At 70.1% G+C, this 115343-nt stretch carries 94 protein-coding genes and 3 tRNA genes (1 of these 97 running past the window's edge); 35 read left to right on the forward strand and 62 right to left on the reverse strand.

The genetic code is table 11. The features are described from left to right. The 6 genes from AABA78_RS17565 to AABA78_RS17590 all read right to left on the reverse strand — a co-directional run. Positions 1-31, reverse strand: a tRNA-Val gene (locus AABA78_RS17565); it reaches 41 nt to the left of the window's first position. Positions 32-114: 83 nt separating this feature from the next. Beyond that, a complete protein-coding gene (locus AABA78_RS17570; protein ID WP_338264184.1) occupies positions 115-795 on the reverse strand; it encodes a uracil-DNA glycosylase in 681 nt (226 codons plus the stop codon). After that, complete coding sequence (locus AABA78_RS17575) at positions 792-1976, reverse strand: AI-2E family transporter (RefSeq protein ID WP_370469465.1); 1185 nt, start codon at positions 1974-1976, stop codon at positions 792-794. The genes AABA78_RS17570 and AABA78_RS17575 overlap by 4 nt, the downstream gene beginning before the upstream one ends. A gap of 155 nt (positions 1977-2131) precedes the next feature. Further along, positions 2132-2518, reverse strand: coding sequence for a hypothetical protein (locus AABA78_RS17580; RefSeq protein WP_338264185.1), 387 nt, complete (start codon positions 2516-2518; stop codon positions 2132-2134). Between the two features lie 5 nt (positions 2519-2523). Next, positions 2524-3327, reverse strand: coding sequence for an LPP20 family lipoprotein (locus AABA78_RS17585; protein WP_338264186.1), 804 nt, complete (start codon positions 3325-3327; stop codon positions 2524-2526). 201 nt (positions 3328-3528) lie between these two features. Then, complete coding sequence (locus tag AABA78_RS17590; RefSeq protein WP_120547027.1) at positions 3529-3861, reverse strand: PilZ domain-containing protein; 333 nt, start codon at positions 3859-3861, stop codon at positions 3529-3531. A 236-nt stretch (positions 3862-4097) separates the two neighbouring features. On the opposite strand from AABA78_RS17590, the gene AABA78_RS17595 reads away from it, so the two are divergent. Next, complete coding sequence (locus tag AABA78_RS17595) at positions 4098-4841, forward strand: FKBP-type peptidyl-prolyl cis-trans isomerase (protein ID WP_338264187.1); 744 nt, start codon at positions 4098-4100, stop codon at positions 4839-4841. A 46-nt stretch (positions 4842-4887) separates the two neighbouring features. Here AABA78_RS17595 and AABA78_RS17600 read toward each other — a convergent pair whose 3' ends face one another. The 5 genes from AABA78_RS17600 to AABA78_RS17620 form a co-directional block, all read right to left on the reverse strand. Continuing rightward, entirely contained in the window at positions 4888-5133 is a 246-nt protein-coding gene (locus tag AABA78_RS17600; protein ID WP_338264188.1) for a hypothetical protein, read from the reverse strand. Then, positions 5130-5774: a hypothetical protein gene (locus AABA78_RS17605; RefSeq protein ID WP_171415257.1), complete on the reverse strand. Its 645-nt coding sequence runs from the start codon at positions 5772-5774 to the stop codon at positions 5130-5132. Before AABA78_RS17605 ends, AABA78_RS17600 begins: the two co-directional genes overlap by 4 nt. Positions 5775-5815: 41 nt before the next feature. Next, a complete protein-coding gene (locus AABA78_RS17610) occupies positions 5816-7918 on the reverse strand; it encodes a hypothetical protein (RefSeq protein ID WP_338264189.1) in 2103 nt (700 codons plus the stop codon). 75 nt (positions 7919-7993) lie between these two features. After that, the gene (locus AABA78_RS17615; RefSeq protein WP_014397260.1) at positions 7994-8197 is read right to left on the reverse strand and encodes a cold-shock protein; all 204 of its coding nucleotides are present in this window, start codon (positions 8195-8197) and stop codon (positions 7994-7996) included. A gap of 134 nt (positions 8198-8331) precedes the next feature. Continuing rightward, positions 8332-10191, reverse strand: coding sequence for a M2 family metallopeptidase (locus AABA78_RS17620; protein WP_338264190.1), 1860 nt, complete (start codon positions 10189-10191; stop codon positions 8332-8334). A 192-nt stretch (positions 10192-10383) separates the two neighbouring features. On the opposite strand from AABA78_RS17620, the gene AABA78_RS17625 reads away from it, so the two are divergent. From AABA78_RS17625 to AABA78_RS17645, 5 genes are all read left to right on the forward strand, one after another. Then, complete coding sequence (locus AABA78_RS17625; RefSeq protein WP_338264191.1) at positions 10384-11481, forward strand: DHH family phosphoesterase; 1098 nt, start codon at positions 10384-10386, stop codon at positions 11479-11481. Positions 11482-11541: 60 nt separating this feature from the next. Next, positions 11542-12087, forward strand: a complete 546-nt coding sequence (locus AABA78_RS17630) for a thioredoxin-like domain-containing protein (RefSeq protein ID WP_338264192.1) — start codon at positions 11542-11544, stop codon at positions 12085-12087. A 194-nt stretch (positions 12088-12281) separates the two neighbouring features. After that, on the forward strand, positions 12282-24380 hold the full coding sequence (locus AABA78_RS17635; protein ID WP_338264193.1) for a non-ribosomal peptide synthetase: 12099 nt from the start codon (positions 12282-12284) through the stop codon (positions 24378-24380). 103 nt (positions 24381-24483) lie between these two features. Beyond that, positions 24484-26352: a hypothetical protein gene (locus AABA78_RS17640; RefSeq protein WP_338264194.1), complete on the forward strand. Its 1869-nt coding sequence runs from the start codon at positions 24484-24486 to the stop codon at positions 26350-26352. 68 nt (positions 26353-26420) lie between these two features. Beyond that, positions 26421-27548 (forward strand): heparan-alpha-glucosaminide N-acetyltransferase domain-containing protein, encoded by a 1128-nt coding sequence (locus AABA78_RS17645; RefSeq protein WP_338264195.1) that lies wholly within the window; start codon positions 26421-26423, stop codon positions 27546-27548. Here the strand turns inward: AABA78_RS17645 and AABA78_RS17650 are convergent. After that, positions 27505-27996, reverse strand: coding sequence for a VOC family protein (locus AABA78_RS17650; protein WP_014397268.1), 492 nt, complete (start codon positions 27994-27996; stop codon positions 27505-27507). The two genes, AABA78_RS17645 and AABA78_RS17650, sit on opposite strands and share 44 nt — an antisense overlap. Before the next feature lie 145 nt (positions 27997-28141). Between AABA78_RS17650 and AABA78_RS17655 the strand changes: the two genes are divergently transcribed. Beyond that, positions 28142-29914 (forward strand): vWA domain-containing protein, encoded by a 1773-nt coding sequence (locus AABA78_RS17655; protein ID WP_338264196.1) that lies wholly within the window; start codon positions 28142-28144, stop codon positions 29912-29914. A gap of 94 nt (positions 29915-30008) precedes the next feature. On the opposite strand, the gene AABA78_RS17660 is transcribed toward AABA78_RS17655, so the two are convergent. Next, positions 30009-30611, reverse strand: a complete 603-nt coding sequence (locus AABA78_RS17660) for a hypothetical protein (RefSeq protein WP_338264197.1) — start codon at positions 30609-30611, stop codon at positions 30009-30011. A gap of 215 nt (positions 30612-30826) precedes the next feature. Between AABA78_RS17660 and AABA78_RS17665 the strand changes: the two genes are divergently transcribed. After that, a complete protein-coding gene (locus tag AABA78_RS17665; protein WP_338264198.1) occupies positions 30827-31426 on the forward strand; it encodes an expansin EXLX1 family cellulose-binding protein in 600 nt (199 codons plus the stop codon). A 38-nt stretch (positions 31427-31464) separates the two neighbouring features. Here AABA78_RS17665 and AABA78_RS17670 read toward each other — a convergent pair whose 3' ends face one another. The 5 genes from AABA78_RS17670 to AABA78_RS17690 all read right to left on the reverse strand — a co-directional run bounded on the left by AABA78_RS17670 (position 31465) and on the right by AABA78_RS17690 (position 41546). Next, positions 31465-32058, reverse strand: coding sequence for a hypothetical protein (locus tag AABA78_RS17670; RefSeq protein ID WP_338264199.1), 594 nt, complete (start codon positions 32056-32058; stop codon positions 31465-31467). Between the two features lie 96 nt (positions 32059-32154). Beyond that, positions 32155-32739 (reverse strand): hypothetical protein, encoded by a 585-nt coding sequence (locus AABA78_RS17675; protein ID WP_338264200.1) that lies wholly within the window; start codon positions 32737-32739, stop codon positions 32155-32157. A 140-nt stretch (positions 32740-32879) separates the two neighbouring features. Then, positions 32880-38414 (reverse strand): DNA repair ATPase, encoded by a 5535-nt coding sequence (locus tag AABA78_RS17680; RefSeq protein WP_338264201.1) that lies wholly within the window; start codon positions 38412-38414, stop codon positions 32880-32882. A gap of 39 nt (positions 38415-38453) precedes the next feature. Next, complete coding sequence (locus AABA78_RS17685) at positions 38454-40616, reverse strand: hypothetical protein (RefSeq protein ID WP_338264202.1); 2163 nt, start codon at positions 40614-40616, stop codon at positions 38454-38456. Between the two features lie 117 nt (positions 40617-40733). After that, positions 40734-41546: a hypothetical protein gene (locus AABA78_RS17690; RefSeq protein ID WP_338264203.1), complete on the reverse strand. Its 813-nt coding sequence runs from the start codon at positions 41544-41546 to the stop codon at positions 40734-40736. Positions 41547-41767: 221 nt separating this feature from the next. Here AABA78_RS17690 and AABA78_RS17695 point away from each other — a divergent pair, with 221 nt between their 5' ends. The 5 genes from AABA78_RS17695 (at position 41768) to AABA78_RS17715 (ending at position 45455) form a co-directional block, all read left to right on the forward strand. After that, positions 41768-42826 (forward strand): DNA topoisomerase IB, encoded by a 1059-nt coding sequence (locus AABA78_RS17695; RefSeq protein ID WP_338264204.1) that lies wholly within the window; start codon positions 41768-41770, stop codon positions 42824-42826. Between the two features lie 53 nt (positions 42827-42879). Then, positions 42880-43182 (forward strand): hypothetical protein, encoded by a 303-nt coding sequence (locus AABA78_RS17700; protein WP_338264205.1) that lies wholly within the window; start codon positions 42880-42882, stop codon positions 43180-43182. A gap of 85 nt (positions 43183-43267) precedes the next feature. Beyond that, entirely contained in the window at positions 43268-43999 is a 732-nt protein-coding gene (locus AABA78_RS17705) for a 2OG-Fe(II) oxygenase (protein WP_338264304.1), read from the forward strand. A 113-nt stretch (positions 44000-44112) separates the two neighbouring features. Continuing rightward, a complete protein-coding gene (locus tag AABA78_RS17710) occupies positions 44113-44310 on the forward strand; it encodes a hypothetical protein (RefSeq protein WP_338264206.1) in 198 nt (65 codons plus the stop codon). 80 nt (positions 44311-44390) lie between these two features. Then, complete coding sequence (locus AABA78_RS17715; RefSeq protein ID WP_338264207.1) at positions 44391-45455, forward strand: patatin-like phospholipase family protein; 1065 nt, start codon at positions 44391-44393, stop codon at positions 45453-45455. 13 nt (positions 45456-45468) lie between these two features. Here the strand turns inward: AABA78_RS17715 and AABA78_RS17720 are convergent, their stop codons facing one another. Both AABA78_RS17720 and AABA78_RS17725 read right to left on the reverse strand, forming a co-directional pair. Then, the gene (locus AABA78_RS17720; protein ID WP_338264208.1) at positions 45469-46680 is read right to left on the reverse strand and encodes a lipase family alpha/beta hydrolase; all 1212 of its coding nucleotides are present in this window, start codon (positions 46678-46680) and stop codon (positions 45469-45471) included. Positions 46681-46740: 60 nt separating this feature from the next. After that, positions 46741-47376, reverse strand: coding sequence for a pyridoxamine 5'-phosphate oxidase family protein (locus AABA78_RS17725; RefSeq protein ID WP_338264209.1), 636 nt, complete (start codon positions 47374-47376; stop codon positions 46741-46743). A gap of 79 nt (positions 47377-47455) precedes the next feature. On the opposite strand from AABA78_RS17725, the gene AABA78_RS17730 reads away from it, so the two are divergent. Next, positions 47456-48379 carry a LysR family transcriptional regulator gene (locus AABA78_RS17730; protein ID WP_338264210.1) on the forward strand — a complete coding sequence of 308 codons (924 nt, stop codon included), beginning with the start codon at positions 47456-47458 and terminating at the stop codon, positions 48377-48379. A 69-nt stretch (positions 48380-48448) separates the two neighbouring features. Here the strand turns inward: AABA78_RS17730 and AABA78_RS17735 are convergent, their stop codons facing one another. The 6 genes from AABA78_RS17735 to murJ form a co-directional block, all read right to left on the reverse strand. Then, positions 48449-49132: a GNAT family N-acetyltransferase gene (locus AABA78_RS17735; RefSeq protein ID WP_338264211.1), complete on the reverse strand. Its 684-nt coding sequence runs from the start codon at positions 49130-49132 to the stop codon at positions 48449-48451. Then, positions 49125-49637 carry a MarR family winged helix-turn-helix transcriptional regulator gene (locus AABA78_RS17740; protein WP_338264212.1) on the reverse strand — a complete coding sequence of 171 codons (513 nt, stop codon included), beginning with the start codon at positions 49635-49637 and terminating at the stop codon, positions 49125-49127. The genes AABA78_RS17735 and AABA78_RS17740 overlap by 8 nt, the downstream gene beginning before the upstream one ends. A gap of 221 nt (positions 49638-49858) precedes the next feature. Then, positions 49859-49932: transfer RNA gene (locus AABA78_RS17745), tRNA-Met, on the reverse strand. Positions 49933-50010: 78 nt separating this feature from the next. Then, positions 50011-50084, reverse strand: a tRNA-Met gene (locus AABA78_RS17750). Between the two features lie 102 nt (positions 50085-50186). Further along, positions 50187-52196 carry a S1 RNA-binding domain-containing protein gene (locus AABA78_RS17755; RefSeq protein ID WP_338264213.1) on the reverse strand — a complete coding sequence of 670 codons (2010 nt, stop codon included), beginning with the start codon at positions 52194-52196 and terminating at the stop codon, positions 50187-50189. Between the two features lie 227 nt (positions 52197-52423). Beyond that, complete coding sequence (murJ, locus tag AABA78_RS17760; RefSeq protein ID WP_338264214.1) at positions 52424-54058, reverse strand: murein biosynthesis integral membrane protein MurJ; 1635 nt, start codon at positions 54056-54058, stop codon at positions 52424-52426. A 201-nt stretch (positions 54059-54259) separates the two neighbouring features. Between murJ and encB the strand changes: the two genes are divergently transcribed. The 5 genes from encB to AABA78_RS17785 all read left to right on the forward strand — a co-directional run bounded on the left by encB (position 54260) and on the right by AABA78_RS17785 (position 59593). Continuing rightward, positions 54260-54751, forward strand: a complete 492-nt coding sequence (gene encB / locus AABA78_RS17765) for an encapsulin nanocompartment ferritin-like cargo protein EncB (RefSeq protein ID WP_338264215.1) — start codon at positions 54260-54262, stop codon at positions 54749-54751. A gap of 54 nt (positions 54752-54805) precedes the next feature. Further along, on the forward strand, positions 54806-55678 hold the full coding sequence (gene encA / locus AABA78_RS17770; RefSeq protein ID WP_338264216.1) for an encapsulin nanocompartment shell protein EncA: 873 nt from the start codon (positions 54806-54808) through the stop codon (positions 55676-55678). A gap of 21 nt (positions 55679-55699) precedes the next feature. After that, positions 55700-57124 (forward strand): sigma-54-dependent transcriptional regulator, encoded by a 1425-nt coding sequence (locus AABA78_RS17775; protein ID WP_338264217.1) that lies wholly within the window; start codon positions 55700-55702, stop codon positions 57122-57124. 76 nt (positions 57125-57200) lie between these two features. Next, a complete protein-coding gene (locus AABA78_RS17780) occupies positions 57201-58232 on the forward strand; it encodes a M23 family metallopeptidase (RefSeq protein ID WP_171421591.1) in 1032 nt (343 codons plus the stop codon). 77 nt (positions 58233-58309) lie between these two features. Then, positions 58310-59593, forward strand: a complete 1284-nt coding sequence (locus AABA78_RS17785) for a hypothetical protein (protein ID WP_338264218.1) — start codon at positions 58310-58312, stop codon at positions 59591-59593. 32 nt (positions 59594-59625) lie between these two features. Here AABA78_RS17785 and rsmI read toward each other — a convergent pair whose 3' ends face one another. From rsmI to AABA78_RS17875, 18 genes are all read right to left on the reverse strand, one after another. Next, positions 59626-60459 carry a 16S rRNA (cytidine(1402)-2'-O)-methyltransferase gene (gene rsmI / locus AABA78_RS17790; protein WP_338264219.1) on the reverse strand — a complete coding sequence of 278 codons (834 nt, stop codon included), beginning with the start codon at positions 60457-60459 and terminating at the stop codon, positions 59626-59628. A gap of 12 nt (positions 60460-60471) precedes the next feature. Further along, a complete protein-coding gene (locus AABA78_RS17795; RefSeq protein ID WP_338264220.1) occupies positions 60472-60837 on the reverse strand; it encodes a YraN family protein in 366 nt (121 codons plus the stop codon). A 36-nt stretch (positions 60838-60873) separates the two neighbouring features. Then, positions 60874-62784: an ATP-binding protein gene (locus AABA78_RS17800; protein WP_338264221.1), complete on the reverse strand. Its 1911-nt coding sequence runs from the start codon at positions 62782-62784 to the stop codon at positions 60874-60876. Between the two features lie 101 nt (positions 62785-62885). Continuing rightward, the gene (gene rplS, locus AABA78_RS17805; RefSeq protein WP_120525313.1) at positions 62886-63284 is read right to left on the reverse strand and encodes a 50S ribosomal protein L19; all 399 of its coding nucleotides are present in this window, start codon (positions 63282-63284) and stop codon (positions 62886-62888) included. A gap of 119 nt (positions 63285-63403) precedes the next feature. Next, positions 63404-64141, reverse strand: coding sequence for a tRNA (guanosine(37)-N1)-methyltransferase TrmD (trmD, locus tag AABA78_RS17810; protein WP_338264222.1), 738 nt, complete (start codon positions 64139-64141; stop codon positions 63404-63406). Then, on the reverse strand, positions 64138-64692 hold the full coding sequence (gene rimM / locus AABA78_RS17815) for a ribosome maturation factor RimM (protein ID WP_338264223.1): 555 nt from the start codon (positions 64690-64692) through the stop codon (positions 64138-64140). Before rimM ends, trmD begins: the two co-directional genes overlap by 4 nt. Further along, on the reverse strand, positions 64689-64973 hold the full coding sequence (locus AABA78_RS17820; protein ID WP_338264224.1) for a KH domain-containing protein: 285 nt from the start codon (positions 64971-64973) through the stop codon (positions 64689-64691). The genes rimM and AABA78_RS17820 overlap by 4 nt, the downstream gene beginning before the upstream one ends. A gap of 23 nt (positions 64974-64996) precedes the next feature. Next, positions 64997-65257, reverse strand: coding sequence for a 30S ribosomal protein S16 (gene rpsP, locus AABA78_RS17825; protein ID WP_014397299.1), 261 nt, complete (start codon positions 65255-65257; stop codon positions 64997-64999). Between the two features lie 102 nt (positions 65258-65359). Beyond that, entirely contained in the window at positions 65360-66490 is a 1131-nt protein-coding gene (gene rlmN, locus AABA78_RS17830; RefSeq protein ID WP_338264225.1) for a dual-specificity RNA methyltransferase RlmN, read from the reverse strand. Between the two features lie 88 nt (positions 66491-66578). Beyond that, entirely contained in the window at positions 66579-67394 is an 816-nt protein-coding gene (locus AABA78_RS17835) for a siderophore-interacting protein (RefSeq protein WP_171416154.1), read from the reverse strand. Between the two features lie 164 nt (positions 67395-67558). Continuing rightward, a complete protein-coding gene (gene ndk / locus AABA78_RS17840; RefSeq protein ID WP_120525307.1) occupies positions 67559-67984 on the reverse strand; it encodes a nucleoside-diphosphate kinase in 426 nt (141 codons plus the stop codon). Positions 67985-68024: 40 nt separating this feature from the next. Next, positions 68025-68921: a succinate--CoA ligase subunit alpha gene (sucD, locus tag AABA78_RS17845; RefSeq protein WP_338264226.1), complete on the reverse strand. Its 897-nt coding sequence runs from the start codon at positions 68919-68921 to the stop codon at positions 68025-68027. Positions 68922-68953: 32 nt separating this feature from the next. After that, positions 68954-70114: an ADP-forming succinate--CoA ligase subunit beta gene (gene sucC, locus AABA78_RS17850; RefSeq protein WP_171416150.1), complete on the reverse strand. Its 1161-nt coding sequence runs from the start codon at positions 70112-70114 to the stop codon at positions 68954-68956. Positions 70115-70382: 268 nt separating this feature from the next. Next, positions 70383-71189: a succinate dehydrogenase iron-sulfur subunit gene (gene sdhB / locus AABA78_RS17855; RefSeq protein WP_171416146.1), complete on the reverse strand. Its 807-nt coding sequence runs from the start codon at positions 71187-71189 to the stop codon at positions 70383-70385. An 87-nt stretch (positions 71190-71276) separates the two neighbouring features. Then, a complete protein-coding gene (sdhA, locus tag AABA78_RS17860; RefSeq protein WP_338264227.1) occupies positions 71277-73154 on the reverse strand; it encodes a succinate dehydrogenase flavoprotein subunit in 1878 nt (625 codons plus the stop codon). Between the two features lie 232 nt (positions 73155-73386). Next, entirely contained in the window at positions 73387-74328 is a 942-nt protein-coding gene (gene mdh, locus AABA78_RS17865) for a malate dehydrogenase (RefSeq protein ID WP_171416144.1), read from the reverse strand. 29 nt (positions 74329-74357) lie between these two features. After that, positions 74358-75653 (reverse strand): NADP-dependent isocitrate dehydrogenase, encoded by a 1296-nt coding sequence (gene icd, locus AABA78_RS17870; RefSeq protein ID WP_338264228.1) that lies wholly within the window; start codon positions 75651-75653, stop codon positions 74358-74360. 179 nt (positions 75654-75832) lie between these two features. Next, positions 75833-76384 carry an ATP-binding protein gene (locus AABA78_RS17875; protein WP_338264229.1) on the reverse strand — a complete coding sequence of 184 codons (552 nt, stop codon included), beginning with the start codon at positions 76382-76384 and terminating at the stop codon, positions 75833-75835. A gap of 398 nt (positions 76385-76782) precedes the next feature. Here AABA78_RS17875 and AABA78_RS17880 point away from each other — a divergent pair, with 398 nt between their 5' ends. Both AABA78_RS17880 and AABA78_RS17885 read left to right on the forward strand, forming a co-directional pair. Beyond that, positions 76783-78930 (forward strand): hypothetical protein, encoded by a 2148-nt coding sequence (locus AABA78_RS17880; protein ID WP_338264230.1) that lies wholly within the window; start codon positions 76783-76785, stop codon positions 78928-78930. A 13-nt stretch (positions 78931-78943) separates the two neighbouring features. After that, entirely contained in the window at positions 78944-79687 is a 744-nt protein-coding gene (locus AABA78_RS17885; RefSeq protein ID WP_171416134.1) for a hypothetical protein, read from the forward strand. A 14-nt stretch (positions 79688-79701) separates the two neighbouring features. Here the strand turns inward: AABA78_RS17885 and mhpA are convergent, their stop codons facing one another. Continuing rightward, positions 79702-81342 carry a bifunctional 3-(3-hydroxy-phenyl)propionate/3-hydroxycinnamic acid hydroxylase MhpA gene (gene mhpA / locus AABA78_RS17890; RefSeq protein WP_338264231.1) on the reverse strand — a complete coding sequence of 547 codons (1641 nt, stop codon included), beginning with the start codon at positions 81340-81342 and terminating at the stop codon, positions 79702-79704. 511 nt (positions 81343-81853) lie between these two features. On the opposite strand from mhpA, the gene AABA78_RS17895 reads away from it, so the two are divergent. Both AABA78_RS17895 and AABA78_RS17900 read left to right on the forward strand, forming a co-directional pair. After that, positions 81854-82582 carry a class I SAM-dependent methyltransferase gene (locus AABA78_RS17895; RefSeq protein WP_338264232.1) on the forward strand — a complete coding sequence of 243 codons (729 nt, stop codon included), beginning with the start codon at positions 81854-81856 and terminating at the stop codon, positions 82580-82582. 107 nt (positions 82583-82689) lie between these two features. After that, on the forward strand, positions 82690-82890 hold the full coding sequence (locus AABA78_RS17900; RefSeq protein WP_120525317.1) for a hypothetical protein: 201 nt from the start codon (positions 82690-82692) through the stop codon (positions 82888-82890). A 69-nt stretch (positions 82891-82959) separates the two neighbouring features. Here the strand turns inward: AABA78_RS17900 and AABA78_RS17905 are convergent, their stop codons facing one another. The 7 genes from AABA78_RS17905 to AABA78_RS17935 all read right to left on the reverse strand — a co-directional run bounded on the left by AABA78_RS17905 (position 82960) and on the right by AABA78_RS17935 (position 91883). After that, positions 82960-84285 carry a cytochrome P450 gene (locus AABA78_RS17905; protein ID WP_338264233.1) on the reverse strand — a complete coding sequence of 442 codons (1326 nt, stop codon included), beginning with the start codon at positions 84283-84285 and terminating at the stop codon, positions 82960-82962. A gap of 105 nt (positions 84286-84390) precedes the next feature. After that, entirely contained in the window at positions 84391-85854 is a 1464-nt protein-coding gene (gene menE / locus AABA78_RS17910; RefSeq protein ID WP_338264234.1) for an o-succinylbenzoate--CoA ligase, read from the reverse strand. A 41-nt stretch (positions 85855-85895) separates the two neighbouring features. After that, positions 85896-87050, reverse strand: a complete 1155-nt coding sequence (gene menC / locus AABA78_RS17915; protein WP_338264235.1) for an o-succinylbenzoate synthase — start codon at positions 87048-87050, stop codon at positions 85896-85898. A gap of 9 nt (positions 87051-87059) precedes the next feature. Next, a complete protein-coding gene (locus AABA78_RS17920; RefSeq protein ID WP_370469470.1) occupies positions 87060-87914 on the reverse strand; it encodes a 1,4-dihydroxy-2-naphthoate polyprenyltransferase in 855 nt (284 codons plus the stop codon). Positions 87915-87976: 62 nt separating this feature from the next. After that, complete coding sequence (gene menH / locus AABA78_RS17925) at positions 87977-88828, reverse strand: 2-succinyl-6-hydroxy-2,4-cyclohexadiene-1-carboxylate synthase (RefSeq protein WP_338264237.1); 852 nt, start codon at positions 88826-88828, stop codon at positions 87977-87979. Continuing rightward, a complete protein-coding gene (gene menD, locus AABA78_RS17930; RefSeq protein ID WP_338264238.1) occupies positions 88819-90588 on the reverse strand; it encodes a 2-succinyl-5-enolpyruvyl-6-hydroxy-3-cyclohexene-1-carboxylic-acid synthase in 1770 nt (589 codons plus the stop codon). Before menD ends, menH begins: the two co-directional genes overlap by 10 nt. Further along, positions 90588-91883 (reverse strand): isochorismate synthase, encoded by a 1296-nt coding sequence (locus tag AABA78_RS17935; RefSeq protein ID WP_338264239.1) that lies wholly within the window; start codon positions 91881-91883, stop codon positions 90588-90590. Before AABA78_RS17935 ends, menD begins: the two co-directional genes overlap by 1 nt. 147 nt (positions 91884-92030) lie before the next feature. Here AABA78_RS17935 and aroF point away from each other — a divergent pair, with 147 nt between their 5' ends. The 8 genes from aroF to AABA78_RS17975 all read left to right on the forward strand — a co-directional run bounded on the left by aroF (position 92031) and on the right by AABA78_RS17975 (position 100206). Continuing rightward, entirely contained in the window at positions 92031-92927 is an 897-nt protein-coding gene (gene aroF / locus AABA78_RS17940) for a 3-deoxy-7-phosphoheptulonate synthase (RefSeq protein ID WP_338264240.1), read from the forward strand. Further along, positions 92924-93613: a bifunctional demethylmenaquinone methyltransferase/2-methoxy-6-polyprenyl-1,4-benzoquinol methylase UbiE gene (gene ubiE / locus AABA78_RS17945; protein WP_338264241.1), complete on the forward strand. Its 690-nt coding sequence runs from the start codon at positions 92924-92926 to the stop codon at positions 93611-93613. Before aroF ends, ubiE begins: the two co-directional genes overlap by 4 nt. Next, positions 93594-94193, forward strand: a complete 600-nt coding sequence (locus AABA78_RS17950; RefSeq protein WP_338264242.1) for a shikimate kinase — start codon at positions 93594-93596, stop codon at positions 94191-94193. The genes ubiE and AABA78_RS17950 overlap by 20 nt, the downstream gene beginning before the upstream one ends. Then, on the forward strand, positions 94193-95440 hold the full coding sequence (locus AABA78_RS17955) for a shikimate dehydrogenase (protein ID WP_370469466.1): 1248 nt from the start codon (positions 94193-94195) through the stop codon (positions 95438-95440). The genes AABA78_RS17950 and AABA78_RS17955 overlap by 1 nt, the downstream gene beginning before the upstream one ends. Beyond that, complete coding sequence (aroC, locus tag AABA78_RS17960; RefSeq protein ID WP_338264244.1) at positions 95437-96456, forward strand: chorismate synthase; 1020 nt, start codon at positions 95437-95439, stop codon at positions 96454-96456. Before AABA78_RS17955 ends, aroC begins: the two co-directional genes overlap by 4 nt. Next, a complete protein-coding gene (locus tag AABA78_RS17965; protein WP_338264245.1) occupies positions 96453-97523 on the forward strand; it encodes a 3-dehydroquinate synthase in 1071 nt (356 codons plus the stop codon). The genes aroC and AABA78_RS17965 overlap by 4 nt, the downstream gene beginning before the upstream one ends. Further along, positions 97520-98815 carry a 3-phosphoshikimate 1-carboxyvinyltransferase gene (locus AABA78_RS17970; protein WP_338264246.1) on the forward strand — a complete coding sequence of 432 codons (1296 nt, stop codon included), beginning with the start codon at positions 97520-97522 and terminating at the stop codon, positions 98813-98815. The genes AABA78_RS17965 and AABA78_RS17970 overlap by 4 nt, the downstream gene beginning before the upstream one ends. Positions 98816-98901: 86 nt before the next feature. Next, positions 98902-100206 carry a citrate synthase gene (locus AABA78_RS17975; RefSeq protein WP_120528467.1) on the forward strand — a complete coding sequence of 435 codons (1305 nt, stop codon included), beginning with the start codon at positions 98902-98904 and terminating at the stop codon, positions 100204-100206. A 76-nt stretch (positions 100207-100282) separates the two neighbouring features. On the opposite strand, the gene AABA78_RS17980 is transcribed toward AABA78_RS17975, so the two are convergent. Continuing rightward, positions 100283-102103 (reverse strand): AMP-dependent synthetase/ligase, encoded by a 1821-nt coding sequence (locus AABA78_RS17980; protein ID WP_338264247.1) that lies wholly within the window; start codon positions 102101-102103, stop codon positions 100283-100285. Between the two features lie 95 nt (positions 102104-102198). Between AABA78_RS17980 and AABA78_RS17985 the strand changes: the two genes are divergently transcribed. The 3 genes from AABA78_RS17985 to pyk all read left to right on the forward strand — a co-directional run bounded on the left by AABA78_RS17985 (position 102199) and on the right by pyk (position 105091). After that, positions 102199-102555 carry a hypothetical protein gene (locus tag AABA78_RS17985; RefSeq protein WP_171420667.1) on the forward strand — a complete coding sequence of 119 codons (357 nt, stop codon included), beginning with the start codon at positions 102199-102201 and terminating at the stop codon, positions 102553-102555. A gap of 129 nt (positions 102556-102684) precedes the next feature. Further along, positions 102685-103482 carry a bifunctional nuclease family protein gene (locus tag AABA78_RS17990; protein ID WP_338264248.1) on the forward strand — a complete coding sequence of 266 codons (798 nt, stop codon included), beginning with the start codon at positions 102685-102687 and terminating at the stop codon, positions 103480-103482. A gap of 208 nt (positions 103483-103690) precedes the next feature. Further along, positions 103691-105091 carry a pyruvate kinase gene (gene pyk, locus AABA78_RS17995; RefSeq protein WP_338264249.1) on the forward strand — a complete coding sequence of 467 codons (1401 nt, stop codon included), beginning with the start codon at positions 103691-103693 and terminating at the stop codon, positions 105089-105091. Positions 105092-105124: 33 nt separating this feature from the next. Here the strand turns inward: pyk and AABA78_RS18000 are convergent, their stop codons facing one another. From AABA78_RS18000 to AABA78_RS18040, 9 genes are all read right to left on the reverse strand, one after another. Further along, positions 105125-105790: a DUF7986 domain-containing protein gene (locus tag AABA78_RS18000; protein WP_171419844.1), complete on the reverse strand. Its 666-nt coding sequence runs from the start codon at positions 105788-105790 to the stop codon at positions 105125-105127. Between the two features lie 20 nt (positions 105791-105810). Beyond that, entirely contained in the window at positions 105811-106938 is a 1128-nt protein-coding gene (gene carA, locus AABA78_RS18005) for a glutamine-hydrolyzing carbamoyl-phosphate synthase small subunit (protein WP_338264250.1), read from the reverse strand. Continuing rightward, the gene (locus AABA78_RS18010; RefSeq protein ID WP_338264251.1) at positions 106938-108239 is read right to left on the reverse strand and encodes a dihydroorotase; all 1302 of its coding nucleotides are present in this window, start codon (positions 108237-108239) and stop codon (positions 106938-106940) included. Before AABA78_RS18010 ends, carA begins: the two co-directional genes overlap by 1 nt. Next, complete coding sequence (locus AABA78_RS18015; RefSeq protein WP_338264252.1) at positions 108236-109129, reverse strand: aspartate carbamoyltransferase catalytic subunit; 894 nt, start codon at positions 109127-109129, stop codon at positions 108236-108238. Before AABA78_RS18015 ends, AABA78_RS18010 begins: the two co-directional genes overlap by 4 nt. Before the next feature lie 76 nt (positions 109130-109205). Next, positions 109206-110453: a signal peptidase I gene (gene lepB, locus AABA78_RS18020; RefSeq protein ID WP_338264253.1), complete on the reverse strand. Its 1248-nt coding sequence runs from the start codon at positions 110451-110453 to the stop codon at positions 109206-109208. A 5-nt stretch (positions 110454-110458) separates the two neighbouring features. Next, a complete protein-coding gene (gene lepA / locus AABA78_RS18025) occupies positions 110459-112270 on the reverse strand; it encodes a translation elongation factor 4 (RefSeq protein ID WP_171419861.1) in 1812 nt (603 codons plus the stop codon). Positions 112271-112425: 155 nt separating this feature from the next. Further along, on the reverse strand, positions 112426-113370 hold the full coding sequence (locus AABA78_RS18030) for an NAD-dependent epimerase/dehydratase family protein (RefSeq protein WP_338264254.1): 945 nt from the start codon (positions 113368-113370) through the stop codon (positions 112426-112428). A gap of 70 nt (positions 113371-113440) precedes the next feature. After that, positions 113441-114400, reverse strand: coding sequence for a UDP-glucuronic acid decarboxylase family protein (locus tag AABA78_RS18035; protein WP_338264305.1), 960 nt, complete (start codon positions 114398-114400; stop codon positions 113441-113443). Between the two features lie 24 nt (positions 114401-114424). Further along, positions 114425-114607 carry a ribbon-helix-helix domain-containing protein gene (locus tag AABA78_RS18040; protein WP_014397342.1) on the reverse strand — a complete coding sequence of 61 codons (183 nt, stop codon included), beginning with the start codon at positions 114605-114607 and terminating at the stop codon, positions 114425-114427. A 92-nt stretch (positions 114608-114699) separates the two neighbouring features. Between AABA78_RS18040 and AABA78_RS18045 the strand changes: the two genes are divergently transcribed. Continuing rightward, on the forward strand, positions 114700-115302 hold the full coding sequence (locus tag AABA78_RS18045) for a hypothetical protein (protein WP_338264255.1): 603 nt from the start codon (positions 114700-114702) through the stop codon (positions 115300-115302). The last annotated feature ends 41 nt before the right edge of the window (positions 115303-115343 follow it).

Below are 115343 nucleotides of genomic sequence, written 5' to 3' on the forward strand. Positions count from 1 at the left end.
AGGTAGTGCTCTACCGCTGAGCTAACGACCCGTCGTGCGGATGGGCGCGGGGAATAACAGCGGGCTCCCACACCTGTCAAGGAACATGAGCGCGGGCCCTTCTCTTCCCCGCGTTCACGTCTCCAACAACGCGCGGACGCGTTTCAACACCGCGTCGAACATGGCGGGGGTGAGCCTCCCCGTCTGGGTGTTCTGCTGGCTGACGTGGTAGCTGCCCACGAGCCACCGGCCGTCCGGCAGCCGGAACTCGGCGCCATGCCCGAAGGCGGGACGGGGCGTGGGCAGGGCCCCCCCGGTGCGGGCCACCGAGGCCAGCGCGGCGTTCCACCCGATGGCCCCCAGGGCGAGCAGCACCCGGCCGGGCAACAGCGCCATCTCCCGGTCCAGGAACGGCGCGCAGCGGGCCAGCTCCTCCGGCAGGGGCTTGTTGTCCGGCGGCGCGCACCGGCCGGCGGCGACGATGAAGGCGTCCGTCAGCTTCAGCCCGTCGTCCCGGCGCTCGCTGTGGGCCTGGTTCGCGAAGCCCGCCCGGTGCAGGCCCGCGAAGAGGAAGTCGCCGGAGCGGTCCCCGGTGAACATCCGCCCCGTCCGGTTGGCCCCGTGCGCGGCGGGCGCCAGACCCACGATGATCAGCCGGGCCCTGGGGTCTCCGAAGCCGGGGACGGGCCTCCCCCAGTAGTCCCAGTCGCGGTAGGCGCGCCGCTTCACGCGGGCCACCTCCTCCCGCCAGGCCACCAGCCGGGGGCAGGCCCGGCACGCGACAATCTCCTGGTGCAGCTTCTCCAGCTTCGTCACGGCCCCTGTACGCTCCCCTTGTAGAGCTGCGTGCGGCGGTAGCGCTGGATGACGACGCTGAGGACGACCTTGAGGATGGCGCTGGCGGGCACGGCCAGCAGGATGCCCACGAAGCCGAACAGCTCCCCGAAGGCGAGCACGGCGATGATGACCGCCACGGGGGCCAGGCCCACCTTCTCCCCCACGACGCGCGGGGTGATGACGAAGCCCTCGGCCAGCTGCCCGATGATGAAGGTCGCGGCCACCACGGCCAGCTGCCAAGGCCCCTGCCACGACAGGAGCACGCCCAGCACGGCCAGCACCACGCCGATACCCGTGCCCAGGTAGGGCACCATGTTGCCGAAGCCCGCGATGAGGCCAATGGCGATGGCCAGGTCGATGCGCGCCACGGACAGCCCCACCGCGTAGAGCACCGACAGGATGGCGCCCACGGTGAGCTGGCCCTGCACGAAGGCGGAGAGCACCTCGTCCACCTCGCGGAAGCGCTGGCTCACCAGCGCCACGGAGCGGCGCGGCAGCAGGTCCTGGATGCGGCCCATGAGGCGCGGGTAGTCCTGGAGGAAGAAGAACGCCAGCACCGGCACCACCGACAGTCCCAGCAGCGTGGCCGCGAAGCGCGCGGTGTTGCCGGCGAAGCTCGCCACCAGCCGCGCCGCCGTGGGGCCCGCGCTCTGAATCAGCTCGGAGGCCTTCTCCCCCAGCTCCGCGGTGCGCTGGCTCACCAGGTCCGGCAGCGACACGCCCAGCAGCGACTCCACCTGCGGCACCACCTGGGTGCTGGCGCGCTGGAAGAAGCCGGGCAGCTTCGCCGCCTCGTCGCGGAACACCGGCACCAGGTACAGGCCCGCGCCCACCAGCAGGAGCGTGCCCGCGAAGAAGAGGATGGACGTGCCCCAGGTGCGGTCCACGCCGCGCTTCTCCAGGAGCGTGACGAGCGGGTTGAACGCGTACGCGCCCGTCAGCGCCAGCAGCACCGGCACCGCCACCCCGCCGAACACGGACAGGAGCGCGAACACCAGCGCCAGCGAGCCCACCATCACGCCGGACCAGACGAAGTCGACCCGGCGGGCCTCCGCCTCGTCCAGGGCCGAGGGGTCGCCGGCCGGGGGCACGGGCTCCGGGTGCACGACGTGCAGCACCGGGGAGACTTCCAGGGTCGCCGCGGGCTGGGGAACCTTCACCGCGCGCTCACTGCCTCTCTTGCGACGTCCGATGACCGCCTCCTGTCCCCTCCCATCCTACGGCGTCTTCGCCCCCGGATTGCGGTCCAACGAACCTGCCAGGGGCCTCGCCCGCCACCTTGCGGTCCAGGGCGCCAGCCCTGGCGCGGGGCGCATCAGGGGGAACCGGTGCCGCCCTCGGGCGCCAGCGGCCGGAGCTTGACCTTCAACGTCACCCGCGCCCCGCTGGGCTGGTAGTAGGTCGTGTACGGGTAGAACCCGCGCTTCTTGACCTCCACCTGGTGGAAGCCCGGGTCCCCCAGCCGCAGGCTTCGGGACACCCCGGCGAAGTCGGTGCAGGTGCCCTGCTCCACGCCGTCCAGCAGCACCTGGGCGTCCGCGGGCTCACAGCGGAGCACCAGGTCGCCGCGCTTGGACGCGTTGGAGGCCATCAGCGCCTCCGCGCGGGCCACCGTCGCGGGCTGCTCCGAAGGGGTCGCGCAGCCGCCCGTCAGCGCCACCGCGAGCACCGCGAACACCGCGTCGTTCCACACGCGAGCCATGAGCGCTACTGCGTGACGATGGCGACCCGGCCCTCGGCCAGGAAGCGCGTGTTCGCCTCGGCGAGCGCGCGGGCGCCCTCCGCGCTCAGCACCAGGTCGGAGCCCTGGAGCTGCGCGGCCTTCACCACCAGGGGCTTGTCACCCACGCGCGAGGCCTTCCGCGCGGCGTCCAGGCTGTCGAACCAGGCCGCGACGCCCGCCGTGCCGCGCGCCTCCTCCGTGAGCACCGTCGCGCCGTAGAGCGCCTTGCCCGTCGCGTCCACCAGTCGGGGCGCGAGCACCGGCGTCACGCCCAGCCCGCGCGCGTCCACCACGAGGCCCGTGTACTTCGCGGCGCCGTCGTTGAGCACGATGGCCGGCTCCTGCGAAGGCGTCAGCGCCGCGGCGAGCGCCGCGAGCGGCACCTCCACGTCCATCTCCACGCCGCTGTCGGAGAAGTAGCGCGTGGCCAGGACCTTGTAGCCGCGGATGGCGCCCTCGACGCGGCCCTTCACCTCGTCGCGCGCCAGCTCGTCGCCCACGGTGCGGCCCGAGCTCACCTGGATGGCCTTGGCCTGCTCCAGCAGGTTGCGGAACGCGTCCTGCTTCGCGGCGCGCTCGGCGCCCAGCCGGGCCTGCCCGGGGTTGGCGGCCTTGAGGTCCGGGGCACCGGCGCCCGTGGCGCGCAGGACCTGGCCCTCCCAGTTGATGCCCGGAGTGCCCACGCCGCGCACGGTTCCAGCGGCGGGTGCGGCGACCTTCGCGTCCTTGCCCTGGCCCAGCGCCGTCAGCGGCACGACCAGCAACAATCCCCACAGCGAACGCCTCACGGAGCACTCCTCCCGTTGTCGCCGCGAAAGGTCGGCGAGCGCACAGGGAACCTCTCCGGTCATTCAAGGGGGTCACTTCGCGCGAAGTCAAGGCGACCCGGGGGACGGTCGGATCCACCGGACGACCTCCGCGCTTCGTACCGCGAACCGCCGGTGGCACCGCGCAATCGCGGTGGCACACCTGGAGGGGAATACCCTGCGTCAGTTGCCGTTGCTGTGACGGTCCACGTAGGCGTCGATCATCTTGCGGTGCCGCTCGGTGAGCAGCGTGAAGCGCACGCCGGACTGCTCCTTGCGGCCCAGTTCCTTCCACTCGCGTACGACTTCACCCTCGGCGTAGATGATCTCCTCGGAGCCGGGGAGCTGGAACTGGAGGCCCACGCGGCGCGCGTCGTGCTGGGGCTCGATGAGACGCGAGAGGCTGACGCCTTCCTGGCTGATGTCCGCGGCGCGGGTCATGTACGGCACGCCGCCCATGTACTTGTTGAGGTAGATGTCCAGGGGCGCCCGATTGGCCTTCCGCTTCTCGCTCATTGGCTCATGACCTCCGGCTGGTGCAACAGGCTGCTGCGGGGGTGCAGCGACCTGAAGGCACAGTACGTTCAGACGTCATGCGCGCAAGAAAACGGCGCCCTTCCAGCCCACCCGCCTGGCCACCGTGCGCCGTGTTTTTCCGCTCGCTGGATTCTTCGCATTGGCCTGTGCGCGCGGATGACCGCCAGCGCATGCGCGGCCCTATAGTCCCCCCTGTTCTCGTGAAAGGCGGAAGCATGCGTATGCAGTGGAAGGCGGCCCTGGTCCTGATGCTCGGTGCTCCGGGCCTCGCCCTGGCCCAGGCCCCGACGAAGACCTCCAAGCCGGCCGCCGCGCCGGAGGCCGCCGCGAAGGCCGCCCCTGCCCAGGCGCCCCTGGAGCTCAAGACGGATGAGCAGAAGACCATCTATGCGCTCGGCATCTCGCTGGGCCAGAGCGTGACGGCGCTCGCGCTCACCCCGGAGGAGGTGCAGGTGCTCCAGCGCGGCCTCCAGGATTCGCTCAGCGGCACCGCGCCCGCCGTGGATCCGAAGGAGTTCACCCCGAAGATCCAGTCGCTCGCCAAGGCCCGGCAGTCGCAGGTCAACATCGCCACGCTGGACCGCGCCTCCAAGGAGCCCGGGGCCACGCGGCTGCCCTCCGGCGTCATCTACCGGGAGCTCAAGGCCGGCACCGGCAAGTCGCCGCGCGCCATCGACACCGTGAAGGTGCACTACCAGGGCACGCTGGTGGACGGTACGGAGTTCGACAGCTCCTACAAGCGCGGCATGGCGGTGGAGTTCCCGCTCAACGGCGTCATCCCCTGCTGGACGCAGGGCGTGCAGAAGATGAAGGTCGGCGGCAAGGCGAAGCTCACCTGCCCCGGGAGCACCGCCTACGGAGAGCGCCCGCCCACGGGCTCGCGCATCCCGCCCAACGCCGTGCTCACCTTCGAGGTGGAGCTGGTGGACATCCCGGGCAACACCGCCGCCACGCCGTAGTCCGCTCCAACGGGGGCCCGCACGCTGACGGGCCCCCGCGAAGGCCTCACTGCACGGGCGACTTCACGGACCGGCCGCCGAACGGCGGGTTGGCCATGATGGCCTGGGCCAGCCGGTCCGAGAAGGCGCGTCCCTCCCGCTGGAAGGACTCGGTCTCCTCCGCGTTCAGGCGCACGCGCACCTCGAACTGGACGATGCCGCCCACCACGACCTCGATGGACAGCGCCCCGTCCCTCCCGCGCAGCACGCGGTACAGGAGCGGGCTCTGGAGGAGCACCTCCTCGTCGCTCACGGGATCTCCGCCACCTGCGTGTCCGCCACCGGCGCGTTGATGACCATCACCTCCGGCGCGCCGCCGGACGTGTAGCCGCCGAACTTGAAGCAGTCGGTGTCCTCGGGCGTCTGGCACTTCCACACGCCGGGATCCGCGTCCACCGGCAGGCGCGTGCAGACCTTCTGCGCCGCCAGGTCCAGCGTCATCATCCGCAGGGGCCCCTCGAAGTTCTTCGCCGGCAGGCCCAGCGCCTGGCCCAGCACCGCGGGGTCGTGCTTGCCGTCCGCCGTCTTCGCCTTCTCCACCGCGCCATGGATGGACGCCGACGGCGCCGCGAACAGGTAGCAGCCCACGTCGTTGCAGCGGCCGAAGTTCTTCGCGCCCGTCTGCACCACGAACTTCTGGTACGCGCTGTCCGTCATCAGCCACGACACCTTGCGGTCCGGGAAGTTCTTGTCGATGTGCTGATCAATCCCGTAGGGAGCCGCCATCGCGTCCGCTTCCTTGGAGATGGCCTTCTGCGTGTCGTCGCAGTTGTCCACCAGCGAAGCCGCGGGGGGAGGCGTCGTCTCCGGGGGCTTCGTGCCGCCCTTCATCGACGCACAGCCCACCACGGTCGACAGGGAGCCCAGCACCAGCGCACGAGAGATGAAATTCACGGTCAATCCTCCAGATAAGTGAAATGGGGAATGGCCGGATATCACAGCGCCGCTTCGGTGGCCCGCAACAATGCTTCCGCGCTGACGGGGGCGCCGGTGGCGTGCCGCATCCATTCGTCGGGGGTGACGGAGCCGAAGGTGGCCATGCGCTCGAACTCCGCGCCCAGCGGGCCGTGCTGCTTCAGGTGCTCTTCAATCTGGAAGGCGATGAGGTGCCCCAGCGGGTAGTCCGGCAGGTACAGCGGGTAGCTGATCATGTGGCTGTAGATGCCCAGCACCGGGCTGTCCTTCCGCCCCAGCACCGGCGCGTAGTAGCGGTTCCACACGTCGCGCGACAGGCCGGCCACCGCGTCGCGCAGCTGGGCGGGCGTGGCGTCCGGGTGCTCGTACATCCAGTGCCACGTGGCCATGTCCACCAGCGCCACGCCGGCGATCTCCCACGCCTGCCAGAAGTCGTTGAGCACGCGCTCGCGCTCGCTGGCCGCGTCCGGCTGGCCCAGGCCCAGGAGCTCCAGGTCGCGCGCCTGGAAGACGAAGGCCAGGGCCTCCGTGAAGGCGTTGTTGGGGACGCCGGACAAGAGCGTGTGGTCCACCTGGTACAGGCTGAAGACCTGCTCCACGTTGTGCCCCAGCTCGTGCACCGCGATGTTGTAGCCCTTGTAGTCCATGCCCCCCTTCTCCACGCGCGTGCGCAGCCGGGGGAAGTCGCCCCGGCGCAGCGCCTGCTGGGCATGGCCCGCGCCGCGGGACGCGTCCACGCGGATGTACGACGCGAGCACGTCCGCCTTCTCCCGCGTGAAGCCCAGCCCCTGGAGGATGCGCGGGATGTCGCGCGCGAAGGCGTCCGCCGTGGGGTAGCGCTGGCGCGTCAGCGCGTCCAGCTGCGCCTCCGGCACCTTCGAGCCCGGACGGAAGCCCGGATACCAGAGGTCCTGAGGCTCCAGCGGGCGGCCCAGGCGGGTCTGGATCAGCTTCGCCACGCGCGGCACCAGCGGGGACTCCAGCAGCTGCGTGAGCAGCGCGCGCACGCGCTCCTCCGGCAGGCCGCGGTCCAGCTCGAAGGCGCGCGCGATGCGCGTGGGCGCCACCGGCGAGTATGGATCCACCTTCCGCGACGCCTGGAACGTGGCCAGCAGCCGCGCGTAGCGCGTGTCCGGCTCCGGCGCGGGGTCCGCCTTCGCGGCACGCTGGGGCGCGTTCGCCTCCACCGACTCCGGCGGCGCCACGCTGACCTTGTTGGTGAAGGGGTCCCAGTCCACGCGCGGGTTGTCGATGACGGCGGCGGGAATGGTCTGCGTGACGATGCGCTCCATCACCTGGACGATCATCCGCTGCTTCGCCAGGCCCTTCGGGTCCGTGTAGTCCGCCTTCAGCTCGTCGCGCAGGTTCCAGTGGCTGATGAGCCGCAGGCCCTGGGGGAAGAGGCGCTGGCCCTTCGCGTCCACCAGGTGGTGCATCCAGACGTTGTACTCGGCGATGTAGAGGTTCGCGTCCGCGATGGCCTGCGACACCTTCTGCTCCACCGCCGCGGGCACGCGCCGGTTGAAGCGCGACGCGAGCTTCGCCTCCGCCCACTGCCGGCGCGTCCAGGACGGGCCCTCTTTCACGCGCTCGGCCAGCGTGGTGAGCGGGAAGTTGAGCAGCACGACGAAGCCCGGCTTCGCCTGGAACAGGTCCGACGTGACGTTGGAGGACGGATCATACGCCGCGAGCAGCGGCTCCACCGGCAACAGCGGCCCCAGGTCCAGGTCCGTGAACCACTGGAGCTCCCGCCCCAGCTCGTTCATGTGGCCGTCGAACTGTTCGAACAGCCCTTCAAAGCGCGTGAACGTCGCGTCCAGCTGGGGGCCGGTGGGCAGGAACTGCTCGCGCGCGAAGGCCGCCAGGTCCCCGTCCTCCGGCCGCCACAGCGTGGCCACCTGATCCACGCCGCGCTCGATGCGCGCGCGCTGGGCCTCGCCGTGCTGCTTCACCAGCTCCTGCTTGAGCGCGGTCAGCGCCTCCTTCGTCACGGGGGCGGCCGGCGCGGACGCGGAGGTGGACGCGGCGGCGGGCGGCGTGGGGACCGTGGAGGGGGAGGACGTGGCGCAGCCGAGGGCGGCGACGAGGGGGAGGAAGCGCAGGCGGAAGGTGGGGGCGGACATGCGGGCTCCGGAAAATACAGAAGGCCCGACCCGTGAGAGCCGGACCTTCTTGGGTGAATCAGGAAACGGTCAGGCTCAGGCGGCGCGAACGTTCTGCGCCTGCAGGCCCTTGGGGCCCTTGGTCACTTCGAACTCCACCTTCTGGCCCTCGGCCAGGGTGCGGAAGCCATCCATGTTGATGGCGGTGTGGTGGCAGAACACGTCCTCACCACCGCCGTCCTGCGTGATGAAGCCGAAGCCCTTCGCGTCGTTGAACCACTTCACGGTACCAGTCGCCATTTGCTGTTCTTCTTTCATCGCGGACAGGAAGAGTCGCCGTCCGGTCCTACAGAGTTCAACCCTACAAGACGGGCGCAAGCCTAAGCGCCCGTCCCGGGAGAAGTCCACTCCCTGGATACGTCAGCCGTGAAACGTCACCAGCCGCACTTCTGGCCCTTGTTCTGCTCCTGGAGCCAGCGACGCAGCGGGGCGAAGTACTCCAGCATCGGCGTGGCATCCATCTGGCGGGAGCCCGTCATCGCGGCGAGCGCGTCCGGCCACGGCTTGCTCGCGCCCATCTCCAGCATGGCCTGCAGGCGCTGGCCCGCGGCCTTGTTGCCGTAGATGGAGCACTCGTTGAGCGCGCCCTTGTAGCCCGCGGCCTCGCACAGCGCCTTGTGGAACTGGAACTGGAGGATCCGCGCGAGGAAGTAGCGCGTGTACGGCACGTTGGCCGGCACGTGGTACTTGGCGCCCGCGTCGAAGTCCTGCTCCGTGCGCGCCACCGGCGCGGCCACGCCCTGGTACTTCGTGCGCAGCGCCCACCAGCTCTTGTTGTAGTCCGCCGGCTTCACCTTCCCGCTGAACACGTCCCAGCGCCACTGGTCCACCAGCAGGCCGAAGGGCAGGAAGGCCACCTTCTCCAGCGCGTCCTTCAGCTGGAGGTTGATGACGTTCTTGTCGTTCTTCTCCACCGCGTTCAGCAGGCCCGCCTGCTGGAGGTAGGCCGGGGTGATGGAGAGCGTGAGCGCGTCGCCAATGGCCTCGTGGAAGCCGTCGTTGGCGCCCGCCTGAAAGAGGACGGGGAGCTTGTAGTAGTACGTGTAGTAGTAGTCGTGGCCCAGCTCGTGGTGGATGGTGACCAGGTCCTCCTCGGTGGGCTTGATGCACATCTTGATGCGCAGGTCGTTGTCGTACGTCACGTCCCACGCGGACGCGTGGCAGACGACGTCGCGGTCCTTGGGCTTGGTGAACTGCGAGCGCTCCCAGAAGGTCTGCGGCAGCGGCTTCATGCCCAGCGAGGTGAAGAACTTCTCACCCAGCTTCACCATCTTCTGCGGGTCGTAGCCCTGCTTCACCAGGGCGCTGCCGACGTCCAGGCTGGCCTGGCCGGGGAACGGCTCCACCAGCGGGTAGATGTTGTTCCACTCCTGCGCCCACATGTTGCCCAGCAGGTGCGCGGGGATGGGCTTGCCGGCGGGCACCTTCGCCTCGCCGTACTGCTTGGCGAGCCGGCCGCGCACGTAGCAGTGCAGCTCGTCGTACATGGGCTTCACCTGGCCCCAGAGCCGCTGCGCCTCCGTCTCGAACTCGGCGGGGGTCATGTCGTAGGACGACCGCCACAGCGTGCCCAGGTCGTTGAAGCCGATGTCCTTCGCGCCCGCGTTGGAGAGGTCCACCAGCTGCGTGTAGAGCGGGCGCATGGGGCGGCTGATGGCGTGCCAGCCGGTCCACGCGTCCAGCAGCTCATCCGCGTTGCGGCTCTCCGCCATCACGTCGGACAGCTCCTCCAGGTCGCGGCACTTCCCCTTGCCGTCCTTGCCGCAGTACTTGCCCTTGCCGTAGAGGCCCTCCAGCTTCGCGGCGGTGGCGGCCAGCTCCGCGCGCTGCTTGGGGTTCGCCGGGGCGGGCAGCGTCTGGGACACGCGCAGGAGGTGCAGCATGCGCGCGGTGTCTGCGTCCAGCTTCAGCCCGTCGAAGCGGCGCGACTCCTTGATGGCGTTGTTGACGTAGGCCATCACCTCTTCGTTGACGGACGCGGCGTTCCGCTCCGTGTCGTCGGTGATGTACGTGCTCTTGATCCACTCAGCGGTGGCCTGGCGGGTCCAGAGCTGCTTCAGGTCCGCGTTGAGCTTCTCGGCGAACTGCTTCGCCTCCGCGGGCGTGGCCTTCGCGGCCGGAGCGGGCGTGGCCTTCGCGGCCGGAGCGGGCGTCGTCTGCGCGCTGGCGGCGGGCGCCGCGAGCGACAGGGCGGCCAGGGCCGCGCGAATCAAGGACTGGGGGGAGCGGGTCATGGGCGCGGACACTATGGGAAGTGCCCTGCCCTCGCACCCGCGAAGTCAAGGCGCCCGCGCGCCCTGTTCACCGCGCGCGGACCAGACGCAATGCGGCGACGAACGGAGGCCCGGACGGGGGTCGTCCGGAGGGCAGCCAGCCGTGACGGGCGCGCCCTGCCGTGCCGCTACAGGCAGTGACAGCTTTGCTTCATGCTCCTGGGACACACGAAGGATGCGCACTGGCCCGCGCCAGAGGCCGCGATGGACCAGGCGCGCGAGTTCCTGGAGGCCTGCCGGGACAGGCACGTGCTCGTCGCGCCGCACACGGACGTGGACGGGCTCACGTCCGGGGTGCTGATGGTCCGGGCCCTCCAGTCCCTGGGAGCCCGGCCGACGGCGCGCCTGCCGGGCAAGGGAGAGGACGTCCACCATCCGGGGTTCCTGGAGCGGCTGGGCGCCTCGTCCACGGAGGCACTGGTGGTGCTGGACATGGGCAGCCGCGCGGAGCCGCTGCTGCCCGGCGTGCCCACGCTGGTGGTGGATCACCATGCGTCGGAGTCCTTTCCTCCCGGCGCGCAGGTGCTCACCGCCCACGGCCATGAGCCCGTGGCGAACACCAGCCTGCTCACGTACGTGCTGACGTCGTCGTTCGTCGTCCCCGGTCCGCTGGAGTGGGTGGCGGTGCTGGGGACGGTGGCGGACCTGGGTGTGGACGCGCCGATGCCGTTCCTCAAGGACGCGCTGCGGCGGGCGAAGCGTTCGTCCGTCACGGAGGCGGTGGCGCTGCTCAACGCGGCGCGCCGCTCCAGCCGGTTCGCGGCGCCGCTGGCCATGCAGGTGCTGCTGCGCGCGGGCAGCGCGACGGACATCGCGGAGGGGCGCGTGCCCGGCGTGGACGCGCTGCGCGACTGCCGCCTGGAGGTGCAGCGCGAGGTGGCCCGGTGCGCGAAGACGCCGCCGCGCTTCTCGGGGAACCTGGCGCTCCTGATGTTCAGCTCCGAGGCGCAGGTGCATCCGCTGGTGGCCATGCGCTGGGTGCAGCGGTTGCCGGACCACATCGTCGTCGCCGCCAACACGGGCTACCTGCCCGGCCGCGTGAACTTCGTGCTGCGAAGCCGCGCACCAGTGGACCTGCTCGCGCTGCTGCGGGGGCTGGACCTGCCGCCGCTGGGGGGCTCCTACGCGCACGGCCATGCACGGGCCACGGGCGGCAGCCTCGCCCCCTCGGACTTCCTGCGCCTGATGGAGGCGCTGGGCTTCCGGGGGCTGAGCGACCGGGACGTGGAGCGGCGCGGCGTCGCGCCCTGACAGGACGCTGGGACGCGGGGGCGATGAGCAGCGCAAGCCCGTTGCGATATGACGGGGTGGATGCCTCGCGCCCTCTTCGCCCTCCTCTCCTCGCTGTGCCTCGTCGCCTGCGGCTCGACGAACGATGATCCGCCCACTCCCGGTGGCGAAGCCTGCGAGCGGTACACCTTCCCGCTGTCGGACACGTCGACGGCCAGTCACGTGAGCTCGTGCGGCAGCACCGCGTGCGGCAACGGAGAGAACCCGCCCAACTCCGGCATGCACTGCTCCACGTGGCTGTCGTGCCGCAGCTTCGACACGGAGCAGCCGCGCTGTTCGTGGATCCACAACCTGGAGCACGGCCACGCGGTGTTCCTCTACAACTGCCCGGAGGGCTGCGCCGACGACGTCGCGAAGCTGGAGGCCGCGATGGCGAAGGCCGCGGTGGGCAGCAACGGCGTGCGCCGCGCGCTCGTCGCGCCGGACTCGCAGCTGCCCAAGCGCTTCGCCGCGCTGCTGTGGCGCCGCACGTACCTGATGGACTCCGTGGACCCGGACGCGCTCACGTGTCTGCTCGCGTTGCAGGACGTGGACGCGAATGAGCCGGGCCTGGTCTGCCCTCCGTGAAACAACGGTGAGCACGCGACAGGTAGTGCTGGCGCGAGAGGAATCCACTCCACCGGGAGTGTGACTGGCCAGCCAACCTTGCGCTCGCTCGGGCAACGTCTCTTAATTCGACGCACGCGCCAGCCCCTGTTTCATCCGCTTCCGTGTCCCGCGCGGCGGCACTGACACCCCTTTCGCGGGGGCGGCGCGTCGCCATGACCGAGACCGTCGACGCCCCCGTGTCCCCGAAGGGGCCGGCTCCTCGAAACATCGCTGATGCCTTCGAGGCGCAGGCCTCGCTTCGTCCCCACGCGGTCGCCATCCGCTGTGACGGACAGCAGCTCACGTACGCGGAGCTGGAGGCCCGCGCGAACCGGCTCGCGGGCTGGTTGAAGGCACAGGGCGTGGGCCGTGAGCGGCCCCAGGTGGGCGTGTGCCTGCCACGCTCGGTGGACCTCGTTGTCACACTGGTTGGCATCCTCAAGGCGGGGGGCGCGTACGTCCCGTTGGATCCGGAGTACCCCTCAGAGCGGCTCGCGTTCATGGCCACGGACTCGCGCGTGCGGATCATCGTCACGCACGCCGGGCTTGAGTCGCGGCTGCCCTCGGGGGACTGGCGCACGCTCTGCCTGGACACGCAGGCGGAGGCGCTCGCGGGCTTCGGTGAAGGGCCCATCGCGCGGGACGTGGTGGAGGACGACCTGGCCTACGTCGTCTTCACGTCCGGCTCCACGGGCCGGCCCAAGGGCGTGTGCGTGCCCCACCGGGGCGTGCTGCGGCTGGTGCTGGGCGCGGACTACGTGCACCTGGGGCCGGACGAGGTGCTGTTGCAGCTGGCGCCCGTGGCCTTCGACGCGTCCACGTTCGAGCTCTGGGGCGCGCTGCTCAACGGCGGCCGCGTGGCGGTGTTCTCGCGCGGGGCCGCCGCGCTGGACGAGCTGGGCGACTTCCTGCGCGCGGAGCGGGTGACGACGGCGTTCCTCACCACCGGTCTGTTCAACACGCTGGTGGACCGGGGCCTGCCGGGGACGGAGACGCTGCGGCAGCTCTACACGGGCGGCGAGGTGATGTCCCTGCCCCACGCGCGCCGGGCGCTGGAGGCCCTGCCGCGCACGCGCATCTTCAACTGCTACGGCCCCACGGAGAACACCACCTTCACGAGCTGCCAGCTCCTGCGCGCGCCGCTCGGCTCCGAGCCCGCGCCCATCGGCCACGCCATCTCCGGCACGCGGATGTACGTGCTGGACGCGGACGGGCGCGAGCTGCCCGTGGGCGCCGTGGGCGAGCTGTACACGGGAGGCACCGGCGTCGCGTGGGGCTACTGGGAGCGACCCGAGCTCACCGCCGAGCGGTTCCTGCCGGATCCCTTCAGCCCTGAACCGGGCGCGCGCATGTATCGCTCGGGGGACCTCGCGCGCAGGCTCGAGGACGGCGCGGTGGACTTCGTGGGACGCGTGGACCACCAGGTCAAGGTGCGCGGCTTCCGCATCGAGCCGGGAGAGGTTGAAGCTGCGCTGCGCCTGCATGCCTCCGTTCAGGAGGCCGTGGTGATGGTGCGCGAGGACGTGCCGGGAGACCGGCGGCTCGTGGCGTACGTGACGGCCTCCGAGCCCCTCACGGCGCCAGCGCTGCGAGCCCACCTGAAGGCCCACCTGCCCGTGCACATGCTGCCCTCGGCCATCGTCGTCCTGGACGCGATGCCGCTCACCGCGAACGGCAAGGTGGAGCGCAAGGCCCTGCCGGATCCGCGCGACTGCCCCGGGGCCGAGGAGGACTTCGTCGCGCCGGAGACCGCGCTGGAGCGGACCGTCGCGAAGGTCTGGGCGGACGTGCTGCGCGTGGACGCGGTCAGCGCCACGGCGGACTTCTTCGAGCTGGGTGGGCAATCCCTCCTGGCCACGCAGGCCATCGGCCGCCTGTGCGACGTGCTCGGGCGTCCCGTCCCGCTGCGCTCGCTGTTCGCCCTGCCCGTGCTGAGGGACTTCGCCGCCGCGCTGGAGGCAGCCGCTCCCGCGGCGGAGCGTGCCGAAGCGCCCATCCCTCCGTGCGCGGATGCGGAGCGGGAGCAGCTGTCGTTCGCGCAGCAGCGGCTGTGGTTCCTGGACCAGTGGATGCCGGGCTCCGCGCTGTACTCCCTGCCGTTCGCGTTCCGACTGGAAGGCCCCCTGGAGTCGGCCGTCCTGGAGCAGGCGCTCCAGGCCGTGGTGGACCGGCATGAGTCCCTGCGCACTTCCTTCCCCGGTGAGGGCGCCGCCATCCAGCATGTCGCCGCGCACGTGCCCGTGACGCTGGAGCGCGCGGAGAGCGGCTCGGAGGCAGACACGCTCGCGTGCATGCAGCGTGAAGGGGAGCGTCCGTTCGATCTGGCCCGGGGTCCGTTGTTCCGCGCGCTGCTCATCCGTGAGGCGGAGCAACGGCACGTGCTGGTGCTCAACCTGCACCACATCGTCTCCGACGGCTGGTCCTTCGGCGTGCTGTACCACGAGCTGTCCACCGCATACCGCGCGCGCGGAGCCGTCACCGACCTGTCATCCCTGCCCATCCAGTATCCCGACTACGCGGCGTGGCAGCGCCAGTGGCTCCAGGGAGACGTGCTCCAGCGGGAGCTGGGCTTCTGGAAGGAGCAGCTCGCGGACGTGCCGCATGTGCTGGAGCTGCCCACCGACCGGCCGCGCGCCGCCGTGCAGCGGTTCGAGGGCACCGTCCATCGCTTCACGGTTCCCGCCGGACTTCACGGTGCGCTGGAGGAACTGGCCCGCCGGGAAGGGGCCACGCTGTTCATGGCCCTGCTCACCGGGTTCCAGGTGCTGCTGTCGCGTTACAGCGGCCAGCGGGACTTCGTGGTGGGCACGCCCATCGCGAACCGCACGCGAAAGGAGCTGGAGGGGCTCATCGGCTTCTTCGTCAACACGCTGCCCATCCGTGCGCGCTTCCAGGGGGAACCCTCGTTCCTTCAGCTCCTCGGACAGGTGCGCGACCGCGCGCTGGGGGCCTATGCCCATCAACACCTGCCGTTCGAGAAGCTGGTCGAAGCGCTCCAGGTCGAACGTGAGTCGAGCCGCACGCCCCTCATCCAGGTGCTGTTCGCGCTCCAGAACGCGCCCACGTCACGGCTCCAGTTCCCGGACGTCACCGTCACCCCGCTGACGCTGGACACGCGCACGTCCAAGTTCGACCTGTTCCTCGCGCTGGAGGAGGCCGGTGACGAACTGGTGGGCACGCTCGAATACGCCACCGCGCTGTTCGATGCCGCCACCATCGAGCGCCTGACGGGGCACTACCTCCAGGTGCTGCGCTGCTTCGTGGAAGCGCCGGATCGGGCCACGGGGGACGCGGTCTTCCTGTCGGAGGTGGAGCAGCGGCGGGTGCTCCGGGACTGGAACGCGTCAGCACGTCCCTACCCTTCGGAGCTGTCCATCGTGGACGCCTTCGCGTCGCAGGTCGCGCGGCGGCCCGACGCCATCGCCGTAAGCCATGGCGCCGTGACGCTCACCTACGCGGACCTGGATGCGCGAGCGGAGCACCTGGCCCGGCGGCTGCGGACGCTCGGGGTGGGCCGGCGCACGCCGCAGGTCGGCGTGTGCCTGCCTCGCTCGGTGGACCTCATCGTGTCGCTCGTCGCCATCCTCAAGGCGGGCGGCGCCTACGTCCCGCTGGATCCGGAGCATCCCGCCGAGCGGCTCGCCTTCATGGCCACCGACGCGCGGCTGGTCGCCATCGTCACGCATGAGGCCCTGGCCTCCGGGCTGCCTCCGGGTTCATGGACGCCCGTGTGCCTGGATGTGCCCTGGGACGCCGTGTTGGAAGCGCACGCGGCTGAGTCCGTGATGCCGGTAGATCTGGCGCACATCATCTACACCTCTGGGTCCACGGGCCGCCCCAAGGGCGTGTGCATCCCGCATCAGGGCGTGGTGCGCCTGGTGCTCAACCCCGACTACGTGCACCTGGGGCCCGGCGACCGGATGGCGCAGTCCACGACCATCGCGTTCGACCTGTCCACGCTGGAGATCTGGGGTGCGCTGCTCAACGGGGCCACGCTGGTCCTGTTCACCAAGGACGAGATCATCGACCCGGACGTCCTGACACGCAGGCTCCAGGAAGAGCGCGTCACGCACATGGTGCTCGCCACGGCGCTGTTCAACCACGTTGCCCGCACGCGGCCCGAGGCCTTCCGCCACCTGTCCTGGATGATCTTCGGCGGCGAGGCCGCGGATGTCGCCAGCGTCAACGCGGTGCTCTCGCACGGTGGACCCACGGCGTTGATCAACGGCTATGGCCCCACGGAGAACACGTCGTTCAGCACGTGGCACCGGGTGCCGCACGCGGGCGTTGATTCCGTGCCCATCGGTGGACCGCTCGCCAACAGCACGGCGTACGTGCTCGATGCCCGGCTTCACCCGGTTCCTCCCGGCGTCGTGGGCGAGCTGTTCGTGGGTGGCGACGGATTGGCGCTCGGGTACTGGGACCGGTCCGGCCTCACCGCGGAGAAGTTCATCCCCCATCCGTTCAGCGACACGCCCGGCGCGCGGCTCTATCGCACGGGGGACCTGGTGCGGCAGCGCAGGGATGGCGTCCTGGAGTACGTCGGCCGCCGCGACCACCAGGTGAAGCTGCGCGGCTTCCGCATCGAACTGGGCGAAGTGGAAGCAGCGCTGCGGCAGCACCCCGCCGCAAGGGAGGCACTCGTGCTGCTGCGCGAGGACACGCCGGGCGACCGCAGACTCGTGGCCTACGTCGCGGCCTCGGGCGTCGCGGAGGCGGTGTTCCGCGAGTTCCTCCAGGCCCGGCTCCCGGGCCACATGGTGCCCTCCGCGTTCGTGGTGCTGGAATCGCTGCCCCTCACGCCCAACGGGAAGATCGACCGGCGCGCACTGCCCGTCCCCGAAGCCTCCAGCCCCGAGGGCTTCATCGCGCCCCGGAGCCCGCTCGAAGCGCGGGTCGCCGGGATCTGGGCCTCCGTGCTCGGCGCGCGCGAGGTGGGAACGCACTCCCACTTCTTCGACCTGGGAGGCCACTCGCTGCTGGCCACGCAGGTGGTGTCACGCGTGCGAGAGGCACTGGGCGTGTCCCTGCCCGTGCGCGCCCTCTTTGAAGCACCGCGCCTGGAGGCGTTCGTCCGGGTCGTGGAAGGGCTGCTCGCGGAAGGGCGTTGGGATTCCTCGCGCATCCCGGTGACGCCGCGTGGCGCCGGGCTGCTTCCGCTGTCCTTCGCGCAGGAGCGGCTGTGGTTCCTGGGCCGGCTCCACGACGCACCGGGCGTCTACAACATGCCCATGGCCCTGCGCCTGGACGGTCCACTGGACGTCGCGGTGTTGCGCGCCAGCCTGGAAGCCCTCGTGCTGAGGCACGAGTCCCTTCGCACCATGTTCCCCGAAGGCGACCTCCCCACGCAGCATATCGTCGAGGAGTCCATCCTCACGCTGGAGGTGCAGCGGTTCGAGGCCTCGGGACCGGAGGACGTGCGAGTCCAGGCGCGCTTGCAGCAGGAGGCGGAGCGGTCCTTCGACCTTGCGAAGGGGCCCCTGTTCCGGGCGCTCCTGCTCGAGCTCGAAGGCACGTGTTCGGTGCTGGTGCTCAACCTGCACCACATCGTGTCCGATGGTTGGTCGCTGGGCGTGCTCTACCGCGAGCTGTCCTCCGAGTACCACGCTCGTCTCCAGGGTCACGCGCCGAACCTGTCCCCACTGCCCTTGCAGTACGCGGACTACGCCGCGTGGCAGCGCCACTGGCTCCAGGGAGACGTGCTCCAGCGGCAGCTCGACTTCTGGAAGGAGCAGCTCGCGGACGCGCCACATGTCCTGGAGCTGCCCACGGATCGTCCGCGTCCCGCGGTACAGCGGTTCGAAGGCGCCACGTACCGCTTCACGTTGCCCGACTCGCTCCAGCACCTCCTGGCGGCCCTGGGCCGCGAGGAAGGGGCCACGCTGTTCATGACGCTGATGGCGGGCTTCCAGGTGCTGCTCTCGCACTACAGCGGCCAGCGGGACTTCATCGTCGGTACGCCCATCGCCAACCGCACGCGTGAGGAGCTGGAAGGCCTCATCGGCTTCTTCGTCAACACGCTGCCGCTGCGGGCCCACCTGCGTGACGGTGCGTCCTTCCGCGAAGTGTTGCGGCAGGTGCGCGACCGGGCCCTGGGCGCGTATGCGCATCAGGAGTTGCCGTTCGAAAAGCTCGTGGAGGAGCTGCACGTCGAACGCGCGCTGAGCCATGGACCGCTGGTGCAGGTGATGTTCGCCTTGCAGAACGCGCCCGGCACGTTGCCCCAGCTTCCGGGCCTCCAGGTCCAGGCGCTGGAGCTGCCGCTCCAGACCTCCAAGTTCGATCTCAGCCTGATGCTGGAGGAGACCGGAGACGGGCTCTCGGGCGTCCTCGAATACGCGAGCGCACTCTTCGAGCCCCGCACCATCGAGCGGATGGCCGCGCACCTCCATCGTCTGCTCGAAGGCGCGGTCCGCCAGCCGGATGTCGCCGTCCACACCCTGCCGTGGTTCCTGGAGAGGGAGCGGCAGCAGGTCCTCTTCACCTGGAACGACACCGCGCGTCCCTACCCGCGCGAAGCCTCCCTGGTGCGTGCCTTCGACGCGCAGGTGGCCGCGCGGCCAGAGGCCATCGCCCTGCGCCACGGCACCCGAGCCCTCACCTACGCGGAGCTGGACACCCAAGCCAATCAGCTCGCGTGGGCGCTCAAGGCCCAGGGCGTGGGGCGGGATGCGCCGCGCGTGGGCGTGTGCCTGCCCCGCTCCATCGACCTCGTCGTGTCGCTCGTCGCCATCCTCAAGGCAGGCGGCGCCTACGTGCCGTTGGACCCGGACTATCCGGCGGACCGCCTCGCCTTCATGGCCAACGATGCGCGGCTCGTCGCGGTCGTCACCGAATCGGCGCTCGCTGCGCAGGTCCCCGAAGGTCCCTGGACGGTCCTGCGGCTGGACGCGCTGCCGGTGGGGCTGGCACGCCACGCCCCTCCGGATGCGGGCACGGGTGATGACCTGGCGCACATCATCTACACCTCCGGCTCCACGGGCCGCCCCAAGGGCGTGTGCATCCCGCACCGGGGCGTCGCCCGCCTGGTCCTCAACCCGGACTTCATCCAGCTCCGTCCCGAGGACCGTGTCGCCCAGACGTCCACGGTCGCCTTCGATGCCTCGACGTTCGAGCTGTGGAGCGCCCTGCTCAATGGCGCGACGCTGGTCCTGCTGTCGAAGGAAGAGGTCATCGAGCCCAGGGTGCTCGCGCAGCGAGTCCGCGAAGAAGGCATCACGGTCCTGTTCCTGACCACGGCGCTCCTCAACCACGTCGCACGCACCGACCCGGCGCTCCTCAAAGGCCTGCGCTGGCTGCTGTTCGGTGGCGAGGCCGCGGACCCGGCCTGCATCCGCGCGCTCCTCTCCCACAGCGCGCCCGACCATCTCATTCACGCCTACGGCCCCACGGAGAACTCGGCGTACAGCACGTGGTTCTCTCCGACGCGCGTCGAACCCGATGCGGTGACGGTGCCCATCGGGCGCCCGGTCTCCAACAGCACTGCCTACGTGCTGGACGCGCACCTGTACCCGGTGATGCCGGGCATCGTCGGCGAGCTGTTCGTCGGCGGTGACGGCCTCGCCTGGGGCTACTGGGAGCGGCCCGACCTCACCGCGACCGCCTTCATCCCCCACCCCTTCGCCTCCACCCCGGGCGCACGCCTCTACCGCACGGGAGACCTCGTCCGGCAGCGTCATGACGGCGCCTTCGACTTCGTGGGCCGCCGCGACCACCAAGTGAAGGTGCGCGGCTTCCGCATCGAGCCGGGCGAAATCGAAGCCGTGCTGCGCCAGCACGCGTCCGTGCGTGAAGCCCTGGTCCTCGTGCGTGAGGACTCACCGGGTGACAAGCGGCTCGTGGCCTACGTCACCTTCCGTGACGCCGTGAGCGCCAGCGACCTGCGCGCCCACGTCCAGGGGCTGCTTCCCAGCCACATGGTCCCCTCCGCGTTCGTGTTGCTCGACGCGCTGCCCATGACACCGAACGGGAAGGTGGACCGCCGCGCACTGCCGGTCCCCGAGGGCGAGGATCCGCCATCGACGGGCACACGGACGCTGAGCGCGCTGGAGCAGACGTTGAGCGCCATCTGGTGCGCGGTGCTGCAACGGGCGCACATCCCCGTCGATGCGAACTTCTTCGATCTGGGCGGGCACTCGCTGCTGGCCACGCAGATCGTCTCCCGGATCTCGCAGGTCATGGGCGTGCACGTCCCCGTGCGGACCCTCTTCGAGTTCCCCACCCTCGAAGCCCTGGCCGGAGCACTGGAGGCACGGACGCAGGACCCGTCCCATCCTGTTCCCGCGCTCGAGGCGCAGCACCGTGAAGGACCGCCGCCCCTGTCCTTCGCGCAGGAGCGCCTCTGGTTCCTCAACCAGTTCCACGCGGACCGGGCCGCGTACAACATGCCCATGGCGCTGCGGCTTGAAGGCACGCTGGACGTGGACGTACTGGAGCACGCCCTCCAAGCGCTCGTGGACCGGCACGAATCCCTGCGCACGGTGTTCCCGGGTGAAGGCGTCCCCGTGCAGCGCATCCTGCCCCGGCTGCCGGTGTCCCTCCGCCGGGCCGAGGCATCCTCCCGGGCCGAAGCCGAAGCCCTGCTGCGCGAGGACGCGGAGACGCCCTTCGAGCTCTCCGAAGGCCCGATGTTCCGTGCCCTCCTGGTCCGCGAGGACGCGCGACACCACGTGCTGCTGCTCAACCTGCATCACATCGTGTCCGACGGATGGTCGCTGGGCGTGCTGTACCGGGAGCTGTCCGCTGAATACCAGGCGCGTAAAGCGGGACGGGCCTCCGACCTGGCGCCCCTGCCGGTGCAGTACGCGGACTACGCGGCGTGGCAGCGCCAGTGGCTCCAGGGAGACGTGCTCCAGCGACAGCTCGACTTCTGGAAGCAGCAGCTCGCGGATGCGCCACACGTCCTGGAGCTGCCGACCGACCATCCCCGTCCCTCCGTGCAGCAGTTCGCGGGTGCCATCCACGTCTTCACCCTTCCGCGAACCGTGCTCGAAGCGCTTGAAGGACTGGGCCGCCAGGAAGGGGCCACGCTGTTCATGACGTTGATGGCGGGCTTCCAGTTGCTGCTGTCGCGCTACAGCGGCCAGAGGGACTTCATCGTCGGCACGCCCATCGCCAACCGCACGCGCGAGGAACTGGAAGGCCTCATCGGCTTCTTCGTCAACACACTGCCGCTGCGGGCCCACCTGCGTGACGGGGCGTCCTTCCGCGAAGTGTTGCGGCAGGTGCGCGACCGGGCCCTGGGCGCGTATGCGCATCAGGAGTTGCCGTTCGAAAAGCTCGTGGAGGAGCTGCACGTCGAACGCGCGCTGAGCCATGGACCGCTGGTGCAGGTGATGTTCGCCCTCCAGAACGCGCCCGGGACTCCGCCCCAGCTTCCAGGCCTCCAGGTCCAGGCGTTGGAGCTCCAGACCCCGACCTCCAAGTTCGACCTCACCCTGGCCCTGACCGAAGTTTCGGAAGGTCTCAGCGGCACGTTCGAGTACGCGACCTCGCTGTTCGAGCCCCGCACCATCGAGCGGATGGCCGACCACTTCCGCCGCCTCCTCGAAGGCGCGCTCCGTCAGCCCGACGCGGGCATCCACGCCCTGCCCTGGCTCTCCGAAGCGGAGCGCCAGCAGGTCATCACGGAATGGAACGACACCGGCCGGCCCTATCCGAGGGATGCCTCCCTCGTGCAGGCCTTCGAAGCCCAGGTGGCCACGCGGCCGGAGGCCATCGCCATACGCCACGGGGCCCAGACGATCACGTACGCGGAGCTGGACGCTCGCGCAAACCAGCTCGCGTGGACGCTCAAGGCCCAGGGCGTCGGACCGGAGGCGCCACGCGTGGGCGTATGCCTGACGCGCTCCATCGACCTCATCGTGTCGCTGGTCGCCGTGCTCAAGGCGGGTGGCGCCTACGTGCCGTTGGATCCGGACTACCCGGCGGATCGCCTGGCCCTCATGATCTCCGATGCGAAGGTGCATCGGATCATCACGGGGACGGCGACCTCTGCCCGGTTCTCTTCGGACAGCGTCGGGTGCATCCGCGTGGATGCGCTGGAGGCCACCGCGCATTCCGGCTCACCGTACGACGCGACGCGCTTCCATCCCTTGGAGCCCGCCTACCTCATCTACACGTCCGGCTCCACCGGCCGGCCCAAGGGCGTCTGCGTTCCGCATCAGGCCGTGATGCGGCTGGTGATGGATCCGGACTACATCCCGTTCGGCCCGGAGGACCGGGTGGCCCAGGCGGCGACGGTGTCCTTCGACGCCTCGACCTTCGAGGTGTGGGGCGCGCTGCTCAACGGCGCCACGCTGGTCCTGTTCTCCAAGGAGGAGATCATCGACCCCGCGACGCTGGCCCGGGGTCTGCGCGACGAGCGCATCACCGCGCTGTTCCTCACCACGGCTCTGTTCAACCACGTCACCCGGATGGAGCCCACGGCCTTCAATGGCCTGTCCACGCTCCTCTTCGGCGGCGAGGCCGTGGACCCGGCCTGCGTGAACCGGCTGCTGGCCCATGGTGGCCCTCGCAGGCTGTTGCACGTCTACGGCCCCACGGAGAACACCACGTTCAGCACGTGGCACCCCGTCACGGAGCCCGTCACCGGCACGGTGCCCATCGGCAAGCCCCTCTCCAACAGCACGGCCTACGTGCTGGATGCGCACCTGCACCCGGTGGCGGCGGGCATCGTCGGCGAGCTGTTCGTCGGCGGTGACGGCCTCGCCTGGGGCTACTGGGAGCGGCCCGACCTCACCGCGACCACCTTCATCCCCCACCCCTTCGCCTCCACCCCGGGCGCACGCCTCTACCGCACGGGAGACCTCGTCCGGCAGCGCCACGACGGCGCCTTCGACTTCGTGGGCCGCCGCGACCACCAGGTGAAGGTGCGCGGCTTCCGCATCGAGCCGGGAGAAATCGAAGCCGTCCTGCGCCAGCACGCGTCCGTGCGTGAAGCCCTGGTCCTCGTGCGTGAGGACTCGCCGGGCGACAAGCGGCTGGTCGCCTACGTCACCTTCCGCGTTGCCGTGACCGCCAGCAACCTGCGCGCCCACGTCCAGGCCGCGCTCCCCAGCCACATGGTCCCCTCCGCGTTCGTGCTGATGGACGCACTGCCACTCAACGCGAACGGCAAGGTGGATCGCCGCGCCCTGCCCCGTCCTTCGGACGCCACGGACACGGAGGAGGCCGGCGTGTTGCCCCGCACGCCGCTGGAGCAGCGGATCGCGGACCTGTGGGCGGAGGTCCTGGGACGCACGGCCATCAGCGTCACCGCGAGCTTCTTCGACCTGGGCGGCCACTCGCTGCTCGCGGCGCAGCTCGTGTCGAAGCTGTCGGAGCACTTCCCGTTCAAGGTCCCGCTCCAGGTCCTCTTCCAGAGCCCGACGGTCGCGGCGCTCGCGCAGTGGATCCAGGCGAAGCTCACGCCCGATGCACCGGTGGCCGCGCAGGGGCCCACGCTCCCCGAAGGCATCGTGCGGCTCCAGGAGGGACGGACGGACCTTCCGCCGCTGTGGTGCATGCACCCGGTGGGCGGCACGGTGTTCTGCTACCAGGACCTGGTGCGGGCGCTCGGCCCGGACCGCACGGTGTATGGCTTCCAGGCGCCGGGCGTGAACGGCGAGTGCCCGCCCCTGGGGAGCATCGAGCTGCTCGCGTCACACCACCTGAGCGCCATGCTCCAGTGGCAGCCCCGCGGGCCCCACTACCTCGTCGGCCTCTCCATGGGCGGCACCATCGTCTACGAGATGGCCCAGCGCATGCTCACGCTGGGCATTCCCCCCGCGCTGCTCGTCTTCCTCGACACGCCCGGCCCCGGCCAGATGCCCACGCGCTTCGAGGACGACGCCGCGCTGCTCGCGGCGATGTTCGGGGACGACACGCCCACGCTCGCCCAGCGGCTGCGTTCGCTGCCTCCGCACGAGCAGATGAAGGAGGTGCTGCGCCAGGCCCGCGAGGGCGCGACCGTGCCGGACTCGTATTCGCTGCGCGACCTGGAGATCTTCCTGGACGTCTGGAAGGCCCACATGCGCGCGCTCTTCAGCTACGAGCCCGTGCCCTACGAGGGACTGGCCACGTACCTCAAGGCCCAGGTGCACGTGCCGCCGCATCCGCTGCATCCGGAGCAGCCGTGGCAGGAGCTCGTGCGGCACGGGCTGGAGGTGCTGCCGGTGCCCGGCAACCACCAGACGATGATCGAACCGCCGCACGTGGAGACCATGGCGCGGCACCTCACCGAGTGCCTGCGGCGCGTCGAGGACTCAGCGCCCCGAAGCTCGGTCGCATAGCGGCCCGGAGAGCCCCCGGCGGCATGTCCGATGAGCGGACGGCCGGGGGGCGACACACGTCGAACCGGAAGGACTGGGAGCGCTGGAGCGTACTAGCGCCTCCATGACCAACACCATTCGACGCGCCTTCGCGGCGCTGCTGACGCTGACGTGTCTCGGGGCGCTGTCCGCCCAGGCCGCCACGGGTGTGCAGGGGCCCGTGCCCCCGGCCTTCCAGAACCGCTTGATGGTGGGCCTCTTCGAGGAGGCCGGCCAGAACTGGATGCGGGACAGCAACGTGCCGTGGGACGCGCGCTACCGCTACTTCACCAAGGGCTGGGCGGACAACTGGGGCTACGGCGCCCACGACGGCAGCTGGGCGGCCAGCTTCTTCACGGAGACGAAGGCGCAGGGCTACGTCCCCGTCGTCACGTACTACCAGCTCTTCGGTGAGGCGGGCGGCGGCGAGGGGGAGACGCTGGCGAAGCTGAAGAACGCCAGCACCATGCGCTCCTACTTCGAGGACGTGAAGCTGCTCCTGCAGCGCGCGAAGACTTTCGGCGGTCCGGTCATCGTCCACGTGGAGCCGGACGCGGTCGGCATCCTCCAGTCCCAGACGGCCTCCAACCCCAACGCGTACGCGGCCATCGCGGCCTCGGGGATGCCGGAGCTCGCGGGCCTGCCCAACACCGTCGCGGGGTGGAGCCTGGCGTTCCTCCAGCTGCGCAAGGCCGTGGGCGCGAACAACGTCGTGCTGGGCCTGCACATCTCCGCGTGGGCCAGCGGCAAGGACATCGCGTTCAACTCGCTGACGGATCCGCTCCAGCCGGAGGTGGACACGGTCGTCAACTTCCTCAAGCCGCTGGGGCTTGGCACCAACGTCACCGGCGCCACCTATGACGTGCTCGTGGGCGACCCGCTGGACCGCGACGCGGACTTCTACCGGCTCACGCAGGGCGCGGACCACACCTGGGACATGAGCGACACGGCGTCCCTCACGTCGCGCTCGTACAACCGCTACGCGGAGTGGCTGCGCCTCTGGAACCAGACCACCGGCAAGCGCTGGGTGCTGTGGCAGATCCCGCTGGGCAACTTCAACCACCTCAACATCAACAACAGCGGTGGCGCGCGCCAGGGCTACAAGGACAACCGCACCGAGTACTTCTTCGGCGCGAGCGGTGACGCGCACCGGCGCAAGTTCGCCAACGTGGGCGTCGTCGCGCTGATGTTCGGCGCGGGCGCGGGCGGCCAGAGTTCCTACCAGAACGACCAGGGCACCGACGGACAGCCCTACCTGAAGCAGCGCGCGGGCACGTTCCTCAACGCGGGCGGCCTCCTCCTGCCCGCGGCCGGCACCACGCTCCCGCCCCCGGGCGGCGGTGGCTCCACCGATGGCGGCACCGTGGACGCCGGCACCCCGCCGGTCGACGCGGGCACCGACGGTGGCACCCGTCCGGATGGTGGCACCGATGGCGGCGTGGACGGCGGAACGCGTCCGGATGCCGGCACGGATGCGGGCACCGGCACCTCCGACGCGGGCACCCCGGCGGACACCTCGAAGTACGGCTTCGAGTCCAGCACGCAGGGCTGGAGCGCGAGCGGCGCGGCCCTGTCGTCCGTGAGCACCACCACGGCCAAGGCCTACGCGGGCACCCGTTCGCTGGCCGTGCCCTTCAACGGCACGTCCGGCAAGGGCACGGTGGCCGTGGCCAACGCGGCCGTCTACTCCGGCAAGACGGTGACGTTCCGGTTCTGGCTGCCCACCGGCAGCAAGATCACCGGCGTCCAGCCCTACGCCCTGGAGGGCGCGGCCGCGAACTGGCGCTGGACGGGCAACTGGATCGCCGTCGGCAGCCTCCAGGCAGGCGCCTGGAACAACATCACCGTGAAGCTGCCCGCCGGCTCCACCTCCCCGCTGTACCAGCTGGGCGTGGAGTTCCAGACGACGGGCACGTGGAAGGGGACGGCGTACCTCGACGCCGTCATCTGGTAGTCCAAGCAGTTTCCGGTCCCGCGGGCGCGTGCAACCGCCCGCGGGACCGACGTAGGGTAGCGCCCCCCGTGAGCACCCTGCCCTCCGCCGCCCCCGTCTCCCGCGAGCGCGTGCGCGCCATCGACTGGCTGCGCGGCCTCTCCGTCCTCGTGATGATCCAGACCCACTCGCTCGTGCTGCTCACCCCCGAGCTGCGCAAGAGCGAGTGGACCGGCCGGCTGCTCAAGGTCGACGGGCTGGTGGCCCCCGCGTTCATCTTCTCCGCCGGGTTCGCGCTGGCGCTGCTGATGGTGCGCAGCGCCGCCGCGGGCGTGCTGCACGAGCGCGTGCCCCGCAACCTGCGCCGCATCGCGGAGGTGTTCGCGGTCGCGGCGCTCGTCAACGCCGTCTGGTTCCCCATCCGCACCGAGCCCGTGTGGCTGCTGCGCCTGGACATCCTCCACTGCGTGGGCCTGTGCCTGATCATCACGCTGCCCCTGGCCGCGCTGCTGGCCTCACGCCCGCGCGTGCTCGCGGGCACCGCGTTCGCGCTGGCGATGGTGGCGTTCGCGCTGGCGCCCTTCAGCGACTCCGCGGGCGAGCCCTGGGCGTCGTTCCTGCGCAAGTCCTCCTGGGCCCCCTTCCCGCTGGTGCCGTGGATCGGCTTCGCGTGGCTGGGCGCCTTCGCGGGCTGCATCGCGGGCGCGTGGGGCCGCAAGGGGCTGGCGCGGGCCCTGGGCTTCCTCATCGCGTTGGGGCTCGTGGGCACGCTGATGCCGGGCACGCTCAACGACCTCTACCCGCCGCACCGCTTCTTCGTCACCAACCCGTCCAACTCCGCCACCCGCTTCATGTGGGTCTGCGCGGTGCTGCGGGTGATGCTCTGGGTGGAGGCCCGGATGGCACCGGACGCGAAGCCCTCGCGCGCGCGCCGCTTCCTGGAGGTGTTCGGCACCGCGTCGCTGTCCGCGTACTTCTTCCACGAGATGCTGCTGTACTACCGCGTCTTTGGCGTCTTCTCGTTCCAGAAGGTGTGGGGCGACTCCAGCGGGTGGCTGAAGTACGCGGGCCTGCTCGCGCTGCTCATCGCGTGCACGTTCGTGCTGTGCCTCGCGTGGGATCCGGTGGAGCGCGCGGTGAAGAAGGCCTTCACGCGCGCGGGCCAATGGCTGCTCAGTGCGCCGCGCTGGCTGCGGCCTGTTCGAAGGCGCGGATGATCTCCGGCGGGGCCTGGACCAGCTCAATCAGCACGCCCTCGCCGCTCAGCGGGAACTGATCACTCGCCTTCGGGTGGATGAAGCAGACGTCGAAGCCCGCCGCGCCCTTGCGGATGCCGCCGGGCGTGAAGCGCATGCCCTGCCCCTCCAGCCACTTGACGGCCACCGCCAGGTCATCCACCCACAGCCCCACGTGGTTGAGCGCGGGGTCGTGCACCTTCGGACGGCCGTCGGGGTTGACGGGCTGCATCAAGTCCACCTCCACCTTGAAGGGGCCCGCGCCCGCCACGACGATGTCCTCGTCCACGTTCTCCTTCTCGCTGCGGTAGGTGCCATGGGCCGTCAGGCCCAGCGTGTCCACCCACAGCTTGCGCAGGGCGCCCTTGTCCAGCCCTCCGATGGCGATCTGCTGGATGCCCAGAATCCGGAACGGTCGTGTCGTCTCCATGGGCGGGGACCGTCGCAAAAGGGGTCCCCCCACGCAAGCGCGGGCCACGGGCGGGCCCGGGAAAAATTCACTGGATAAACCCATTCCGGAGGTCGGCCGTTTCCAGGGGCACGCTGACCTACTCCCGTCGTCCCGGAGCCGCCCCATGTCCCCGTTCTTCTCGAAGCGCCGCGTGTCCTTCGTCAGTGGTGCCCTCCTCTGCGCCAGCCTCGTGAGCGCCTGCTCCTCCATGGAGCCGGCGCAGGGCGTGACGCGCGGCGAGCTCCGCCCCCAGGCCGTCGCGACCACCCAGAACGCCCCCGCTGACGAAGCCAAGGTCGACAGGGCCGAGCTCCCGCCCCCGCCGCCCTCCACCCCGGCCGCGGCTCCTACCGCGCGCATGGCGCCGGAGCCGGAGATGCGCCGCGCGGCGCCCGGGAAGAAGTCCATGGCCGCCCTGGGCGCGGCCTCGGGCGGCGCGCTCGCGATGGGCGAAGTCGCCCCGATGCCGGTCCAGCAGCCGAAGGAGAAGTCCAAGCTGGAGCTGGGCGACGACAAGAACGTCGCCGAGGGCGGCAACACCTTCGAGGCCTACAAGGCCAACGCCTTCACGGAGACGGCGAAGGACAACCTGTCCACCTTCGCGGCGGACGTGGACACGGCCTCCTACTCCATGGCGCGGCGCTACCTGCAGCAGGGCCAGCTGCCGCCCACCCAGGCGGTGCGCGTGGAGGAGTTCGTCAACTACTTCAAGTACCGCTACACCCCGCCGGAGGACGGCGCCTTCACGGTGCACCTGGAGGGCGCGCCGTCGCCCTTCAACGCGCGCCGCCAGTTCGTGCGCGTGGGCGTGCAGGGCAAGGTCGTCTCCCGCTCGCAGCGCAAGCCCGCGCACCTAGTGTTCCTGGTGGACACCAGCGGCTCCATGGCGTCGTCGGACAAGCTGCCGCTGGCCATCGAGTCCATCAAGGTCGCGGTGAAGAACCTCAACGAGAACGACACCGTGGCGCTCGTCACCTACGCGGGCTCCACGCGGGACGTGCTGCCCCCCACGCCCGCCACGGACGTGAAGAAGATCCACGCGGCGCTGGACACGCTGGTCGCGGGCGGCGGCACGGCCATGGGCTCCGGCATGGAGGCGGCCTACAAGCACGCGGTGAAGAAGGCCGCGGGCGGCGTGGTGTCCCGCGTGGTGGTGCTCACCGACGGTGACGCCAACATCGGCCCCAACCTGAGCCCCAAGGCCATGCTGGCCAGCATCGAGAAGTACGTGGCCGAGGGCGTCACCCTCACCACCGTGGGCTTCGGCATGGGCAACTACCACGACTCGCTGATGGAGCAGCTGGCGGACAAGGGCAACGGCAACAGCTTCTACGTGGACAGCATGAAGGAGGCGCGCAAGGTCTTCGAGACCCAGCTCACCGGCACGCTGGAGGTCATCGCGAAGGACGTGAAGTTCCAGGTGGAGTTCAACCCGAAGGCCGTCAGCCGCTACCGCCTGATGGGCTACGAGAACCGCGACATCGCGGACAAGGACTTCCGCGACGACAAGGTGGACGCGGGCGAGATTGGCGCGGGCCACACCGTGACGGCGCTCTACGAGGTGGAGCTCACGGGCGACGCGCCGCAGGAGCTGGCCACGGTGCGCATCCGCGCCAAGGCGCCCAACGGCACGGAGGCCAAGGAGCAGGCCTTCCCGCTCACCCGCGCGAACCTGAAGCCGTCCATGGAGGCCGCCTCCACCGACTTCCGCTTCGCCGTCGCGGTGGCCGCCACCGCGGACATCCTCCGCGCCGCGCCCGCCGCGGAGGGCTGGAGCCTGGCCACCACGCAGAAGCTGGCGGAGGGCGCCGTGGCCGGTGACGCGGACCGCACCGAGTTCGTCCGCCTCATCGGCCAGGCGCGCGCGCTGACGACCGCGTCCGCCAGCGGCCGCTAGGCAGTCCGCAGCACCGGGGAGAAGCGCAGCAAGGGGGGCCCTGCCCGCCACCGGAATGAGCCGGTGGCGGGCAGGGCTTTTTTCGGAGGGTGCGTCAGATGACGGTGATGTTGGGGGGCGTGGTGGTGGTGAAGAAGTTGGCGAAGCTCGCGTACCAGTAGGTCCCCGACTGGTTGTTGATCTTGCACGCCTTGGTGCCGGAGGCGTTCACGGTGGTCCCGTTGCTGGCGATGCTGAGGCTGCCCGTGCTGATGCTGCCCGTCATGTAGTCGCAGTAGATGTCCGCGTTGCGCGTGGTGGAGAGCGTCGTGGGGTCCACGCCGCGCACGGCCATGACGGTGGCGGACGAGCCGCTCCAGCCGTTGCGCATCGTGAAGCCCACCGCGAGCCCCAGGCTGGAGCCGGAGAGCGACACGGTGCCCGGCGGGCTCAGCGGCACGGTCTGGACGACCACCGATGCGCCCGTCGTCAGCGTGCAGCTGGCGCCACCCGTGCGGGTGATGACGACGTTGTACTGCGGCGGCGAGGTGGTGATCTGCACCGTGGTCGCCTCGTAGTCACAGCCCTGCGAGGACGCCGTCGTCAGCCGCGCGCCCTGCTGCGCCAGCTCCACGCCGTCCTCCTGCTCCGGACCGCCACAGGCGGAGAGCACGAGGGCAGAACCCAGACACACCACGGACGTCAGCTTGTTCATCATGGGAATTCCTTTCCGATTTTCGGGAGGGGGAAGGCCCGGACGCTAACAAGCGCGTCCAACGGAACCAAGACGGGGAGTCCTGGCTGCCGTTGACGCGGAGCGACGCGTGTATAGTGCGCGGTATGAACCGACCCGCTTCGTGGAAGTCCTCGCTGGTTTTGACCCTGGCCACGCTTGCCTGTGGGGCATGCGGGGATTCCGCCTCCGGTGGAGGCGTGAGCCTGGGTTCCGAGCAGAAAGGGATTGCGACCTTCTACGACGCCAACGGGGGCGGCAACTGCTCCTTCGAGCCCGGCGGCGATCAGATGGTGGCCGCGATGAACCAGGCGCAGTACGACAACAGCGCCGTCTGCGGCGAGTGCGTGGACATCGTCGGCCCCAAGGGCACCGTGCGCGTGCGCATCGTGGACCAGTGCCCTGATTGCGATAAGGGCCACCTGGACCTGTCGCGCGAGGCCTTCGACAAGGTGGCGGAGGCCAAGGACGGCCGCGTGGACATCACCTGGACGCCGGTGTCCTGCGACGTGGCCGGCCCGGTGGAGTACCACTTCAAGGACGGCAGCAATCCCTGGTGGACGGCCATCCAGGTGCGCAACCACCGGCTGCCCATCAAGAAGCTGGAGTGGCGGCGCGACGGCGACTGGAAGGCCCTGGAGCGCCAGAGCTACAACTACTTCGTCTTCGAGGGCATCGGCGAGGGCCGCTTCCAGCTGCGCGTCACCGCCAGCGACGGCCAGCAGCTCGTGGACAGCGTGGAGAAGGTGCTGGACGACGGCTCCGTGGACGGGGCGGATCAGTTCGCGCCCCAGAAGTAGGCACGCCCCGCCGCCCCGTCCGTCACTGCGTCAAAGCCTCAGAACGTCATGATGGACGGGGCCGTGGTGCTGGTGAAGAAGTCCGGGTAGCTGGCCAGGTACGTGTTGCCCGTGCCCGTCTGGCCGTAGATGGTGCCGCTCTTGGTCCCGTACACGGTCAGCGTCGTCCCGTTGGAAGCGATGGACAGGCTGCCCGAGTAGATGGAGCCCCGGCCCAGGTAGACGGACAGCCCCGTGGACCGGACGATGTCCAGCGTGTCCGGCGCCACGTGCTTGATGCCCAGGGACTGGGGCGCGCTGCCGCTGACGCTGCTCTTGTACGTGTAGCTCACGGCCACGCCCAGGTCGTTGGCCACCAGCGACAGCGTGGGCGCCGTGCCCGTGGACGTGCCCACCACGACGCTGCCCGCGCCGTACGGGCAGGTGGCGTCCGCCGCGCGCGTGACGGTGACGTCGTAGATGGGAGGAAGCGTGCCCGGCTGCGCGGCGTACGACGCGGTGAAGGTGCAGCCCTGCGAAGTCACCAGGGCCGACTCCTGGGTGGCGAGGCCGTCCTCGCCCTCCACTCCACCACCGCACGCCGTGAGGCCGGCGACGGCGCAAAGCGAGACAACGGACTTGAGGTTCAGCATGGCATTGGACTCCAGGGTTGGGGTGTGTGCTGCGCCGCCCCTATAAAGCCCAATGCCAGACACTGAAAACATTTCACTGGCAATGCCTGCCGCCCATCAGAACGCGACGATGGACGGGGCCGTGGTGCTGGTGAAGAAGTCCGGGTAGCTAGCCACGTAGTTGCCGCCGGAGCCCGTCTCCCCGACGATGGGTCCGTTCTTGGTGCCGGAGACGGTCAGCGTCGTCCCATCCGGTCCGATGGCCAGGTCTCCGGAGCTGACGGAGTACTGGACGCCCGTGGGGTACAGGGTGGAGGAGCGGACGACGGTCAGCGTGTCCGGCGCCAGGTGCTTGAGATCCAGCGACCGGGCGTATTTGCCGTACGTGTAGGCCACGGCCACGCCCAGCTCATTGGCTGTCAGGGACACCGTGGGCTCAACGGCGTTGGAGGAGCCCACGAGCACGCTGCCTGCGCCCCAGGCGCAGGTGCTGCTCGCCAGACGGGTGACCGTCACGTCGAAGATGTAGGGGAACGGACCGGGCTGCCGCGGCGCGGAGGACACCGTGAAGGTGCAGCCCTGGGAGGTTCCCGTCACCAGCGCGGATTCCCGGGTGGCGAGCCCGCCCTGCCCTTCCACTCCACCACACGCCGTGACCGCGACGACCGCGCCCAGGGAAACAACGGACTTGAAGAGCTGCATGGCATTGCACTCCAGGGGTTTTGGGGGAACAGCCCCGCCCCATCTAAAGGCAAATGCCAGACGCGGAAAACGGATTCTCAATCCCTACCGTCCGGACGTCGCGGGGGTGCGAAGCCACCCGCGACGTTTGTGCAGTGCACCTACCGCCGCAGCATGCCGCGCAGGAGCTCCAGGGCCTCGGTGACGCCCTGCCAGACCTGGAGCGCCTTGATGCCCTCGCCCTCGCCCTGCACGTTGCGGCGGGCGGCGCGCTCCAGTGGCAGCAGCGCGCCCTCCACCAGTTCAATCTGCCGGCTGAGCTCCGCCGGGGACGGGCCGTTCGCGGCGCGCTGGAGCGACTCCGCGGGGGTGGGCAGGGACACCGACACCGGCCGGTCCGCCAGCGCCGTGATGGCCTTGGAGAGCTGCGCCATGTACGGGCCGAAGTCCGGCGCGGGCGCCTGGGGCATGGGCGCGTTGCGCAGCGTGGGCGCCTCCGCCTGCGCGGCCACGCGCTCCGTGAGGGCCTTGAGCAGCTGCGCCAGGTGCTTGAGGTACGGGGCCAGGTCCGTGGCCGGAGCCTGGGGGGCCTGGGGCGCGGCCGGGAGGGACACCTGCACCGGGGCGGGCGGCTTCTGGGCGGCCTCGCGGCCCACGCGGGCCACCTCCAGCACGGCCTCGCGCAGGGCCTCCAGGTGCGGGGCCACGGGCGTGTCCTCGCTGGGGGCGTTCGCCTGCGCGGCGGCCTGCACCACCGCGTCGCGCACGGAGCCCAGCTGTTCCTCGATGGCGCCCAGCTGTCCGGTGACGCGCGCCACGGGGTCGTCCTCCTTGCCCCCCATGCGCTTCACGCGGGCGAAGCCCTGCTTGATCTCCTCCCAGCGCTTCGCCTTCTCCGGCGTCAGGCGCCCGCGCATCTCCTGGAGCTTGAGCAGGTTCTGCTCCGCCGCCGTGGTGAGCGTCTGGGATTCGCCCTGGTAGTGGTCGTCGATGCGGCGCTCCAGCTCGTCGTCCGTCATCGCGGAGACGACCTTCTCAGCCAGCTTGCCCATGTTGCGGTAGCTGCCCTGCAGCTTGAACGGCGGCTCCGTCCGGAAGCGCTCGTCCTGCGCGGCGGACGCGATGTACTGGAGGTTCACCTTGAGCAGCACCTGCTGCACGCGGAACAGCCGCTGGAAGACGGCGATGATCTCCTGGAGCTCCGCGGCCGCGTAGCCGTGCTTCAGCTCGCCGGAGGGGACGTCCTCGCCCTTGGCCATCCGGATGAGGCGGTGCACGTCCTGCGGATCGCGCGTGGCCAGCGGCGCCAGCACCGGGTTGGAGGTGAGCGCGTTCTCCAGGTAGCTGAGGGCGAACAGCTCCTCCTTGCCGTCCAGGATGTCACCCAGGTTGTACGTGTCCGCGCGGTTGGCGAGCATGTCCGGGATGCGGAAGCGCTCGCCCGTCTCCGTGTACGGGTTGCCCGCCATCACCACGCAGAACTTCTTGCCGCGCAGGTCGTACGTGCGCGTCTGGCCATTCCAGACACCCTCCACGCGGCGCTGGCCATCGCACAGGGAGATGAACTTCTGGAGCAGCTCCGGGTCCGTGTGCTGGATGTCGTCGAGGTAGAGCATCACGTTGTTGCCCATCTCGAAGGACAGGTTGATGCGCTCCACCTCCTGCCGCGCGGTGGCGTTGGGCGCCTCCGCGGGGTCCAGCGACTTCACGGCGTGGCCCAGCGCCGGCCCGTTCACCTTCACGAAGGTGAGGCCCAGGCGGCTGGCCACGTACTCCATCAGCGTCGTCTTGCCGTAGCCCGGCGGCGACATGAGCAGCAGCATGCCCATGCGGTCCGTGCGCTTGCCCTCGCCCGCCGCGCCCAGCTGCTTGGCCAGGTTCGCGCCGATGAGCGGCAGGTACACCTCGTCGATGAGCCGGTTGCGCACGAAGCTCGTGAGCACCTTGGGCGTCAGCTCCTCCAGCCGCAGCTTGCGCCGCTCGCGGTCCAGCAGGTCGCGCAGGTACGCGCGGTAGGCCACGTACGCGGGCACGCGCACCTGGCGGAACTCGCCCAGCCGCGCCAGGAACTCGTCCAGGCGCAGGGACAGCTTGCGGTCCTGGATGCGCGGGTGGCTGCCCAAGAGGCCCGTGGCCTCCGTGGCGGTGATGGCGCCCGCCGCGTCGCGGTCCAGCTTGCGCTCCGTGAGGAGCACCACCGCCGTCTCCAGCGCGACGTGGGCCGCCTCGCCCGGGCCGCCCTCGCGCTTCGCGAGGAACGCGTCCACCCAGGCGCGCGCGATGCGCAGGCGCTCCGGCAGGTTCTTCTCCAGGCCGCGCAAATCTTCGTCGAACGCGGTGCGCGACCCGTGCCGGTCCAGGTGCGCGAGGAAGGTGTCCTTCAGCGCCAGGGCCTCACGGCTGGTGGTGAAGCGCGGCCGGTCCACCGCCAGCTCCTCCACGAGGTAGCGGCCCGCCTGCCGGCCCTCCGCGGGCGAAGCCGTGAGGCCATGCCCCTGGAGGAACGCGAGCACGCGCTCGCCCAGCTCATCCCCCAACGCCACCAGGTCCGCGCCGGTGTCGAACGCCTGCCGCAGCCGCGCCAGGCTCCGGGCGCGCCGGTGGAACACGCCGCGCAGCGTGTCGTCCCCGTCGAACGCCCAGTACAGCGCGGCCCAGGCGCGAGGCACCGGGGCGAAGCGCAGCAGGCCCGCGCCCTGGTGCAGCGCGAGCAGCTTCTCGAGAATGGCCGCCGCGTCCGCGTCGTGCACGCCGCGCTCGTAGCCCTCGTCGAAGCGGTCCGCCGCGTACGCGCGCACGCGCTCCAGGAGCTGCCCCTGCGCGCCGGCCTCGTACAGCGCCGTGGGCGTGAGGCCACCCTTCCCCTCCTCCGCGTCCATCAGCAGCCCGGCGGCCAGGTACTCCGCGCGGTACACGTCGCGCGTCTCGGAGACCAGGTGCTGATCCCAGAGCTCGCGGTACTTCAAGAGCTCCGGGTCCTCCAGCTTCTGCGTGTAGTCGGAGCCGGTGAGCTGGAGGTACAGCGCGCCGTCGCGCGGCACCAGCGTCAGCTCCAGCGGCTGGGTGTTCACGTGGAAGCGGTAGGGCCCCAGCTTGATGAGCCCCTCGCCGCCCTCGAACAGGTCCTGCTTGTCGCGCAGCGCGCGCAGGGCGTCCTGCTTCGCGGACTTCACCCGCGACAGCACCTCATCCGCGCGGACGCTGTCCTGGAGCGCCAGTAGCTGCTCCGCCAGCTGCCGCAGCTTGAGGATCATCGCGTCGGACGCGAAGTAGGCGTTGAGCTCGTCGTCCGCCTTGAACGACTTCGCCCGGCGCTGCACGCCCTGGAGGATGCGCTCCGCCGCGCCGAAGAGGCCCGAGGCCCGGCGCTGCCGCTCGTCCACCAGCGCCTGCTTGCGCGCGCCGAAGGCCTCCAGCAGCTCCTCGCGCTTCTGGGTAATTTGCCCCAGGAACTCGTCGAACTCGCCGAAGCGGCCCTCCAGCTCCTCCAGCAGCACGGTGAGCTTGGAGAGCGCCTCGTCGCACTTCTCCGGCGAGTCCGCCTGCGACAGCGCGTTCTCGATGCTCTGGCCCAGCAGCTTGAACTGCGCGCCGAACTCCGCGCGCTTCTCCTTGCCGGACAGCTCCTTGCGCTTCGCCTGGAGCCCCGCGCGCACGCGGTTCAGGCGGCTGAACAACTCGGAGATGCCTTCGAGGATGCGGGCCCGCGCCAGCGGGTCGCCCACCTGGAGCCCGCCCACCACCTCACCCAGGACCTCCAGGCCCTGGCCGGTGCGCTCCACGTCCTCGGCCAGCGGAGCCAGCTCCGCCGTCGTCGTCAGCGGCTCCAGCCGCTCCATCAGCCCGTCCAGCCGGGTGGCCAGGGGCTGGAGCGCCTCACCCTTCTGGAGGAAGTCCACGCACGCGGTGCTCACCGCGTCGGACGCGGCCACCACCGCCTGCTCCAGGGCGTCCACGCGCCCCAGGTCCATGTAGCGCACGTCCTTCAGCGTGATGAGGTGCCCGCGGTGCCGACGCAGGTCCGCCAGCGCGCGCATGAAGCCCTCCGCGTCGGTGAGCCCCTCCGGCTGCGCGTTGAGTAGCAGCGTCTCCTGCGCCTGCGAGGCCTGCGCGAGCGACTCCTCGGCGCGCTTGCGCATCGCGAGGACCTTCTCGAACTCGTCGATGATGAGCTCGGAGGTGCGGCGCAGCAGCTCGATGGGCTCCTGGAGCCCCACCTCCGCGTGGGAGAGCCAGTAGTACGCGTCCAGCGCGCGCGTGGCCGCGGAGACCAAGTCCTCGTAGGTGCGGCGCGTGGGCTTGTCCGTCTTCGCCACGCGCGGCAGCGTCAGCGCGTCGCTGATGCCGCGCACCAGCTCCGCGTTGCCCACCTTTCCCAGGTAGCCCGGCGCCGGGGGCAGCTTCGCCGCGTGCTCGTCGGAGACGAACGGCGTCTGCCACACCTGCATGGGGTGCACGCGGGTGGGCTCCTGCGACGTGGCGCGGAACACCACCAGCCCGCCGTCCGCGAAGAGGCTCATGCCGTTCGCCTGCAGCGGCGTCTGCACCTCCTTGCGCACCAGGTTGTACGGGAAGAGCATGTAGGCGCCGTCGTCACGGCGGTGGAAGACGTAGAGCACGTCCTCCCCGTTGGGCGAGCGCACGGCCTGGTGGAACTCCATGCCTTCGGACGCGCCGTCGAAGACCTTGTAGTCGCCCGTCTGCAGGTAGTAGCCGCCCGGGAAGACGATGCCCTGGTCCTCCGGCAGCCGCACGCAGGACTGGCCGATGGCGTCGATGCGCACCACGTGCTGGGTGCGCGAGTTGAAGACGAGGTAGCGGTACGCCTTCTCCCGGAACGGCAGGATGCGCAGGAGGATGAGGCCCCCCACCTGCGTCCAGGCGAACTCCGCGTCGTCCAGCGACTGGTCCGGGTCGTCCACCGGCTCGCTGTAGATGCCCCGGCCGGTGGCGGTGTTGTTCTCCACCTTGACGGTGAGGTCGCCCTTCACCGTCTCCACGAAGACCTGATCCAGCACGTTGACGTGCGGGTGCTGGCCCAGCACGTACTGCTCGCGCGAGGCCACCGTCCACTCGAAGTCGTGTGACGGCGGGTAGACGTGGTCGCGCTCGCCCTGGTTGTCCACGTAGGTGGCGCGGCCCTCCACGTCCACGTTGAAGCGGAAGACCTTGAGGTCGCGCGCGGACTGGCCCGTCTGGAACACCGCGAGCAGGCGCGAGTCCCGCCGCCGCAGCTGCAGCAGCTTCGCGTCCTTGTAGTACTTGTACAGCTCGCCAAAGTCCTTCACGAACCGGGGGTCCGCGAGGAAGCCGCCGGCCTCCGTGGGAGGCACGGCGGACAGGTCGAAGCCCTCGGCCGTCTTCTCGAAGCGGTGCAGCGAGAAGACGTCCGAGACGTTCGTCTCCTTCTTCAGGCCGATGAAGACGTTGTAGCCGAAGAGGAGGTACTTCCCGACGCTGACGATGTCGCGGGGGACGCAGTTGTTCTCCGTGCGCACCCGCTCGTTGCCGATGACGGTGAGTTCCGTGCCGCCGAACAGCGCCTTGCGCCGGGCGTTGAGGTCGTTCGCCTGGGTCGCCAGCGCGTCCGCCTGGGAGTGGAGGCGCGCACGGATGACCTCGTAGCTGCCGCCCTCCAGCGTCGCCTCGCCCCCGGGCACCTGGGTACCCGGGGTCTTGGAGCTGTCAGTTGCCATGGATGTTCACCGGAAAGGGATTGCGATTGGCGGGAGGCTTCAGCCCTGCTGCTTCTGCGCGAGGGCCGCGGCTTCCGTCTGCACCAGCGCCTTGATGCCGGCGGCGGTGGTCTCCGTCGGGTTCACCGACATGCGGTTGAGCAGCGCCGCGACGGCCAGGTTCTGCGCGTCGTTGCTGAGGCCCGGCTTGGAGAGGATCTCCTTCAGGTCCGCCGGCAGGTCCTTCTCACCGTTGAGGTAGCCACCCAGCGCCTTCTTCAGCGACTCGCCGTGGTCCAGCGCGCCGTCCACCGAGCTGCCGAAGGACACGGCCTTGATGAAGTTCTCGAAGAACTTCCCGTCGCCGCCGACGATCTGGAACTTCGCGTTGCCGAACGCCTGGGCCAGGACCGTGGCCTGGGCCTGCGCGATGTCCTTGCGCACGTTGATGGCGGCCAGCTCCACGTCGCGCTCCTTCTGGAGGCGCAGGCGGTACTCCTCGTGCTCGCGGCCCACGCCGTCCAGGGCCTTCATCGCGGTGGCCTTCTCCGACAGGCCCCGCGCCTCGGCCATCAGCTTCTCCTGGATGGCGGCGGCCTCGGCGAGCAGCTTCTCGCGCGTGGCGAACGCCTCGGCCTCGCCGCGCTTGTGGATGGCGCCGGCTTCCGCCTCCTGCACGCGGGCGTTCGCCAGGCCCTTCTGCTCCGCGCCCGCGGCCTCGGCGAGCAGCTTCTCGCGCACCGCGGACGCCTGCGCCTGGCCCTGCTTCTCGATGACGGAGGCCTCGGCCTCCTTCACGCGCACCTGCGCCATGCCCAGCTTCTCCGTGGCGACCGCGTCCGCCTCACGCACGCGCACGCTCGCCAGGCCCGCCGCGGCGGACTCGGCCTGGACGCCCTCGGCCAGCCGCATCTTCGCCTTGGCCTGCTTGTCCGCGGCCTCCAGGTCGGCCTCCGCCAGGGTCAGCTTCTCCTTGGCGAGGAACACGGCGATCTTCGCGCTCGCGTCCGCGGCCTGGATGTCCTTCACGGACGCCTCTTCCGCGTGCGCCTGGGCGGTGATGATGATCGCATCCTTGGAGCGCTTGGCCTCCGACGTCACGCGCAGGTCCTTGATGTTCTCCTCTTCCTGGGCGACGGTCTTCTCCACCGCGATGCGGGCGCGGACGACGTCGGCGATGGCCTTCTTCTCCGACTCCAGCGCCTTCTCCTTCGCGATGCGCTGCAGCTCCGTCTCACGCTCGCGGTTGATGGCCTCCAGGGCGCGGTCCTTCTCCACGCGCTCGGTCTCCACGCCCACCACGCGCTCGCGGTTCTTCTGGGCCACCTGCACCTGGCGCTGCTTGTTCTCCTCGTTGATGGCGATCTCTTCCTCCGCCTTGATGCGCGCCAGCTGCGCCTTGGCGAACTCCTCGCTCTTCACGCGGTCGGCCTCGGCCGTCTCACGCGCCTGGATGCTGTCGATCTCGCGGCGCTGCTTGGCGGCCGCCTCCTCGCGCTGACGCTCGAGCGCGAAGATGGCCTCGTCGGCTTCCACGTTGCGCTTGGTCACCGCCATGCGCTCGGACTGGCGCAGCTCGTTGGTGAAGACGTTCTGCTCGGTGGTGAGCTGGGTGATCTTCCGGATGCCCTGCGCGTCCAGGATGTTGTCCTTGTCGAGCATCTCCACCGGGGTCTGCTCGAGGAAGTCGATGGCGCAGTCCTCCAGCATGTAGCCGTTCAAGTCACGGCCGATGGTCTCCACCACCTTGTCCTTGATCTCGTCGCGCTTGGTGTAGAGCTGCTCGAAGTTGAAGGACTTGCCCACCGTCTTGAGGGCCTCGGAGAACTTGGCCTCGAAGAGGTTCTCCAGCGTCTCCTGGTCGGAGGCGCGCGCGCAGCCGATGGACTGGGCCACCTTGAGCACGTCCTCACGCGTCTTGTTCACGCGCACGAAGAAGGTGACCTTGATGTCCGCGCGGATGTTGTCCTGGCAGATGAGGCCTTCCTTGCCGCGGCGGTCGATTTCAACCGTCTTCAGCGAGATGTCCATCACCTCCGCGCGGTGGACGATGGGCAGCACCACGGCGCCGGTGAACGTGACCGTGGGTTCGACCTTCATGGTGTTGACGATGAGCACCTTGCCCTGATCCACCTGGCGGTAGAACTTGGCCACGCTGACGAAGATGCCGAAGAGGATGATGACGCCGCCGCCGATGATTGCTGCAAGGCTGATGGGATCCATGGCCTATCCTGAGAAGTCCGTTGGGCGGGCCTAGTTCCAAGCACTCGGGGTCCCCCGCGAAAGCCACCCGGTGCCGATTGTCGCGCCCTTCCGGAGGAGCCCGGAGGACGCCAATGTTCATCGCTGGGCGCGGGCTCGCGCGATGGCCGCTGCCTTCAGCGGATCACGCAGCTGCTCCATTTCCTGCGGGAGGAGCCAGTCCACCGGCTCCACCTCGTAGATGCCCCGCTCCGCGTCGTAGCCGAGGATCAACGCCGGCTGGCCGCGCTTGAGCTGGTTGGGCTTGTCACAGAAGACGTTGAGGATGAGGCCCGCGGCCCCGTCCTCGAAGGTGGCGTGGCCGTCCTTGGCCGTCACGCTGCCGCTGGAGATGGTGCACACGCGGCCCATCAGGGCTTCGCGGCCCGGGGCGCGCCGGGCGATGAAGATGGGGCGCAGGGGCCGCACCGCGAGCCCGCCCGCCACCGTGCCCACCGTCGCGCAGACGAGGCCCAGGCCCGTGCTCACCAGCCACGAGGGCAGCATGGAGAGCGCCCCGTGCGTGGCCTGTCCGCTGAGCAGCGACAGCGACCACGAGAGGAACACCACCAGGCTCACCGACACCGTGACGGGGATGCCGCCGAAGCCCAGCATCGCGAGCAGGCCCGTAGCGGCCTCCGCGTCGTGCAGGTGCGAGTGGCCCGCGTGGCCGACGTCGTGTCCCCCGACGGCCTTCGCGCCGCCCTCCAGCAGCCCCGACGTCGCCTTGGCGCCGCCCTCGAACGCGCCGCTCACCGCCTTGGCGCCGCCCTCCAGGTCCACGTCGCCGTCCAGCAGGTCGACGCCCGCCGCGCCGACGATGACGCACAGCCAGTACGCCAGCACCACGCCGAGGAGGATGGTGAAGATCGCGGTCGGGAACGCCAGCAGGGCGGCGAGGAAGGTGGTCATGCCTCGGGAATAAATTGAGAGGTGGGAGTCGCAACGAACTCTAAGCGACTGCACCCCCATCCGAAAATGCCACCCGGGGCTTTTCCGGTTGCCTGCTGTCCGTGCCGCCAGGGGGCACCCGGATTGCCGCCCCGGCGTGGACTGCGCACTACAGGGAGGCGATGCCCTCCCATGCCGCTGTCTCAGAATCCGAGCCCTCGCGGCCCGTGAGCCGCCGAAGGATGACCCAGTTGGAGCGGCTGCGGCAGGAGGGCCACCGGCGGCTGGGGACGATGAAGCGCGGCTTCCGCTACGTGGACGCGAAGGGCCGGCCGGTGTCGCACGCGGAGCGTGAGCGAATCGACGCGCTGCGACTGCCACCCGCCTGGACGGACGTGGCCATCTCGCCGAAGGCGTCCGCGCGCCTCCAGGCGGTGGGCCGGGACGGGGCGGGCCGCTGGCAGTACCGCTACAGCGAGGCGCACACGCAGAAGCAGCGGGATGCGAAGTACCAGCGCATCGTGGGCTTCGCGCAGGCGCTGCCGAAGATGCGGCGCCAGGTGAGCAAGGACCTGCGCAAGCGGGGCCTGGGCCGGGAGCGGGTGCTGGCGGGGATGCTGCGCATCCTGGGGACCTGCTTCATCCGTCCGGGCAGTGAGCGCTACGCGGAGGAGCACGGCAGCTTCGGGCTGGCCACGCTGCGCGCGCGGCACGTGAAGGTGCAGGGCGACACGGTGGTGTTCGACTACCCGGGCAAGTCCGGCGTGCGGCAGCACCGCGAGCTCAAGGACCGGCGCGTGGCGACGCTCGTGCGGCAGCTGTTGAAGGTGCGCGGGCGGGACGTCTTCAAGTTCGTGCTCGACGACGGCGCGGTGGTGGACGTGCGGCGCCGGCACATCAACGAATACATCCAGCAGGTGATGGGCCCGGGCTACAGCGCGAAGGACTTCCGCACCTGGGCGGGCACGCTCATCTGCGCGTGCGCGCTGGCGAAGGCCCGCGAGCGCGTGAAGGAAGACGGCGCCGGCGGTCCGGTGAAGAAGACCGTGCTCAAGAAGAGCATGGTGGCCGCGGTGCGAGAGGCCTCCGAGCAGTTGGGCAACACGCCCGCCGTCGCGAAGGCGTCATACATCTACCCGTCCGTGCTCGTCCTCTTCGAGCGGGGCCAGGTGGTGGACCGCTACTTCCACTCCGTGGACGAGCTGGCGGCGAGCGCCGGCGAGGGCATGCACTGCTCGGAGAAGGCGCTGCTGCACATGCTGGGCAAGTCGAAGGGCGGCATGAAGCAGGCGTCCGTGTAAAAGTCACGCGGAGGAGGCATTTTCTGGCACCGTTCCTCGGCCCCACTCGCGCGATGATCCTTCAATGGCTGAGCGCTCGCGGCGCGGAGCAGCGACTGCCCCTGCACCTGGGGAACGGCAATCCGACCGCCATCATCTCCGTGAAGGAGGGACAGTGGCGGCTGGAGCCGCTGGTCCTCGACGCGGCCGAGAACGACCGCAGGTATCAGGCCGCCATGCGGGACACGGGCATGTGGATGCCCGAGATGGGGTGGCCCAGTCTGAAGCCAGGGGACCCGGTCATCACCGCGGACTCGCGCGAGGCCTTCGTCGCGAAGCTGGAAGCGCTGACGTGGACGTACGGCCGGCTCAAGTAGCGCCGCGCCTGCTCCCATGCCTGGAGGGCGCCCTCGTCGGGGTTGACGCCCTGGAGCGTGCCCCGGTGCTATGAACGTCCGGCCCGTGCCCGAGTACGTCACCCACCGCGACGCCCTGCCCCGCACCGAGCTGGAGTCCCTCGCGGACGCCCTGCTCGGCTCCCGCTTCGTCGCGCGCAGCCCGCTGATGGGGACGTTCCGCGCCAGTCGCGGCTTCGCGTTCATCTTCACGCGGGAGGGCCGCGCGACGCTGGAGGCCCGCTTCCCATTCCTGTCCGTCTACCTGCGCCGTATCCTCGACGCGGACAACGCAAGCGGACTCCTGCCGTGGACGCAGCGCTGGTTCAGCGGCCGTGACACCCGCCCGCGCCCCAATGCGTTCTATCTGAACCTGCTGCTGCTGGACGCGGGCACGCCGGTGGGGCGCCACATCGACGCGACGTTGCAGGAACCGAGCGGCGTCCCGGATGCGACGCCCGAGCACGTGAGCGTCCTGTACCTGCGGGTGCCACAGGGAGCGCAAGGGGGCGCGCTGAGGCTGCTGCGCGACAACCAGCTCCAGGGCGAGGTGCGGCCCCGGCCCGGACTGCTGGTCCACTTCCGGGGCAACCTCCAGCACGAGGTCCAGCCCTTCACCGGCGGCCCGGAAGGCGCCCTGCGCGCGAGCCTCGTCTGCGAGCAGTACGCCTTCGCGGAGGACGTGCTCGCCCGCCTCCCTGTGTTTCGCATCCAGTCCAAGGCGGGCTTCTCCGCCTACCTGGAGGCCCAGCGCGAGCGCGACGGCGCGCCCCCTTCCGTGGGAACGCTGGAGGAGTGAGCCCCTGGAGGAGCCCCGCTCCTGGAGCGTGCGGCCACCCGGGCAGACCACCGCTTGCGCCCACCGGCCGCCGTTACAACCCTTGGTGTTCACCTTCACGAGGGAGCACGACCATGGCCGGCAAGAAGTTGGAGGGTTACGGCTCGACCAGCGAGCAGCGCCAGCGCCACCTCGAGAACGACGCCTTTTCCGAGCGGGCGCCGCAGACGCCGGAGGAACTGGAGGAGGCGCGCAGTGATCCGGAGCACGACGGACACCAGGTGGTGACCATCCATCCGCTCGATTCAGAGCCACGGGGCGACAACCGCTGAGCATTCCCCGCGCCGGGGTCTTCATGCCGCGCGCTTCGTGAGTGAACCCCGGCGCCGGGCTGGTAGGGTCCGCGCCCGCGATGAGCCAGAGCCTGACCTTGCTTGCGGGCCCCGACGCCCTGCGCATCCTCCGGGAGCGCGGACTGCGCGCGGAGGACGTGGACATCCTTCCGGGCGCTTCGGGAGGACCGAAGTGGCTGGGGCTGGAGGGAATCGACCGCGTCCTCTTCGGCGAGCTCCTCCAGCAGCCGCGCACCCGGCCGCTGCACCTCATCGGCAGCTCCATCGGGAGCTGGCGGCTGGCGTGCCTGGCGCAGAAGGATCCGGTGGCCGCGCTCAGGCGCTTCGCGGACGCGTACCTGGAGCAGCGCTATCCGGTGAAGCCCCCGCCCTCGCTGGTCAGCGAGGTGAGCGCCACCGTCCTCGAAGCGCTCCTGGGTCCGGACGGCGCGGAGCAGATCCTGACGCACCCGTGGGCGCGGCTGCACGTGGTGACGACCCGGTGCAAGGGCCTGCTGGCGTCGGAACAGTCCAGCGTGCAGCTCGCGGGCTTCGTGCTGGGCGCACTGGCGAACGCGGTGAGCCGCCGGACGCTCGGGCTCTACATGGAGCGCGTGGTCTTCCACACCGCTGGGGACAGCAGTCCCTTCGCCGGACTCAAGGACCTGCCGTCGGTCCACCGCCCCCTCACCCGCGACAATCTGCGGCCGGCGCTCATCGCGTCGGGTTCCATTCCGCTGGTGCTCGCGGGCGTCCATGACATCCCGGGTGCGCCTGCCGGTACGTACCGGGATGGCGGCGTCGTCGACTACCACCTGGACGTCGACTACGGCGCGGGTGATGGACTGGTGCTCTACCCGCACTTCTATCCGTACGTCGTGCCCGGCTGGTTCGACAAGTCGCTCAAGTGGCGCCGCGCGGGCCCGCTCAACTTCCGCCGCGCGCTGATCATCACGCCGTCACCCGCGCATCTGGCGCGGCTGCCCGGTGGGCGCATCCCGGACCGTTCCGACTTCACGAACATGAAGGCCGAGGACCGCATCCGCGCGTGGAAGCAGGTGCTGACCGAGGGCGACCGCATGGCCGACGAGCTGCGCGAGTTGCTCGCCACCGGCCGCATCGCGGATCACGTCCAGGCGCTGTAGCGCGCGGCCCCGCTCAGGCGAGCCACGTGCGCAGCGCGGCGTAGACTTCCGGGTGGTCGAGCAGGTCCATGTGGTTCGCGCCCAGGATGATGCGCTGGTTCGCTTCCGGGAACCGCAGCGTCAGCTCCGGCTGTGCATGGCGCCCGAGCGCGCTGTCCACGGGGACCAGTCCGTCACCGGGCAGCCGCTCCGCCATTGCCTTCGCGGTGGTCGCCGCGACCGCGTAGCACTCCACGCCCTCCGGCAGCATGAGGCCGCGCCGCGCATCCCCACCCCACCCGAAGCGCTCCCGCCCCTCCCAGTGCGCGTCGAGCACGTTGCCGAAGCGCAGGTCCGTGACCCCGGCACTGCGGATCCGTCCCAGGCGCGCGAACGGCGCGCTGTAGGGACTGATTTCCAGCAGCACGTCCACCCAGCTTCCACCGCGCTCCAGCGGCGATCCGTGGTGGGGTGAACCCAGGCAGACGAGCCCACTCAGCAAGGGACGCCAGCCATGCCCCGCCGCCTCCGCCGTGAGGCACGCGCTCCGGGCCACGAGTCCCCCCATGCTGTGGCCCACGAGCGTCAGCGATTCGAGCGGCACGGGCCAGCAGGACACGAGCTGCTCCAGCAGCTCCGAGAACGCGCGCCCGTTCCGCGAGATGTGCAGACCGCTGTTGTAGTGGAGATACACAGGCGTGAAGCCCAGGTCGCGTGCCAGCGCCGCGCCATGGTCATGCCCCCGCCGGCTCCATTGCAGGTCGTTCATCGACGAGCCATGGACCAGCACGAGCAGCCGGCTCCCCGCCTGTGGAAGGGCTTCGCGCAGGGCCTCGGGCTCCAGGCGCAGCGGCTGCCCGTGGACCCGGAACGCCATCGGGATGGCGAGCGGGTTGCCCTCCTCCGCCAGCGCATCCCCCAGCACGCCGTTCAGCGCGGAGACCACCGCCTCCCGCTGGGGGCCGGGGGCGCTGTCACCCAGCCACGGCGAGAGCTGCGCGAGCACGGCATCGAGCCCCGCCCCGACGTGCCGGGTGACGCCCTGGAGCGTTCCGTAAAGCCACCCCGTCACGGCCCGCACCGGGCGCTCCAGCGGCCTGCCCAGCACGGCCGGTCCACTGGCGATCGTGCAGTGCATCTCCTCCACGAGCCCCATCACGCCCCGGGTGGCCTGAACCGCCAGGCGGCTGGCCCCACGCAAGACGTCGGCGTTCTTCCGCACTCCCGGCGATGACTGGCTGCTCATGGCTCGCGCCTCCATGGCCAAACCTACCGGACCGTAACCTACCCAACCGTAGGTCCAGGGTCAAACGGGGGACCGTTTCAAGCGCTCCAGCTCGTCGCGCAGGGCCCGGTTCTCGGCGCGGAGCGTGTGGAGCTCGCTCACCATCGGGCGCATCGCGGTGTCGACTTCGGCCTCGGTGAACCTTGGCGTGATGTGCTGGGGACAGTTCCAGTCGAAGCCTTCGAGCTTGAGCACGAAGCCGCGCTCGACCTTCGCGCCGTACCCGGGGACCGCCAGGCGATCGAGCGTGGCGGCATCCGTTTCGCGAGTGATGACGGACGCGCGCGCCAGGACCTTCAGGCGCGCCCGGTTCGGGTAGTCCACGAAGATGAGCGCGACCCGGTCGTTCTCGCTGACGTTGCCCGCGGAGATGTACTGCTTGTTCCCCCGGTAGTCCGCGAAGCCCAGCGTATGGGCGTCCAGCACCCGGACGAAGCCCTGGGGCCCGCCCCGGTGCTGGATGTAGGGCCAGCCGTTGGAGCCGATGCTCGCCATGTAGAAGCTGTCGCGCTGCGAGAGGAACTCCGCCTCGTCGTCGGTGAGCACATCCGGCGCGTCTCCCGTTCGCTCGACACGGGCGTAGGCCGCGCGGCTGCCGAACTGTTCCTGGAGCGCCTTGACCGCGGGGGTGAAGGCGAGTTTTGCGAATCGTCCCATGGCCACTATTTCTAGCCATCCAGGGCCGTGAAATAATCAGTCGGTCTGGCAAGGCTTTGTTGCCACTTTCGCAAGAATCATGGACCAGCTCTTCACGCTCCGGACGTTCGTCGCCGTGGCCCGGCAGGGAAGCTTCACGGCCGCCTCCCGCAGGCTCCGCATCTCCCCTTCCGTGGCGACGCGGGCCATTGCCCAGTTGGAGGAGCGCCTGGGCCTCGCGCTCCTCACCCGCACCACCCGCTCCGTGCGGCTCACCGAGCGCGGTCAGGTCTACCTGGAGAGCTGCCAGCGGTTGCTCGAGGACATGGACGAAGCCGAGCGCCACGTCCGGGGTGAGAACGCCGAGCCACGAGGCGAGCTCAGCCTCTCCGCGCCCATCGTCTTCGGGAGGCTCCACGTCCTACCGGTGGTCCAGGAGCTGCTCGCCGCGCATCCGGCGCTGTCCGTCCGGTTGCACCTGTCGGACCGGAACCAGCACCTCGTGGACGAAGGCATCGACGCGGCCGTGCGCCTGGGGGACCTGAAGGACAGCGGGCTGATCGCCCTCAAGGTAGGCACCGTCCGCCGCGTGCTGGTGGCCAGCCCTCGGTACGTGAAGCGGCGAGGGACGCCCCGGTCGCCCGCCGAGCTGATCCGCCACGAGCTGATCGCCTTCGAGAACCTCGACGCGACGAACGAGTGGCGCTTCGGCGAGAAGGAGAAGCCGGTCCGCGTCCAGCCCCGCCTCATCCTCAACAGCGCCGACACGGCCATCGCGGCGGCGGAGCGGGGAATGGGCATCGCGCGCACGCTCTCGTACCAGGTGGCGGATGCCGTGCTCGCGGGACGCCTGGTCCTGCTCCTCGGGGCCTTCGCGCCACCGCCGGTCCCTGTGAGCCTCATCTACCCCGGACGCCGCAGTGCCTCCGCGAACGTGGGCGCGTTCGTCCGCACGGCGCGCAGCCACTTCGAGGAGCACCCGCTCCTGCCCGTCGAGGCGTGGCGCGCGTCCCGAGGCACTTGAGGTGCCTGCCTCAGCCCGCGATGTTCAGTTCGAAGACGTTGCGCTGAGGACCTTCCCACGCTCGCTGGCTCACCCGTTGGGGTCCCGCTCCAGGACCGCCACATGGACCTCCGCACGCACCTCGAAACCGAGGCTGCGGTAGAGCGCAATGGCAGAGGTATTGGTCGTCCACGCATGCAGGAAGGCACGGTCACCGCGCTGCTGAATGGCCGCGACAACGGCTGTCGACAGTCGGCGTGCCAGACCCTGCCCCCGGAAGTCCGGATGGGTGCAGACCCCGCTCACCTCTGTGTGGCCGGGGAAACGCATGCGCTCCCCCGCCATGGCGACGAGCCTGCCGCCACGCCGGATGCCCACAAAGCGCCCCATCCGATGCGTTCGAGCCAGGAAGGGACCGGGCTCGGTCAGCGAGGCCAGCGCAAGCATCTCGGGCGCGTCGGCGTCGGTGAGCGGTTCAATCTCGGTCTCGCGCTCTTCGGTCAGCCGCCGGGTAGCGACCATCTGCACGCCACCGGCGGTCTTGATGGCGCGCAGACCCGCTGGCACCAGGACAGGAGGCACCTGTAGGACGTAGACCCGTTCACCGGGACGCACCAGTGCCGCGAGCGCCGCCTGGGCTTCGGGCGCGTCATCCCGCGCCGAGGCGAAGAGGTTGACGTCTGGAACGAACCGTCTGGCACGCGCGTCGCCTTCGGCCACCGAGACGTGGAATGTGGTGAGGGATGCCCAGACAGGACGGTCGAGTTCAGTCATGCCGACGAGCTCCTTTCGCGAGCCGGGCCGCACGGGCGGCGAGTGGCAGCTCCTCGAGGGCGTCCTCCAATACGGCCAGCTGCCCAAGGAGGCGTCCCGGATCATCGCCGCAGGCCTCGCGCACCGCGGCCTCGATGAGCGGGAACGTGTGCCGCTTCAAGCGCGCCAACAGGCTCCGGCCGGCCGGGGTCAGCTCGATGACGCGCGCGCGACCATCGTCCTCGGCAGCACCCGAGCGAACCAATCCCGCGGCCTCGAGCGCGCCCGTCATGCGCGTCACACCTGGCTGCGTCACACCGAGGGCACGCGAGAGGTCGCCAACGGTCATCGCCCCACCGCTGTCCAGCGCCGCCAGCGGTGGCAGGTGCGAGGCGGGCACCGGCACCTTCGCCTCGTCGAGAACGACCTGCGCGTGCGCCTGAAGTCGATCTCCCAGGCGCTTCAGACGTGTGCCGAGCGCAAGGTGGCCGAGCCCCCTCAGGGCATCTTCGTTCGAGCCTGCCATGGGGATTTACATAACTTGTTATCCAATTCGGCGCAAACGCCTCGGCGCGGGCCATGGCTGCCCGTGGCAACGTGGGCGCGCTCGTTCGCACAGCGCGCAGCCGCTTCGAAGAGCCCTCGCTCCCGCCCGTCGAGGCGTGGCGCGCGTCCAGGCCCACGCGTGGCGAACCCAGCGCGGAAAAGAGAAAGGGCCCCGGCGTTTCCACCGGGGCCCTCTCAGAGTTGCGGGGGCAGGATTTGAACCTGCGACCTTCGGGTTATGAGCCCGACGAGCTACCAGGCTGCTCCACCCCGCGTCACCGTGACGCGGTACTGCTGCTCTCGATTTGAACACCCGGAGTCGAAACTTTCATTTCGACTCCGGGCTTTTCAAGTTGCGGGGGCAGGATTTGAACCTGCGACCTTCGGGTTATGAGCCCGACGAGCTACCAGGCTGCTCCACCCCGCGGCGAGAACGAGAGGGTAAGTACCGAAGCCCCTCGCTACCGTCAACACCTATCTCGGCGCCCCATCGCATTGTCGCGACGAGCGCCGAGAAGGCGTGACGCCACTACTTGCCCAGCTTGCTGAGCAGATCCGCGAAGGTGCCGAAGCCCTTCTTGCCAGCGCCCTGCGGCTGCTGCGTCTTCTGCCACGCCTCGACTTCCGCGCGCTCCTCCGCGCGGACGGCCGCGGGGATGGACAGGCGGATCTTCCCGGAGGCGTCGATGTCGATGATCGCCACCTTCAGCTCCTGCCCGATGCTGAAGTGCTTGCGCATGTCCGTGCCGCGATCCGTGCCCGTCTCGCTGGCCGGGATGAGGCCCTTGCCGCCCGGGAACGCGAGGAACACGCCGTAGGGCTCCAGCCGGTCCACCTTGCCGGTGACGACCGCGCCCACCGTGGGACGGGGCGCCGCGGGCTCCTTGGGAGCAGCGGCGGCCTTGGCCTGCTGCGCGGCACGCTCCTCGGGAGGACGCTGGGCCTCCTCCTCGGAGATGCGGCGCAGGCCGATGCGCTTGTCATTGGGGTCGATCTTCTCGACGGAGACCCAGATGACCTCGCCTTCCTTCACCGCGTCGCGCGGGTGCGCGATGCGCCGGTCGCTCAGCGCGGAGATGTGCACCAGGCCGTCCACGCCCGGGCGCAGCTCCACGAACGCGCCGAAGGGCTGGAGCCGGACGACCTTGCCCTGCATGCGGTCGCCCTCCTTGATCTCCTCCAGCGCCTTCTTGAACGGATCCTCCTGACGCGAGCGCAGCGACAGGGTGATGCGCTCCTTCTGCTTGGACTTGTCAGGGGAGTTGGGCTGGCCCTCCTCCATGCGGAGGATCTCCACCTCCACCTCGTCGCCCTGCTTCACCACGTCGCTGGGATGCGCGACGCGCGTGTAGGAGAGCTCGGAGACGGGGATCATGCCCTCCACGCCGCCCAGGTCCACGAACACGCCGAAGTCGCGCACGCCGGAGACCTTGCCCTTGACCGTCTTGCCGACGGCCAGGTTCTTGCGCGTCTCCGTGGCCAGCCGGCGCTGCTCGTCCTCCAGCAGCGAGCGGCGCGACAGCACCACGTTGCGATCGCGCACTTCCGTCACGCGGAACTGGAGCTTCTCGCCGATGAACTGATCCGGCTTCTCCACGAAGCGGATGTCCAGCTGGCTGATGGGGCAGAAGGCGCGCGTCTCACCGATGGCGACTTCCACGCCACCCTTGTTCACGCTGAGGACCAGGCCCTCCACCGGCATGCCGGAGGCGCGGGCCTCCGCGAGCATCGCGAAGGACGCGTTGCCCTTGGCCAGCGCGCGGCTGAGCAGGATGCCCCGGGCGCCCATCTCCACGACGTGCGCCTCCAGACGGTCACCCACGCCGAAGCGCAGGATGCCCTCGTCGTCCTTGAGCTCGCGCAGCTCGATCATCGCCTCGGACTTGGCCGAGCCGTCCAGCGACACGAACGCGGTGTCCGCGCCCAGCTGGAAGATGGTGCCGGCGACCTTCTCGCCAATGCGCACGCCGCGGCGGCCGGGAGCGCCACCGTCCTTGACCTGCGCCTCGAACATGTCCGCGAAGGACTCCGTCTCCGGGACCTCCTCGTACAGGGGGCTGGAGGGCGCGGGAGCCGGCGTCACCGGACGCGGCGCCGGGGCCGGCGTGGAGGCCGCGGAGGCCTGCGCGTCGGCGCCTGTCTGCTCCGCGGTCGCGGTCGCCTCGGCGGGCTTCTCACCCTCCAGGGCGCGCGTCTCGATGGAGCCCGAGGCGCGCTTCACGACCACCATGGGGCCGGAGGGACGGCGCTCGCCGCCCCCGCTGCCACCCCGGCGCTCGCCGCCACGGCCACCGCCGCGCTCACCGCCACCGCGGGGCGCGTCGCCCTGGGGACGGGGCTGCGACTGGGCGTCGCGCGGACCGCGCTCGCCGCGGCCCGGGCCGCTCTTCTCGTCGCGACCGCCACGGCCACCGCCGCGCTCGTTGCCCTGGCCCCCCGAAGGGATGCCCAGCATCACGTCGCCAAACGTGGCCTTCGGCTTCTTGGGACCGAAACCGCCAGGACCGCCCGAATTACCGCCGCTCTTCTCGTCGCTCACTGCCGAGACCTTCCGTTGACGATTTCGACCCGGGACTTCCTTGAAGTCAGGGCCTCTTGAAAAAGGCGGCGCACTCTACACGCGCGCCATGCCCGGAGGAAGCCGCATACGGCCATCCCCCTAAAATTCGGCCTCCTATCGCAACGGAAAGGGGCCTGTCGTGCATTCCGTTTGAGCTCCCAGCCACCGCCTGGAAGGCAGCCGTCCCACCGGGCGCCGCGCCGCGTCTACCGGGCGAGCCCCAGCTTCCGGCCCACCTTGCGGAAGACGGCGCCCGCCTCCGGGACGCCCAGCGCGGCGGACACCGCGAAGTAGACGACCCCGAAGGGCACCGCCGTCGCCAGGAGCCCCAGCACCGGGTGCAGCCGGGGCGGCACCAGCAGCGCCCCGCCCCACTCCACGCCCACCCCGGGCATGGGGCCCAGGAGGCCGGTGAGGCCCTGCTTGACGGCCAGCGCCACGAGCCCGCCCACCACCGCCGCGCCATACAGCCGGGGCAGCAGCCCCGCCGGCAGGCCCACGGGCCCGACCATGGAGCGCAGCTTGCGGCGCAGGAGCGTGGTCTCCACCCAGGCCACGATGCCGCTGGACAGCGTGAGGAAGGCCGCGCCCAGCTCCCGGGGCAGCCCCAGCCGCTCCGGCAGCCACAGCGCCAGGAACCACGCCTTCACGGTGCCCAGGGCCACGCGCACGATGGCGTAGCGCAGGGGCGTCTTCGGATCCTTCAGCGCGTAGAAGGCGGACGCGTACAGCCGGCCCACGGTGGAGGCCACCAGCCCCACCGCCGCGCCCATCAGCAGGTACCAGAGGTAGCGCGAGTCCGCCGCGCCGAAGCGGCCCGTCTGCAGGAGCGCGCCGCTCACCAGGTCCCCCAGGAACAGCAGCGCGGCGGCGGACGGCACCACCCAGAAGGCGATGCGCCGCGAGCCCGCGTCGATGCGGCTTCGCAGCTTCGCGTGCGCCTGGGCCTCCCCTTCCGCCGTGGCGCGCGCCATCTCCGGCAGCTCCGCCGCGGACACCGCCATGCCGAAGAGGCTCACCGGGATGAGGTAGATGGTCTGAGCGTAGAGCAGCGAGGACAGCGCGCGGTTGGAGATGAGCGACGCGAACGCGGTGTCCACCCACGCGCTGAACTGCACCACGCCGCGCCCCAGCACCACCGGGCCGAAGTTCTTCATCACCTGGCGCACCGACGCGCTCGCCAGCGACACCACCGGGCGGAAGCGGCCCAGCAGGCGCATCACCGTGGGCACCTGCACCGCGAACTGGAGGAAGCTGCCCAGCACGACGCCGTAGGCCAGCCACTCCGTCAGGGCCTCCTCCGCGGCGCGGCCGCCGGCCGTGTACCGGCCGCCCATCACCAGCAGCGTGGCGATGATGACGATGTTCCACACCACCGGCGCCAGGTAGGACAGCAGGAAGCGCCGGTGGCTGTTGAGGATGCCCAGGCACCACGCGCTCAGCACCAGGAAGCCCGTGCCGGGGAAGAGGATGCGCACCAGCCGCACGGCCAGGTCGCGCTCGCCGCCCTGGAAGCCCGGCGCGATGAGGTCCACGAACAGGGGCGTGGCCAGCATGCCCAGCGCCACCATCACGCCCGTGGCCAGGGCCAGCAGCCCGAACACCGCGCCCGCGACCCGGTCCGCCTCGTCCGCGTCCTTCTTGCCCAGAAGCTGGGCGTAGACGGGGATGAAGGAGCCGGACAGCACGCCCTCGCCAAAGAGGTTCTGGAGGAAGTTGGGGATGCGCAGCGCGGCCTTGAAGACGGCGGCGGCCTCCGCGTTGCCCAGGTAGTGCGCGAAGACGCGCTCGCGCACCAGGCCCATCAGCCGCGACGCCAGGATGCCGATGCCCACCAGCATCGCGCCCCGCCCTCCCGCGCTGCGTTCAGGGACGGACGTTGGGGGAGCGGCCGGAGGGCCGGATGGGGGCGGCGATGTGGGGGCGGGGGCGGTCACGAAGGGGCGGACTCTACGTCCGGCGTTCTCGGGCATGCAGCAGGAAACCCTTCGACCGCTGTTTCACTTGACGGTCACTCCCCAGGTTGCGAGGGTCCGCCCCCAATGGCCGGAAAGTCCGACACCGAGCGGTCCGACGTCGCGCGCATCCGCGCCGTGCTGGCACGCGAGCTCGAGACCATCAACGAGTACGAGGCCTACGCCGAGGACTCCTCCAATCCGGAGGTCCGCGCCTTCTTCCTCCACCTGGCGGCCGAGGAGAAGGAGCACGTCTCCGAGGCCACCCACATGCTCCGGATGCTCGACAAGGGCCAGGACACGCACTTCGCGAAGCCCTTCGTCCCGGGCCACTTCCAGGCCGCCGTGGCGGGCGCCCCCGCGGAGCCCGCCCTGCCGGTGGCCGCCGCTCCGCCCCCGCCCGTGGTGACCCAGGCGCCGCCCGCGGTGGGCCGCCTGACGACCGAGCCCCTGACGAACCTGCCGCCCCAGCGCCTCATCTACGGCGTCCCCGCGCCGCCGCCTTCCGCCAACAGCCACCCCCTCACCATCGGCAGCCTGCGCCGCGGTGGTGGCGGCGGCTCCGGTAGCGGTCGCTGAACCCCTTTCGCCCTTCCCTCCCCTCCTCTGCCGCCGCTCGTGACGGAGACACCGATGCCTGACTTCCTTGGACATGCCGAGAACCCGCTGCGCGAAGAGGAGTGGGCGCGCCTCAACGAGACGGTGATCCAGGTGGCGCGCCGGTCGCTGGTGGGCCGCCGCATCCTGGACATCTACGGGCCGCTGGGCGCGGGCGTGCAGACCGTGGCCTACGACGAGTTCCAGGGCGTGTCCCCGGGCGCGGTGGACATCGTCGGGGAGCAGGAGACCGCGATGGTCTTCACCGACGTGCGCAAGTTCAAGACCATCCCGATCATCTACAAGGACTTCCTGCTGCACTGGCGGGACATCGAGGCCGCGCGCACGCACAACATGCCGCTGGACGTGTCCGCCGCCGCCGGCGCCGCCGCGCTGTGCGCGCAGCAGGAAGACGAGCTCATCTTCTACGGCGACCAGCGCCTGGGCTACGAGGGCCTGATGACGGCCAACGGCCGGCTCACCGCCACGCTGGGGGACTGGACGGCGCCGGGCGGCGGCTTCCAGACCATCGTGGAGGCCACGCGCAAGCTCAACGAGGCCGGCCACTTCGGGCCCTACGCGGTGGTGCTGTCGCCGCGCCTCTACTCGCAGCTGCACCGCATCTACGAGAAGACGGGCGTGCTGGAGATCCAGACCATCAGCCAGCTCGCGTCCGACGGCGTCTACCAGTCCAACCGCCTGCGCGGCGAGTCGGGCGTGGTGGTGTCCACGGGCCGGGAGAACATGGACCTGGCGGTGGCCATGGACATGGTCGCGGCCTACCTGGGCGCCAGCAAGATGAACCACCCGTTCCGGGTGCTGGAGTCACTGCTGCTGCGCATCAAGCACCCGGACGCCATCTGCACGCTGGAAGGCGCCATCCCGGCCGCTCCCCCGGCGCGCCGTTAGTCCCCTTCCACGCGGAGGCTTATGGCCAAGGTCCTGGTCATCGACGACGAGACGAACCTGCGCAAGGTGCTGGCCGCCCTGCTGCGCCGCGACGGGTTCGACGTCACCGTGGCGGAGAACGGCGAGCAGGGGCTGGCCGAGTTCCACAAGAACGGCGCGGACATCGTCGTCACCGACCTGGTGATGCCGAAGCTGGGCGGCATGGAGGTGCTCGCCGCCGTGCGCGCCGCCAACCCGGACGTGCCGGTGATCATCATCACCGCGCACGGCACGGTGGACTCCGCCGTGGAGGCCATCAAGGCGGGCGCGTTCGACTACATCACCAAGCCCTTCGACCAGACGGAGCTGTCGTCCGTCGTGGCCAAGGCCGCCAAGACGAACGAGAGCGCCAAGCGCTCCGTGCGCGCGGATCACAAGGCGCGCTCCGCCATCATCGGCGAGTCGCCGCAGATCCAAGACGTCTACAAGATCATCGACAAGGTCGCGGACACGCCCTCCACGGTGCTGATCACCGGGGAGAGCGGCACGGGCAAGGAGCTCATCGCCACCGCGCTGCACGGCGCGTCCAGCCGCCGCGACAAGCCGTTCATCAAGATCAACTGCGCCGCCATCCCCGCCACGCTCCTGGAGAGCGAGCTGTTCGGCTACGAGAAGGGCGCCTTCACCGGCGCCGTCACCTCCAAGCCGGGCCGCTTCGAGCTGGCCGACGAGGGCACCCTCTTCCTGGACGAGATCGGCGAGATCCCCGTCGAGATGCAGGTGAAGCTGCTGCGCGCGCTCCAGGAGGGCGAGTTCGAGCGCGTGGGCGGCATCAAGACGACGCGCGTGAACGTGCGCCTGGTGGCCGCCACCAACCGCGACCTCCAGGCGGAGATCGAAGCGGGCCGCTTCCGCAAGGACCTGTACTACCGGCTGGCCGTGGTGCCCATCGTGCTGCCCGCGCTGCGCGAGCGCCGCAGTGACATCCCGATGCTCGCCCAGCACTTCGTGGACAAGTACAACCGGCGCCTCCACAAGAAGATCGAAGGCATCGCCGACGACGCGCTCGCGCTGCTCCAGGCGTACGCGTGGCCGGGCAACATCCGCGAGCTGGAGAACCTCATCGAGCGCGTGCTGCTCTTCGCGGACGGCCCCCACATCACCGCCAGGGACTTGCCGGAGCCGGTGCGCGGGGGAGCGGGCGTGCAGGCGGGCGCGCAGGTCGCCGCCTCGCTGGGCACGCTGGACGTCCCCGTGGGCGAGGTGGGCCTCAAGGACATCGTGCGCATGAAGGCCGCGGAGCTGGAGCGGGACCTCATCGTCAAGAAGCTGGAGGAGACGGGCGGCAACGTCACGCGCGCCGCGCGCCTCCTGCAGATCAGCCGCAAGTCACTCCAGACGAAGATGAAGGAGTTCGGCCTGCGAGACACCACCCCGGACGGTCAGGAAGACGGCCCGGACGAGTAGCCCCGGGGCGCCGAAATATCGCCTGTTCGCCGGCGGTTTCGGCCCCCGCGTACCTTCTTACCCTCAGGGAGCCTGAATGCGGCCGAATCTTCCCACCCTCGGTGGACCACCGAAGCGCAATCCCTTCGGACCGGTGGTTGCCGTCTCCGTCATCCTCGGCGCGGCCGCGGGTGGCGTGTGGTGGTGGAAACAGCGCATGGCGGATGTCCCCATGGACGTCGCCTCGCAGACCGTGACCGCGCTGGACGCCGGCACCGTGGCCCAGGCCCCCGTGGCCCCGCCCGCGCCCACCGACCCCGTGAAGGCCGCCGGCCTGGAGCGCGCGTCCATCCGCATCGAGGGCCCGCTGGAGACGGCGCTCATCCAGGCCTCCGACGCCACCGTGGGCCCCGCCCTGGCGCAGGTGGTGACGCGCACGCTGGTGTGGTGGGTGCGCGTACCCGGGGAGATCCTCCGGGGGGACACGCTGGACGTGCTCTACCAACGCCGCCCCAACGAGGAGCCGCTGGTGTACGCGGTGCGCTTCGTGAGCGGCAAGACGGGCCAGACGCACCGCGCCTACCGCTTCACGCCCGCGGGCGAGCCGAACGCCCACTACTACCTGCCCAACGGTGACGAGCTGGAGCTGCGGATGGAGAAGTCGCCCATCGACAGCTACGAGCAGATCACCTCCCTGCTGCGCGACGGCCGCGGCCACAAGGGCGTGGACTTCCGCGCCCCGGTGGGCACGACGGTCCGGGCGCCCTTCGCGGGCGTCATCAAGCGCAAGAACTGGAACTTCGGCAGCAACGGCAACTGCATCGAGCTGGTGGAGTCCGGGGGCAAGGGCCGCCGCGCCCTCTTCCTGCACCTGTCGGAGCTGCCCCGCACGGTCCAGGCCGGGATGCGCGTGTCCGCGGGCCAGGTGCTGGCCCAGAGCGGCAACACGGGCCACTCCTTCGCCCCCCACCTGCACTACCAGCTCATGCTGGGCGAAAACCGGGTCCTGGACCCCTTCGATCAGCACAAGACCTACCGCGCGTCCCTGGTGGCGACCCAGAAGGGCGCCTTCGACACCGAGGTCCAGCGGCTGGACGGCCTGCTCGGGACACCCGTGGCGGGCAAGTAAGGCCCACCCATTTCTTGACACTCCTCCGACGGCACGGCTAGCTGGCAGGCCTGGGCCGTGGTCGTCGGAGGTAGTGGATGCACAGGTTTCGCGCCGTCATCGCCGCGTTGACGCTGGGCGTGCCTTTCGCCGCCAGCGCGGCGGACATCACCCGGATTGCTTCCTCGTTCGAGGACGATGATCCGTTCGACCTCTTCTTGGACGTGGGCTTCGAGCGCACGCAGACGCGCGCGAAGATCGTCCGCGAGCAGCTCGGCGGCCCTGGCGCCACCGACGTCCGGGAGGTCAACGAGCTCTGGTACAAGGGCGTGGACGCGCGGCTGAACCTGGCCGTGGCCTTCGGCCTCTGGAAGGACCTGGAGTTCAGCTTCAAGCTGCCCATCGTCTTCCAGCAGAACGAGACCTGGAACTTCGTGTCCGGCACGAACCAGCGCAACTCGACCATCACCAACAGCTGCTTCAACGCGGACGGCTCGCCCTACTCCCCCGAGGGCTGCGTGGGCCGGCTGTTCCAGGTGCCCCAGGAGAGCTACCGGGGCGGCCTGGGCAACGTGCACTTCGGGCTGGCGTACGCCTTCTTCAACCAGGAGAAGGACGACACCAAGCCCACGTGGATCATCGGCATCGACTACGAGGCGCCCACCGCCAAGCAGCGCGATCCGAGCCTGGACAACACGGACCCGGACGGCGACCGCGGCAACGTGGGCGACCGCGTCCACAAGTACCAGCTCTACACGGTCTTCTCGCGGCGCATGGGCGTGGCGGAGCCGTTCTTCAAGGCGTCCTACACCATCCCGGTGCGCGGCCCTGGCGCGTACTCCAACTGCGACCAGTCCGGCGCCAACCCACCCAACCTGGGCGCTCCGGGCAACTGCTACAAGGACCCGTGGACCCGCAACGAGACGGGCATCCACGCCCCCTCGCAGACGGCCGTCACCTTCGGCATGGAGCTGGTGCCCTTCGAGAACGCGGCGAAGAGCCAGAAGTTCGCCCTGGACGTGCGCCTGCTGGGCAACTACGTGGGCCGCGGCCGGTACTACAACGAGCTGAGCTCCGCGCTGCGCAAGCTGCTCACCTCCGACGACTACTTCCAGGTGGGTGGCCAGCTCGGCGTCGCCGCCCGCGCCGCGGATGCCTTCACCATCCACGCCTCCGGCAACTTCTTCTACAACACGGACCACCTGCTCACGACCGAGGCCATTGGCCAGGACCTGAACGGCGACGGCACCGTGGACACCGCCCCGGGCTCGCCGGAGCTGAACCCCACGTTCGACTGGCGCTACGACACGGTGTCCCGCCGCTTCCGGGCCATCCAGAGCACCACGTTCCGCTTCGACCTGGGCGCGTCCTTCAGCTTCTGACGGCCCGCGCATGAGGCAGCGGCGGGCCCCGCCTACCGCTGCTTCAGCCCCAGGCCCAGCCGGTACACCTCCTGGCCGGGCCACCCCGCGCGGCGGGCCAGCTCCGTGCTCAGCGGCTTGAGCTTCTCGCCGCGGGCCAGGCCCGCCTCCAGCGCCCGGCGCAGCTCGTCCTCGCTCCAGCGCTGCTCGCCGGTGCGCCCCTCCACCAGCACCACCACCTCGCCCCGGGTCTCCTCGCCCGCGTAGCGCGCGACGAGGGTGGACAGCGGGCCCCGGACGAACTCCTCGTGCAGCTTGGTCAGCTCGCGCGCCACGCACGCGCGCCGGTCCCCCCAGGCCTCCTGGAGGTCGGCCAGCGTCTCCGCCAGGCGGCGCGGGGACTCGTAGAGGACGCAGGTGGCGGACAGGGGGGCCACTTCATCCAGCATGGCCCGGCGCTCCGGGCCCTTGCGCGGCAGGAAGCCCAGGAAGTGGAAGCGCCCGGTGGGCAGCCCCGACGCGCTCAGGGCGGCCACCAGCGCCGTGGGCCCGGGCACCGGCTCCACCTTCAGGCCGCGCTCCAGCGCCTCCGCCACCAGCTTCTCCCCCGGGTCGCTGATGCCGGGGCTGCCCGCGTCGGTGATGAGCGCGCAGTCCTCCCCCGCTTCAAGGCGGTCCAGGATGCGCCCGGCGCGCTGCCCCTCCGCGAAGGCGGGCAGGCTGACCAGGTCCTTCCCGGTGATGCCGAAGTGGTCCAGGAGGATGCGCGAGTGCCGGGTGTCCTCGCACGCGAGGAAGCCCACGGTGCGCAGCGTCTCCAGGGCCCGGGCGGTGACGTCCCCCAGGTTCCCGATGGGCGTGGCCACGAGGTAGAGCGTTCCAGCCAAGGACGGATTCCTTTACATGCCAGCGTCGAAGGCGGCGGGCAGGTGCTCCACCCGGGCGTGCTCGCCCTGGCCCACGACGGAGATGACGTCGAAGCGCACCATGCGCCCGTCGATGCCGTTCTGGAAGAGATAGTGCAGCGCGGCCTTCACCACCCGGCGCTGCTTGGCGAAGGACACGGTGTGCGAGGGGTCTCCCCAGGCCGCGGTGGAGCGCATGCGCACCTCCACGAAGCACATGAGTTCCCCCTGCTCCGCCACGATGTCCAGCTCCCCGTAGCGGCACGTCCAGTTGCGCGCCACCACCCGGAAGCCCTGCGACTCCAGCAGGCGCACGCCCTCCGCCTCCGCCACGTTCCCCACGTCCCGCCGCGTTGCCATCCCGCCCCCGCCGCCCCAAGCACTTCTTCGCGGCGGCTAGACGTTAACGGTGCCGTCCGACATCTGGCCGAAGCCGGGGTGGGCGGTGACGTGCAACACCTGCGTGAGCGTACCCAGGTGCTTGAGCATGCGGGCGACGAGGGGCAGCTTTGCCTCGTCCACGCCCGTCAGCACGTCATCCAGGATGAAGGGGCGCTTCACCCGGGCACACGTCTTCTCCACCACCGTCATGCGCAGCGCCAGGTAGTAGAGGTCGATGTCCTTCGGGGACAGCTCCCCCACCGGGATGCGGCTGTTCGGCGCGAGCAGGAAGGCGTTGCCGTCGCGGTCCCACTCCACGCCCTGGTAGCGCCGGTCCGTGAGCGCGGTGAGGTACTGCACGCAGCGGTCCTTCATGAGCGCCTGGACCGACAGCATGTCGGACGTGAGCACGTCCGCGGCCTGCGCCAGCACCAGCGGGGAGGGGTCCTCCAGCGGATCCACCGGCACGGGCGCCTGGCCGGGGGCCGCGGCCACCTGCACCGGGGGCGCCTTCGCCAGCGCGATGGACTCCTTCAGCCGGGACAGCTCGCGCTCCACCTCGCGCAGGTCGCGCACGTAGGTGCCCTTGGCGGACAGCTCCGCGTTGAGCTCCTCCTGCTGTGCGCGCAGCTCCTGCCCGTCGCGGATGGCGCCCTGGTACTCGGCGGAGGCCTCGTACTCCTCCAGCTGCGTCTGCAGCTCCCCCAGCCGCATGCCGAGCAGGTCCTTCTGCTCCAGCGCGCCGGGGATCTCCTCGTAGGTCTCCAGGTTCAGGGCCTTGATGGCCATGCGCACCGGCGCGTCCTCGAGCTCGAACTCGTCGAGGATCTTCTTGTGCCGCGCGTCCTTTCGGTTGTCCTTGGAGCCCTTGCGCGTGGCCGCCTGCAGGTCGTCCACGTAGCGCCAGGCCATCAGCGCGGCGGCGAAGAAGGCGGGGATGTTGATCAACGCCAGGTAACGCCACAGGGGCTGCGCCGCGACGATGCCCAGGCCCACGCTCAGGGCCATGAAGAGCACGCCCGTGCCCAGGCCGCCCCAGAAGACGCGGTTCTTCGTGAGCGGCGGCACCTTCAGCGACGCGTCCTCCAGCTCCGGATCCCGGTCCGTCTCCAGCCGGGCCAGCGCCTCGTCCCGCCGCGCCACCGCCTTCGGGTAGCGCTTCACGCGCGAGAGGATGTCCAGCGGCAGGCCCAGCGACTCCGGCGAGGGCGCCGCGCGCCATGCGGCCTCCGCCTCCACGATGGCGGCCTTGAGCCCCTCGCCGCCCTTGAGCTTCGAGTCCGCCTCGAAGATGAGCGACGACAGCTCATCCACCTTGAACTGGAGCTGATCCACCGCCTTCGCGGTGACGAGCTCCTTCTCCAGCACCTTCACCTTCGCCTCGGCGGCCGGGACGTCCTCCGCCGGCAGCACCTGCGTGGCGGCCGCCAGCGACGGCGTGGCCCCGGAGGCCTTCGCTCCCGCGGCCGCGGCGGCCTTGGGCGCGCTCTTGCGGGGCCGGCGCGACGGCAGCATCACCAGCTGGAGGCAGTATACCTGTTCGAAGGTGGTGCGCGGAGGCAGGCCCGCCTGGCCGCGCAGGTACTGGTTGATCTCCGACGTGTCCGTGGACACCAGCTCCGGCTGGCTCGTGTTGGGGTTGAGCCGGTGCAGCGAGCCGGAACCGCCCAGCTCGCGCAGCACCCGGTACGTCATCCCGTCCTGGCCCACGAACGTCAGCGCGGCCTTGCCCGAGCGCCCCGCCGAGCCCACCAGGCTCGAGTCCCCGCCCCGGCCGTCCGCGAACAGCAGCGACAGCGCGAGGTTCCCCAGCGGCAGCACGTCCGCCGTGGGCGGCTTGAGGATGAGGTACCCGGTCTTCAGCGGGAAGCGCCCGGCGGGAGAGAACCCGCGGACGTTCTGGATGGCGACCTCGACGAAGTGCATGGCGCGCGCAGTCTAGCCCGAACGAAAAAAGGAGCGTCCAGTGAAGGACGCTCCTTGTCTCACGCGGCCGCGAAGGCCGCGAGAGGGTTTCTGCGGACCTACTAGCCCTGAGCGGCGGCGGCCTTGGCGGCCTTGGCGGCGGCCTTCTCAGGATCCACCTGCACGTCCACGCGCGAGGCCTTGCCCTTCAGCTCGCGGAGGTAGAACAGGCGCTTGCGGTTCACGTCACCGCGGGTGAGGACCTCGATCTTCTCGTAGCGCGGGCTGTGGATGGGGAAGATGCGCTCCACGCCGACGCCGAAGGACATCTTGCGCACGGTGAAGGTCGCGCGGTTCGTGCCCTTGGTCTTGCGGATGACCACGCCCTCGAAGGCCTGCACGCGCTCCTTCTCGCCTTCCTTGACCTTCCAGTGGACGCGAACGGAATCACCCGTGCGGAACGCGGTGATGTCCTTGCGCAGGAACTTGTTTTCGACGTGCTCGATGAGGCTGCGGCGCATGACGGACTCCAGAAAGCGGAACTTGACGCGTAGGACGCGTGGAAAAGAGCGGGCCGTCCTAGCAGAGACCGCCGGGACGAACAAGCCTGCAACAAAAGGTTCCGCGAGAACACGCAGGGTTACAACGCTTCTTCTTCCCTGGCGAGCAGTTTCTGATCCGCTTTGCTGAACTCCAGCCGCGCGAACAGGTCCGGCCGCCGCTCCTGTGTGAGCTTGATGGCCTTCCACCGGCGCCAGCGGGCGATGCGCGCGTGATCGCCGGACTGGAGCACGGCCGGCACCTCGGCGCCCCGGAAGACGGGCGGGCGGGTGTAGTGCGGGTGCTCCAGCAGCCCCTCCTCGAAGCTCTCCGCCACGGAGGACGCCTCGTTCCCCAGGACGCCCGGCACCAGCCGCGCCACGGCGTCCACCACCGCCATGGCGGCGACCTCTCCGCCCGTGAGGACGAAGTCGCCCAGGGACAGCTCGCCGTCCAGGAAGGGCATCACCCGCTCGTCCACGCCTTCGTAACGGCCGCAGACGAGGATCAGCCCGGCCTCGTGTCGCGCCAGCTCGCGCGCCGTGGCCTGCGTGAACGTGGGCCCCCGGGGGCTCATCAGCAGCGCCTTCGCGCCGGGCAGGCGGGCGCGCGCGGCCTCGATGGCGGCCACCAGGGGTTCGGGCTTCATCACCATGCCGGCGCCGCCGCCGTAGGGCGCGTCGTCGGTGACGCGGTGCTTGCCCTCGGCGAAGTCGCGCACGTCGGTGAGCGTGACCGAGATGAGCCCCTTCTCCTGGGCCTTCCCGAGGATGCTCGCGCCCAGGTAGCCGGACACCATCCCGGGGAACAGCGTGAGGAGCTCCACGGGGTAGCTCACCCGCCGTCTCCGTCGCCAGGGCCTTCCGGCCCGTCCGCCTCCAGGTACTCCGGAGGCCGGATGACGATGCGCCCCGCGGGCACGTCCACCGCCGGAACGAACTCGTCCGCGAAGGGCACCACCAGCTCCGGCCGGCCCTTGGCGCGGATCACCAGGTTGGGCACCTCACCGGTGGCCCAGACCTCTTCCACCGTGCCCAGGGAGGCGCCCTGTTCATCCACGGCGGCCAGGCCAACGAGGTCGCCCTGGAAGAACTCGCCCTCTTCAGGCGGCTCCAGGTCCTCGCGGTAGACGAACACCTTCGCGCCCACCAGCGCCTCGGCGGCCGTGCGGGACTCCACGCCCTCGAAGTACAGCAGGTCTTCCTTGTTCGCCGGGCGGAAGGACTCCACGGCGTACTCGCGCTCCTCTCCGGAGCGCAGGCGCAGCCGGACGCGCTCGACGGTGCCGAGCGTCTCCGAGGCGGGGTCGAACGCGCGGACCGCCACCTCGCCGCGCAGCCCGTGCGCACGGGCCACGTAGCCCAACTCCAGACAGGCCAGCGCGCTCACCGCGCGGCGTCCGGAGCGGGCGGCACCGGGGGAGAACCCGGGGCACGCCGGTCGTCGAGAATCTCCAGGCGGACCTTCTGGCCCTGTTTCTGGGCGGCGGCGTTGAGCAGCGTCCGGAGGGCGTTCACGGTGCGCCCATCACGGCCGATGACCTTGCCGACGTCCTCGGGGGCGACCTTCAGCTCATAGAGCCGGCCGCCATCCGCCTCGGAGATGCGCAGGGCGACCTGGTCGGGTTGATCAACCAGGGCCTTCGCCAGATACGTGAGCAGCGGCTCCACGTCTTGTCCAGACGGGGGCGTGCTCAGGCGGTGGTCGCCGGGGCCTGCTTCTTCGCCGTCTTGATGAGGTCCGCGACCGTCTCGGAGGGCAGCGCGCCGCTCTTCAGCCAGTAGTTCAGCCGCTCCTCGTTGAACTGCACCTTCGCGGGGCTGTGGTTGGGGTCGTAGGAACCGACCTGCTCCAGGAACTTGCCGTCGCGCGGGCTGCGCGAGTCGGTGGCAACCACGTGGTAGTACGGCATCTTCTTGGCGCCCGCGCGGGCAAGACGGAGGACAACGGCCATGGAACGCTCCAGCGAAAACGTGTGACTTCTACGGTAACAGGCGGAGGGGGGCGCTCTTAGCGCCCTGCCGACTGGATTGTCAAGGAAGCTCGGGTGCTTATGTCACGTCGGGGCTTCCGCGGCCGTCTCGTCCCGGTTGGCGAGCTGACCACAGGCCCCGGCGATGTCCCGGCCCCGGTTCTTGCGGATGTATGCCGCGACGTGCGCCTCGGCAAGGATGGCCCGGAACTCCTCGGCCCGCTGCTCGCCCGTCGTCTGGAACCCCAGCCCGGGGTTCTCGTTGTAGGGAATCAGGTTCACCTTCGCGGGGATGTCGCGCAAGAGCTCTTTCAGCCGGTGCGCGTCCTCGTCGGTGTCGTTGAAGCCCTTGAGCAGCACGTACTCGAAGGTGATGCGCCGGCCCTGGCGCAGCGGGAACTTGCGGCAGGCGTCCAGGAGCGCCGCGATGTTCCACTTGCGGTTCACCGGCATCGTCTGGCTGCGCTGCTCGTCCGTGCTGGCGTTGAGCGAGATGGCCAGCTTGACGTCCGTCTCCTGGCCGAAGCGCTCGATCATGGGCACCAGGCCCACGGTGGAGACCGTGATGTGCCGGTGGCTGAAGTTGGGCCCCTCCTCCGACTGGAGGATGGAGAGCGCCGTCTTGAGGTTCTCGAAGTTGTGGAGCGGCTCGCCCATGCCCATGAACACCAGGTTCGTGAGCGGGCGGAGCGTCTCCAGGCCTTCGTTGCGGCGCACCTCGCGGTTCACCGCGTGCACCTGGGCGACGATCTCCCCGGGGGTGAGGTTGCGCTTGAGGCCCAGCGTGCCCGTCATGCAGAACGAGCAGGCCATCGCGCAGCCCACCTGCGTGGACACGCAGAGGGTCTTGCGGTCCTCCGCCGGCATGTAGACGGACTCGATGAAGCGCCCGTCGCGCGTCTTGAAGCGGTACTTGATGGTGCCGTCGACGCTGCGCTGCTCCAGGTCCTTCACCAGCGGGACGATCTCCGCCTGGACCTTGAGCTTCTCGCGCAGGGCCTTGGACAGGTCCGTCATCTCGTCGAAGGACGTGGCGCCGCGCTGATGCAGCCAGCGGTAGAGCTGCGCCGCGCGGAACGGGCGCTCGCCCAGCTGCTCGCTCAGGAACAGCGCGAGCTTCTCGCGCGACAGGCTGGCCACGTCGGTCAGCTTCGCGGGGGCCGGCACCGGCAGGGGCTCGGTGACTGGGAGGGCTGTGGCGGTAGGCTCTGACATCGTTCAGTCGGGGCTAACGGAGGGAACTGCGGCGTGCTTCCCACAAGAAGGCACGGCAAGTCAAAGGAGTGCCCGTCCCCTCCCCTGCCTACCCCTTCGAGTCGTGGTGCTCGGCGACGCCGCGCTTCCAGTAGCCGGTCACCCGCATCCAGCTCTTGTTCAGACCGCGCTCGTTCACCAGGTGTTCCCGGATGGGCTTGAGCGACGTGGACTCGCCGGCCACGAACACGAAGCCGTCCCCGGCCGGAGGCGTCCAGGCGCGCAGCGCGTCCTCCAGGTGCCTCGTCGTGCCGGCCTCCGCGCCGCCTCGGTGCAGCCAGGTGAGCGTCACGTCCGCCTTGCTGACGAGGGGCTGCTCCTCCGCCGCGTCCGCGACCTCGATGAAGGCGAACGCGCGCCTGCCCGCGGGCAGCTCCTCCAGGCGGCGAGCAATGGCCGGCAGCGCGCTCTGGTCCCCCGCGAGCAGGTACCAGTCGAAGTCGTCCGCCACGTCGTGCGTGCTGCGCGGACCGCCGATGCCCATGAAGTCGCCGGGCTTCGCCTGCGCGGCCCACATCGACGCGGGGCCCTCGCCGTGCAGCACGAAGTCGATGTCCAGCTCGTTCGCCTTCGGGTCGAAGCGGCGCGGCGTGTAGTCGCGCGACGCGGGCTTCTTGAGCCCCTCCGGCATGGCCAGGCCGTGGGGCCCCACCACCGGCATGTCCGGCTTCTTCACGCCGGGCTCCGCGAAGAAGCACTTCACGTGATCATCCGCGCCGGGGGATGAGAAGCCCTCCAGCTCCGGGCCGCCCAGCGTCACGCGCACCATGTGCGGCGACAGCCGCGTCACGCGCAGGACCTCCAGCAACCGCAACTTCACCGGGAACGGCCCCCGACGGGCCACGCGCTCTGAATCGCCGCTCATGCGTGCTTCCTTGCCGATTGTGATTTTCATTATCGTTAGCAAGGGCCGTCCGGGAGGGCAACCGGATACGGCTGGCGCACGGGCCGGCGGAGAAAAGACGACGGCCCGGGTCCGCGCCGCGTGGGGCGTGGACTCCGGGCCGCTGTCAGCAGGCAGGAGGCTGCCTAGTACTTCTGGAGCTCGGTCTCGCGGAAGAAGTACGCGATCTCGTTCTTCGCGTTCTCCAGGCTGTCCGAGCCGTGCACCGTGTTCGCGTCGATGCTCTGGGCGAAGTCCGCGCGGATGGTGCCCTTGTCGGCCTTCTTCGGGTCCGTGGCGCCCATGAGGTCGCGGTTCTTCTGGACGGCGTTCTCACCCTCGAGCGCCATCACGACCACCGGTCCGGAGGTCATGAACGAGACCAGGTCCTTGAAGAAACCCCGGGCGCTGTGGACGGCGTAGAAGCCTTCCGCTTCCTTCTGCGACAGCTGCTGCAGCCGGATGCCGACGGGCGTCAGGCCCGCCTTCTCGAAGCGGGCGATGATCTCGCCGATGTGGTGGTTCTTCAGCCCGTCCGGCTTGATGATGGACAGCGTGCGCTCGATGGCCATGGTTTGGCTCCTCGTGTGTGTGTCGTGTGAAAGGTTCGACTCAGCGCTTCGGGGGGCCGCGCTTGACGGCCGCCTGCAGCGTGGTGCCCAGCTCGGCGGGGCTCGCGGCCATCAGGATGCCCGCGGCCTCCATCGCCTTGATCTTCTCCGAGGCCGTGCCCTTGCCGCCGGAGATGATGGCGCCCGCGTGGCCCATGCGCTTGCCCGGGGGCGCGGACTGACCGGCGATGAAGCCGGCGATGGGCTTGGTGAACTCGCGCTTGACGTACTCGGCGCCCTCTTCCTCCGCGCTGCCGCCGATCTCACCGATCATGATGACGGCGTCCGTCTCCGGGTCGGCCTGGAAGAGCTTCAGCACGTCCACGAAGTTGGTGCCGTTGACGGGGTCGCCGCCAATGCCCACCGCGGTGGACTGGCCCAGGCCCAGCTGCGTGAGCTGGTGCACGGCCTCGTAGGTCAGCGTGCCGGAGCGGGACACCACGCCGATGCGGCCCGGCTTGTGGATGTGGCCCGGCATGATGCCGATCTTGCACTTGGCGCCGGGGGTGATGACGCCCGGGCAGTTCGGGCCGATGAGGCGCACGCCCGGCTTGCCCTGCAGGTAGCGCTTGGCGCGCACCATGTCGTTGACCGGGATGCCCTCGGTGATGGTGATGATGAGGGAGATGCCCGCGTCCGCGGCCTCCATGATGGAGTCCGCGGCGAAGGGCGGCGGCACGAAGATGACGGACGTGTTCGCGCCCGCCTGCTTCACCGCGTCGGCGACCGTGTTGAACACGGGAACCTTGCCCTCGAAGGTGGTGCCGCCCTTGCCCGGCGTGACACCGCCCACAATCTTCGTTCCGTACTCCAGCATCTGCTTGGCGTGGAACGAGCCCGCCGAACCGGTGATGCCCTGGACGAGGACCTTCGTGTTCTCGTTGACGAGGATGCTCATGGCGATCTTTCAGGTAAGAGGGGGCGAAGGCCCTACTTGATGGCCGCCACGGCCTTCTCGGCCGCCTGGCGCAGGTTGTCCGCGGGGGTGATGGCGAGGCCCGAGTTGCGGAGCAGCTCCTTGCCCTGCTCCACGTTGGTGCCTTCCAGGCGCACGATGAGCGGGATCTTCAGCTGCACTTCCTTCGCCGCCGCGATGATGCCTTCCGCGATGACGTCACACTTCATGATGCCGCCGAAGATGTTGACGAGCACCGCCTTGACCTGCGGATCCGCGAGGATGAGCTTGAAGGCCGCCGTCACCTTCTCCTTGCTCGCGCCGCCGCCCACGTCCAGGAAGTTGGCCGGAGCGCCGCCCACCAGCTTGATGGTGTCCATGGTGGCCATGGCCAGGCCCGCGCCGTTCACCATGCAGCCGATGTTGCCGTCCAGCGCGATGTAGGCCAGGTCGTACTCCTTGGCCTGCGTCTCGCGGGGCTCCTCCTCCGCCAGGTCGCGGTACTCCAGCAGCTCCTTGTGACGGTAGAGCGCGTTCTCGTCGAAGGTCACCTTCGCGTCGAGCGCCACCACGCCGCCGCTCTTGCGGATGACCAGCGGGTTGATCTCCACGAGGGACGCGTCCGTCTCCACGTACATCTTGTAGAGCGCGGTGCAGAACTGGACGAACTTGTTCACCGTGGGGCCCGTCAGGCCCAGGCCGAAGGCCAGCTCGCGGCCCTGGAAGTCCGCGAAGCCCACCGTGGGGTCCACGGAGGCGCGGAGGATCTTCTCCGGGTGCTTCTCCGCCACTTCTTCAATCTCCACGCCGCCCTCGGTGGACGCCATGAAGGTGATGCGGCTGGTGGCGCGGTCGAGCGTCACGCCCAGGTACAGCTCCTGACCGATGTCGAGGCCTTCCTCGATGTAGACCTTGTGGACCTTCTGCCCTTCCGGGCCGGTCTGGATGGTCTTGAGCATCATGCCCAGCATCTGCCGGGCCAGCTCCTTGGCCTCCGCGGGGCTCTTGGCCAGCTTCACGCCGCCGCCCTTGCCGCGGCCGCCCGCGTGGATCTGCGACTTCACGACGACGACGGGCGTGGCGAGTTCCTTCGCCGCGGCCTCGGCCTCATCGGGAGAGAGCGCGAGGATGCCGCGCGGCGTGGGCACGCCATACTTCCGGAAGAGTTCCTTGCCCTGGTACTCGTGGATCTTCATCGAATCTCCGGGTGGGACGAGGGGAGACGAGGACAGCCCCTACACGGGGCGTCAACGCGGGCCCTCATTGCGCAGAAAACGACGGATGGCAAGGCCGTTTGGCCTCCAGCGTCGCGAGGGGACACAGGCCCTGGCCCCCGGGATAACAGCCGGTGTCCGGGGGAATGAGGCGGCCTTCACCCAAACGGGCACGGCCCCGCCCGGCGCCCCGCTGACAGGGGACGCTGGCACGGGGCCGCGAGGAAGCCAGGACGGCGAGCGGGAGGGACTACCCCGGACCGCTGGACTCCTTCTGCTCCTCTTCCTTGAAGAAGATGTCCTTGATCATCAGCTTGCTCACCTCGCGGTTCATCACCGCGATGGAGGTGGTGAGGGGGATCTCCTTCGGGCAGACCTTCACGCAGTTCTGCGCCTTGCCGCAGTCCTGGATGCCGCCGGGGCCCATGAGGGCGCGCGTGCGCTCCTCCGCGTTCAGCTTGCCCGTGGGGTGCATGTTGAACAGGCGGGCCTGGCTGATGGGCGCCGCGCCGATGAAGTCGTTGTCCTGCGTCACCTGGGGGCACGCCTCCAGGCAGCTGCCGCAGGTGATGCACGTGGACAGCACGTACATCACGGACTGGTCCTTCTGCGACTGGCGCGGGCCGGGGCCCAGGTTGTACGTGCCGTCGACGGGGATCCACCCCTTCACGCGCTTGAGCGACTCGAACATGCGCTCGCGGTCCACGGTGAGGTCGCGCACCACCGGGAACTTCTTCATCGGCTCCAGGGTGATGGGCTGCTGGAGCTTGTCCACCAGCGCGGAGCACGCCATGCGCACCCGGCCGTTGATGTTCATGGCGCAGCTGCCACACACCTCCTCGAGGCACGCGGCGTCCCACACCACGGGGGCCACCTTCTTGCCCTCCACGGTGACGGGGTTGCGCTGGATCTCCATCAGGCAGGAGATGACGTTGGCGCCCTTCGTATAGGGAACCTTGAACTCGTCGAAGTGGCCCGGCTTGTTCGGATCATCCTGCCGCCAGATGCGGAAGGTGACGGTCTTCGAGCTGACGGCGCTGGCCTGTGCGGTGTCCATGGTGCGGCTGCCCTTCCCTTCACTGCCAAATCAGGTGGCGGAAACCCGCGCCGTGGATGCGCGCGGGCCCGGAAAGCAACGAACGCCTTACGCGTACCAGCGGGGCTCGGGGTCCAGCACCGGCGTGGGCAGGTCCTGGTAGGAGATCTGCGGGCCCTGGGCGGCGTACGTGGCGATGGTCGTCTTCGCCCACTTCTCGTGACGCTTGCGCCACAGGTCCATCCACTGCGGATCCTCGCGCGGGTCCTTCGACTTGGGCTCCGGCAGGGAGAAGTCCGGCTTGTAGTGGGCGCCGCGGCTCTCGTCGCGCAGGAGCGCGCTGGTGGCGATGACCTCGCCCAGCTCCAGCATGTTCCACACCTGGTTGGTGTAGGAGAGCGCGCGGTTGGCGACGACGCCCGTGTCCAGCACGTTGACGCGGGTCCAGCGGTCCTTCAGGTCGCGGATGCGCTCCACCGTCTTCTTCAGGCGGTCGTTGTAGCGCACGACGGTGCAGTTCTCCGTCATCACCTCGCCCAGCTCCTTGGCGAGCTGGTACGGGTTCTCCGCGCCGTTCATCTGCTTGATGGTGGCGAAGCGGTCCTGCCAGTACTTCTTCGCGTCCGCGAAGTACTTCTCCGGCATCGCCGCGGCGCTGGTCGTCTGGCTCTTGGCGAAGGACGCCATCGCCGGGCCGCCGATCATGCCGGAGTAGATGCAGGACAAGAGCGAGTTGGCGCCCAGGCGGTTCGCGCCGTGGAAGGCGTAGTCCGCCTCGCCGGCCGCGTACAGGCCCGGGATGCGCGTGCTCTGGTTGACCGGGCTGCCGTCCAGCGGCGTCTGGGTGCGCGAGTCCGCCTCGAAGGAGACGTGCAGGCCGCCCATCGAGTAGTGCATGCCCGGGAAGATGACCATGGGCGTGTGGCGCGGATCATCTCCGACGAACTTCTCGTAGATCTCCATCACGCCCTTGATCTTCGCGTCGAGCGTCTTGGCCGGGATGTGCGTCACGTCCAGGTACACGCCGTCGCGCCCGCCCAGGCCCATGCCCAGGTCGCGGCAGACCATGAAGATCTCGCGCGTCGCCACGTCGCGCGGCACCAGGTTCTTGTACTTGGGGTACTTCTCCTCCAGGAAGTACCAGCGCTCGCTCTCCGGGATCTCCCGGGGGTTGCGCGTGTCGCCCTTCTTCCGGGGCACCCAGACGCGGCCGCCCTCGCCACGCACGGACTCGCTCATCAGGCGCAGCTTGTCCTCGCCCGGGATGGAGGTGGGGTGCACCTGGATGAACTCGCCGTTGGCGTACAGCGCGCCTTCCATGTACGCGCGGCCCGCGGCGGTGCCGGTGTTGATGATGGAGTTGGTGGAGCGCCCGAAGACGATGCCGGGGCCGCCCGTCGCCAGGCACACCGCCTCCGCCGGGAAGGTGCGGATCTCCATGGTGCGCAGGTCCATGGCCACGCTGCCGATGCAGCGGCCGGACTCGTCCTTCACCGTGCCCAGCCACTCCCAGTACTCGTACTTGGTGACCTTGCCCTCCGCCTCGTAGCGGCGGACCTGCTCGTCCAGCGCGTAGAGCAGCTGCTGGCCGGTGGTGGCGCCCGCGAACGCGGTGCGGTTGTGCAGGGTGCCGCCGAAGCGGCGGAAGTCCAGCAGGCCTTCCGGCGTGCGGTTGAACGTCACGCCCATGCGGTCCAGCAGGTAGATGATGCCGGGCGCCGCGTAGCACATGCCCTTCACGGACACCTGCTCCGCGAGGAAGTCGCCGCCGCGCAGCGTGTCCTTCACGTGGATGTCCGGGTGGTCGCCCTCACCCTTCGTGTTCACTGCGCCGTTGATGCCGCCCTGGGCACAGACCGAGTGGGAGCGTTTGACCGGGACGAGCGAGAGCACGTCCACTTGGTGACCCGCCTCCGCCAGCTTGATCGTCGTCATCAGCCCGGCCAGACCGCCGCCCACCACCGTGAATCGCGCTGCTGCCGCCATCATCGTCTCCTTGACCACTGGACGCCCGGGGGGGTGCCTTCACGGGGGGCCGCTGAAGTCCTGCTTCGCGACACGTGCCCCGCTCCCGTGATCCAGTGCGAGTCCAACACGCTAGTTAACTTGGAAAAATACCGCCGCAACGACGGTGCGCCGGACGATAAGCCCGGATCATTCACGGCATCAGGCGGGGCCCGCCAGCAGGATTCCGGCGGGCCCGACCGACGGACCGGGACTACAGCTTGACCAGCTCCACGGTGCCCTTCACGGACGCGAAGGACTTGTTCATCTCCGCCTTCTCCGCGTCGTTCAGGTCGACCGTGATGATCTTCTCCACGCCGCCCGCGCCGATCTGCACGGGGACGCCGAAGAAGAAGTCGTTGATGCCGTACTGGCCCTTGAGCAGGGCCGCGGCCGGCAGCACGCGCTTGCGGTCGAAGAGGAAGCTCTCCGCCATGGCGATGGAGGAGGAGGCCGGGGCGAAGTAGGCGCTGCCCGTCTTGTACAGGCCCACCAGCTCCGCGCCGCCCTTGCGGGTGCGGTCGATGATGGCGTCCAGCTTGTCCTTGGCGATGAGCTGGGTGAGGGGCACGCCGCCCACGGTGCTGTGGCGCACGAGCGGGACCATGTCGTCACCGTGGCCGCCGAGGACGAGCGCCTCCACGTCACGGATGGAGCAGCCCAGGGCCTCGGCCACGAAGCACTTGAAGCGGCTGGTGTCCAGCACGCCCGCCATGCCCACGACCATGTTGTCCTTCAGGCCGGCGATCTTGTGAAGCGCGAACACCATCGCGTCCAGCGGGTTGGCCACGTTGATGACGAAGGCGTCCGGGGCGTGCTGCTTGATGTTGCCCGCCACGTCCTTCATGATCTTCAGGTTGACCTCGAGCAGGTCCTCGCGGGACATGCCGGGCTTCCGGGGCACGCCGGCCGTGATGATGATCACGTCCGAGCCCGCGACGTCCTTCCAGTCCGTGGAGCCGGTGACGCGGCAGTCGTAGCCGTCCACCGCGGAGAGCTGGTTGATGTCCAGCGCCTTGCCCTTGACCAGACCCTCGGCCGCCGGGATGTCGTAGAGCACCACGTCGCCGAGGTTCTTCTGGACCGCCAGCAGCGCCAGGTTGCCGCCGATCTGACCGCCGCCAATGAGGCCGATCTTCTTCTTCTTGTGAGCCATGGTTTCGCCCTCCTGCTTTGGGGTGGGGACTACATGTGCTTGATGATGGCCTGACCGAACTCGGAGCACTTCACCTCGGTCACGGACTCCTTCGTCTCCAGCTTCATCAGGCGCGCGAAGTCGTACGTCACGGTGCGCGCCGCGATGGCCTTGTCCATGCCCTTGATGATCAGGTCCGCGGCCTCGTGCCAGCCCATGTGGCGCAGCATCATCTCACCGGAGAGGATGACGGAGCCGGGGTTCACCTTGTCCAGGTCCGCGTACTTCGGCGCGGTGCCGTGGGTGGCCTCGAAGACGGCGTGGCCGGAGACGTAGTTGATGTTGCCGCCCGGCGCGATGCCGATGCCGCCCACCTGCGCCGCGAGCGCGTCCGACAGGTAGTCGCCGTTGAGGTTCAGCGTGGCGATGACGTCGAACTCGTCCGGACGGGTCAGCACCTGCTGCAGGGTGATGTCCGCGATGGAGTCCTTGATGACGATCTTCCCGGCGGACACCGCGGCCTTCTGCTCCGCGTTGGCGGCGTCCTCGCCCTTGGCGGCCTTGGTGGCCTCCCACTGGTCCCAGGTGTAGACCTTGTCACCGAACTCACGCGCCGCGAGGTCATAGCCCCACTTGCGGAACGCGCCCTCGGTGAACTTCATGATGTTGCCCTTGTGGACCAGCGTGACGCTCTTGCGCTTCAGGTCCACCGCGTACTGGATGGCGGCGCGCACCAGGCGCTCCGTGCCTTCCTGGGACACGGGCTTGATGCCGATGCCCACGTTCGCGGGGAAGCGGATCTTGCCCGCCTCCTTGGGGAACTCCTGCTTCAGCCAGCCCAGGAACTTCTGCGCCTGCGCGGAGCCGGCCTCGAACTCGATGCCCGCGTAGATGTCCTCCGTGTTCTCACGGAAGATGACCATGTCCACCTTGTCCGGCTGCTTCACCGGGCTGGGCACGCCCTTGAAGTAGCGCACGGGCCGCAGGCAGACGTACAGGTCCAGCATCTGGCGCAGCGCCACGTTCAGGGAGCGGATGCCACCGCCCACCGGCGTCGTCAGCGGGCCCTTGATGCCCACGAGGTACTCGCGGAACGCGGCGACCGTCTCGTCCGGCAGCCAGTTGTTCACCTGCTTGAAGGACTTCTCGCCGGCCAGGACCTCGTACCAGGAGATCTTCTTCTTGCCGCCGTAGGCCTTCTCCACCGCCGCGTCGAACACGGCCTGCGAGGCCTTCCAGATGTCGCGGCCGGTGCCGTCGCCCTCGATGTAGGGGATGATCGGGTTGTTCGGAACGGTCAGCTTGCCGTTCTGCAGGGTGATCTTCTCGCCAGAGGGAGGCGCCATGAACGCAAACTCCTGATTGAGACCGGGGTCTTGAGAGGCGGCGGATAGTCGGGAACCCGCCCCCGGTCGTCAAGGAGTTTGGCCGCACGTCCCCCTGGGTTCGTCGCACCCGAGGTGTGCCGCGCTTATCGCAGCCAATGGTCCGGAAGCAGGATCGTTTTTCCGGGTTCTGGTGCGGCCTAGAAGCTCGCGAGCCCCGGCGCCGGCAGCTGGACGCTCACCGCCGTCCCCTGCTCCAGGCGCTCCAGCGCAAGCTCACCGCCCATGGCGTCCACCAGCTCCCGCGCCCGGGCCAGGCGCCGCTGGGTGTTCCCCACGCGCAGGGGCGACAGCACCACCGAGCGCGTCTCCCGCTCGGAGAGGCTCACGCCCGGCATCACCACCTGGAAGCGCGGCCCCACGTCGCCAAAGTCGTCCGGCGGCTCCACCACCACCCGCACGGCCTGTGCGTCCGGCGGCGCCGCGTCCGCCGCGTGGGCGACGAGCAGCAGCAGGACCTGCTCCAGACGGCGCCGGCTGACCCGGGCAATCACCGGATCCTCGGGGAGCTCCAGCGACACCTCCACGCCGTGCAGCCGCCGCGTCGCGCCGAGCAGCTCCAGCGCGTCGCGCACGGACACCGCCACGTCCACCTGGAAGACGTCCGGGAAGTCCACGGGCTCCAGCCCCTGACCGCCGAACGGCGCTTCCGCGTCCCCCGGCGAACCCTTCACATCCAGCGCTGCGCTCATTCGTGGCTCCCTCTCCCCCAGCCCAGAAGCGCCGACCATAACGGCCACCCCTGACAGGGTCCATTGCCCGACGGCGCCGGCTCTCCCCCATCTTTCCTGGTGAGGAGGGTTACAGCCCGGCGCCACTTTGCTGATAAAGACGCGCACGCTGGGTCCGTATCGCTCCTCGGAAAACCCGTATACATCCGGTCAATCATGACCCAGGGTGAGTCAGAGCCAGAGACGGAAAAACAGCACCGGCATATAAATTCGATTTGACTGTTACGGCCGAGATCTCCATGATGTGGACCCAGAATCCAGAGCCGTCAGCGTCTCCAGTGAATCAGGGAGGAAGTGTTGTGCTCGCAACATCGCCGACCACCAATGGTACCGCTGCCCGCAAGAGGGGAGTCCTGACGATGGATGGAGGGATCCCGGCGTCCTCGAAGTTCAGGCATGCGATCGAATTCGGCAGTGGCGACGCGCTGCGCAACGTGATTCCCCTTCCTCCCGCTGAAGCCGCCCTGGATGACTCGGGCTATTCGCTGCACGGCACCGGGCCCGCGGCCATCACCTGCGCGGTGGGCCGGCCGGACGCGGTGCTGGGTGACGTGACGCGGCTGTCCCCGACGGTGGTGTGGGTGGCCCCCCGGCAGCCGCTGGTGGACACGACCGAGTCGCGCACCTTCCCCGTGTACCTGGCGTGCAACGGCACCACGATTGGACCGCTCAATGGCGCCTTCATCCGTACGGACATGGACGTCCCGAACGCGCCTGTGGGGCTGCAGCTGGTGGGCGTGACGCTGGAGCAGGGCCGGCAGATTCTGGGCTTCCTGTCGGACGCGCTGCGCCAGGGCGTGGCGGTGCCGGCGGCCTCCGCGCTGCCCGTGCAGGACACCATCGTGGACCCGGAGCGGATCCGCTCCATCTTCACCGCCATCTGCGCCGCCGGGAACAAGGGCGTGCTGCGCCGCCAGGGCCGGGTGGTGCGCATGGTGCTGGAGCGCTTCCACGCCGCCACCGGTCAGCTCGAGTGGCGCACGGAGGATGCCACCCCGGACTTCGGCGAGCCGTCGTACGACATCGACGTCATCGGCTACAACTCCGCCTACCGCCTGCGCGCGGAAGCGGGCCGCAGCGAGGGCGACCGCCTCTTCACCACCCTGCCCGCGCAGCTGTTCCGCATCCGTCACCGCTGGCACCGCCGCGTCCCCGCCCCGGAGGGCGTGCACGCCCGGTTCCACCACCCGCTGTGGCGGGAGCAGGGGCTGCTGCGCCGCGAGGTGCTGGACCTGTCCTTCTCCGGCCTGTGCATGCGCTGCCAGCCGCAGGACCTGCTCTTCCCCGGCCTCCTGCCGCCGCTCATCGAACTGGAGCTGGGCGACGGCCAGCGCGTGAGCGTCCGCGGGGAGATCCGCTACGTCAGCAGCGTGCGCCAGGACGGTACCGTGCTGTGTGGCCTGAGCGTGCTGCCCTACTCCTCCGACGAGGCGCGCTGGGTGCGCTTCGTGTCCCAGACGCTGTCGCCGGCCACGCGCACCAGCGAGGGCCTGGTGGACGAGCTGTGGGACCTCTTCAACCGCTCCGGCTTCTTCAGCCTGGGCGGCAGCACTCCGGCGGAGTTCGAGGAGCTGAAGCAGAACTTCGCGTCGCTGGCGAAGCGCGCCGCGGAAGTGCCGCAGCTGTTCTGCAACGCGGTGTGGCCGTCCGAGCGCGGCATCGAAGCGACGCTGTCCTTCACCAAGCCGTACCGCCACGCGTGGCTGGGCCACCAGGTGGCGAAGCGGCCCGGCAAGCCGCCGGAGGGGTTGAAGGAGGCGGGCGCCATCATGCGCGACCTGTACCTGCGCACCTTCGAGCACCCGCAGAGCGACCCGGACTTCCACTGGGTGGTGGCGTACGTGGAGGCCCTCAACCCGTGGATCAACAAGGCGCACGTGAAGTACGCGCAGCGGCAGATGGAGGCTGGTTCGAGCCTGGCCTTCACGCGGAAGATCCAGAAGATGAAGGCCTTCAGCCACGAGCTGACCGGCCGCGTGCACCCCTACAGCGTGGGCCCCGCCACCGCAGGCGAGCTGAGCCTGCTGGCCGCGACCGTCGCCCAGCAGTTCCCCGAGTGCTACGTGCAGTCGCTGGACCTCACCCGCGACCGGCTGGACATGGGGCCCGTGACGGCGAAGTGGAAGAGCTTCGGCATGGAGCGCGAGCGCACCGTGCTGGTCGCCCGGCGCGACGGCGTGCCCTGCGCCGCCGCGGTGCTGGAGCTGGGCCAGCTGGGCGCGAACCTCTTCCGCCTGCTGGACAACACGCGCCTGTTCTCCCTGCTGGGGGACGGAACGCGCGCGTACTCCGCCCTGCTGGACGCGGCCCGCCGCTGGTACGCCGCGCGCAACCGCCCCTCCTTCCTCTACCTGCGCGAGGACGAAGGCGGCGACTACGTGCAGGAGTGCGGCCTGCACGACGGACCGGACCCCTACCTGTGGATCATCTCCTCCAAGCTGGTCCCGGATTTCCTCGAGCACATCAGCGAACTCACCATCGGGCGCCGTGGTGCCCACTCCCGTTGAGGACCCCCACCCCATGAACAAGCCCCTCGTCGAAGAGCAGTACCTCCCCCACGTCACCGACGTCCGTCACCTGCTGGCGACCGGCCCTCACGTGACGACGCTGCTGGATCCGAACGTGGAGCCCGCCCTGCTGGAGGCCTTCCTCATCCAGCTGTGTGCCCTGGGCGTCTACATGACGGAGCCCGTGGACGGGTGGATCCGCCGCGCCGGCGAGGCCTGTGTGAAGGCGGGCATGGTGGACGTGGGCGAGAAGCTCATCACCCACGCCAAGCACGAGGCCGGCCACCACCTGATGATGGTGGAGGACACGAAGAACCTGGTGGCCGGCTGGAACGCGCGCCGCTTCCCCAAGCTGGACGCGGAGGCCCTCCTGGCGCAGGCCCCCACCCGGGCCATGCAGGAGTACCGGGAGATCCACGAGGAGACCATCGCGGGCCCCATGCCGGGCGGCCAGGTTGCCATCGAGTACGAGATCGAGAACCTGTCGGTGGTGTTCGCGCCCCGGCTCATCGAGCAGTGCAAGCGCGTGCTGGGCCCGGACGTGATGAACTCGCTGTCGTTCATCAAGGAGCACGTGGAGCTGGACGTGGGCCACACGGCGCTCAACGAGGTCATGCTCAACAAGCTGCTCGGCCAGAAGCCCGAGCACGCGGCCACCATCGGCAAGACGGGGGCCCGCGCGCTGGACATCTACCTGCGCTTCTACGGCGACTGCATGGCGAAGGCGAAGCAGCTGCTCCAGTCCGCCGCCGCCTGATGCTCGAGCGGTGCTCAGGCGCCGAGCTGCGCCGCCCGGCGTGACCCGCGGCTGCCCCAGCGGGTCAGCGGGCGCACGGCCTGCTTCAGCGAAGCGTGGACCTGGGTGACGCCCGCGCGATTCGTGGCCGCGTAGACGTAGCGGTCCGGGCGCAGGACGACCAGGTCCGCGGCGTGCTGGGCGAACCACTCGCCCAGCTTGCCCTCCAGATCCACCACCTCGCCGGAGCGACCCGCGCCCGTGCGCGCCGCCGGCGCGACGGACAGCCACACACCGCCGATGTCCTCCGCCAGCGCCTTGGCGGCCTGCTGGACCTCCGCGGGCGCACCCGGCCGCGTCAGCACCGCGAAGCGGTGGCCGATGACGTCATCCAGCGGGCGCTCCCCTTCCTCGCCGTGCTCCACGCGCGGCTGCGGGAAGTAGGCACCTTCCGCCGCCTGCTTGGCCTTGCCGCGCTTGCCGCCGAAGAGGAACCCTTCCGCGTGGAAGAGGTTCGGCTTCATCTTGTACTCGCGGATGAAGGGGCCGGTGACGGGCATGTGGTACAGCAGCTTGATGAAGGCGTTGCGCGCGCGGGCCATGAACGGGCCGCCCGACGCCAGCATCGTGCCCAGCGAGTCCGACAGGCGCATCATCTCCGCGGCGTGCGGCCGGCGCTCCACCTCGTAGGTGTCCAGCAGCGACGCGTCCGCCGCGCCGCCCAGCACGTGCGCCAGCTTCCAGGTGAGGTTCGCGGCGTCGCGCAGGCCGGAGCACAGGCCCTGGCCCAGGAAGGGCGGCATCAGGTGCGCCGCGTCCCCGAGCAGGAACACCCGGCCCACCCGCCACTTCTCCGCCATGCGGCTGTGGTAGGCGTAGAGGTTGACGCTCTTCACCTTCACGGTGTCCGGATCAATGAAGGGCGCGATGATGCTCCGCACGTACTCGGGGCTCTTCACGTGCTCCAGGTCCTGCCCCGGCTTCACCACCGTGTCGAAGCGAATCTCGTCGTGCGCGGTGCGCGTCACGATGCCCACGCGCTCCGGGCCGCAGGGGTAGTAGGTGAAGTCCGGCGCGGACGACTGCGTCTCCACGGAGATGGCGAGCGCGTGCTCCAGCGCCGTGGTGCCCTCCAGCTTCAGGCCCAGCCGGCGGCGGATGCCGCTCTTGGCGCCGTCGCACGCCAGCAGGTAGCGCGCGCGCACCGTCACGGTGCGGTTGGCGACGTTGTCCTTCACGCGCACCGACACGCCGTCGTCGTCCTGCATGAAGGACTCGACTTCGTGGCCACGCCACAGGGTGACGTGCGCGAAGCGCTCCAGGCCGCGATGCAGCGCGGCCTCCATGCGGGGCTGGTTGAACAGCGAGCCGATGGGGTGGCCGTTGGGGCGCTCCACCTTGGTGAAGTCCACCTCGGCGAGCATCCGCATCTCGTCATCCACGTAGGTCATCTTCAGGCACGGGTGGAAGCCCGGCCCCAGCTCGCCCGTGAGACCCGCGGCCTGGAAGATGCGCTGCGCTTCGTCGTCCGCGTTGATGGCGCGGGACTGGGAGTGCGCGGTGGTCTCCCGCTCGATGACCACGGTGCGCAGGCCGTATTGCCCCAGCAGGTTCGCCGCCATGGCACCCACCGGGCCGCTTCCGACGACGATCACATCAACAGATTCCGGAGCCATTACTCCCTCCCGTTGTGTGCGAGCTGATCCGTTTTGAACCGTGCGACCGGACGACCGAAGCCCCCCTCGGTCGTAAGTAATAATACCTATAAACTCTGACAACCCCACTCCAGATGCGCTGTTTCAACGCATTTCGGGTTGCCCGGGCCCCGAGTCAGAAACACCCGGTCCGCCCCATCCCGACCGCCTGATAATGAAACGCACCCCTCCGGAAACCTTGCAGGGCTGATCAGCACTCAGGGTCCGCTGTCTGCCTTTCGGGCAGTGATTTCCTGCAACGCTTCAAAGTTTCGCGTTGACGGCAGGAATTGTGGGTGTTGTTTGGATTCCGGGGTCTGCGGATGTACGCGGATAGCCCTGGAGGGCGCCCCTTGTACGTCGCTCCGGACTGGGCGACAGTGCCGGAGTTACCTCCCCCCTGAGCCCCTTGGAGCGCCCAGCGATTATGCCCAGACTGCAACTTTTTGAATTAGAGGATCAGCCCTGGTTCCCGAAGGTGCTTCGCCGGGGAGTGACGGACTTCCTTGCGTACGTGTGGAGCCTGTCGGACGACCGCTATTCGGAGTTCGTGAAGCGGCTCAAGGGCGCGATGGCGGCGATGGGTGAGACGCAGCTGCTGGACATGGCGTCGGGCAGCGCGGGGCCGGTGCCGAAGCTGCTGGAGATGCTGGAGACGCAGGAGGGCTACAAGGCGACGGCGCTCCTGACGGACCTGTACCCGGAGGTTTCCGCGTTCGAGAAGGTGAAGGCGGCGAACCCGGGGCGCATCGACTACGTGACGACGCCCGTGGACGCGACGGCGGTGCCGGCGACGTTCAAGGGCTTCCGCATCATGTGCAACTCGTTCCACCACCTGCCGCCGGACATGGCGCGCAAGGTGCTGGCGGACGCCGTGGCCCAGCGCCGGGGCATCGCCATCATGGAGCTGGTGGAGCGGCGCGGGCCGGCCATCGCGATGACGGCGGCGGCGCTGATCAACGTCCCCCTGACGACGCCCTTCATCCGCCCGGTGCGCGCGGACCGGCTCGCCCTCACCTACCTCATGCCGCTCATCCCCATCGCGGCGGCGTTCGACGGCGTGGTGTCCTGTCTGCGCACGTACTCCGTGGAGGAGATGCGCGAGCTGACCCACGGCCTGGGTGACGACTACGTGTGGGAAATCGAGCGGCTCACCAACCCCGGGAACCCCTTCGGGATGATGATGCTCATTGGCCGACCGGCCAATGCCTCGCAGGCTTGAGTGGGCTGTCAGCAGGAGGTCACTGACGCCTCCGGTCAACGCGAGGCGTCGTGATTTCCAGGTTTGAAGCGGGTTCAATGGCCGCTCCTTCAACGAGGAGCAGGCTCATGGAATGGCTCGAATTCAAGCGCTGGTCTCCCGAAGTCCAGCACGCGCTGGCACTGCAGGCGGCCCGGTTGGGCCAGACGGCGATGCACGCCGAGCCGCCGCGGCCGTCCGCGACGATGGTCGCCGCGCACCGGCTGTGCACGCTGCTGCGCCAGTATCCGCGCACCAACCCCTGGGGACACCCGGCGTCGGAGTGCTGAGACGCTGAACGAAGCACCCGGCCCGTCCGTGGGAACGCCACGGGCGGGACGGGCGCGTCGCGGGTGGCTTCAGGCCCCGGTGGGGGTCCAGGCCACGCGCAGGTGCTGGATGGAGCGGATGGTCAGCGACTGCGTCGTGCCGAAGTCCGGATTCTCCTCCAGCCGCAGATCCGGGAGCTGATCCAGCAGCAGGTTGGTGGCGATGACCGCCTCCAGCCGGGCCAGCGGCGCTCCGATGCAGAAGTGGATGCCCCGGCCGAAGCCCAGGTGCGTGGGGTGGTGCCGGGAGATGTCGAAGCGCTCCCCGTCCGCCAGCAGCGAGGCGTCACGGCTTCCGGACGCGTAGAGCAGGAGCAGCCGCGAGCCCTTGGGCAGCGCGACGCCCGCGAGCTCCACGTCCTCCATCGTGGTGCGGATCATCCCGTGCGCCACCGAGTCGAAGCGCAGCGTCTCCTCGATGAGGTGCGGCACCAGCGAGCGGTCCTCGCGCAGCCGCTGCCAGAGGCCGGGCTGGAGCAGGGCCTGCTTCCAGCACTGGGCGAGCAGCGCCGTCGTCGTCTCATGGCCCGCCGCCAGCATGCTGCCCGCGATGGCGATGATCAGCTCCGGCAGCGTGAGCGCCTCGCCGTCCGCGTCGGTGGTGACCAGGTAGCTGACCAGGTCGTCCCGGGGCTCGTCGGTCCGGGCGCGGATGAGGCGGGCGACGTAGTGCTGGAAGGTGACCCAGCTGCGCGCCAGCGGCGGCTGCTCCTCCGCGGGGACGCGGGTGAAGATCATCCGGAAGAAGTCGTCGCACCAGCGCTTGATGTCCGCCATGTCCTCCTGGGGGATGCCCGCCATGCCCAGGATGACCCGCACGGGCAGCGGGTACGCGAACTGCGTCACCAGGTCCGCGTGCCCCTTCTGCACGAAGGCGTGGATGAGCTCCTCGGAGACGGCGCGGATGGGGGCTTCCTGCGCGGCGATGCGCTGGGCGGAGAAGCCCCTTCCCAGCAGCTTGCGCAGCCGGGTGTGCGCGGGCGGATCCGAGTTGATCAGGCTGTCCGCCAGGGGATAGCCCTCGGCGAGCACCGAGAGCGTCTCCGGGGAGAGCACCGAGCCCATGTTGCCCAGGTCCGCCGACGAGTAGCGCGACGGGTCCTTCAGCACGTGGCAGATGTCGTCGTAGCGGCTCACCAGCCACATCCCCAGCATGGGGTTGTAGCTGACGGGCGCGTCCCGTCTCAGCTCCGCGTAGAACGGATGCGGATCCGCGACGTGCGGTCCCGCGAACGGGTTGTACTGGGCACCCAGATGGGGGCACTTCATGGCGGCTGGGGCCTTGCCGCCATGCGGGTCGATGTGGATTGCCTCGGACTGCCCTTCCACCTTCACTGCTTCCACTGCGGTACTCACCGTGAGCTTCCTCTCAGGATCCCCCCACGGTGTAATATTATAACCCGACCTGACAGGTCTTCTCAGCGAGTCTTGTGAACCCCACCCATCAGGAAATCAGGGTTGTTAGGACCCTGACTGATACGGGGGATGAGACAGGGCGTGTTTCCGCAGGACGGAGCGCTCCACCTTGCTCATGGCGTTGCGCGGCAGCGTCTCCACCGCGAAGAAGCGGCCAGGCACCTTGAAGCGCGCGAGCGACTGACGGCACCACGCGTCCAGGTCTCCGGGCAGTTCGTGGCCGGGGCGCAGGACGACGAAGGCGACGGGGACCTCGCCCCAGTGGGGCTCCGGCACGCCGACGACGGCGGACTCCAGGATGGCGGGGTGGTTGGCGAGCACGGCTTCGATCTCCGCCGGGTAGAGGTTCTCCCCTCCCCGCACGATGAGGTCCGTGCGGCGCGACAGGAGGGTGAGGCGTCCCTTCGCGTCCAGCACGCCCACGTCCCGGGTCCGCAGCCAGCCGTCGTGGAAGGCGTCGCGCGTGGCGTCGGGCTGGTTCCAGTAGCCGGACATCAGCGTAGGGCCGCGCGCCTCCACGTCGCCCTCCTGCCCTTCGCCGAGCGTCACGCCGTCCGCCCCGACGACGCGGACCTGGAGGCCCGGCAGGGGCGGCCCCGCGGTGCGGCCATCCGCTTCGCCGGGGCGTTCGGTGGTCACCTGGGAGCAGGCCTCGGTGAGGCCGTAGGTCTGGAGGGCCCGGAGTCCGGCGGCGCGGGCCCGCGTGAGCAGCGCCGTGGGGACGGGCCCCCCGCCAATCAGCGCGCACTGGAAGGAGTCGGGCAGCGGGCGGTCCTGCCTCGCGTCCAGCACCCGCTCCAGCGTGGTGGCGACGAAGCTGGCGTGCGAAGCGCCCTCCGTGTCGATGGCGCGGTTGACCGCGTCCGCGTCGAAGCGCTCGTGCAGGAGGAGGCAGCCGCCCTCGTACGCGGTGCGCGTGAGCATGGCCAGGCCGCCGACGTGGAACAGGGGCAGCGTGCCCAGCCAGCGCGGCGCGGGGTGCTCGCCCAGGTTCGCGGCGGAGGCCTGGCACGAGGCACGGAAGGCCCCTTCCGTGAGCACGGCGCCCTTGGGCCTTCCCGTGGTCCCGCTGGTGAAGAGGATGACCCGGGGCGTGTCCGCGTCCCAGGCGCGCGCGGGCACGGAGCCCGTGGTCACGCCGTCCGGGAAGGCCTCCAGGGCCTCCGCTCCGGGGAGCCGGTCGCGCAGGGCTTCGAGCGCCAGCGTGAGCCGGGGCTCCACGGCCTCCAGCAGGGGCCGCAGCTCCGCCGGGGTGAGCCGGGCGTTGAGCGGCGCGAACACCGCGCCCAGCCGGCCCAGCGCCCAGAAGAGGAAGGTCACTGCCGGGTGGCTCGTCGACAGCAGCGCCACCCGGTCGCCTTGCCCCACTCCGCGCGCGGCCAGGGCTCCGGTCCAGCGCGTCACCGCTTCGTCCAGCGCGCGGAAGGTCCAGGTCTGGTCCGCGAAGCGCAGCGCCTCCGCGTTGGGATGCAGGCCCGCGCCCTCGCGGATGGGGCAGTCGTGGATCATGGCCTCGCAGCTCCGTGAGAGGGGCGTCCGCGGGGCATGGCTCAGCGGTCCCAGAGGAGGTCCGGGTTCAGCCCCAGCCCGGGCTCGTCGCGCAGCCGCACGAGTCCCCCGTGGGGTTGATAGGGATGGTCGCGCGGTTCGTCCGCGAAGAGCCGCCCCACGGCGAGCCCGGAGGCCAGCTCTCCCGACGGCAGCGCGGAGGCCAGGTGCGCGGCGCCCGCCCGGGCCACCACCCCGTCGATGGAGCTGGTGACGAACGCGTGCATGCCCAGGTGGGCTGCTCGCAGCGCCACCACCATGGAGGGCAGCAGCCCCCCGAGCACCATCGGCTTGATCACCACCGCGCCCACCGCGGGCCCGCCGCCCAGGTCCATGGTGAGCAGCGTGCGCACCGCCGCGGGCGTCGCGAGCGTCTCGTCCGCGGCGATGAGACACGGCGCGCGGCGCTGCACGCGCCACAGCGCCTGCAGGTCCTCCGGAGGCGTGGGCTGCTCCACCAGCTCCAGGTCGTACCAGCCCAGCCGGTCCAGGGCGCGGTTGGCCTCGGGTTCCGACCAGCCGCCGTTCGCGTCCAAACGCAGGCGCACGCGGGGGCCCACCGCCTCGCGCACGGCGCGCACCCGGGCTTCATCCTCGTCCAGCGAGCGGCCCGCGACCTTCACCTTCAGCGTCTGGAAGCCCTCCTCCACGGCCTCTTGCGCCTGACGGGCCAGCGCCGCCGGCTCCTCCGCGCCCAGCAGCGCGTTGACCAGGACCTCCTGCCGCGCCTCCTCCGCGAGCAGCCAGCACAGGGGCACGCCCTTGCGCTGGGCCAGCAGATCCAGCAGCGCCAGCTCCAGGCCGTGCTGCGCGGCGGGGACGGGCTCCCCGGTGTCGATGAGCCGGATCCGCGCACCGCGCTGGCGCAGCTCCTCGCTGGCCGACGGCACGAGCGTGGCTTCAATGCCCTCGATGCTGTCCTCCAGCGACTGGCCCTTGAGGGAGCTCAGCCACGCGCGCAGCACCGTGTGCGTCAGGGTCAGCGGCTCCGTGCCGAACTCCGGCAGGGGCATTGCCTCGCCCTGCCCCACCCGGCCGTCCTCGTCCCGCAGCCGGATGAGGAACCCTTCGCGCGTGGCGTAGGTGCCCCTCGCCGTCTTCAGGGGGTGGGCCAGCGTGAGGTGCAGCGGGGTGAGCGTCGCGTCGGTGATGCGCATGCCGCCCCTTCAGCGCAGGTACAGACCGACCGCGAACAGCAGCCCGAACACCATCTGCAGCTTCGCCGTCCCGCCCAGCGCGGGGTTGAGCGCCGCGCCCTCGGCCTTCAGCATCAGCTTCAGCGGCGGCACCACCAGCGGCAGGCTCAGCAGCGGCAGGAAGGCCCAGGCGCTCGCGTAGCCCCGGGCGAACAGCACGAACGGCGTGACGTAGGACGCCACGAGCAGCAGCACGTACTCCGCGCGGCCGAAGCCCTGACCGAAGCGCACCGCCATCGTGCGCTTGCCGGCCTTCACGTCCGTGCTCGCGTCGCGCTGGTTGTTCACCACGATGAGGCACGTGCCGATGGCGCCCACCGGCACCGACGCCCACCAGGCCGCCGGGCTCACGACGCCGGCCTGCACGTAGTACGTGCCCGTCACCGCGACGATGCCGAAGAAGATGAGCACGAACAGGTCGCCCAGACCGAGGTAGGCCAGCGGGAACGGGCCGCCCGTGTACGCGTAGCCGCACAGCAGCGAGGCCACTCCGATGGCCACGATGGGCCACCCGCCCACCGAGACCAGGTACAGCCCTACCAGCGTCGCCAGCGCGAAGCACCCGAGGCCCCCCATCAGCACCGCGCCCGGCGCGATGAGCCCGCTCTGCGTCACACGCTTGGGCCCCAGGCGCTCCTCGGTGTCCGCGCCCTTCTTGAAGTCGTAGTAGTCGTTGATGAAGTTGGTGCCAATCTGGATCAGCACCGCGCCCACGAGCGCCGCGAGCGCGGGCAGCAGGCGCCCCACACCGTTGCCGTACGCGAGCGCCGTGCCCACCAGCACCGGCACCGCGCCCGCCGTCAGCGTCTTCGGACGCACGGCCATCAGCCACGTCTTCAGCGTGGGCCGGGGAGGAGCCGCATCGGAAGGATTGGAAGCCAGGGTGCTCACGGGTGGGCGGCCTCTCGCGCCAGGATGGCGGGTTCGAACTGCGGCGCTTCGTACCAGGGCGTCTGGAGGAACGAGAGCACTTCGCGCACGTACTCCTCCGGCGCCTCCAGGTGCGGGGCGTGCGTGACCCCAGCGAAGGCGTGGCGCCACACCACCGGCAGCTCCGCCGCCATGCGCCGCGCCAGGGTCGTGAACTTCACGTCCTGGTCGCCGGTGAGCAGCAGCGTGGGCAGCCGCTGCCTATGCAGCGACGGCCAGTAGTCCGGCTGCACGCCCAGGCCCAGCGTCTCCAGCGCCCCGGCGAGCCCCTCCGCCGTGCACGCCTTGCGGCGCTCGCGCAGCGCGGCCTGCTCCGCTTCCGGCAGGCGGCGCAGTCCGTCGAAGAGGGGCAGCGCCTCCCACCGCTCCACGAAGGCGTCCACGCCCTTCGCGCGGATGAAGTCCACGAGCTTCGCGTCCGCCTCGCGCCGCTCGGAGCGCTCCTGGCGGCGGTGCAGGCCGGGCGAGCCGCTCTCCATGATCAGCCGGCCGAAGCACTCTGGCGCCTGGACCGCCGCGCCCAGCGCGAGCCTGGCGCCCTGCGAATAGCCGAGCAGATCCACGTGGCCGCCCAGCCCGCGCGCCAGCTGGACGATGGCGTCCACCGTCTCCAGGAAGCCGTCGCGCCCCGTCTTCTGCGGCAGCGGCGTGCGGCCGTGGCCGGGCAGATCCACCGCCACGACGCGCACGGAGCGACCGAGCAGCGGACGCAGGTGTCCGAACGAAGCGCCGCTACCGGTGAAGCCGTGCAGCGCCAGGAGCGTATGGGGGCATTCGCCCCAGGTGTCATAAGCGAGCGTCACGCCCATGGTCCTTCTCCCAGTGCGGTGGCCATCCGCGTGAAGAGGTGTCGGTGTGCATCCACGTTGGTGGTCCGGTCCACCTGGACCTCCACCAGGTGGAGACCGCCTTCCAGCCCGGTGCGCACCGCCGCGCGCAGGGCCGCGGGCGTCGTGGGCCGCTCGAAGCGGGCGCCCGCGAGCGCCGCCGCGTGCGACAGGTCCACGCCGTGCGGCGTGCCGAAGAGGGCCTCGAACACGTCCGGCTTCGCCACCTGCGCCAGCGGCAGGAAGGAGAAGATGCCGCCGCCGTCGTTGTTCACCACGACGACGGTCAGGGGCACGCGCGCCCGCGCCGCCGTGACGAGCCCGCCCACGTCGTGCAGGAGCGCCAGGTCGCCGGTCAGCAGCACCACGGGCCTTCCGGCCGCCGCGGCCATGCCCGCCGCGCTGGACACGATGCCGTCGATGCCGTTGGCACCCCGGTTCGCCAGCACGCGCAGCGGCACGCCACCGCCGTGCGCGAACGCATCCACCGCGCGGATCGGCATGCTGCTGGACACGAAGAAGAGCGCGTTCGCCGGCAGCGCCGCCACCACCTCGCGCGCCAGCCGGGGCTCGGTCAGCGCGTTCGGCTGTTCACCGAGCGCCGTCTCCAGCGCGTTGCGGGCCACCCGCTCCGCGTTCACGAAGTCCTGCGCCCAGCGGCCCGGGCCTCGCGACAGCCCCTGCGTCAGCGCACGGCACGCGAGCACCGCGTTGCCCTCCACCACCCGCGCCGCCCGGTGCGCCGGGTCGTACAGCGCGCCCTCGTCGCTGAAGACGGTGATGTCCGCGCCGGAGCCATCCAGCCACTGCTGCGGCGACTTGGGCGTCAGGCCTCCGCCGAAGCGCAGCACCACTTCCGGCGCGTGGGTCCGCGTGAACGGCTCATGGCGGAGGAGCGCGTCGTAGAGCGACACGGTCAGCGGGCCGCCGCCGTAGCGCGCCTGGGACGTGGCCTCCGCGAGCACCGGGTAGCCCGTCGCCAGGCTCAGCGCGGCGATGGCGTCCGCGAAGCCGTCGTCCTCGTCGCGCGGGCCGCACACGATGACGCCGCGCTCGGTGGCGGCGATGCGCGCGCGCACGGCCTCCAGCACCGCCGCGTCCGGGGCGCGAGACGGCGGCGCGATGTGGGTGATGGGCGCGTCCGTCCGCCCCTCCCGCGCGAGCGCCGTCAGCTTCTCCGCGCCGAAGTCCACTGCGATGGGCGCCAGCGGTTCTCGGAACGGCACGTTGAGCTGCACGGCGCCCCGGGGCGCGCGGCACGCGGTGCCCACCGCGCGGGCGGCCGTGGCGCGCAGGTGCGCGAGGGCGGGGCTGCTCGCCTCCGGCAGGCCCACGTCCGCGAACAGCCGCGCGAAGTCACCGTAGAAGCGCGCCTGGGGCACCGTCTGCGGCGCGCCCCAGCCCTGCAGCTCCAGCGGCCGGTCCGCCGTGAGGATGACCAGCGGCACCTGGGCCATGGCCGCCTCGATGACGGCCGGGAAGAAGTGCGCGCCCGCCGAACCGCTCGTCGCCACCAGCACCACCGGCTGGCGCGACTGCTTCGCCACGCCCAGCGCGAAGAAGCCCGCGCTCCGCTCGTCGATGACGGACCAGACGCGCAGTCCCGGCGTGCTCGCGCAGGCGAGCGCCAGCGCGGAGGAGCGGGAGCCCGGACACACCACCGCGTGCCGCACGCCGCCCCGCACCAGCTCTTCCAGCAGCGCGCGCGACCACAGCACGTTGAGGTTGGCGTCCAGGGACATCACCGGCCCCCCAGCGCGCGCAGCATGGCCAGACTCTTCATCTCCGTCTCCCGCCACTCTGACTCCGCGCTGGAGCCGGCGACGATGCCCGCGCCCACGAAGAGCCGGGCCTTCGCCCCGCGCACCAGCGCCGAGCGCAACGCCACCACCAGGTGCGCGCGCCCCGGGCCCACCCAGCCCACCGGCCCCGCGTACCAGCCACGGTCCAGGGACTCGTGCTCCACCAGGAAGGACAGCGCGCGCTCGCGCGGCGTGCCACCCACCGCGGGCGTGGGGTGCAGCGCGGTGACGACCTTCGCGGTGTCCACGCCGTCCGCCAGCTCCGCGCGGATGCCCGTGCGCAGGTGCACCACGTTCTTCAGCGCGAGCACCGACGGCTGCGCGTCCGCGGACACGCTCGCCGACACCGGCGTCAGCGCCTGGAGGATGTAGCGCACCACCGCGTCATGCTCGCGCCGGTCCTTGTCGCTGGCGTCCAGCGCCGCCCCGCCGCCCGGCGCCGCGGAGCCCGCGAGCGCCTCCGTCTCCAGCCGCCGCCCGTCCACCCGGCACAGCGTCTCCGGCGTCGCGCCCAGGAAGCCCGTGCCGTCCGGCGCGCGGAAGAGGAACGTGGCACAGCGCGGGTTCTGTTCACGCAGCCGCGCCAGCACGTCCACCACGTCGAAGGGCGCCGGTCCCTCCGCCTCCAGCGCCCGCGCCAGCACCACCTTGTGCAGCTGGCCCGCGCCAATGGCCTCCACCGCGCGGTCCACCAGCGCCTCGAAGTCCCGCCGCGACGACTCCGTGCGCAGCGCCACCGGCGCGCCCACCGGATGCCGGTACGCCTGCGGAAAGGAGGCCCGCACGCGCTCCAGCCGCGAGCGCACCACGTCCTCCGCGCCCGCCCCTTCCAGCGCGAAGACGGCGACCGACAGCCCGCCGCCGTCACGCCACACCAGCACCTCCGGCAGCGTCCAGCGCGCCAGGCCATGCGAGCGCCACGCGCCGTCCACCGGCTCCGTCGGGCTGAAGCGCATGCCGCCAAACCAGGGCCCGGGCAGCTGGGGAGCCGCCGCGTCCAACCACCGCACGCCGTCGTGGCCGAGCGCACCGAGCACCACCGGCAGCTCGCCAGGAGCATGCGCTTCGAGCACGCCCGCCTCACCCCACCCCGCCACCGCCTCGCGCGCCACCGGCCGCTCCCAGTAGACGGAAGGCACGCCCAGGCTGCCCGCTCCAGCCAGGGGATCCACTCCGGCCAGCGGCATCATCCCGGCGACCCATCGCGGGCCCTCAGCGGGACTGAGCGGCGTCATCAGCCATTCTCCTGTACCTCGGGGGATGCGGGTGACATCACCTTCGATTGTCTTCTAAGCGATCTCGGCTATACATGCACCAAGGAGTTCAAAACCGCTTGAACTCCATGGAATACGAATTCCAGCAACTCCAGCGAGGGAGCCGCCGTGGGAGCCCAGCAACCAGACGACCCAGCCGGGCGGCGTGACCCGGGTGCACACCGCGTCCTACGCGCAGCGCATCCTTCGGGCACCCGCATCCAGGTGGGGGGCGTGGAGGTGGGCGGGCCCGGCTTCGTGGTGATGGCGGGGCCGTGCGCGGTGGAGGGCGCGGAGCAGCTGGAGCTGGCGGCCCGCGCGGTGTCACAGGCGGGGGCGCACCTCTTGCGCGGGGGCGTGTTCAAGCCACGCACCAGTCCGTACGCGTTCCAGGGCATGGGAGAGCCGGGGCTGAAGCTGTTGGTGGACGCGGGCCGGCGTCACGGCCTGCCCATCATCAGCGAGGTGATGGAGACGGAGCAACTGCCCCTCATGGCGCAGCACGCGGACATCCTCCAGGTGGGCGCGCGGAACATGCAGAACTTCGGGCTGCTGCGCGCGCTGGGGCGGCTGCGCAAGCCGGTGCTGCTCAAGCGCGGGCTGTCCGCCACGGTGCAGGAGTGGCTCAACGCCGCCGAGTACATCCTGGCGGGCGGCAACGAGCAGGTGCTGCTGTGCGAGCGCGGCATCCGGACCTTTGAAACATCGATGCGAAACACGCTGGACCTGGCCGCGGTGGCGTGGGCGAAGGAGCGCACGCACCTGCCGGTCATCGTGGATCCGTCGCACGCCACGGGCCTCCCGTCGCTCATCACGCCCATGTCGCTGGCGGCGGCGGCCTGCGGGGCGGATGGTCTGTTGATTGAAGTCCACCCCCGGCCGGAGCAGGCGCTTTGTGATGGGCAGCAGGCCATGTCGCCCGGGGATTTCGCTACGTTGATGCAGCGGTTGCCCGGCGTGCTCGCCGCGGTGGACCGTCACCTCTACACGCCGGCGGGTCCGGCCCAGATCGCGGGGGCGCGATGAGCACCGAAGTCCGTCAGATGTTCTCCTCCATCGCCACGCGCTACGACGTGACGAACGAAGTCCTCTCCCTCGGCATCCACCGGCTGTGGCGGCGCTCGGCGGTGAAGCTCAGCGGCGCGAAGGACGGCAGCCACGTGCTGGACTGCGCGACCGGCACGGGCGACCTGGCGCTGGCGTTCAAGCGCAAGGTGGGCTCCACGGGCCGCGTGGTGGGCACGGACTTCTGCCCGGAGATGCTGGAGAGCGCGCCGGCCAAGGCGGCCAAGGCGGGCCTGGAGGTGGAGTTCCAGGTGCAGGACGCCATGGCGCTCACCCTGCCGGACAACAGCTTCGACGTGGCGTCCATCTCCTTCGGCATCCGCAACGTGGATGATCCGGTGAAGTGCCTCCAGGAGATGGCGCGCGTGGTGCGCCCCGGCGGCCGCGTGGTGGTGCTGGAGTTCGGCCAGCCCACGGGCCCGTACGGCGCGCTGTTCCGCTTCTACAGCAAGACGGTGATGCCGGCGATCGGCGGCCTCCTGACGGGCAACCGCGCGGCGTACCAATACCTGCCCCGCACCGCCGCGGCCTTCCCCGCCGGCGAGCGCTTCCTCGCCCTGATGGACCAGGCCGGCGCCTACTCCGAGCGCGCCGCCCACCCCCTGCTGTTTGGAACCGCCTACGTCTATGTCGGCACCGTCCGTTGAGGCCCGGCGGCTCCTCGTCTCGCAAGTCGTCGCGTCGGTAGACCCCAGACTCCAGCAGGCGCTCCAGGGGGCCCTCTCGGCCCCGGGGCCCTGCCCCCGCCCGGCGGGAGCGCAGACCGTCGTCATCGCCGGACACCGCGCCGCGGGGAAGACCCGCCTGCTGCCGCTCGTCTCGAAGCTGCTCGGGCGGCCCGGCCTGGACCTGGACGCGGAGCTGGAGCGCCGGCACGGGCGCCCGCTCCGCTCCTGGGTCGCGGAGTCCCCCACCACCTTCCGCGCCGCCGAGCGCGAGACGCTGGGCCTGCTTCCCGCGGGCAGCGTGGTGGCGGTGGGCGGCGGCTTCCTGTCGCATCATCCGGACGCGCTCGCCGGGCACTTCACGCTCGTCGTCCCCGTCACCTTCGACACGTACCGCGAGCGGCTGATGGCGGACACGACGCGCCCCCGGCTGCGCGCGGACGTGTCGCTGGAGGAGGAGCTGCACTCGCTGTTCCATGAACGCGAGGCGCTGCACGCCCGCGTCCCCACCATCGCCCTGGCGGACTTCCTCCGGGGCTGTCTGGTCCAGGAGCCCGCGTGATGGCCACCCGGCGAATCATCACCCTGCCCCCCACCCTCACCGGCGCGGACGCCGTGGCCTTCGCGCAAGACGGGCTCAAGCGGGGCGCGGACGTCATCGAGGTGCGGACCGACCTGCACGCGGCCGGTGACATCGACCCGGACGCCCTCGCCCGCGTGATGCCGCTGCTCGTCTCCGAGCGGGGCAAGCCGCTGCCCGCCCCGTGGATCCAGGCCGCGTGGCGCGTGGACCGCGACGTGGAGCGCGCGCAGGACATGGATGCGCCGCCGGGGAAGCTGCTCGCGTCGCACCACGCGGAAGGGCCGCTGACGACGGCGGAGGCGCTCAGGCGCTGGTCCCGTCCCCTTCCGCCGGACGCGCTGGTGAAGCACGTGGAGCCCATGGACGGGCCCGCGCACCTGGACGTGCTGCTTCAGACGCAGGCCCAGCTGTCCCAGCGCTTCGGCGCCGAGCGCGTCACCGTGCTGGGCATGGGGCCCGTCGCCATCCCCGCGCGCGCGGTGCTCTCGCGCAGCAATGGCCTGGAGTACGTGGCGATGGGCGGCCCGTGGACGGCCGCGCCGGGACAGCGCCTGCTGGACGACGTGGTGCGCGAGCACCGCAAGGCGAAGGATCCGCGCGCGCTCCGCCTGGGCATCCTGGGCACGTCCATCGCGCACTCGCGCTCGCCGCGGATCCACCGTCAGCCGTTCGACCGCATCGACCTGGCGGAGGCCGCGCCGGTGGAGGCGGTGGTGGACGCGATGCTGCCGCACTACGCGGGCTTCGCCGTGACGAGCCCGTTCAAGATGCGGCTCGCGAAGCACACGGGCTCGTCGCTGGAGGCCATCAACACGCTGGTGCGCCGGGGCTCGCGGTGGGAGTCCTTCAACACCGACACGGAGGGCGCGCGCGCGGTGCTGGAGCGGCTGGGCGCGAAGGACGTCGCGGTGCTGGGCGACGGCGGATCCACGCAGGCGTTGCGGCTGGTGGCCGCTGAACAGGCACTCGCCCTGCGGGTCGTGCGGCGGGCGGAGATTCAAACACCGCTGACAGGTGATTGGGTCTGGACGTGGCCAGACCGGGTCGCTCCGCCCGAAAACCTGAGATTCCAGCGGGCACGCGTGGCGGTGATCGCATACGGTGCGCCCGGCCGGCGCGTCGCCGCGGAGATCGTTCGCCGCGGGGGCACCCCACTCCTGCTCGGGGCGGCGTGGTTCGTCGCCCAGGCCCGGCGGCAGCGACAACTCTGGGAAACGGCGACATGAATACCTTTGGCACCCTCTTCCGGCTGACGACCTTCGGCGAAAGCCACGGCCCGGCGCTGGGCTCCGTCATCGACGGCTGCCCCGCGGGCGTCCCGCTCACGCGCGAGATGATCCAGGCGGCCCTGGACCGCCGGCGTCCCGGACAGTCCGCCCTGGTGACTCCGCGCAACGAGCCCGACACCGTCGAGATCCTCTCCGGCGTCTTCCAGGACAAGACGCTGGGCACGCCCATCGCGGCCATCGTGCGCAACGCGAACCAGCGCTCGCAGGACTACAACCAGCTGGCCAGCGTGGACCGGCCGGGTCACGCGGACGCCGTCTGGCGCGAGCGCTACAAGCACCGCGACCACCGGGGCGGCGGCCGCACCAGCGGACGTGAAACGCTCTGCCGAGTCATCGGCGGCGCCGTCGCGGAGGCGTACCTCGCGCGCGACCTGCCGTCGATCAGCACCGTGGCCTACGTCTCCCAGGTGGGGGAGCTGGTCTCCTCCGTTCCGGCACCGGGCCTCACCCGGGCCATGGTGGACGCCCACCCTACCCGCTGCCCGGACGAAGCCGTCCGTGAAGAGATGTCCCGTCAGATCCTCGCCGCGAAGGAGGCCGGGGACAGCCTGGGCGGCTCCATCGACGTGCGCGTGGAGGGCCTGCCCGTCGGCCTGGGCGAGCCCATCTTCGGCAAGCTGAAGGCGCTCATCGCGCAGGCGCTCGGCAGCATCGGCGCCGTGACCGGTGTCGTGTGGGGTCCGCCGGATCTGATCCAGCGCCTGGGACAGCCCGGAACGAAGTTCCACGCCGTGAAGGACGCGTACGGCGGCATCCAGGGTGGGCTCGCCAACGGTGAGCCCATGCAGGTGCGCGCCTTCTTCAAGCCCCCCGCGACGCTCGCGGATCACGCCAAGGGCGGCCGTCACGACCCGTGCATCATGCCCCGCGCCGTCCCGGTGCTGGAGGCCATGGTGTCGCTCGTCATCGCCGACCTCGTCCAGCAACTCAACGCCCGCCCCCACTCCGCATGAGCCCGCTTCCTCCCGGTTCCTACCGTCCCCCGGCCGACCGCTGGGGTTCCTTCACGAAGCTCGCCGCCCGCCTGCCCGAGGGCAGCGTCGCCGTGGTGGACCGCACCGTCGCGCGCTTCCACCCTACGCTCCTCCCCACGCTGGAGGCCCGGAAGCCGCGCGCCATCATCCAGCTGGTCGGCGGTGAGCGCGCCAAGAGCCTCATCTCGCTGCAGAAGGTGCTCGCGGGCGGCATCAACCTGCCGCGCTCCGGCACGCTCGTCGCCGTGGGCGGTGGCACCGTGGGCGACGTGGCCACCGTGGCCGCGCACCTGCTCAAGCGCGGCGTGCGGCTGGTGCAGGTGCCCACCACGCTGCTCGCGGCGGTGGACAGCAGCCTGGGCGGCAAGGGCGCGGTGGACCTCGTCGTGCGCGGTCGCGTGGTGAAGAACCCCGCCGGCGTCTTCCACTACGCGGATGAGACGTGGCTGTGCCCGGAGCTGTACGCCACGCTGTCCGACGCGCAGGTGCGCGAGGGCTCCATCGAGGCGTGGAAGATGGTCGCGTCGCTGGATGCGTCCCTCTTCAAGCGCTACGTGCGCACGCCGCCGTCGCTGGAGAAGCTGGTGAAGGACGCGCGCGGCCTGAAGGAAGGCGTCTGCGCGAAGGACCCCTACGAGCACCAGGGCCTGCGCCGCGTGCTCAACTTCGGCCACACCTTCGGCCACGTGCTGGAGAGCCTGTCGCGCTTCAAGCTGTCGCACGGCGACGCGGTGGGCCTGGGCATCCTCTGGGCCCTGGACGTGGGCCGGCACCTGGGCATCACGCCGGAGCCGGTGGCGCACGAGGTGGAGCGCGCGCTGGCGCGAGGCCCGGGCGTGCTGGGCCGCGACCGCGCCGCGGAGCTGGCCCACCGCGCGTCGTTGAAGGACGTGGCCGCGCTCCTTGACGCCGACAAGAAGGCCGGCGCCCAGGGCGAGCTGCGCATGGTGCTGCTCACCGCCGTGGGCACCGCCGAAGTCGTGGATGTGATGCCAAAGACGTGGCGGGCCCTGTGGCCCGCCTGGACCCGTGGAGCCCGCCCTTGAGCCACGCCTCGCCGAGCCGTCTCACCGTCGACCCGAGCGCCTTGAGCGCCTCACCGCTCACTCCGCCCGTTTCGAAGTCGGACGCCCAGCGAGCCCTGGTGTTGGGACACCTCACGGGCGCCTGGCCGCTGCCGTCGGTGCAGGCGGAGTCCGACGAGGACCTCCCCGCCGACGTGCGCGTGCTGCGCCGGGGCGTGGAGGCCCTGCGCCTTCCGCCCGGCCCCGTGCGCGACGTGGACTGCGCGGACGGCGGCGCCCCGTTTCGCATCCTCGTGACCCAGGCCGCGGTGACTCCTGGCGCGCGCGTGCGCTTCACCGGCACGCCCCGCCTGGGCGAGCGCCCGCACGGCCCGCTCTTCACGTCGCTGAAGCAGGCCCTGGGCCCCGCGGGCCTGACGCTCACCGAGGGCACCCCGTGGCCGGTGGAGCTGCACGCGCCCCAGGACACGGCGAAGCTTGAGCCGGTGTTCCGCGTGCCGGGCGCGCAGAGCAGCCAGTACGCCTCCAGCCTGCTCCTGGGCTGCGCGGAGCGCTTCCTGCGGGAGCAGCGCGCGTGGAGCGTGGAGATCGAAGGCACGCTCACCAGCGCCGGCTACATGGACCTCACGGTGGCGTGGCTGCGCCGCTTCGGCTTCACCGTGGAGCAGTCCCCGGGTCGCTATTCCGTCACGGCCTATCAGGCGCCTGAATCCGTCCCATCACTGCCGGGCGACTGGTCGTCGTTGGGCTACCTGGTGCTGATCGCCTGGCGCACGGGTGGCACGGTGGAGCGCGCGGAGCCCCAGAGCGCCCACCCGGACCAGGCGATCCTCCGGCTGGCCGCTGAAGTGGGCCTGAGGATGATCCCCGCGGGTGCGCCCAACACGTGGCGCGTCCAGGGTGAAGCCACGGGCGAGCTGCGCGCCTCCGGCAAGGAGTGCCCGGACCTGCTGCCCACGCTGGCGGCGCTCGCGTGCGTGCTGCCCCGGCCCACGACCCTCACCGACGTGGGCATCCTGCGGGTCAAGGAGAGCGACCGGCTGGAGGGGATCCGCGCGTTGGTGGCGGCCTACGGCGGCACCGCGGAGCTGTCGGCCGGAGCCGACAGTGAGACGCTGCGCATCCTCCCGCCCAGGACGAAGCCCGCGCGCTTCGCCATGGACAGCCGGGGCGACCACCGCCTGGCGATGTCAGCGGCCACCCTGTGTGTGCTGTCCGGGGTGCCTCTGGAGCTGACGGGGCCGGAGTGCGTGGAGAAGAGCTTTCCGGGCTTCTGGCGGCAGCTCGCGCGCTCCGGGGTCCGCTATTCCTGAGCAGGGAGACGGACCGGAAACTTCGCCTCTCGGACTTATCGTTCTTTTTTGTTGAAAGCCTCCTCCGCCCTGTGAAATCTCCGCCCATGCCCAAGGACACGCTGACCGTCACCGACAATCGGACCGGGAAGACGTACGAGATCCCGATCGAGAACGGCTGTATCCGCACCCCCGACCTGCGCCAGATCAAGACCGGCAGCGACGACTTCGGTCTGATGGGTTACGACCCCGCGTTCCTGAACACGGCGAACTGTAAGAGCGCCATCACGTTCATCGACGGTGACAAGGGCATCCTCGAGTACCGCGGCTACCCCATCGAGCAGCTCGCGGAGAAGTCCACCTTCCTGGAGGTGGCCTACCTGCTGCTGAAGGGCCAGCTGCCCACGCAGGCGGAGCTCGACAACTTCACGCACAACGTGACGCACCACACGCTGGTGCATGAGAACATCAAGTCCTACATGGACGGGTTCCGCTACGACGCGCACCCCATGTCCATGCTGGGCTCCACGGTGGCGGCGCTGTCCGGCTTCTACCCGGACGCGAAGAACATCCGCGACGCGCGCAGCCGTGAGATCCAGATCACGCGCCTCATCGCGAAGATGCCCACCATCGCCGCGTTCTCGTACCGGCACTCCATGGGCCTGCCGTACGTCTACCCGGACAACGACCTGTCCTACGTCGCCAACTTCCTGGCGATGATCAAGCGCATCGGCACCACGACGTACAAGGTGCACCCCACGCTGGAGAAGGCGCTCGACGTCCTCTTCATCCTGCACGCGGACCACGAGCAGAACTGCTCCACCACGTCCGTGCGCACGGTGGGCTCGTCGCAGGTGGACCCCTACTCCGCGGTCGCCGCGGGCGTGGGCGCGCTCTACGGCCCGCTGCACGGCGGCGCCAACGAGGCGGTGCTCCGCATGCTCCGTGAGATCGGCACGAAGTCCGCCATCCCGGAGTTCATCAAGCAGGTGAAGGGCGGCGAGGGCGAGAAGAAGCTGATGGGCTTCGGCCACCGCGTCTACAAGTCCTACGACCCGCGCGCCAAGGTCATCAAGCGCGTGGCGGACGAGGTCTTCGAGGTCACGGGCAAGAACCCGCTGCTGGAGATCGCGCTCGAACTGGAGCGCATCGCGCTCGAGGACGAGTACTTCGTGAAGCGCAAGCTGTACCCGAACGTCGACTTCTACTCGGGCCTCATCTACGAGGCGATGGGCTTCCAGGCGGAGATGTTCCCCGTCCTGTTCGCCATCCCCCGCACGGTGGGCTGGTGCGCGCAGTGGGAGGAGATGGTGACGGACAACGAGCAGAAGATCGCCCGTCCCCGTCAGGTCTACACGGGCTCCGCCCGCCGCGACTACGTGGCCCGCGAGAAGCGCACGAGCGCCAAGTAGCCACCGGCTGAAAAGCCGCTGAAGCACGAAGGGGCGCGGGACTCGAACTTGAGTCCCCCGCCCCTTTCGCTTGTCCCTACCCGTGAGCGGCGGCGGCGCCGGCCGGCTCGCGGTAGAGCGCCTCGATGACGTCCGCGTACCGCTGCTCCACCACCTTGCGGCGCATCTTCATGCTGGGCGTGAGCTCGCCGCCGTCGATGGAGAACTCCCCCGGCAGCACGCGGAAGCGCTTGATGCCCTCGAAGCGCGACAGCTTCGGGTTCACGTCCCGCTCGATGGCCTCGTGCAGGTGCTGCTGGAGCCGCGGGTCGTTCACCAGCGTGGCCACGTCCTCCGGCCAGCCCTGCTCCCGCGCCAGCTTCCGCACCCGGTCCGGCTCCAGCGTCAAGAGCGCCACCAGGTAGTTGCGCCGGTCCCCCACCACCAGCGCGTGCCCCACGGGGGAGAGGGCCTTGAGCAGCTCCTCGATGTTGGCGGGGGACGTCTTCTTGCCGCCGGAGGTGACGATGATCTCCTTCTTGCGCCCGGTGATGCGCAGGAAGCCCTCGGCATCCAGTTGCCCCACGTCGCCCGTGTGCAGCCACCCGTCCGCCAGCAGCTCCTGCGTGGCCTCCGGGTTGCGGTGGTAGCCCAGGCACACGTTGCCGCCCTTCACGAGGATCTCCCCGTCCTCCGCGATGCGCACCTCCACGCCCAGCATGGGGCGGCCCACCGTGCCCAGGCGGGCGCACTCGGAGGTGCTCACCGTGGCGGGGCCGGACACCTCCGTCATGCCCCAGACCTCCAGGAGGACGACGTCGATGGAGGCGAAGAAGTCCAGCACGTCCCGGCCAATGGGCGCCGCGGACGTGGCGAACAGCTTCGCCTTCTCCAGGCCGATGCGCGTCTTCAACGGATGGAACACCAGCCGCCGGGCCAGCTCGAACTTGGCCTCCATGAACGACGGCACGCGCTCCTGGCTCAGGACGCGCGTGTTTCGCTCCAGGGCCGTGGCGCGGGCCCACTCCACCAGCCGGCGCTTCAGGGGCGGCTGCGCGGCCAGCCCCTCCTCCGCCTTCGTCTTGAACTTCTCCCAGACGCGAGGCACCGCGAAGAAGAGCGTGGGGCGCACCTCCGTGAGGTTCCTGCCCAGGGCGTCCAGCGAGTCCGCGAAGTACACCTGCGTGCCCAGCAGCAGCGGGCTGTGCAGGGAGACGATCTGCTCCGCGACGTGCGACAGCGGCAGGTACGACAACAGCCGCTCGTCCTCCATGTCCCGCAGGCCCAGGGTGTCGCCCAGCTGCTTCGACGTCCAGGCCAGGTTGCGGTGGCTCAACGCCACGCCCTTGGGCTGGCCAGTGGTGCCGGACGTGTAGATGAGCGTGCCCAGCGCGTCCGGGTGGAGCGCGTGGACGCTGTCCCAGTAGGGGTCTTCATCCTGCTTCGCGCCGGAGGCCAGCACGTCCGCGTAGCGCAGCACGCCGTCCGGCAGGGGCGTGGGCGCGTCCACGACGATGAGGTGCTTGAGCGCGGGCAGGCGCCGCTGAACCTCCAGCCCGGTGGCCAGGTGCTTCGCGTTCTCCACCAGGAGGAAGCGCGCCTCGCAGTGGCCCAGGATGTAGACGAGCTGCTCCACGCTGCTGGTGGTGTAGAGGCCCACCGGCACGCCGCCCAGGGCCATGGCCCCCAGGTCCGCGACGTGCCACGCCTCGCGGTTGAAGCTCAGGATGCCCAGCGGGTCGCCTTCCCTGAACCCCAGCGCGTGCAGCCCCAGGGCGAAGCGCTTGACGCGCTGGGCATAGTCGAACCACGAGGTGGGGACGTAGGCGCCTCCCTGGTGGGACCAGAGCGCCGGGCGGTGTTCCAGCCGCGCGGCCTGGTCATGGAGCGCATGCAGCATCGTCTTGGGCAGGTCCATCCGACGGAACGTAGTGGATGTGCCCCGTCCGTTCCACGTCCCCCCGTCTCAGCCGTTGACAGCATGTTCACCGGCTTTGTATGCCGCGCCCGACCATGAGCATCGACTTCACCTGCCAGAAGTGCGAGGCCAGCTTCGAGTTGGAAGCCCAGGACCTCATCGAGGGGACGGAGAAGATTGTCTGCCCCCACTGCGACGCGAAGGCGCCCGCCAACCTCACGGAGGACTTCGTCGCCGCGCTCACGGAGATGCGCGCGCAGATCGCCACCCTGAGCAAGAAGTTCGCGGTGACGATGACGCTCGAGGCCGAGGAGCTCGAGGACGAGCTCGACGACGAGGACGAAGACGAGGAAGAGGACGACGAGGACGACGTCGACGAGGACGAAGACGACGAGGAGTCCGAGGACGACGAGGACTACGACGACGAAGAGTCCGAGGAAGAGGACCGCTAGCCGTCTCGTGCCCCCTCTTCCCGCCTGCCCGCCCGCCCTCCAACCGGGTGGGCCAGGGCCCGGGGGCCGCTCGCGACAGGGGGAGGGCGGTGCCCTCCCGGTGAAGGGACAGGTGCGTAGCTTAGGGATGTGAAAACGTCCAACCGCGCCAATTTCTTCGTCGCTCCGTTCACGGCCGTGGTGCTGGCGCTGGGGGGAGCGTTGTTCCTTCCCGCGTTCGGGATCCCCGGTGCCATCGCCGCCTCCGGGACGGCCGAAGGGAAGAAGGAGAAGCCCTGCATCACCGAGAAGGGCAGCGACCCCAAGGCCTGCTCGGAGCTGGTGGAGCTGGAAGTGAAGGACGTGGTGCCCTTGATGGAGGCGCAGACGCACGCCGTCGTGCTGACCACCAAGGACGGGGAGACGGTGCTCCCCCTCTTCGTGGACGAGGGCGCGGCGGTCTCCATCGCCTTCCGCCTCGCGGAACGTCCGCCCCCGCAGCCGCTGTCGCAGGACCTGCTGGACGACGTGGTGTCCAAGCTGGGCGGCAAGGTGACGGAGGTCCGCATCGACGACCTGCGCGACAACGTCTACTCCGGCCGCGTCTTCCTACAGCAGGGCAAGAAGGAGCTGGCGCTGGACGCGCGGCCTTCGGACTCCATCGCCATGGCCATGCACAGCCAGGCGCGCATCCGCGTGACGCGCAAGGTGCTGGCGCTGGCGGGCATCACCCGCGCGGAGATTGAAGCCCTCCAGAAGCAGCAGGACCTGGGCGTGGGTGGCAGCGGCTCCGGCGGAGAGGACATGGGTCCCCTGCCCCCGCCGCCTCCCATGGGCCCCAGCGCCGGCCACCCGAAGCCGCCGTCGGAGGACATCGGCATGGACCACTCCACCCGCCAGCAGCCGCTGATGGAGCCCATGGGCAAGGGCCAGGAGATTGATCTCTAGCGCCCGGAGCCTCACGCCCCGGAAACGATGAAAGCCCGGCCCCCCCTCCCAGGGTAGCCGGGCTTTCTTCGTCTCAAGCGTCTGAGAGCCACGAATGGCGTGCGCCAGCTGGCGGTAACTTTCCGCCGGGCGCGTGAGGCGAAGAGTTAGTCCTTCGGGCGCAAGCCTGTCAAGCCGCCCACCCCGTGGGGCTAGGATGGGCGGTCCTATGCGCAAGGCGAAGATCATCTGCACGCTGGGCCCGGCGTCGGACTCGAAGGAAGTCATCGAGGGGCTGGTGAGGGCGGGCATGAACGTGGCCCGGCTCAACTTCTCCCACGGTACGCACGACGAGCACCGCCAGCGCGTCCAGCGCATCCGCGCGGTGTCGAAGAAGCTGGGCGTGCCGGTGGCCATCCTCCAGGACGTGCAGGGCCCCAAGGTGCGCCTGGGGCGCTTCGAGGGCGGTCAGCTGATGGTGAAGACGGGCGACACCGTGACGGTGACGACGCGCGCGGTGCTGGGCCAGGGGAACGTCATCCCCACGCCGGTGCGCTCGCTGCCCCGGGACGTGGAGAAGGGGCACGAGGTGCTCCTGGACGACGGCCGGGTGCGCCTGCGCGTGCTGAAGGTGAGCGGCCAGGACGTGTCCTGCCGCGTGGAGGTGGGCGGGCTCCTCAAGGACCACAAGGGGCTGAACCTGCCCGGCACGGCCATGTCCGTGCCCACGCTGACGGAGAAGGACAAGGTGGACCTGGCCTTCGGCCAGGAGGTGGGCGTGGACTACGTGGCGCTGTCCTTCGTGCGCACCGCCCAGGACGTGCGCCAGGCGCGGGCGCTGGTGGGCAAGCGCAAGACGCCGCTCATCTCCAAGATTGAAAAGCCCCAGGCGGTGGAGAACCTGGAGGCCATCGCCGCGGAGTCGGACGGGGTGATGGTGGCCCGCGGCGACCTGGGCGTGGAGATGCCGCTGGAGCAGCTGCCCGCCATCCAGAAGCGCGTCGTGCGGGAGGTCAACCGCATGGGCGGCATCGTCATCGTCGCCACGGAGATGCTGGAGAGCATGGTGCTCAACGCCCGGCCCACACGCGCGGAGGTGTCGGACGTGGCCAACGCCATCCTGGACGGCGCGGACGCGGTGATGCTCTCCGGTGAGACGGCCGCGGGCCGCTACCCGGTGGACGCGGTGGCCACCATGGCGCGCATCGTGGAGGAGACGGAGCGCACCAGCCTCATCCCCCTGCTCTACTCCCCCTTCGAGCGCTCGGAGGACCTGGGCACCGGCGTCGCCGCGGCGGCGGTGGCCGCGTCCCGGCAGCTGAACATCGGGACCATCATCGCGTACACGGAGAGCGGCCACTCCGCGCGCCTCATCTCCGAGTTCCGCCCCGGCGCGCGCATCCTCGGGCTGACGCCCAACGCGGACACGGTGAACCGGATGGCGCTGCACTGGGGCGTGACGGGCCACCTGGTGAAGCGCGTCAGCACCACGGAGGCCATGCTCAAGCAGGTGCGCCGGCTCTGCCAGGAGCTGCGCTTCTGCGAACCGGGCTCGCCCTTCATCCTGGTGGCCGGCGTGCCGCTCAACGTGCCGGGCAACACCAACATGATGAGCATCCACCGCGCTTGAACCGCTCGCGGTGGAGGCCTGGAGCCGGAGGCCCTAGAGGACCTTCTGCTCGAAGTCGTAGAGCTTCTCCACGGAGAGCTGGCGGTAGCGCTCCACGTTGAGGGCCCGGCGGGCGCACTCCCACACCAGGTCCTTGGCGGGGCGCTCCGGCTCCTTCTTCTTGCGGCGCTTCACCTCCGCCTTGATGGCCTTGAGCGCCATGGCCGGGTGGTAGCAGAAGGCGGAGGAGAACAGCAGGTGGCCGCCGAAGGGGACGAGGCGCGCCTCCAGCACGTCGCCCGTCTCCAGGCCCGCGATGTGACGGCGCTCCGTCACGTCGAAGTCCTTGCCGGAGAAGAGCTCTCGCAGGCGCACCATGCCCTTGGCCAGCTTGCGCACCTCGAAGAGGCCGTGGACCGTCTCCGTGAAGCTGCGGAAGGCGTTGGCCTCCTCCGGGGCGGCGGACTTCTGGCGCTCCTCGTACAGCTCCGCGGCCGGCGTCTTGCCCGTGAGCGGCGAGACGCGGTCGTAGAGGTAGTAGTCCAGGAACGACGCCATCCGCAGCTCGAAGAGCTTGTCGTCCTCGAAGACTTCGCCGGTGAGGCGGAAGTACTCCGCCTTCGCCTCCAGGAGGTCCGGCTTGCGCGCCTCCTGGCTGCCGAAGGCGATGAGCTGGTCCAGGTACGGCTGGTACGACAACGGGGTCAGCGCGGTGTCCATGGCCGTTGCGAGCTTTCTTCCTACGAACCCGCCATCAGCGTCGCGAAGCGGCTGAACAGGTAGCGCGCGTCGTGAGGGCCGGGCGAAGCCTCGGGGTGGTACTGCACGCTGAAGGCCCGCGCGTCCGGTACGGCCAGGCCCTCCACCGTGCCGTCGTTCAGGTTGATGTGCGTGACGACGGCCTTGCCCTTGAGGCTGGCGTCGTCCACCGCGAAGCCGTGGTTCTGCGCGGTGATCTCCACCTTGCCCGTGGTGAGGTCCTTCACGGGCTGGTTGCCGCCGCGGTGGCCGAACTTCATCTTGTACGTCCGGCCGCCCAGCGCCAGGGCCATGATCTGATGCCCCAGGCAGATGCCGAACACCGGCACCTTGCCCAAGAGCGCCGCCACCGTGCGGTCCGCGCCCTTCACCGCGGCCGGGTCGCCCGGGCCGTTGGCCAGGAAGACGCCGTGCGGCTTCTTCGCCAGCACCTGCTCCGCCGTGAAGTGCGACGGCACCACCGTCACGCGGCAGCCCACGTCCACCAGGTACTGGAGCATGGAGCGCTTGAGGCCGTAGTCGTACGCCACCACGTCGTACTTGAGCTCCGGCTCCGGCTGCTTGTCGCCCGTGGCCAGGAACACGTCCGGCGTGGGCGTGGTGAAGAGGTAGGGCTCCTTGCAGGATACGCCCGTGGCCAGGTCCAGCCCCTCCATGCTCACGGCGGCGCGCGCGCGCTCGGACAGCGCGGCGGCGGACACGTTCTCCGTGGAGATGATGCCCGTCTGGGCGCCGTGCGTGCGCAGGTGGCGCACCAGCCGGCGGGTGTCCACGCCTTCAATGCCCACGCGCCCGTGGCGCGCGAGGTACGCGTCCAGCGTCTCCTGCGAGCGCCAGTTGGAGGGCGTCTTCGTCAGCGAGCGGACCACCATGCCCACCGCGTGCGGAAGTCCCGCCTCCTCGTCGCCCGCGTTCGCCCCGATGTTGCCCATCTCCGGGTACGTCATGGTGACGATCTGCCCCACGTACGAGGGATCCGTGAGGATCTCCTGGTAGCCGTACATGGACGTGTTGAAGACCACCTCACCCACCGTCTCGCCGGAAGCGCCAAAGGCGCGTCCTTCGAAGGTGGTGCCATCCGCCAGTGCGAGCACCGCCCGCTTCGTCATCACCGCGACTCCTTGAGCTGACCGTCCTCGAACACACACCGGCCGCCCACCCACGTCTGCGTCACGCGACCCTTCAGCGTGCGCCCGTGGAAGGGCGTGTTGCGACTGCGGGAATAGAACCGGTGGGCATCCACCGTCCACTCCTCCAAAGGCGACACGAGCGTGATGTCCGCCGGGGCACCAGGCGCCAGGTGACCGCCCGGCAGGCTGAATACCCTCGCGGGCCCGTCCGACAGCAGCTCCACCGCCCGGCGCGGGGTGAGCACGCCCTCGTGCACCAGCGCCAGGGTAAGCCCCAGGGCCGTCTCCAGCCCGACGATGCCGTTGATGCCCTTCTCGAACTCCACCAGCTTGTCGGACACGCCGTGCGGCGCGTGGTCCGTGGCGATGGCGTCCACCGTGCCGTCCACCAGCGCCTCGCGCAGCGCCTTCACGTCCACGTCGCTGCGCAGGGGCGGCGCCATCTTCGCGTGGGTGTCGTAGTCCCCCACCGCCCGGTCATCCAGGGTGAAGTGGTGCGGCGCCACCTCGCAGGTGACGCGCAGGCCGCGCTTCTTGGCCTCGCGGATGAGCCGCACGCTGCCCTCGCAGGACACGTGCGCCACGTGCAGGCGCCCCTTCGTCTCCTCCAGGAGCACCAGGTCGCGCGCCACCATGGCCACCTCCGCGGAGGACGGAATCCCGCGCAGCCCCAGCCGCGTGGACGTGGCGCCCTCGTGCATGGCGCCGCCGGCGGACAGCGTGAGGTCCTCCTCGTGGACCATCACCGGCACGTCGAACTGCGTGGCGTACTGGAGCACCCGGCGCATCAGGCCCGCGTTCATCACCGGGCGGCCGTCGTCCGTGAGGGCCACGCAGCCGGCGGCGATGAGCTCGCCCGCCTCCGACAGCTCCTCGCCCTTGAGCCCCTTGCTGATGGCGCCCGCCGGGTACACATGGCACAGGTCCGCGTCCCGCGCGCGCGACAGCACCAGCTCCGTGACGAGCGCGCTGTCGTTCACCACCTTGGTGTTGGGCATGGCCACGACGCCGGTGAAGCCGCCCGCCACCGCCGAGCGGCAGCCGGTGAGGACCGTCTCCTTGCCCTCTTCTCCCGGCTCGCGCAGGTGCACGTGGAGGTCGATGAAGCCCGGCACCAGCCACCTGCCCGTGGCGTCCACCACGCGCGCGTCCTGGGGCGCGGGCAGCGCGGCTTCCGACACCTGCGCCACCCGGCCGTCCGTCACCAGCACGTCGCGCACGCCGTCCACGCCATTGCGCGGGTCGATGACGCGCGCCCGCTGGAAGAGCACTGAGGTCATGATGCGCACGCCTCCAGGATGGCCCGGCGCACCGCGACGCCGTTGGCCACCTGTTCCAGGATGACGCTGCGGGGCCCGTCCGCCACCACCGGCGACAGCTCCACGCCGCGGTTGATGGGGCCCGGGTGCAGCACGGGCGCGTCCGGCTTCATCCGCTCCGCGCGGGCGGGCGTCAGGCCGAACAGCCGCGAGTACTCCCGCTGGGACGGCAGGAAGGCTTCCGCCATGCGCTCCGTCTGCAGCCTCAGACACATCACCGCGTCCGCCTGGGGCAGCACGGCGTCCAGCTGGTGCGTCACCTCTCCGCCCATCTCCTCCAGCCCTGGCGGCAGGAGGGTGGGCGGCCCGCAGAGCACGACCCGGGCCCCCAGGGCCTTCAGGCACACGAGGTTGGAGCGCGCCACGCGGCTGTGCAGCACGTCACCGACGATCAGCACCGTGCGCCCGTCCAGCCGGCCCCAGCGCTGCCGCAGCGTGAAGGCGTCCAGCAGGGCCTGGGACGGGTGCTCGTGCGCGCCGTCGCCCGCGTTGACCACCGCGCACTTCACGTGCCGGGCCACCAGGTGCGGCGCGCCGGAGGAGCGGTGGCGGATGACGATGACCGCCGGCCCCATGGCCTCGATGTTGCGCGCGGTGTCCAGGAGCGTCTCCCCCTTGGACACGGAGGAGCCCGCGTGGCTCCAGTTGAGGACGTCCGCACCCAGCTTCCGCGCGGCCACCTCGAAGGAGGAGCGCGTCCGGGTGGAGTCCTCGAAGAAGAGGTTCGCCACGACGCGGCCGCGCAGCACGTGCGAGGCATCCGGTCCGCCGGGCAGGTGCGCCTGGGCGCGGTCGAGCAGGGCTTCCAGCTCATCCCGCCGCCAGCCTGCGATTCCGAGAAGATGTCTCATGGGCCGGGGCCGCCGCGTACCGCGCGCCGCACGTTGCGTCAAGCACGGCGCGTGGTGGCGGCCCGGCCAGCGTCCGTCAGCGTACCGGTTCAAAGAAGCGGTCGACCCGGAGGCCGGTGCCGCCAAACAGGTTGCCCAGCAGGCCGCCCCACCCGAGCGACAGCCAGACGACCATGGCCTTGCCCTTGATGTGGCCGTACGGCACGTAGGCGACCTCCGCGCCGCCCGGGCCGCCCAGGTTGTAGCGGCTGTCCGCGCTGTTGTCCCGGTTGTCGCCCATCACGAAGACGCTGTCCGCGGGCACCGTGTAGGGGCCCTCGTGCTCGCGGCCCGGCAGGCGCATGGGGTGCTGGAGCGTCGAGTGCACCACGCCGCCCAGGTCCTCGCGGTAGAGGACCTCTTCCTGGTCGAACCAGCGGCCCGTGGTGTCGTCCTGGTTGTGCACCACGTAGTCCGGCGTCACCAGCGTGCGCGGCTGCGGCTCGCCGTTGATGCGCACCACGCCGTCGACGATCTCCACCGTGTCGCCGGGGATGCCGATGACGCGCTTGATGAAGTCCTTGGACTCGTCCACGGGGTTGTTGAAGACGATGACGTCCCCGCGCTGCGGCGCCCGCACGATGCGGAACGGCACCACGTTCATGAACGGGATGCGCACCCCGTAGATGAACTTGTTCACGAAGACCTGGTCGCCAATCTGCAGCGTGGGCAGCATGGAGCCGGACGGGATGCGGTACGGCTCCACCAGCACCGTGCGGATGACCAGGGCGATCAGCAGCGCCTTGCCGAAGCCGCCCACGAAGTCCCACACGGACTGCTTGCGGTACGCGCCCAGGTGCTCCTGGGTCAGCGTCTCCAGCGCCTTCGTCTCCGTGCGCAGCTGCTCCACGTTGCCCGCCACGGAGGCGGACTCCACGCGCAGGGCCTGCTCGGTGATGCGGTCCGCCGCGGCCGGGGACACCTTCGTCCCCACGCGCGACAGGATGCGCTCGTCCTCGGCGATGAGCTCGCGCGCCTCGTGGCGCAGCGTGCGCAGCTGCGACTCCTTCTTGGAGGCGTTGCGCCACACCAGCAGGCCCACGAAGGCCAGCACCATCAGCAGGCCGAAGCCCTTCATCAGGGGCTGGGCCCAGGACGCGGTGCCGGGCGCCGACTCGATGAGGATGAGGTACGGGATGAAGGCCAGGCCCACGCCGCACAGCGGGGCCCAGAGGCTGGTGAACAGCTCGCGCCACATCAGCTGGCGGCGGGCCTTGAGCTGCTCCGGGGTGCGGCGCGCGGCCATGGCCGCTCCCAGCTTCGCGGAAGGACTGGCCGTGCTCATAGGGCTTACTGCTCCGTCTTGAGGACCGCGAGGAAGGCTTCCTGCGGAATCTCCACCGTGCCCACCTGCTTCATGCGCTTCTTGCCCTCCTTCTGCTTCTCCAGGAGCTTGCGCTTGCGGCTGATGTCGCCGCCGTAGCACTTGGCAAGGACGTTCTTGCGCATGGCGGAGATCGTCTCGCGGGAGATGATCTTCGCGCCGATGGCGGCCTGGATGGCCACCTCGTACATCTGCTTGGGAATCACTTCCTTGAGCTTCTCGCAGACCTCGCGGCCGCGCAGGTACGCGCGCTCGCGGTGCACGATGACGGACAGCGCGTCCACCGGCTCCCCGTTGATGAGGATGTCCAGCTTGGCCAGGTCCGCTTCCGCGTAGGCGGACAGCTCGTAGTCCAGGCTCGCGTAGCCACGCGACACGCTCTTGAGCCGGTCGAAGAAGTCGAACACGACCTCCGCCATGGGCATCTCGTACGTGACCTGCACGCGGGTGCCGCTGGAGCCCAGGTACTTCATGTCCTTCTGCACGCCACGCCGGTCCTGGCACAGCTTCAGGATGGCGCCCAGGTGCTCGTTGGGCACGTGGATGTGACAGGTGAGGATGGGCTCCTCGAACTTGGTGATGTTCTGGGTGGGCGGCAGCTTCGCCGGGTTGTCCACCAACAGCACCTCATCCTTGGTGGTGGTGATGCGGTAGACCACCGACGGCGCCGTGGTGATGAGGTTGAGGTTGTACTCGCGCTCCAGGCGCTCCTGGACGATCTCCATGTGGAGCAGGCCCAGGTAGCCGCAGCGGAAGCCGAACCCCAGCGCCGTGGACGACTCCGGCTCGTAGGTGAAGGCGGAGTCGTTCAGCGTCAGCTTCGCCAGCGCGTCGCGCAGGTTCTCGTAGTCGGACGAGTCCACCGGGAAGATGCCGGAGAACACCATCGGCTTGACTTCTTTGAAGCCCGGGAAGGGCTGCTCGGTGGGCCGCGCCTCCTCCGTCACGGTGTCGCCGACCTTCGCGTCCTGCAGCTCCTTCACGTTCGCGACGAGGACACCCACCTCGCCCGCCATGAGCTGCGTCACCGGGCGCGAGAACGGGCTGAACACGCCCAGCTCCTGCACCTCGAAGACCTTGTTGTTGCTGAACATCTTGATCTTCTGCTTGAGCTTCAGCGTGCCTTCCAGCACGCGCACCAGCGTCACCACGCCCCGGTAGTTGTCGTACCAGGAGTCGAAGATGAGGGCCTTGAGCGGCGCGGACGGCGAACCCGACGGCGGCGGCACGCGCTTGACCACCGACTCCAGGATGTCGTGGATGCCGATGCCCTCCTTCGCGGAGGCCGGCACCGCGACGGACGCGTCGATGCCGATGACGTCCTCAATCTCCCCGCGCGTGCGCTCCACGTCCGCGCTGGGCAGGTCGATCTTGTTGATGACCGGGATGATCTCCAGGTCGTGATCCAACGCCATGTAGACGTTGGCGAGCGTCTGCGCCTCCACGCCCTGGGTGGCGTCCACCACGAGCAGCGCCCCCTCGCACGCGGCGAGGCTGCGGCTGACTTCGTAGGCGAAGTCCACGTGCCCCGGTGTGTCGATGAGGTTGAGGACGTAGTTCTGGCCGTCCTTCGCGGTGTACGTCATCCGCACGGACTGGGCCTTGATGGTGATGCCCCGCTCTCGCTCGATGTCCATGTTGTCGAGGAACTGGGCCTGCGCCTCACGCTTGGTCAGCGTGCCTGTCTTCTCCAGGAGGCGGTCGGCCAGCGTCGACTTTCCATGGTCGATGTGGGCGATGATGCAGAAGTTGCGGATGTGCGCGTTTTCAGCCGGCATGTTCAGGGCGCTCGTCGGTCGCGAAGCGGGCGTAGGTAACACCGAACCGCCCGAAAATCCACGACCGGCGCACACCTGCCCGCCGGGCACTCCACCCGCCTGACGCCCCGCATTCCCCCTGGCCCGGATGCCAGGGGGAGGGGCCGTGAAGGGGCCTAGCCCCGGGCGCGGACGGGCCCGGCGGCCTGGTCACGGAAGAACTGCACCGTGCGGCGCAGGCCCTCCGCCAGCTGCACGGACGGCTCCCAGCCCAGCACCTTCTTCGCGTGGGACGCGTCGATGCAGGAGCGCAGCTGCTCGCCCGGCTTGCCCGGCGCGTGCGCGGCCTTCAGCGAGCTGCCGCCGGCCTCCGCGATGAGCTCGTAGAGCCGGTTGATGTCCGTCTCCACGCCGGTGCCGATGTTCGCGGCGCCCACGTAGTCGCTCTGGAAGGCCAGGTAGTTGGCGCGGGCCACGTCCGGACCGAAGACGAAGTCACGCGTCTGCTTGCCCTCGCCGAAGATGGTGCAGCCCTGCCCCGCGATGGTGCGCTGGCAGAAGATGGCCACCACGCCCGCCTCGCCGTGCGGGTTCTGACGGGGGCCGTACACGTTGGCGTACCGCAGGGCCACGTACGGCAGGCCGTACTGCGCGCGGTAGTAGCCCAGGTACAGCTCGCCCGCCGCCTTGGAGACGCCGTAGGGCGACACCGGCCGCGTGGGGTGGTCCTCGCGCGCGGGGAAGTAGTCCTGCTCGCCGTAGATGGCGCCGCCGGTGGAGCTGAAGATGACCTTCTTCACGCCGGACTGCCGCGCGGCCTCCAGCAGGTTCGTCATGCCGCGGATGTTCACGTCCGCGTCGAAGCCCGGGTCCTCCACGCTGCGGCGCACGTCCATCTGGGCGGCCAGGTGACAGAGCACCTGGGGCTTCTCGGTGCGAATGAGCTCCGCGGCCTCGGGGCTCCGGATGTCGTGCACGGCCAGCCGCACGCGCGGATCCAGGTTCTCCTTCTTGCCGCTCGACAGGTTGTCCAGCGCGATGACCTCGTGGCCATTGCGCAGGAACTCATCGCACACGTGCGAGCCAATGAAGCCCGCGCCGCCCGTTACCAGGACTTTCACGCCATTCTCCCCAGGCCCGGCCGCCAGGGGGCCGGGCCGTCTGCCTCGCGTTCACTCGCGCGCGGCCAACCTATGCTCCAGAGGGGCGACCGGCAACCTCTCGGAAGTAGGCGATGGTGTCCCGCAGACCATCTTCCAGCGCGACCTTGGGCTCCCACCCCAGCAGCGTGCGCGCGCGGGTGATGTCCGGCTGACGCTGCTTCGGATCATCCTTGGGGAGGGGGTGGTAGACGATCTGCCCACCTCCCCCCGCCGCCGCGCGCACGGCCTCCGCGAACTGCTTGATGGTCATCTCGCGCGGGTTGCCGATGTTCACCGGGCCCCGGACGTCCGACAGGATGAGCCGCACCAGGCCGTCCACCAGGTCCTTCACGTAGCAGAACGAGCGCGTCTGGCTGCCGTCGCCAAAGACGCTGAAGTCCTCGCCCCGGAGGATCTGCCCGACGAAGGCCGGCACCACGCGGCCGTCGTTGAGGCGCATGCGCGGGCCGTAGGTGTTGAAGATGCGCACGATGCGGACGTTCACGCCGCGGCTGCGCTCGTAGGCCGCGCTGATGGCCTCCGAGTAGCGCTTGGCCTCGTCGTACACGGAGCGCGGCCCGATGGGATTCACGTTGCCCCAGTAATCCTCCTTCTGGGGGTGCACGAGCGGGTCTCCGTACACTTCCGACGTGGAGGCCATGAGGAACACGGCCTTCTTCTTCTCCGCGAGCTTCAGCGCGTTCTCCGTGCCGATGGAGCCCACGCGCAGCGTTTCGATGGGGAGGTTCGCGTAGTCGATGGGCGACGCGGGCGAGGCCAGGTTGAGGACGAAGTCCACCGGCCCGTCCACCTCCAGCCCCTCCGTGATGTCCTGCTTCACGAACTGGAAGCCCGCGCGCGGCTTGAGCGTGCGCACGTTCGCTTCGTTCCCGGTGATGAGGTTGTCCACCGCGAGGACGGACTCCGCGCCGTCATCCAGCAGCCGCTCACACAGGTGCGAGCCCACGAATCCGGCCCCACCCAGCACCACCGCCCGCTTGCCACGCATGCTCGTCACGTCACGCCTCGTTCGTCAGGAGAGTTCGTCGAAGGTTGCCTGGCCCGGCAGCTGCGCCTTGTACTTCTCCAGCACCAGGTCGATGCCCTGCCGGATGTATTCGGCCACGGGCACCTTCGTCTTCTGGTTCAGCGCCTTGAGCAGTTCGTTCTGCTCCGGAGTGATGTAGATGGTGGTGCTGACTTTCTTTCGGGCCATGGCGATACGTGAAAATATATGGAATGACGTGGCCTGCGAAGCACGGAGTGGAAGCGGCGCGAACATGGCGCCCCACCTGCTTGGGAGGCACCTTGGCTTCTGGCAACCGTCTGATTTTCCTGGGCTTCCTCGCGGCAGCCACGCTCTCCGGTTGTGCCTCCCAGAAGCCGGCGGAGACCCCTGACGCAGCGCGCAAGCGGCCGGAGGCGGAGTCCATCCGGGGCAAGCAGGCGCCCGGGGAGACGGTCACGGAGCTGGACGCCAACGGCGATGGCCGCACGGACGTCTGGGAGTACCGGGTGAAGGACGTGCTCGTGCGCAAGGGGCTGGACCTGAACTGGGACGGCCGCGTGGACGTCACCCAGTACCTGGATCCGCAGGGCGCGAAGGTCCGCGAGGTGATGGACCTGGACTACGACGGCAAGGTGGACGCGACGTACCACTACGCCGAAGGCAAGCGCACGAAGGGCGAGCGCGACCTGGACGGCGATGGCCGCGCGGACTCGTGGCTCTACTACGAGAACGACACGCTCGTGCGGAAGGAGCGCGACGCGAACCACGACGGCCGGGTGGACTACTGGGAGTACTGGGAGAACGGCCAGGTGGATCGCATTGGCGAGGACCTGGACGGCGACGGCACCGTGGACCAGTGGACGCGCAACCCGAACCCGGCGGCGGCGAAGTCCAAGGAGTGATGCCGGGGGCCCGGGCCAGCGCGCACCGCGTGGGCGCGCTG

The sequence above is a fragment of the Corallococcus caeni genome, from assembly GCF_036245865.1.
Classification (GTDB): domain Bacteria; phylum Myxococcota; class Myxococcia; order Myxococcales; family Myxococcaceae; genus Corallococcus; species Corallococcus caeni.

Coding starts and splice junctions, on each gene's coding strand:
- lepA (WP_171419861.1), bottom strand. CDS start 112,270: ATGCCGGCTGAAAACGCGCACATCCGCAACTTCTGCATCATCGCCCAC.
- AABA78_RS17660 (WP_338264197.1), bottom strand. CDS start 30,611: ATGATGAACAAGCTGACGTCCGTGGTGTGTCTGGGTTCTGCCCTCGTG.
- AABA78_RS17785 (WP_338264218.1), top strand. CDS start 58,310: ATGCACAGGTTTCGCGCCGTCATCGCCGCGTTGACGCTGGGCGTGCCT.
- AABA78_RS18010 (WP_338264251.1), bottom strand. CDS start 108,239: ATGACCTCAGTGCTCTTCCAGCGGGCGCGCGTCATCGACCCGCGCAAT.
- AABA78_RS17595 (WP_338264187.1), top strand. CDS start 4,098: ATGCGTATGCAGTGGAAGGCGGCCCTGGTCCTGATGCTCGGTGCTCCG.
- AABA78_RS17985 (WP_171420667.1), top strand. CDS start 102,199: ATGAGCATCGACTTCACCTGCCAGAAGTGCGAGGCCAGCTTCGAGTTG.
- AABA78_RS18015 (WP_338264252.1), bottom strand. CDS start 109,129: ATGAGACATCTTCTCGGAATCGCAGGCTGGCGGCGGGATGAGCTGGAA.
- encA (WP_338264216.1), top strand. CDS start 54,806: ATGCCTGACTTCCTTGGACATGCCGAGAACCCGCTGCGCGAAGAGGAG.
- AABA78_RS17900 (WP_120525317.1), top strand. CDS start 82,690: ATGGAATGGCTCGAATTCAAGCGCTGGTCTCCCGAAGTCCAGCACGCG.
- AABA78_RS17880 (WP_338264230.1), top strand. CDS start 76,783: ATGGATGGAGGGATCCCGGCGTCCTCGAAGTTCAGGCATGCGATCGAA.
- AABA78_RS17885 (WP_171416134.1), top strand. CDS start 78,944: ATGAACAAGCCCCTCGTCGAAGAGCAGTACCTCCCCCACGTCACCGAC.
- menC (WP_338264235.1), bottom strand. CDS start 87,050: ATGCGCATCACCGACGCGACGCTCACCCCGCTGCACCTCACGCTGGCC.
- aroC (WP_338264244.1), top strand. CDS start 95,437: ATGAATACCTTTGGCACCCTCTTCCGGCTGACGACCTTCGGCGAAAGC.
- menD (WP_338264238.1), bottom strand. CDS start 90,588: ATGTCCCTGGACGCCAACCTCAACGTGCTGTGGTCGCGCGCGCTGCTG.
- AABA78_RS17610 (WP_338264189.1), bottom strand. CDS start 7,918: ATGTCCGCCCCCACCTTCCGCCTGCGCTTCCTCCCCCTCGTCGCCGCC.
- AABA78_RS17735 (WP_338264211.1), bottom strand. CDS start 49,132: ATGACTGAACTCGACCGTCCTGTCTGGGCATCCCTCACCACATTCCAC.
- AABA78_RS17640 (WP_338264194.1), top strand. CDS start 24,484: ATGACCAACACCATTCGACGCGCCTTCGCGGCGCTGCTGACGCTGACG.
- AABA78_RS17875 (WP_338264229.1), bottom strand. CDS start 76,384: ATGAGCGCAGCGCTGGATGTGAAGGGTTCGCCGGGGGACGCGGAAGCG.
- menH (WP_338264237.1), bottom strand. CDS start 88,828: ATGGGCGTGACGCTCGCTTATGACACCTGGGGCGAATGCCCCCATACG.
- AABA78_RS17775 (WP_338264217.1), top strand. CDS start 55,700: ATGGCCAAGGTCCTGGTCATCGACGACGAGACGAACCTGCGCAAGGTG.
- AABA78_RS17630 (WP_338264192.1), top strand. CDS start 11,542: ATGCCTCGCGCCCTCTTCGCCCTCCTCTCCTCGCTGTGCCTCGTCGCC.
- AABA78_RS17650 (WP_014397268.1), bottom strand. CDS start 27,996: ATGGAGACGACACGACCGTTCCGGATTCTGGGCATCCAGCAGATCGCC.
- AABA78_RS17950 (WP_338264242.1), top strand. CDS start 93,594: ATGTCGGCACCGTCCGTTGAGGCCCGGCGGCTCCTCGTCTCGCAAGTC.
- encB (WP_338264215.1), top strand. CDS start 54,260: ATGGCCGGAAAGTCCGACACCGAGCGGTCCGACGTCGCGCGCATCCGC.
- AABA78_RS17695 (WP_338264204.1), top strand. CDS start 41,768: ATGACCCAGTTGGAGCGGCTGCGGCAGGAGGGCCACCGGCGGCTGGGG.
- AABA78_RS17920 (WP_370469470.1), bottom strand. CDS start 87,914: ATGGCCGTGCGTCCGAAGACGCTGACGGCGGGCGCGGTGCCGGTGCTG.
- AABA78_RS17710 (WP_338264206.1), top strand. CDS start 44,113: ATGGCCGGCAAGAAGTTGGAGGGTTACGGCTCGACCAGCGAGCAGCGC.
- rpsP (WP_014397299.1), bottom strand. CDS start 65,257: ATGGCCGTTGTCCTCCGTCTTGCCCGCGCGGGCGCCAAGAAGATGCCG.
- AABA78_RS17980 (WP_338264247.1), bottom strand. CDS start 102,103: ATGGACCTGCCCAAGACGATGCTGCATGCGCTCCATGACCAGGCCGCG.
- AABA78_RS17955 (WP_370469466.1), top strand. CDS start 94,193: ATGGCCACCCGGCGAATCATCACCCTGCCCCCCACCCTCACCGGCGCG.
- AABA78_RS17635 (WP_338264193.1), top strand. CDS start 12,282: ATGACCGAGACCGTCGACGCCCCCGTGTCCCCGAAGGGGCCGGCTCCT.
- sucD (WP_338264226.1), bottom strand. CDS start 68,921: ATGAGCATCCTCGTCAACGAGAACACGAAGGTCCTCGTCCAGGGCATC.
- AABA78_RS17675 (WP_338264200.1), bottom strand. CDS start 32,739: ATGCAGCTCTTCAAGTCCGTTGTTTCCCTGGGCGCGGTCGTCGCGGTC.
- AABA78_RS17730 (WP_338264210.1), top strand. CDS start 47,456: ATGGACCAGCTCTTCACGCTCCGGACGTTCGTCGCCGTGGCCCGGCAG.
- AABA78_RS18040 (WP_014397342.1), bottom strand. CDS start 114,607: ATGGCCCGAAAGAAAGTCAGCACCACCATCTACATCACTCCGGAGCAG.
- AABA78_RS17580 (WP_338264185.1), bottom strand. CDS start 2,518: ATGGCTCGCGTGTGGAACGACGCGGTGTTCGCGGTGCTCGCGGTGGCG.
- AABA78_RS17670 (WP_338264199.1), bottom strand. CDS start 32,058: ATGCTGAACCTCAAGTCCGTTGTCTCGCTTTGCGCCGTCGCCGGCCTC.
- AABA78_RS17780 (WP_171421591.1), top strand. CDS start 57,201: ATGCGGCCGAATCTTCCCACCCTCGGTGGACCACCGAAGCGCAATCCC.
- AABA78_RS17680 (WP_338264201.1), bottom strand. CDS start 38,414: ATGGCAACTGACAGCTCCAAGACCCCGGGTACCCAGGTGCCCGGGGGC.
- AABA78_RS17720 (WP_338264208.1), bottom strand. CDS start 46,680: ATGAGCAGCCAGTCATCGCCGGGAGTGCGGAAGAACGCCGACGTCTTG.
- AABA78_RS17700 (WP_338264205.1), top strand. CDS start 42,880: ATGATCCTTCAATGGCTGAGCGCTCGCGGCGCGGAGCAGCGACTGCCC.
- AABA78_RS18035 (WP_338264305.1), bottom strand. CDS start 114,400: ATGCGTGGCAAGCGGGCGGTGGTGCTGGGTGGGGCCGGATTCGTGGGC.
- icd (WP_338264228.1), bottom strand. CDS start 75,653: ATGGCGCCTCCCTCTGGCGAGAAGATCACCCTGCAGAACGGCAAGCTG.
- carA (WP_338264250.1), bottom strand. CDS start 106,938: ATGACGAAGCGGGCGGTGCTCGCACTGGCGGATGGCACCACCTTCGAA.
- AABA78_RS17715 (WP_338264207.1), top strand. CDS start 44,391: ATGAGCCAGAGCCTGACCTTGCTTGCGGGCCCCGACGCCCTGCGCATC.
- AABA78_RS17590 (WP_120547027.1), bottom strand. CDS start 3,861: ATGAGCGAGAAGCGGAAGGCCAATCGGGCGCCCCTGGACATCTACCTC.
- AABA78_RS17615 (WP_014397260.1), bottom strand. CDS start 8,197: ATGGCGACTGGTACCGTGAAGTGGTTCAACGACGCGAAGGGCTTCGGC.
- lepB (WP_338264253.1), bottom strand. CDS start 110,453: ATGAGCACGGCCAGTCCTTCCGCGAAGCTGGGAGCGGCCATGGCCGCG.
- mdh (WP_171416144.1), bottom strand. CDS start 74,328: ATGGCTCACAAGAAGAAGAAGATCGGCCTCATTGGCGGCGGTCAGATC.
- rlmN (WP_338264225.1), bottom strand. CDS start 66,490: ATGTCAGAGCCTACCGCCACAGCCCTCCCAGTCACCGAGCCCCTGCCG.
- rplS (WP_120525313.1), bottom strand. CDS start 63,284: ATGCGCCGCAGCCTCATCGAGCACGTCGAAAACAAGTTCCTGCGCAAG.
- AABA78_RS17935 (WP_338264239.1), bottom strand. CDS start 91,883: ATGACGCCGCTCAGTCCCGCTGAGGGCCCGCGATGGGTCGCCGGGATG.
- AABA78_RS17655 (WP_338264196.1), top strand. CDS start 28,142: ATGTCCCCGTTCTTCTCGAAGCGCCGCGTGTCCTTCGTCAGTGGTGCC.
- AABA78_RS17975 (WP_120528467.1), top strand. CDS start 98,902: ATGCCCAAGGACACGCTGACCGTCACCGACAATCGGACCGGGAAGACG.
- ndk (WP_120525307.1), bottom strand. CDS start 67,984: ATGGCCATCGAGCGCACGCTGTCCATCATCAAGCCGGACGGGCTGAAG.
- AABA78_RS17725 (WP_338264209.1), bottom strand. CDS start 47,376: ATGGGACGATTCGCAAAACTCGCCTTCACCCCCGCGGTCAAGGCGCTC.
- sdhA (WP_338264227.1), bottom strand. CDS start 73,154: ATGGCGGCAGCAGCGCGATTCACGGTGGTGGGCGGCGGTCTGGCCGGG.
- AABA78_RS17620 (WP_338264190.1), bottom strand. CDS start 10,191: ATGACCCGCTCCCCCCAGTCCTTGATTCGCGCGGCCCTGGCCGCCCTG.
- menE (WP_338264234.1), bottom strand. CDS start 85,854: ATGATCCACGACTGCCCCATCCGCGAGGGCGCGGGCCTGCATCCCAAC.
- AABA78_RS17685 (WP_338264202.1), bottom strand. CDS start 40,616: ATGGATCCCATCAGCCTTGCAGCAATCATCGGCGGCGGCGTCATCATC.
- AABA78_RS17965 (WP_338264245.1), top strand. CDS start 96,453: ATGAGCCCGCTTCCTCCCGGTTCCTACCGTCCCCCGGCCGACCGCTGG.
- murJ (WP_338264214.1), bottom strand. CDS start 54,058: ATGCTGGTGGGCATCGGCATCCTGGCGTCGCGGCTGATGGGCCTGGTG.
- AABA78_RS17795 (WP_338264220.1), bottom strand. CDS start 60,837: ATGGCAACGCGGCGGGACGTGGGGAACGTGGCGGAGGCGGAGGGCGTG.
- sdhB (WP_171416146.1), bottom strand. CDS start 71,189: ATGGACACCGCACAGGCCAGCGCCGTCAGCTCGAAGACCGTCACCTTC.
- pyk (WP_338264249.1), top strand. CDS start 103,691: ATGCGCAAGGCGAAGATCATCTGCACGCTGGGCCCGGCGTCGGACTCG.
- ubiE (WP_338264241.1), top strand. CDS start 92,924: ATGAGCACCGAAGTCCGTCAGATGTTCTCCTCCATCGCCACGCGCTAC.
- mhpA (WP_338264231.1), bottom strand. CDS start 81,342: ATGGCTCCGGAATCTGTTGATGTGATCGTCGTCGGAAGCGGCCCGGTG.
- AABA78_RS17835 (WP_171416154.1), bottom strand. CDS start 67,394: ATGAGCGGCGATTCAGAGCGCGTGGCCCGTCGGGGGCCGTTCCCGGTG.
- AABA78_RS17690 (WP_338264203.1), bottom strand. CDS start 41,546: ATGACCACCTTCCTCGCCGCCCTGCTGGCGTTCCCGACCGCGATCTTC.
- AABA78_RS17800 (WP_338264221.1), bottom strand. CDS start 62,784: ATGCACTTCGTCGAGGTCGCCATCCAGAACGTCCGCGGGTTCTCTCCC.
- AABA78_RS17625 (WP_338264191.1), top strand. CDS start 10,384: ATGCTCCTGGGACACACGAAGGATGCGCACTGGCCCGCGCCAGAGGCC.
- AABA78_RS17740 (WP_338264212.1), bottom strand. CDS start 49,637: ATGGCAGGCTCGAACGAAGATGCCCTGAGGGGGCTCGGCCACCTTGCG.
- sucC (WP_171416150.1), bottom strand. CDS start 70,114: ATGAAGATCCACGAGTACCAGGGCAAGGAACTCTTCCGGAAGTATGGC.
- AABA78_RS18000 (WP_171419844.1), bottom strand. CDS start 105,790: ATGGACACCGCGCTGACCCCGTTGTCGTACCAGCCGTACCTGGACCAG.